Below are 92109 nucleotides of genomic sequence, written 5' to 3'. Positions count from 1 at the left end.
GCTATTCAGATTGGGGCAATGAGCGATTGTCCAAACATATTGGATATTTGCCCCAAGCCACTCAATTATTGCCAGGCACGATAGCCGACAACATTTCTCGTTTTGAGACGAAAATGGACGAGCTTGATTCTGATCAAACCGCACAAGACGTTATAAATGCCTCAACTCTCGCAGGTGTCGATAATCTGGTAAAAACCAATTTCCCCATGGGTTATGACACCCCAATAGGACAATGCGGCGTTATCCCCTCTGCTGGTCAATCGCAACGTATTGGCCTTGCGCGAGCTTTGTATAAAAAACCCGCTTTCATAGTTCTTGATGAACCAAATGCAAGCCTAGATTCACATGGCGAAACCAAGCTCATGGATGTTCTCAATACAATGCGATCAGAGGGCCAGTCAGTTGCCTTAATCGCCCATCGCGCAGGCATATTAAAACACTGCACGCATCTCCTCGTACTCAACAATGGTGAGATCGAACATTTTGGTACTGCCAACGATGTGCGCTGCAAATTAAATGCTGGACGAAAGGCTTCTATGCCAAAACTCGTAAGGCAGGGATAATGACGATGTCAGATATTTCAGAAACATCACAAGGTCGCTTAAGCGGATCTCCAATCAAAGAAATGCGTTTTGGCATATTATTGCTTGTGTTGTTCTTTGGTGTGCTTGGTGGATGGGCCTCTATTGTTCGCCTTGATGCTGGTGCGGTTGCTACAGGGTATGTCATGCTGTCGAATAATCGACAGGCTGTTCAGCACAATGACGGTGGAACAGTTGAAAAACTTTTAGCGCGTGAAGGTGACATTGTTGAAAAAGGTCAAATTCTTGCTGTCTTAAGAAGCACAGATTTGCAGGCACGTGTCACATCTTTAACTTCACAACTTATCGACTTGAAAGCCCGCAAAGCGCGGTTGATCGCTGAGGAAACTGGCCGAAAATCTCTCACAATTCACAAAGATGAGTTTACAGACATTCCTTTGGAATATGAGCGCCAAGTTGCAAACGTCATAGAGCGACAAAAACGCGAATTTAAAACGCGCTCTTCTTCAGTATCCGCTCGATTGGACGTGCTTTCTAAGCAATATAGTGGTCTTAAAGCACGCATTACTGGGTTTGAAGATCAACTCAAATCGAACAAAGATCAGCAACGCATTTTAGGCGAAGAACTATCAGGCATGAAGGTTCTAGCTGACAAAGGTCTCGCTCCCCTCTCCCGTGTGCGCGGTCTAGAGCGTTCACTCGCGGAACTACAAGGAAATGAAGGTGAGATTCTCTCATCCATCGCCCAAGCTAAAGAAGCTCTCACCGAAAACAAATCCGAAGCCACTGCTTTGCGGACAGGCGAAGCACGCGATGTTTCAAAAGAGCTACGCGAAACAGAAGCTCAACTTGCTGATCTTTTGCCAACACTCAGTGCTGTCAGACAACAACTGGCGAGGACAGAAATACGCGCGCCAGCAGCCGGTAGTATTGTTGGTTCATCTATCTTCACAGAAGGCGGCGTTATCACACCGGGCGCGACGATTATGGAGATTGTGCCTCAAGATGAAAACATGATTGTGGATGTGAAACTTAGCCCAACAGATGTCGACGACATTTCTATCGGCATGAAAGCAGAAGTAAAATTCACAGGACTTCAAGGCCATGGCTTATCCATAATCTATGGTAAGATCCAAAGCGTGTCAGCAGACAGATTGATTGATGACACGACGGGTATCCCTTACTTTAATCTACGTGTTTCTGTAGATGAAAATGAACTATCCAAATTGAAATACACAAATCCAAACTTTGACTTAAAGCCCGGTCTTCCTGCTGATGTGCTTATCCCTTTACGCAAACGAACAGCGTTGCAATATTTGATTGAGCCACTTTCAGGTTCTCTTTGGAACTCATTCCGAGAAAACTAATTAGGGTGAAGTATTAAATAAACCACTGATTTTTAACTTAGCAAAAAATCGCTAGACTGGTTCCTTAAAAGCCTCAAACAATACCCGCAACGTTAATCAAGAAAAGGTCTTGCTGAACTTATTTAACGCGGACCACAACGGACATAAGAAGACATTTCAAACCTAATGAATATGCCTTCAAATCAAACTTACAAAATCAGGCTGCTTGAGGCCTAAATAACGATGACGAATTGTTACAATTAACTGGATGAAACTTAGGTTTCAGGTCATAATTGAACTAATCCGGCTCGCTTTGCAATGCCGGGGTTATTATTGTGAGGATGAAATGGTTCACGTTATTAACTATATTACGCTGTGAAATGCACTCGTCATTGTCAATGTATTGAAACACTTGGCAATCAACTTAAAGAAAACTCACGACAATGTGTTAGGTCCAAAGATTGCTCTTGTAGCAATTATCGTATTAAAAACCAGTGTTTATAAACTTTAATTTAGAATTTTTCGGACACATGATGATAAGAATCCATTGCGCTTTTTTATTAATAGCTTTGAGCTTAACAGCACTGCCTAGCTATGCGCAACGAGGCTCGAATGCACCCCCAAGTGTGTTTGTTGAAAATGTTCAGTCACGTGAATTTTCACTCAATATCGAAGCTTTAGGCACATTAGAGCCAAATGAAAAAGTTGACCTCACTTTAAACGTCGCTGATCGCGTGACGGCTATATTTTTTGACGACGGACAACGCATAGAAGAAGGCAAGACACTGCTCTCTCTTGCTCAACGTGAACAGGTTGCTCTTGTCGAAGCAGCAGAAGCAACACTTGATGAAGCAACAACCCAACTCGATCGGGTAATGCGTTTGAGTAAAGAAAACGCAATCGCACAGTCTGAAGTCGATCAAGCGCGCCGTGACCGAGATAATGCAAGCGCGCAATTGCGGGCTGTCCAATCGCGTCAGAAAGACCGCGTCCTCGTTGCGCCTTTTGATGGTGTGTTGGGCTTTCGCATGGTGAGTGTGGGAACATATGTGCGCGCCGGAGATGTTGTTGCGACACTGATTGATGACAGCGAAATGAAATTGGAATTCGCTGTCCCATCCACGTTCTTACGATCCCTAAAACAAGGCACGCCCATCTCAGCTTACACATCTGATTTACCTGGCGAAACGTTTAACGGAATGATTGCGACAATAGATAATGCTATTGATCCAATCACAAGATCCATCAAAGTGCGGGCGATATTACCCAACCCAGACCAGGTTTTAAAATCAGGTATGTTTATGCAGGTCACGTTAAAAACGACGCCGCGCAACAGCCCCTCTATTCCCGAAGAAGCCGTGCAATCTGTAGGACCAGATACATTTGTCTACGTCATCAATGATATCAACGGCAAGAAAATCGCGACACGCAAACAGGTCCAATTGGGCGCGCGTCAAAGCAAATATGTTGAAATCATATCAGGCATTGAAACTGGAGATGTCGTGATCACCGAAGGGATTATGCGGGTGAGAGAAGGCAGTGAAGTAAGCATTACTGATCCATCATCAATCATGCCTGAAGTCTTCGAAGAAAATACGCGTTTGGCTGCCAGCGGCTCCTCTCCAGCAGGAAAATAAATCATGATCCTCTCGGATGTCTCGGTAAAAAAACCCGTTTTTGCCTCGGTTATTTCTCTCATTCTTGTTGTCTTTGGAATCGTATCTTTTGATCGTCTCGCCTTGCGTGAATATCCAGACATAGATGCGCCTGTTGTCTCAATTGAAACAAGCTATCCGGGTGCTTCAGCAAGTATTGTTGAAACACGTATTACGCAAATTCTGGAAGACAGAATCTCCGGTGTGGAAGGCATCCGCTTTATTAACTCCACCTCCCGCGATGGCCAATCCAATATCAGTATCGAATTTAGTGTTGATCAGGATATTGATGCAGCTGCCAATGATATTCGTGACAGGATTTCTGGTGTTTTGAACAATATCCCAGATGACGCCGAACCTCCTGAAATATCCAAAGAAGACGGGAATAATGATGTCATTTTATGGCTCAATCTGAGCAGTGACTCTATGACGTCACCAGAACTGTCTGATTATGCAGATCGCTATCTCATTGATAAATTCTCCGCATTGGATGGCGTGGCGCGAGTTAGAACCGGTGGCGCAAGAAATTATGCACTCCGTGTCTGGATTGATCGCCGCGAGCTAGCAGCACGGGAATTAACAGTATCAGACATCGAAAGTGCTTTACGAAGCGAAAACATTGAATCGCCAGCGGGCAGTTTGGAATCATCAACACGCACCTACACCCTTAGGATTGATCGTACTTTCCGTACACCTGAAGAATTTGCGACATTGGTATTGGCCAGTGGTGAAGATGGCTCCCTCATCCGCCTAGGCGACGTGGCACGCGTGGAGAAAGGCACAACCGAAGACCGCACATTATTCCGAGGGAATGGCGTACCAATGATTGGTGTGGGCATTATCAAGCAATCCACAGCCAATACAGTTGATGTTGCCAAGGCCGCACGCGACCTCGCGGCCAAACTCAATCCCACCCTTCCAGAAGGCATGGCAATTGCGCAAACCTATGACACATCGGTTTTCATTTCCGCGTCCATTGCAGAAGTTTATAAAACGCTCGCTATATCCGTTGGTTTGGTGACACTGGTTATCTTTCTATTCCTTGGCAGTATCCGCGCCACTATTATACCAGCTGTAACAGTACCAGTTTCAATTATAGCCACTTTCACCTTCTTATATTTGTTCGGTTTTTCTGTGAACCTACTCACCCTGCTCGCACTCGTGCTCGCTATTGGGCTTGTGGTTGATGATGCCATTGTGGTGTTGGAAAACATCTCGCGTCGGATTGAAGAAGAAGACGAAACGCCGCTTGTCGCTTCATTCTTTGGAACGCGTCAGGTCGGTTTTGCCGTTATTGCCACAACACTTGTTCTGATCGCTGTGTTTGTTCCCATAACATTCCTTGAAGGCGATCTAGGACGATTATTTACCGAGTTTGCCCTCACCATGGCTGCGGCAGTGGCATTCTCTAGTCTTCTAGCACTAACACTTACTCCCATGCTCGCCTCCAAGCTTTTGAAAAAAGAAAAGAGCACAGGTGTATTTTCAGTCCTACCCCGCATGGTAGATTCTGTTTTCAAAGTTCTTCGCTCTGGTTATGGTTGGATTTTAGATCGTTTGATCTTTCGACCTATTCTTGTTGGATTAGCTCTTATAGGGATGACCGCCAGCGCATGGCTGCTCTTTCAAAACATTGATAATGAGTACGTTCCAAGCGAAGATCGCGGAGCCTTCTTCATCTCAGTGAGAGGGCCTCAAGGCGCGTCATTTGCACAAACATCTAAATATATAGATGAAATCGAACGCCGCCTACTGCCCTATACAGAGACCGGAGAAATTCAACGTCTCTTATTGCGTGCTCCCGGATTTGGAGCAAACACCTTTCATCAGGGGTTTGCAATCATTGTTCTAGACGATTGGTCAGCGCGCCGCCCTGCTCAAGAAATCATGAGTGAAATCAACAAAAAACTCTCAGACCTTCCAGATGTAAGTGTTTTTGCGCGTATGCGCGGTGGCCTTGGTGGAGGGACGGGTAAGCCTGTACAATTTGTTCTGGGTGGCCCTTCTTATGAGGATCTCACAAAATGGCGGGACACATTTGTTCAAGCCCTAGAAGAAAACAATCCGGGCCTCGCTGATATCGATTGGGACTATAAAGAGACCCAACCCCAATACCGCGTTCTTATTGATTATAATCGTGCTGCTGACCTCGGTGTGACTGTTGATGAAATCGGCTCGACCATGCAGACAATGCTAGGCTCGCGCCGTGTCACGACTTATGTTGATAACGGTGAAGAATATGACGTTATTCTTGAAGGTTTAAGGTCAGAACAAAACACGCCAAATGACGTACAAAATATATATGTACGTTCGCAACGTTCTGGTCAGTTAATACCCTTGTCGAATCTTGTCACCATCACCGCTCTCGCCGACAGCCCGAGTTTGAACCGTTATAACAAAGTACGGTCCATCACCATAGAAGCCGACCTTCTACCAGGCGCTTCGCTGGGAACTGTACTTGGTGAAATGCAGAAAATCGCACGCGACGTCTTACCTTCCGAAACCACAATTGATTTTAAAGGACAATCCCTTGATTATCAGACTTCAGGCAACTCAATTATGTTCGTGTTTGGCATAGGTTTGCTTGTTGTCTTCCTTGTTCTAGCTGCACAATTTGAAAGCTATCGTCACCCAATTGTTATTATGCTGTGTGTCCCCGGTACAATTGCTGGTGGGTTATTGGGCCTATGGCTCACAGGAAATACATTAAACATCTATACGCAAATCGGCTTGATCATGCTTATCGGACTTGCTGCCAAAAATGGTATTCTTATCGTTGAATTTGCCAACCAGCTCCGCGATGAAGGCAAGACATTTGATGTCGCACTCAAAGAAGCAGCCCTTGCTCGTTTTAGACCAATCATTATGACAAGCCTGACAACTGCGGCCGGTTCTGTGCCTCTCCTCCTCTCCAGCGGAGCCGGAGCTGAAACACGCATGGCAATCGGCGTTGTTATTCTATTTGGTGTGGTTGCTGCCGCGCTGATTACAGTCTTGTTTGTTCCAACAGCCTACGCCCTCATTTCACGAGGCTCAGGCTCACCAAATGAAGTAACGAAAAAACTGGCCCAAGAAACGGCTTAATCATGAAAAATCACTTATTTTTCTTGGAGCGTTAAGCCATCTGCCTGCAAGCCTGCAAGTTTTTCACTTGCGCTTGCAGAGCTAGGACCAATCGGTCCTGCCCGCCCTAAATAGCTCATTTCCACATCAAAATTTACATCATCTTCTAGTTCAAAACTCTGGCTAGGACGATCAAAATCAGGATAGTAGCCACATATTTCGCCATCGCTACAAATAAAGCCATCTCCATCCAGATCCGACGCCACGACAATAAGATACCCCTCACCGACCTCAACATCCGTAAAATTAAATTGTGGATTTGGGCCAGTTGCAGACACCAATTGCCCGTCTTCAATTGTATTAAACCCTTCACCATCCCCAATATCTTGCTGCAACAATGCATATAAATTAGGATAAATCGGTGCCGGAGCACTCGGTAAAGTGGGTGATTTCAGCAAAGTCACTGCTATGTCAATCATACTTGCATCAGAGAGTGAAATCCGAATTGTGCTTTCATAAACCGCTTGTGTTAGCCCAGTTGTATCTGCAACCAAATTATACGTGCCAATCCCATCCGCATCCACATTAGAACTAGCCGTCACTGTCAACCAGTCAGGTGATGTCAGATCTATAACAGATGACACTGACAGAGCATCATCCCCGATTTTAGAAATTTCAAGTTCTCCATTTCCATTGGAAAACTCTATGTCTATTTCCTTAGGATTAGCAGAAATGCGAGTGGTTACAGCATTTAAATGCCCATTTCCCTGCGCTGCATTAATCATACGCGGCAGTGAAATTATGCCATATCCAGTTTTAAAGTCGAAACCTTCATCTTCAGCTTCAACTGTTAACACACCTGATTTCATCATTGATTGCAATTGAGATGTATTCAACGTTGGATCAATCGCCCGCATCATAGCAATGGCACCAGCTACATGCGGAGCTGCCATCGAGCTTCCTTGATAGAGCGCTAAACTGTCCACAAATGCGCCAGATTCTAATGTCGCATTTGCACCTATAATACCATCAGAATTATCATCATTATTTGAATCAACACGAACATCTCCACCAGGGGCTGTCAGGTCGATTTCAGCATATTCAGAACTATAATAAGCTTGTTTCTCATCTATGTTAGATGCTGCAACGGCAAAAACATTATCATAAGCTGCTGGATAAAAAGGTGATTTTCCTAAGCTTGTACCACCTTCATTCCCGCCCGCACCTATCACAATCACGCCCGCTGCTGTGGCTGCATTGATAGCAGACCGCGTTGCTGATGAAGGTGAATTTGAACCTAATGAGAGATTGATAACATCGGCCTTAACCGGCGCAAGCGGCACTCCAGACACAGGAAGCTGCGCGGCATAACGGATAGCACTTGCGATATCTCCCGGTAAAGTTTCGCAGTTTTCTCCTTCAGAATCTTCACCATCTGGCCCAATGCTTTTACTATATCCAACTTTCAGCGCCATCAATTTTGCTTCTGGATATACACCCATCATGCCTTGGTTATTGATCGAAGCTAAAGCAATAGAAGCTACGTGAGTGCCGTGAAAATCATGACATAAATCAGCATTCTCATCATTTGGATCGACGATTTCTTCTGCTTCTGCATCAAATCCATCGCCATCATATTCAGCTTCAACAAAATCTCGCTGATCAATAATGCTATCTGCTATATCTGGGTGAGATGTCAAAAATCCGGAATCGATCACAGCAATCACCGGCGTATGCGACACAGATAAACCCGCTAGCGTTAGTCTTGCTTCATCCCATTCCACTTGAGAGAGGTTCCACTGTGTCGAAGGCGATGCCGATGGATCAAAATTGGAAGGTGGACCAATTTGAACTTTTCTTGGAAAGACATATGGCTCTAATACAGTCAGACCTTCTTTAAGGTTTATCGCTTTAATCGCATCAAGTGTCGCCCTTTGGCGTTGATGCCGTGTCGTTTTGTTTTTTGAGCCAATGCTATTTTGCGTAGATATATTGGAAGCGAGAAATTCAGAATAGTCTATTTCCACTCGCGCTCCAGCATTCATTTGTGAAAATTTACTATTCCTACCTACATGTGTCGCCGCCAGTATTTTTTTCTGGTCTGCCGAGACAACAGCTTTACCGATTGCTACATGCGCAGGATTAATTTGTGAAACACTTGCACCAGCTAATTGCGAGCCACCAAGTGTGAGCGCATATTTTGATGATCCCGAACTGGCAATAACCTTGATAAGAAACTCGCCATCATTAGGAACAATTATTTCTTCACGCGCTTGAGTGGAACTATTGGATATTAGGAGAGAATTGTCGCTAAGATCGAGCAATTCAAGATCTAGATCAACACCAGACGCAGGGTCGACTGTGTCTCGTGACGGATTTGCTGTTTCTTCTTGTGCGATCTCTAATCGAAGAATTTCACCTGCCAAAAGATTGGCTTTGTAATAGTCAAACTCATCAGTAGACGAAGAATTGCCTAATTGCCCCTCAGGCGCACCATTTTCATCGACGGGAATTGTCTTGCTAACATACCCTAATATAAAGCTATTATTTTCAACCGATTGAGCAGACGCGGCCGTATTGTTCCTTACAAAACTGCTCCTGATACTGTTGATATCAGAATCTATGCGGAAAGGTAGATTAGACGATAATGTCACACTAATATCTGCAGTGACAGGTGCCGGTGTAGAAGTGGACGTTGATGTCGGCGTAGGTGTTGGTGTTGAGCTGCCCCCGCCTCCACAATTTGCGACAATCACAAAAACGCAAAATGCTGCGCCACATTTCAACTTTGAAACAAGTCCGCTCATATTTAATGACAGTCTTTCTATCTAGTTCTGAGTATCAATTGCTCACAAACGCATTCACTCTCTTTATATACTTGTATCTTGATACAGACCTGAGACAACTAAATAAAACAGGTTCAATTTTGCATGTTTTTTTATAGAGAAAACTAGGGATTTGAGATTACAACCTTCCACAGGTCGTTTGAAACCAAAAATCTCCTGCATATTGTGCTTTACCACCCTTTGAAAAAAGGTATGGAAATAAGGCATTGTTATTGGTGATGCTCCCAAACGACGATACGTATAGCGAAGAAGTGGAAACGATAGTGCAATCAATACTTGTTACAGGTGGAGCCGGATATATTGGTAGCCACACATGTCTTGAACTTATCAAATCTGGCCGCAAACCCATCGTTTTCGACGACTTCTCCAATGCCAGCCCGCACGTCATAGAAAGACTTGAAGAATTATCAGGCACAAAAATTGATGTCGTTGAAGGTGATGTGCGTAATTTTGATCAAATCAATAAAGCTATAAAAGACTATAAATGTGATGCGGTTATTCACTTTGCTGGCCTCAAAGCCGTGGGTGAGTCCGAAGTCCGTGCCATTGATTATCACGATGTCAACGTTATTGGCACGCATGTTCTTCTGCGTGCTATGAAAGCCAACAACATTGACAAAATTGTCTTCAGTTCAAGCGCAACGGTTTATGGTGTTCCTAAATTTTTGCCCTACACTGAAGACCACCCGCGCAACGCAACCAGCACATATGGGCAGACCAAACTCTCTGTTGAATATATGCTGGAAGATGTACGCCGCTCTGGTGAAATCAAAAATGTTGCTATTCTGCGGTATTTCAATCCTATCGGTGCCCACCCAAGTGGCCGTATCGGAGAAGCACCAAACGGCATCCCAAACAATCTAGCACCCTATGTTGTGCAAGTGGCATGTGGAAAACGCGAAGCCATCAATATCTGGGGTGATGATTATGATACGCCAGATGGCACAGGTGTGCGCGATTATATTCACGTCGTCGATCTAGCGCAGGCGCATCTTGCAGCTCTGGATTATTTAGACGCAGGCAAAGGCGCATTCACCGTCAATTTGGGTACAGGAAACGGATCTTCAGTAAAAGAAGTCATCGCCGGATTTGAAAAAGCCTGCGGCAAAAAAATACCAATGGTGATTGGCCCGCGCCGCTCTGGTGATATCGCCTGCTTTTATGCAGACCCTTCCTCCGCGCAAAAGCTCTTAGGATGGAGTGCAAAGCTCAACATGGAAGACATGTGTCGCGACCAATGGAAATGGCAAGAAAACAATCCGAACGGATATGATGAAGCTTGAAGTCTTTGCGTGCCCAGCCCTCGCCTCGCCTAAATAACGCCATCCGATAGACAATCGTGGACGTGTAAAATTCCAATTGGTTTTTTATCTTCTAGAACAAAAAGTGCAGTAATACGGTTGCTACTTATTAGCTCCAATGCACGCGCGGCCAACATATCATTGGTGATGGTTAGTGGTGACTTTGTCATGATGTCGTCCACAATCACTGTCGAGAAATTCTTACCAAAGTGTCGACGTAGATCACCATCAGTGATCATTCCCTCTAAATCTCCTGCCGAATTGATGACGCCCACACACCCAAAACCTCCTTGGGAGATAATTGGCACGGCATCGCCAGCGATAGATCCAGATTGGACAAGCGGCAAATTCGCATGATCGCGAACAAGATCAGAAACCCTACGAAATGCTGCACCAAGCTTTCCGCCTGGATGATAAACTTTGAAATCTGTCTCACCAAAGCCTTTTTCCGTTAGCAGAGTCACGGCCAAGGCATCACCGATTGCCAATGTCATTGTTGTACTTGTGGTTGGTGCCCGCGTCTGACCACATGCTTCAGCAGCTGGCGGCAAAAGCAGAAGACAATCACACGCTTTTGCTAGGCTGGAATTTGCACCGGATGTAATAGCGATAAGTGGAATTTTAAATCGCCGCGTATAGGCAATAATATCTGCTAATTCTTTAGTTTCACCAGAATTTGATATCGCCAACACAATGTCTTTTTGGCTGATCATTCCTAGATCACCATGACTGGCCTCGCCCGGATGTACGAAGCTAGAAGGTGCACCAGTAGAGGCTAAAGTCGCAGCAATCTTATTGGCAATGTGACCTGATTTTCCCATGCCCGACACAATTATGCGCCCTTCTACATTTTGCATGAGCTTAATCGCGCGGGGAAAAGCTTCAGATATGACAGCCGAACTATCTACATTCAACGCTTGAACCAGAGCCTCAAGGCCTTTGATCTCGCAATTTATGACATCGCGTGCGCTGGCTAGATAATCCATGAAATACCTTACTCTATTTTACATTTGATTCTGACCGGAAATTCACCAAATCATTTTGTACAGGCGAGTAAACCTTATACAATTAACCGTCAATGTTTACAGCTTTTCTGCGGCTTTTCGACTAGATGAATACCATCCAAAAATCAGGATAGATGTTGCCATTAACAGCATGAATATGCCGACGCTGGGAAACGTCAACGCAGCAAGATTATCGCCATCTATTAAACAAGATTTGGATGCATCAAAAACCGTTTCTCCGGTATTGTCTGGCCCGGGAATGCGGCAACCAGAAAAAAGAGCCAATTGCATAATCCATGAGTAGATTGCAAATAAGACCCCATACACAACCAATAATTTGACGCCCCAATGCTTTGGCCACCCCCACGCAATAATACATGCCAAAGCAGGCGTGAGTATGTGCAAATACCAACCTGGTGTCCCGGTTCCCTCACCGTCAAGCGCAATGCGCAATATTTGATGATAACTTAAACCAGCGAGCATAGGCAAAAGTACAAAGAGCGGTAACAAACGATATTTACGCTGATTTGCACTGTTTGAAAGCCAGTTATATCCTACCCACAACAACAATATGGCCGGCCCTATCAAAAACCATGGTGACGTCCGCACTAAAGACCAATTGCCAACATAGATGAATGACATGCCAATAGTGGCATATCCACGAAGCATCTGTATTAGGCTGAAATTCTCTAGGAAATTAACAAGGACGCCGCCCTCCTTGTTAAATTGCAGCATTTCATCGCCGCCAATTGCATTGCCGTATGCAATAAATTTATAAACATACCAGCCAACGCCAATAGCCAACGCCAAACCAATACTCGCCCCACCATATTTTATGGTATCAATTTCGCGTTCCATCCAATAACGCCAGCAGAAATACACTGCTAATCCAGCCGTTATCGGCACGAAAAACGCTTTCGTCCAAAGCCCTGCCCCCAAAGCAATACCAAGTATCACCGCCCACCGTATGGGCTGATGTTTCTGGTCCAATTTTAATACAGCCATCCAGACAATGCCAAAGCACAATAAACAAAGGCTATCATTCCCAATACGTGCCATCTCTGGAAAAAACTGTGGCACGAGGAAAGGCCAAGCAGACATTATAATTGCCGCTTTTTCCCAACGCTCTTTAAACAGTGATTTACTGGCCTCAACCCCAATCACGAATCCAGTAAAAGCAAAAATCCAACTTAATGTGCGTAGGGCGAAGAACTGGCTCGCCCAGTCCATAGAATTAAACACCTTAAAAACAGGCTGAAGCAAAATATAATATAAAGGCGGATGTTGCGCCTGCCAATTATAGCCACCCACTCCTACAAATTCTGGTGGTGGCGCACTTTTGTGTGGACCAATATGTTTTTCAAAATCAAACGTTTGGTATGAAATTTCGCCCGGAAAAGTATACGGCATTGGGCCGGGATAATTTTGCAAGGCACGATCAAACTGATCTTGTCCATAAATCGGCATACGCCCTTCATGTCCCCATTGAGAAATCGAAGACCAATGTGCCGGTTCATCAAAACCTTCAAAGGGCGGTAGAAAAGCGATATGAGCAATGCCATAGAAAAAAACGGCAATGAGCACAAAACGGTATGTAGGCCATTGTGAAAAATTAAACATAAAAGCCTGCCTGAACACTGAAAACTAGTTTTGCGAATCTGTATGGGAAGAGTGATTAACACTACCCATATTTTGTGCCTTTTGGCTTGCTGGTTTTAGATATAAACCGGCCACCACAACAACAAGAACAATCAAAACAATATAAACGGATTTCATTTTGGGATCACGCCACACTTGTTTGCGTTTTTCAGCACGCATTTGCTGTTCTATGCGTGCTTGTTCTTCTTGTTTGCGTTTTCTGTGTTTTTCAAAATCATGGACAGCCATGTATCATCCCCTGCCATATCCTATTCGCTTTTTTATCTCGAACATTCACTGGCATACCATCTACAATTGCACCATATCCAAGCTAACGACTCAGACGCCTTTCAGCTTGAATATGGTTTTAGATCAAGTGCTTCGTGGTCACAAGGACTAGTCAGTCCCAAATAAATCTCGTGTAAAGATCTTCTCTGGCACATCAGACAAATCTGAGCTGTGGCGATTTGCAATAATCACATCACATTCTGATTTCAGTCGGTTTAGGTCATTCGTCACTTCTGAACCAAAGAAAGTGTCTTCTTCAAAGGTTGGCTCAAACACCATAACCTGAATACCTTTGGCTTTGATCCGCTTCATAATGCCTTGAATTGATGATGCACGGAAATTGTCTGATCCGGCCTTCATGACCAGGCGGTACACACCGACAGTTTTCGGGTTTCTTGCGATGATCGCATCTGCGATAAAGTCTTTACGTGTTGAATTTGCATCCACAATTGCACGTACAAGATTTTGCGGAACCGCATCATAGTTTGCCAGCAATTGCTTAGTATCTTTGGGCAGACAATAACCACCATATCCAAAAGATGGGTTGTTATAATGCGTACCAATGCGCGGATCTAAGCCCACACCATCAACGATATCACGTGAATCTAAACCAAGAGCCATTGCATATGAATCCAGCTCATTAAAATAAGCGACGCGCATAGCTAGATAGGTGTTTGCAAAAAGCTTGATAGATTCAGCTTCAGAGGCACCTGTAAACAGAATTGGAATATCTTTATCAAGCGCGCCTTCAGCTAGTAAATCCGCAAACACTTTAGCGCGTTCGGATTTTTCACCCACCACAATGCGGCTTGGGTGTAGATTATCAAACAATGCCCGCCCTTCCCTCAGGAATTCGGGGCTGAATATAACATTCTGACAGCCGGTGCGTTTCGTCAGGTCCGATACAAAACCAACTGGAATAGTTGATTTGATAACCATCACAGCATTTGGATTTATACCGCGAACCGTATCGACCACTTTTTCGACAGTTGAAGTATCAAAAGCGTTTGTATCAACATCATAATTTGTCGGCGTTGCAATGATAACATAATCAGCATCACCATAAGCTTCTACCGGGTCTGTCGTTGCGCGTAAATTTAACGTGCCTTTTGCAAGATATTCCTCACACTCGGCATCAACAATGGGAGATTTTCCCGCATTGATCAGATCGACTTTTTCTTGAACGACATCAAACGCGACAACTTCATGGTTTTGCGCCAATAAAATTGCGTTGGAAAGTCCAACATACCCCAACCCAGCGATACCAATCTTCATGTGCTAATTCCAATTCCACACTGTCATTTACAAAAGAACCTGCGAACAAATACAATGACTGAGAAACTATGCAAGTTGTTCCCAAGCACTGATTTGCATTTGAGAGAATAAGATGCACATTTCACGCCAGATATGCCCGTTAAGCGTTCAGACTTCTAGCAAATCATCTAGGAGCGCCTGAGCTGCCCGTTCCCAAGTATATTGGCTAGCCTGCGCTTTTCCTAAATCTGAATATTGATTTCGCAGACTTTCACTTTGCCAAAATGCTGAAATTGCTTTGCTCCAGTCTTTTGAATTATCAGCATCCGCATAGGCAACAGCTTCGCCGCATATTTCAGGGATTGAGGCACACCGCGTTGTAATGACAGGACACCCCACACTCATGGCTTCAACAGGTGGCAAACCAAAGCCTTCATGCTTGGAAGGATAAGCAAAACACATCGCATTTTCATACAATGCGCGACGTTCGCCATCACTTATCCGGCCTGCAAAGACAATTTGATCGGATGCTTCAATGCCCTCATCCTGAAATGTCTCCTTCATGTCCGGTCCAAACAAAACCAATGGCAGGTCTATATTGATCTCTGGATGATTCTGACGGTCAAACACATCCATTAAAACACCCATATTTTTATGTTTGTAAGAATTTGAAAGTCCCAACACATACCCATTCTTCTTCAGCCCGTGCTTTGCCAAAATTGATGTTTCCGAAGGGTGTCGAGTTACATGATCCACCCCATTATGAATGGTACGGACCGTCTCACTATTGCCGACCCCCTGTTTAATCAGCGCTTGCGCTGCATAATGAGATGGTGTGAATATGCGTTTGTATTTGCGCCCCATTAAAGCATTCAATAGCTTAGTGTAGATCACATAAGCCTTTGAATATGAATGGGAACTTTCATAAACATTGGCATCATGGATGAACACGACAGCATTGGCTCGAAACACTGGACCAATGTTACAGAAATTGATCAACAAACGCTCTTTCGCCATGAAAGGTAATTTTATCTGGTGCCAGATTGGTCTGGGAAGCTTTCCAGCTTGAATATATCTAGCTGTTAGGCCTGCCGCCTCTTCAAATGGCTGTTCCGCAAGTAGAATTTCAAGATCGGACAGCAAATCCGTATATCTAGGCTGTTTTTTTAATAACTGAAAAGCACGCAAATATTCCGATGCAACACGCCCTTCTGGATAAGCTTCTCGATGTAAAAACGCACCATTGACCGCTAAACCAGCATTCTTTTTCATGGACAAACACCCTGCCGCGCCACAACCCTAAGGAAACAACTTCTATCACAAGCTGTCAGGCAATGGAAATTGGATAGCAAGCGCAATATCAACCAGACTCAATCAAGGCTATGGTTTGGCCGCCTTAGTTCAATTTTTTTCTTCCTGCGTTTGTCCCAAAACTTTAACCACGGTCTTCATCACCATGTCTTGCCATTGGGGCAATTCAACATTGTGCACTCTAGCAATTTTCGAACAATCCAATCTCGAATTTGCTGGTCTAGGCGCAGGCAAAGGATATTCTTCGGTTGTGATAGAATTCAGCTTCGGTGTAGGTCCACCGGCTAGCTCGGACGCTTTAAATATTGCTTCTGCAAACCCATGCCATGACGTATATCCACGGCAAGTCATGTGAAAAACACCATAAAGCTCTGTATTATCAGGCTGTTCGACAATATTGCGCGCGACTTTCACTATCCCTTGTGCAATTGCATCAGCATGGGTTGGAGCGCCAAATTGATCATTGACCACACCTAATTCACCACGCGCTGCACCAACCCGCAGCATGGTTTTAAGAAAATTGTTTCCGGTTTCCGAATAAACCCAAGCCGTGCGCAAAATCACATGTTTTGGATTGACATAAGCCGCGAGCTTTTCACCCTCAAGCTTGGTTTGCCCATAAACACCCTGAGGGTGAGTTGCGTCCGTCTCAACGTATGTTCCATCACTAAGATTGGCACGTATATCAGCCAGATCTTCAGCATCATAATCTGCATATTCGGGGTTTTCTGGATCATAAATGTCTGCAGTTTTATCACCTGCAAAAACATAATCCGTCGATATCTGGATAATGGGAAGGTTTAATTTAGCCGCTGCCATCGCCACAGCTCCAGCGCCTGTCGTATTCACGGCCGCAGCCATGTCCCCTTCTTCTTCGGCTTTATCTACATTGGTATAAGCCGCAGCGTTGATGACCACATCAGGGCCAATATCTTCAATCATCAAACGCAAATGTTCACATTTATCATCATCTGCAAGTTCGGATAGATCCAACCAAGGGCGTCCAGCCGTATAAACATCGAGACTATCTTGATCCGCAAGCTTGATTAGGGCTTTCACAACCTGACCGTTTTCACCCGTAACGAAAACTTTCATAGTGCCCGACTCCGCTTGTGCTAAACATTTTAATGCGTGAGTCTGATATCAAATGGAGGTGTTTTGGCAAGGCTTGTCGACAGGTTTCAATCGACAAAATTCCTGAGTAAGAAACTAAAGTATTTTACAAATCACCTGCACTTATCCTAGAATCAAACCAACCTGACATTTGTTAAAATGCCTGTTACGACATTGAAACGCTATTCAACCCTTGGTAAATAAAATTCAACTATTAAGAGGTCGACGCCAATGAGTACGGCTCAAATTAGGTTCTTTCGTGAAATAACCGCACCGCTTATTGAAGGCGTCGTCATCATCGACAGACGTGGTTTAATTCTTGTCTCAAATCAGGCTGTCACTGACTTATTTGGTTATTCTGAAACTGATCTTGTTGGAAAAAATGTAAACATACTCATGCCCGCTGAGTATGCGCCGCATCACAACAGTTATATTGACCGCTACAACAGAACCAATGAAGCAAGAATTTTAGGTGTAGGACGAAATGCCGAAGGACAACATTGTGATGGCAGCATTTTTCCCGTTAATCTGAAGGTCAAAAAAATAGAGTTTGAAAACACCCCCTATTATATGGGGGTCATACATAGCCTTCAACGACAACAAAAAGCTGCAGACACACTAAAATTTCATACCGAACTTTTAGAACGCGCAGAGGCCATCGCCCATTTAGGCCATTGGCGCGTTGATCTGGTAAAAAATCAATTATTTTGGTCAAAAGAAATATATCGTATTCACGGTGTCACGCCAGACACTTACACGCCAGATGTCGAAAGTGCATTAGATTTTTATCACCCTGACGACCGAAAAATCGTCAGCAAACTTCTTGATCAAGCTATTGAAAGTGATGAAGATTTCACCTTCGAAGCACGTATATTAAACACGAGTGGACAAACTGTATATGTGCGCTCTTCGGGGGAATCAACGCGTGACAAGCATGGCAATGCGATATCTGTTTTTGGGGTATTTCTCGATATCTCCAAAATGAAACAGACCGAATTAGCCCTTATAAAAGCAAATGAAGAATTAGAGGAATTTGCTTACAGAACATCGCATGATTTGAGATCTCCCCTCGTCTCATCTGCCTCTCTCATCGCATTGTCCAAAAAAGAGATCGCCAACAAAAATTTTGAACACGCAAGCCAATGTCTAGATCTGGTTGAACACTCACTCACAGACTTAGACACACTCGTTCAGGACATCCTCACGCTAACTCAGGCACAAAAACAAGATGAAGATCTTGAAAGCATCAATGTTAGGGACATGATTTCCAATGCGATCCAAAAAATGTCTCATATTGAAAATTTCAACCGTCTTGATGTCCAGATCGAGCTAAATAAAGATCTAGTATTAAAAACCCAACCTAATCGGTTCAACTTAATCATTGAAAACCTAATATCCAACGCCATCAAATATCAGAATACTCAAGAAGAAAATTCTTATCTAAACATCACTGCTTGGACTAAAAACAATTTCTTTATACTTGAAGTTACAGACAATGGACTTGGTGTTCCTGAAGAATATCATTCTAAACTATTTGAAATGTTTAAAAGATTTCACACCCGTGTTGCCCACGGTTCAGGATTAGGATTGTATATGGTCAAAAAGAGCGCTGAACTCCTCGGTGGAGAAATTGGCTTTCTACCAAGAGCCAAAGGCAGCAAATTCAGATTGCTCCTACCATTATCCTCAGATGAAAAAGTATAACAATGAAATTAAAAACAGTTTTAATTATTGATGATAGCAAAGCATCTCAGCATTTGACCAAATATGCGATAGAATTTTTCGATCCAACGATTGAAGTTCTTCAAGTTTATGATGGAAAAGAAGCGCTGGAATTATTGGCGACTCTAGAAACACAACCTGACCTGATTTTTCTAGACATCAATATGCCAGCCATGAATGGACATGAATTCCTAGATGCCTTTTCCCAGAAAGGTTATAAATCTTCCGTAGTGATCATGTTGACGTCTTCAGATCAGGAAAAAGACAAACAACGTTCTATGTCTTTTGATTGCGTCAAAAAATACATTATCAAACCGCTTGAACAAGCACATTTACAAGAAATAACAGAATCTTACGCTGATTGGAGCGCGTCCCTAAACACCCCATCAGACGACTCCTAAGCTACATCTAGTTCAAGTCCCCTATTCGCTCCAATATGGGGACGATATCTCTTATGTCTTCCGAACAATAATGAGACCCGCGCTATATCCCGCGCCAAATGAACAAATCAATCCAATATCACCCGCAGTGAAATCATCATTATACTTATCAAAGGCAATGATAGATCCCGCTGATGATGTGTTTGCGTACTCATCCAACACAACGGGAGCCATGCTTGAATCAGCGTCTTTGCCGAGCACTTTCTGGGTAATGAAATTATTCATATTGATGTTGGCTTGGTGAAGCCACATGCGCTTGATTTGGTCCGGTGCGATATTATTGACCGCCAGCTCATCAGTGATCATTTGCGCCACCATGGGCACAACTTCTTTAAACACAGAGCGACCATTTTGGACGAAGAATTTGTCAGGTTTGCCAACGCCCTCTGGCGCTGCATGGTTGAGAAAACCAAAATTATTGCGGATATTGTTGGAAAATTCTGTGATAAGTTTCGATCCGATAATTTCCCAGCTACCATCATGGTTCTTCTCTTCAGATTCAACCAAAACGGCCGTCGCCACATCCCCGAAAATAAAATGGCTATCACGGTCTTTAAAATTCATGTGGCTTGTACAGATTTCAGGACTACACACCAAAACAGATTTAGCCTGCCCGCCCAATATCAAACCACGCGCTGTTTCAATCCCAAAAGTGGCCGATGAACACGCCACATTCATATCAAAGGCAAACCCAGACGTACCTAGATATTTTTGCACCTCGATTGCAATCGCTGGATAAGCACGTTGAAGATTTGAACACGCTACAATCACAGCATCGACATCTTCTGGCTTGCGACCGGCGCGCTCAAGGGCTTGTTTCCCAGCTTTCACAGCCATTTCTGCCAGCACGGAAATTTCATCATTTGGACGCTCAGCAATACGCGGAGCCATGATGTCATTATCCAAAATAGGTTCTTTAGATAAAACATATCGCGCTTTTATGCCGGAAGCTTTTTCAATAAAAGCAGACGATGACGGCGCTAATGCGTCCACCTCCCCAGCTTCAATCGCGCTGGCATTTTGCGTATTAAAACGCTCAACATATGAATTGTATGACTCAACAAGCTCTTCATTTGAAATGCTGTTTGGCGGCGTCCAAAGCCCTGTGGCGCTAATACGTGCTGTCACAAAATCCTCACTCGATAGATACTGGGTCAGCCATAATACCCATTTAATTCATCCTAGCCAGAGGCTAGTCCGATTGAATTGCCCCTGCACGGATTTAAAAAGCTAAAATGACGGCACTCCCCTATTCACATAAGATCAGAACCGTCCTACCCATTTTCAATCTGATTTTGCTTTATCTGTGCCAGCGAGTTCACCCATGCAAACCTTGATCGTTATTCCGTCTCGATACGCTTCCAAACGGTTTCCGGGCAAACCTCTGCATGTCATTGCGGGCCATTCCATGCTGGCGCGCGTGGTGGATATAGCTGCAAAAGTTTGCGCCCAAAATGCCAATGTCTCTTATGTCGTCGCCACAGATAATGCAGATATTGAAGCCCACGCAAAAGAGATTGGCGCACCTGTCGTTATGACTGATCCTGATCTGGCTTCAGGGTCAGATCGCGCACTCGCAGCGGCCCAGATTTTTGCGCCCGAGGCAGATTTCATCATCAATCTTCAAGGTGATGCCCCTTTCACGCCGCCTTCTCATGTTCAAGCCATTATTGAAGCAGGAAAAACATCCGACTGTGATGTCGTCACTCCCGTTTTAAACATGAGCTGGGACGCATTGGATATCATGCGCGTTCAGAAGAAATCACAACCCTTTTCCGGCACAAGCTGTGTGCGCCGCGCCGATGGCGAAGCGATGTGGTTTTCTAAAACCGAAATGCCCGCCAATCGCAAAGAAGCAGACATGCGCAGCAAAAGCGCAATGTCTCCTGTGTGGCGTCACATTGGGCTTTACGGCTATAAACGTGAAGCTTTACAGCGCTTTACACAACTTTCCGAAGGCCATTACGAGCGCCTTGAAGGCCTTGAACAATTGCGCTTTCTTGAAAATGGTATGCGCATTATGACTGTTCCTGTCACCACGACAGATGCCGCTATGTGGGGCGTCGACACGCCAGAAGATGCAGCTTTTGCCGAAAAGCTAATCGCTGAACAAGGCGACCCAATGAATGCGCAGAATAAAGACCAATAATATGAGCCGCCAAATCTATATCATTCGCCATGGCAACACATTTGATAAGGGAGATGTCGTCACACGCGTTGGCGCACGCACTGATCTTCCGCTTTCTAATTCCGGTCAAGCTCAAGCAGATGCGCTCGCATCTTTATTGGCAGAGCGTGTTACACAATTTGATGCTGCTTATTGCAGCCCGCTTTTGCGTACCCAGCAAACAGCCAAAACAATTCTAGCCGCCCAATCAAATCCCCCTGCTCTCACTCTGGTCGATTTCCTTCGCGAAATTGACTATGGCCCAGATGAAAACCAACCCGAAGACGATGTCATCGCCCGTATCGGCCAAGATGCATTAAACCTTTGGGAAAGTGACGCAATCGCGCCAGATGGCTGGCAAGTCTCACCGGCCCAATTGATCCAAGCGTGGAAAGACCTGTTTGCAAAAACAGCAGCTGAAACAGATAAAACCGGCCCCGTTCTTGTGGTCACTTCCAATGGTGTGGCGCGTTTTGCGCTTCAAGCAATTGGCAATACGGGTGAACACGCGCTAAAATTAAAAACCGGCGCTTTTGGAATAATAGAAGCTAGCGCTCATGATGATCTGACTATTTTAGAGTGGAATGTCAGACCTTAAACATTATCCCGCTTTTTCGGATAATCATGCTGCAATCACCCATGCAAGTTATACGCATATGCGTATTTAATTGACTTATACGCGAAACCGTATATATTGTCTTCATACGCAATGGCGTATATTGCTTTCTTAGTCAGATAAAGCAGACAGACATGACAGATATTATCCGTAGCCCGCGCAATGTCGGCGATGCCATTCGCAAAATCAGGCTTGAAAAAGGTTTAACTCAAACTGAATTAGCAGCACGCGTGAATGTGCGCCAAGCCACGATTTCTAAACTAGAAAGCGGCGAACCGGCCACTCGCCTCTCCACATTATTTGATGTGCTTATGGCGCTAGATATGGATTTACATATCATGCCCAAACCAAATTCAACACCAGACGACACAGCCAATTTTGAGGACATTTATTAATGGCTGAAAACCATTCTCACCGTAAATTACATTTAACAGCGAGCGCATCTGGCAAATTGAAAATATCGCGTTCGCAAACCTTAAAAGTTTGGCTAAATGCTAGATGTGTTGGTCAACTGACACGCGCAACTGATGGCGGTCTGAGTTTTGTCTATGATGCAAATTGGCTAAATTGGCATGGTGCCACACCCATCTCAACCAGCATGCCATTACAGACGCAAAAATACGCTGATGAGCGCGTGCGCAATGTGTTTGAAAACTTATTACCTGATGTAGAGCAGGTGCGAGAAAGTCTAGCTGCGCGATTTAAAGCTGATGGCACAGACCCCTTCTCCCTCCTTGCCGCCATCGGCATGGATTGTGTCGGCGCTTTGCAATTATTACCAACAGACATAGAGCCAGGACATGCAGGTTTAATCGCTGGTGGAGAGGCATTAAGCGAAGAAGATCTTGCCAAAATGTTGCGCCAGTTACGCCAGACCCCTCTTGGACTAACAGACGAATACAAAAATGATTTTCGTATCTCTATAGCAGGTGCCCAAGATAAAACGGCACTGCAATATTACCAATCCGCGAATGGTTCAGGCATTTGGCGCAAGCCAATTGGCACAAGCGCGACAACACATATTTTCAAGCCCGCAATCGGCATGCTTTCAAACGGTATTGATATGCGCGATAGCGTTGAAAATGAATGGGTTTGTCTCAAACTTTGCGCGCATCTGGGATTAAAAACAACGCAAGCTGACATCGCCATATTTGAAGATCAAAAAGTATTGATTGTGGAACGCTTTGATCGCCTCTTCACAAAAGACAAGCGCTTGCTACGTCTGCCGCAAGAAGATTTCTGTCAGGCGCTCAACCTTCCCTCTTCGCGAAAATACCAACGCGATGCCGGCCCCAATTTACTGGATATGTTTGAGCATTTAAAAGAGAGCAATAATCCGCTTGAAGATCGTTTAACGCTTATGCGGGCACAACTTGTTTTCTATCTTTTGGGGGCAACAGATGGTCATGCAAAGAATTTTTCAATTCGACATATCCCTAAATCTATCCCCGCTCAATCAAACCACCCCGCCCCCGGATTTATACTTGCGCCTATCTATGATGTGCTAACCGCGCAGCACATTGTCGACAAAGGCCAGATTTCACAAAACCAATTTAAACTGGCTCTATCTGTTGGTCGTTCAAACCATTATCGCATGGATGAAATCACACGCCGGCATTTTCAGGAAACGGCTGATTTGGCCGGTTTGCCAAAATCTGCAATATCAGACCTCATTGATGATCTCAGCAAACGCCTACCAAATGCGATCGACACTATTTTAGCAGAGGCACAACATAAAATACCCAGCGAGCTGACAGAAAGCCTACACAAAGCCAGCACAAAACGCCTAGAAACTCTGCAAATTATGTAGAATGTTTCGTCATTGGTGCAGCAAATTGTCAGCAAGACTTTATAAATTTGCGTTTGTTTACAATGGCCCCATAGCCATAATCATACCCAGATATTCAACGGCCTGTTCATTGCCTTGTTTTGCTGAACGGGAAAGATATTCAATGCCTTTTTGGATATCCATGTCTCGCCCTTCCCCCAAAACAAAACAATTACCATAATTAAATTCGCCTCGGGCATCTTGCTGTGCGGCCGCTTTTTCAAACCAGTCACAACCGAACTTTTTATCTAGAGGCAATCTCTTACCTTCAAAGTAAACTGTTCCGATTTTGGTTTGCGCAATAGCATACCCCTGCTCTGCCGCACGCTTCAAATAAACGAGTTGTTTCAAATTGTTCTGAGGATAATGGATGCCGTGCTCATACAAACCAGAAAGGATATAGCTGGCATGTCCGTAAGACTGAGCAGCCGCTTTTTCATACCATTTGACAGCTATTGCCAAGTTTTTTTGTGTGCCAATTCCATATTGATGCATTTGCCCCAGCGTGACCTTAGCACTGGGAATAATTGAAGATTTTTCATACAATGCAAAAGCTGTTTCCATATTTTTTGGGACACCCAAACCATTTGCATATGAAAAACCAAGATTCAGATGGGCAGCAACATAACCTGCATTTGACGCTTTCATTAGCCACACAATAGCTTCTTCATCCTGTCCTGCTTTAGCGAGGCTTCGGCCTAGCCAAAACTGGATATTTGCTTGATCCGGGTTTGTTTTTAGCGCTTCACGACAAACAGAAATAGCTGTTGGTGCATTGATTTTATTAAATAAAATACCAGAAAAATCACTTTCCGGATCAGCTGGCATACCCGCCAATTTCTCACATTGAGCTGGAGATGCAGCATAAACTGGAGAGACTAATATAGCCGTCACCACACTCAAAACCGCGAATGTAAATATAAATTTCATACCATTACCCCAGCCACAAAACGATATCAGTCGAAAAGACATGACTTAGGTTTTAATTACAATCGCAGATGATGGCGAGAGTTTGTTAGCAAGAAAGCTGTTATGTTTATCCGCATAAATGTAGGCTGATTGACTTTAAACCTTCACCCCATTTTCGATCAAAAACAGCCTTACACCTTCTAGCTCTTTTGCATAACGTTTCCATTTTCCAATGGACCCAGTATAGAGCGGCTCGCGCACTTGATTTGCACTTGGGGTGGCGACAGCTTTGCTGGAAGAATGAAAATCCAAACACCCCTCTTCCCAATCTAATCCACAATGTTCGAGCAGATTTGCAGACTCTGATCTTTGGTCCGCAATGAGGTCTTCATAGTTTAAAATCATAAATTGTTCGGGGAATTCCTGTGCCCAAAAATCCGTCATTTTTAGATAGGCCAGATAAAAGCGCGCTGTGCTTATCAGATCGTAGGAATAAGTGTGATATCGCGCGCCACCTCCAAATAAGTGTTTGTAATTACTCCATATTGCATCCATAGGATGACGCCGCAAACACACCATTTTGGCATTTGGCAATGCCTTTAAAATGAAGCCAGCATACATAAAATTGAGCGGTAATTTATCGGTAAAAACAGCACTATCTTTTGCGCCAACATGCAGGCGTGCATTTGTCATATAAGCGCGCCCAACTGCATTTATATCCGCTTTTCCAGCCTTGGTTATGGTCTCAATATCCAACACAATTTTAGAGTTTGTGCCCGATGCCTGCTTCACCGCCAATGGCATGGATTGGAGTTCTCCGGCCGATTCAACACTTGAATGCGCCGATAAAATCCGGTCAACAAGCGTCGTCCCCGTGCGCGGAATACCGCCTATAAACAACACTTTATCATCTATTTTTGAGATATTTTTTGTTGATGATTTTTTATAGACATCTAGAAAAGCCCCTATCAACTCCTCATCATGCTTCACATCAAATTTCACATTCGACATAAATTGCGTATTGGCCGAATGTAAGTGTTTGAAGCTTTCTTCAGACTGTCCTAAGTCCTCGTTTTCTTTGGATAAAGCATATTGAATCCGCATAATTTCAATTTTACGGCTAGCCTTTTCAAGCGCGTTTTCCAATCGATCAATATGATTATTTTCTGCTGTGCATTTTGTGATTTCAGCCAATCCCAAATGCGCTTTTCCATAGAGCGAATCTAGTTTCAGTAGCGCTTCATATTGCAAAGCGGTGCTGCGTTTGTCTCCAAAATATGTGTGGCTTCTGGCAAGATTGTCTCGAAACTCTATCGAGTTTGGATTTAGTTTCACCGCTTTTTCAAACAATCCAAGCGCAAACTTGTGATGCCCAAAACGCGTTAAAACATAGCCTAAAGTGTTGTGCGTATTTGCATCCGTTTCACCCTGAAGAAACACCAACGCTTGAAGCGCAAATGTAAGCGCCTCCTCATCATTGCGCAGCATGAGATGTGCTTTGGATAACTGGCTTAGATATTTTGCACTTTCAGGACATTTATCAATCGCGGTTTGAAAATATGCCAATGCTTGAGCTACTTTACCTTGCTCAAGGAAACATTGGCCCAGCGTAAAATTTGCCTCCCCTGCTTTCGCCTTATCAGAGTGAGATAAATTGGGACGTGCCGACTCTGCAAGCGTCATTAAATGCTGCACTTTCAAACGCTTTTTGGCGTTCTTTAATTCGCCTCCAACAATGCTCATAAATATCTCAACTGATCTTTTTGCCCGACAAAGCTGGCCAGAACTTTATCTATTTCTTTCCTAGCAATCGCCAAAAAAAACCAACATGGCGTGTCACCAAAGGTGTTTGCACCTTATTAGAGCGATCATAACGGTCATGCACTTGGCGCTTAACTTTTGCTGGAGCCTGCATGTGAGATGGCGTTTTTACAGGTGTTGTTGGCATTGTCCAATTGCCATCCGGTTTTAGCGTCTTGGTTTGAGTTTTTTCATATGAAGGAACTGATTTTTCAGGCGAAAATGCCTGTTTTGGTGATGGTCCATATTTATTGGGCCCAGCCTGCCCCGGCATAAAACCACTGACAAGAATATCAATAATAGCCCCAATCCCCGGCACCAAAACCCAGAGCATATTCCATCCTGATCTTCCCATATCATGGTGGCGGCGCACTGAAGTGGCGATATAGGCCCGCACAAAAAGCAATACACACATTATCATCAACAATGGGCTAAGAGTTGTAAGTCGGTCGTTTCCAGGATCAGTGGCAATACGGGCTAACACCAAAATAACAGTAAAAAGTGTCACGAATAAAAGCGGTAAGATGAAAAACATCCTCACCCACCAACCGGTCCGGTCGATGCGCCCTTTTGTGCTGAATAGATAATTGATCATCGCGATGGCCTTTGTAGCTATACTGCTCAAATGCCATAAAAACCGCATGACACAGTTTTATTAAGCGCAACTTTTAAAAAGAAGCCAGAATCAAAGTGAAAATGCTGTGTTGTTACAAAGCAGCATTATACAAATTTGCTTGCAATACCGATTGCGTGAGGTTCGTCTGAATCGCCCTCTTCGGCTGTGTCAATTTCTGGCTCTTCATAGTTTTGAGATGGCAATTGCACGCCATCTTCACCGGCAAATTCAAAACTAAATGCAGATGGCTCAGGCGTAGGCTTAGGAGCCTGTTTTGATGATGCCGGTGCACGCTTTACGGATGCATTTTGTTTTTGCGGCGCAGACATTTGCACCACTTTTGCCCGCTTTGGTCCCAAACCTTGAGCCACAGGTGCAATTGGCGCATTTGCCTGACCCGCATTGGCGTAGCGTCCATCATTGGCCGCAACAGGTGCAGGAGCTGGCGCATATATATTGGCTTGAGGTTGCGCATTTTGCATGGCCCTGCTCTGCGCTTCTCGCACAAACACAACATTTACAAGCAATAAGCCGAAAGATTTCATAATCTCCATGACCAACACGAGACTACCTAAACGGTTTGATTGCACAAATTGTAGGAAACCCCAGACACTATCAAACTGTGCGCCTTTTAGGTCTCCATCCGCAGAAATAGGCAATGGCGTTGCCCCTTTAGAGCCAACAATAGAGGTTGATACTTCTATATTGGCCCCTGCTCCCGTCGCTTTGGCCAGAATATCTCTTTGTTCAATCAATTCATTGTCCAGAAAAATACGACGTTCTGCTTTATTCAGTTCTGAAGACAATTGCGCCCTCTTCGTCACATAATTTTCCGGCAAACGGTCGCGCTGGGCTTTAATTTCATCCGGCGTGCGCGTCATGCCGATAAAGGAAAGTTCTTCTTTGATCTCTTCGATGCGCTCAGCGGCCAAAGCAGATTGGGTTTTCAGCGCGCTCTTTTGTTCTAGTGCTCGGCGTTGCGCACTCGCCTGCTCTTCTGCGTTAGACGCGTCAACATAATAAGACCAGCTCGCGCTAGCATTTTGAAATGTCGCCATTGACCAGACAGGAAAGAATAAAAGCGCCATTAAAAGACGCGGAATGCTTGGACGCGCGAAACACCAGATAATCACCACGAGCAATACTGCTCCGATAATTTCAGAGATGATACCGGTTCCAAAAGCGATCCAGTAATCAACCCCCTCTACCCCGGCCGTCCATGTCACAATGTTTCCATAGCCAGAAAGCAACATACACGTAAGCACAAGCATAATGATTGTGATCCGGATCACCTGCCCAGGTAGCCCATGTTCAGGTGCATCTTGCCCCTCTTGTTGGGCAAGTTCAGCTTTTCGGTTGTGCGTTTTACTTGGGAAAATGCCCATCTCACCGGCTCTCTTCGTACTCTACGCAGTTAGAGGCTGCCCTCATTTGCGAATATGAAGCCCATAATTAGAGCGACGAGCTTAAGGCCAAGTTAAGCATCCCCATAAAATCAGGAAACTATCACTATATATGTGTGTCTATGTAGAAGCCTATATGTATATGCGTATATACAGCTATACCAATATACTTATGTATCTCTATATGTATGCCATGCTCGCATGTTAGATATCCAGACATCTATATAGCTAGAGCGCGATACTGCTAGCATTCTAGAAAGCTGGCAAGTTAGCAAAATAGAAACCTATCCATTGTACTTCTTAGGAAAATTGTTGAGGGTTTAAGGAAATGCGCATGCAATTGATAGCAATAGCGAGCCAAAAGGGCGGTGCAGGCAAGACAATGTTGGCACAGAATCTTGCATTTGCGGCTCATGAGTCGGGAAGAAAAGTCGCCATTTTCGACTTAGACCCGCAAATGACGAGCCTGAATCAATTCGATAAGCGCACACAACAGGGCTTAGATGGCGAACCAGCGACCATTGCAGCGACATTAAATCGGCTTCCACAGCTGCTAAGAGCTGCAAAAAATGAGGGTAGGGACCTCATTATTTACGATATGCCGCCAAATATTGGTCAAGAAAGTTTTCTGATCGTCAATGAAGTCGACCTTGTTTTGATCCCAACACAGCCGCAAGCCTATGATCTTGAAGCCATTGAAGCGACAATCGCGATTGCTGCAACAGTGAACACACCTGGCGCTGTGGTTATCAATCGCGTGCCAAAAGAAATGAAAGAACTCGCTGATGATGCGCGTCAGTTTGTCGAAGTAAAATGCTCATACCCAGTGGCTCCAGTCATTATCCATGACCGCGTTCAGTTCATGGAAGCTGCTGCCGCTGGCTCTTCACCATTGCTAGAACATTCCCGTACGCAAGCGGCCAAAGAGATCCGCGATCTCTGGGCATGGGTGAGCCAACGTTTAGAACAAACAAGAGCTATGCGGGGGAATGCAGCATGAGTTTTCTCAAAGGCTTAGAACCAAATATTCGCGGCAAAGAAGCTGGGAATACTGCGCCCACAAATGCATCGCGAGTAGGGGCCAATGCAGCTGCTCAATCTGCTTCAGCAGGTGAACAAGACAACCAAACACCGCTAACCGGATATCAAGCGACGCAAAGACCTGCGCCAGAAATTGATGAAAATACAAGCATGGGACCAAGTGTGTCGCCAGCTGATTTAAAAGCAGCTTTTGATGTCAAACATCCTGAACAACGCGAATATCAAAGCCTTAAAGAGGCTAGAGATGGTATTGCACAAGAATTGGGCCAAGAAAAAGCGACACCTTTTGGTGAATATCAGCGCCGGATCAAAGGCTTTATCGACGAGCATGACAATGCGCGCCTGAATATAAAAGGAAAGGGCAAGCAGGTTCAGCTTAATTTCCGCATCAGCGAAACATCACGCCATTTCCTCAAGCTTGTTGCGCTTGAAAACCATGTTGATGTCACAACTTATGTTTTTGGAGCTATTAATGCGCGTCTTCATGCCGAAGGTCGCACACGCTTTGTCAGATAGGCAAAACTTCTAAACCAAATGAAAATTGAACGCTCAATCTTCCAGTCAAGAGATTGGAGGAGGGAGTGTGTCTATTCGCCAAAACTACTCTCCATAGCTTTGGATATTCTTGAACCCTGTTGAAAAATTTGATTTCATATTCTGTTGTTTTGTTTAAAGACAAAGCGTGTCTAATCCCCATTCTGGCGAACAGACACATCTCGTTTAAACACTGATAATATTAATTTATTTGGGAATGACACACGTTTTCGCAAAGGCATGTTTGCTTGGCTTAAGCATTCAAATATCCTTTAGGGAAAAATCGTTTTTTCGAGGTGCTGGAGAGCTATTTCAGGATGTTTATGCGTAGGAGGCAGTTGAAACGAAAACGGCTCTCACGCAGGCTCACAGCGCCGTTAAAACCAAACTTTCCTTAGATGCAATTTAACTTAGGTCCAACACAAAATATCGTGAAAGGTGAGTGTTTAATTGGGTCATTTGAAGTTTGATGTGTGTATTGGAAGTTTAGATTGTTTTTTGGATTGCGAGAGGGAAACAGCCACGTTTGGATGGTCGTGGTTTGTCTTTTTCCAAATTATTGACGAAAAGTCTTAATTTTCGAGCAAATTTTAAGTTTGTGAGATGCTGCTAAAATCCTTTAAGTGTTTAATTATGTGTTAGATATAGTGTTAAGGGTCTAAAATCGGCTGTAAGTTCTTGTTTTTACAGCAGGCTATTGGACACGCTGTGTCTGTTCGCCAATTATATGTGTCTAAACCCCACAAAAACGTGTCCGTTCGCCAATTTCTGAATATCATTTACGGGCGTTGAAATCGTTAATTTCCTAGACCGTGTCTAATCGCCAAAAACTGGGTTTTGCAGGCTTTAAGACCGTGTCTAATCCCCATTTTTTCAAAATACCGTGTCTAATCGCCAGTTTAAGCGTGTCTGTTCGCCAGAATTACATTTTTTGAGTCTTTTTGACGGCCTTTCTCTGTGGTTGGAGGCGGGTGAAGCGTGTCTGTTCCCCAACAAAAAAACTTATCCCACAAGAAAACGTGTCTGATTCCCGAGAATCATGTGGATAGTGATGATTCTATGAAAACAAACATATCCTACATCACTGATTTTCAAGAATTGCCCGTATTTACAGGGGATTTGGCCCACATACGGCGTTTGTTAAGGATAAATCATTGGACATGCAGCCAATGAACGTGTCTAATTCCCGACACAAGACACACGCTTTTTGATGATTCTGACTGAAAATTTGTAGGATAAGGTTTGCACTTACCCATGGTGAAATCCACAGCGACGCACAAAACGGTAGAAGAAGAGGGCCTTAATGATGAGGCGGACTCTGGCTCAGTTTCTGGTGAAGTGCTGTCGCCGCAAGATCCCGGACCCTTGTTTGACGAAATGTTAGATCCAAACCCAAAACATTCTCCCTTATTGCCTGAGCGCTATCCCATGGGAGATTTGTTCGTGTGTGAGCTGGTCGATATTGTTTTAAAAAGCGATATGGCGAGTTTGGAATATCCATTTTATTCGCTGACTAAAAAGCCAGACCGGAATCCACGTCGTTTTGAACATGATGGTCGCTGGATAGAATTTCGGCCCAGTATCAAAGGCTTGCCGACAATCTATGACAAAGACCTGCTCATATATGCTATTTCCCACATCATGCGCGAAAAGCAGAGATCAGGCAAAACACCTAAAACCATTGTGATAGATCCATATCACTTCTTGTCTTACACAAACCGCCCGACAGGGGGCAGGGATTATGAGGCATTGGTGGATTCCATTGAGCGGCTAGAAGGCACACGTTACCGCACAAATGTGAAAACGGGTGGATTTGAACATGATGAATGGTTTGGTCTGTTTGAACGCGTAAAAATGAAGACACGTCGCACACCAAAGGGTGGTTTGCGGCCTGAACGTCTGGAAGTCACGATTTCAGATTGGACAATGGAAGCTATTCGCGCCGACGAAGTGTTGACACTCCACCGTGATTATTGGCGTTTGCGCCGGCCGATTGAACGCCGCGTTTACGAGATTATCAGAAAGCATTGCGGCCAACAGGATGGGTGGTCGATTGGGGTGGATAAGCTTCACCGTAAATCAGGATCACAAGCCACACGCCGCGAGTTTCGCCGCAAACTGCATGAAGTGGTCAATGATAACCATCTGCCAGATTATGATGTCTATATCGAAAACGACATTCTCCACGCCACATCGCGTCAGGATTTCCTCGATAGCCATTCTGCTTCCAACAAAATAGCGACGGGTCGCGCCAAGAAAAATGATCTCCAAAACTCAGGTGAAGAGGGCAGTGGTCAGGAATTAGGCCGCCAGATTGCCAGCCAACTACGCCGTATGCAGATCTCAGCTGATGGCTATGATGCCGCTAAAAAAGAAGCGCCGGGCTGGGATATTTATTTCATCGAGGATGAATGGCGCACATGGATTGGCAAACGCGCCCAATCTGCATTGATAGGCGCAGACCCTGAAAGCGCCATCGACCTCGTCCCGCGCAAACCCGACGCCGCTTTTATTGGATTTTGCAAAAATTGGTTTAAAACCAGAGGTAAACCAGAATAGGGATGTATTGTTCATTCCGGTTCATTTATTTAGCATTACTCGCCATTGCTTCAAGTGGTTTGAGCTTAGCTGAAGATAACCAAAGAGTGCTAAAACTATTTGGCAAAATAGATTCAGCGATGGTTGGTCTACTTGAAGAAATGCCAGAGGATGTGGAGACTGTTCTAATATCGTCTTCTGGGGGACTTCCCAGCAGCGCAGCGGAACTAATCGGCTTGGTTGCAGAAAATGAACTGAACATAGAAATAGGTGAAGTTTGTGTATCGGCTTGTGCTGAATACATTTTACCCTTTGCTCAGGGAGATGGGCGCACTTTGCACCTAAAGAACTCACCATTTATTGGGTTTCATTGGAACGCTCGGATAATACAGGAAACCGTAATTGCTCAAATATCAACAGATATCAGCAATTGTCCTTTTCGTGATGCCCAAGAACTTCGGGCATTGCATCTCAATTCAAATGTAAATCCAGATTTTTGGAAAGAGACACTAAAAAGGCTTGGTCAAAACTATTCCTTAGTACGGCTGGATCAGAATGCCTGTCCGGTCGTTAAGATGCAGTTTGAAAATACTATTTGGCTACCAACGAGTGAAGAATTGAAAAGCTTTTACTGGCTAGAATTTACAGGAAAAGTCTGTGCAGACGATTTTGATACTTGTGCGCAACAAATTGATGATAACTTTCACTCAGGCATCCGGTTTGTTATCGGCGATAAGTTACATGTCTCCAATTAGGTGTATCTCAACGATGGTCCAATTAGATTATTGAGGGAGGGGGCAATTTAAGACTGGTACTCGCAGACGAACAATAATAAGCAGTTTTCATGACCAACCCGACACCAACTGACGAACTCCTTCTGGGCACAGCGCCAGACCCTGATTTGCCAGTGCTTGCAATGGATTTGGATGGCACGCTCATCTATACAGACACCACAGCCGAGCTGTTTAAATTGTGCGCGAAATACAAGCCATATTTATTGCCGGTTGCGGGCTATAAAATGCTCACCAATAGGCCACACGCCAAACGTTGGCTTGTGCGACAGGTAGGGGATTATTTTGACCCGCGCAAATTACCGACTGAACCAAAAGCTATTCGTTTGATGCAGGATCACAAGAAAAAAGGCGGGCAGGTGTGGCTGGTGTCTGGCTCTGATCAGATCATGGTCGATGAAATGGCCGCAGAATTGGCCACTTATATTGGCAAGTTTGATCGCATAAAAGGCACAGAAGGTCCTGAGAGCGCTAGCGTCAAAGACGCAATAAACCTGACCTCGCAGAACAAAGCGAATTTCCTGATCGAAAACTGTCCGCAAGGTTTTTATTATGCTGGAAACAGCACCCAGGATTACGCTGTCTGGAAAGCCGCGCTCAAAGGCTATGGATTTAACGCTCCGGCACAATCTTACAGCCTGACCCGAGAAGATGGTTCAAAAGTCGAGGTGCAGGAAATAGTGCCACGCAAATAGGGGGTATCGTGAAAAAATCGGATCTCCCAACAAAGATTTGTCCTGTTTGCAAGCGTGCGTTTAGTTGGCGCAAAAAATGGGAGACAGTCTGGAATGATGTGGTTTATTGTTCAGAAAAATGCCGAAGAAACAAACCGGCATATAAAGTGTGCAAATAGCTTTTAAACAATTGTTTTTATATGCCATTTCTACGAAAAACTAAAACTTGAAACATCAAGACTTATTCCTAGGCACTGTCATTTCAGACGTGCGTATATTCTGCATCTGTTCGCTCACAGTCTGGGCCACTTTGTGAGCAGATTCTAGTGTGAGGTGATTGTCATCAAATAGAAGAGGTTTATCGCTGTCGCAATTGTTGCGCTCACACAATGCATCTACAAGTGATATATAAGATGCCGCGTGAGAATCTGTTTTATTCAATGCGCTCATCATTTCATCGAATGCATAAATATCCTGATTGATGAAAGCAGTCATATTGGTTTTGCCCACCAATTTAGAACGAGCCATCAAAAGGGGTAGGTTGGTGGTATATTCCAACGTTGGCCCCAAAATGATCACCTTGCTAGCACCTGCTTCATTCAGTTTTTCGATAAGATTGTGTAGTTTTGTTTCATATGAAGTGTCTGGCGTAGCGCCCCATCTTGTCCAGCGTGCAGAGACAACCACAACAGGTTTTTCCAATTCTGGAATATAATCTGTGAGCGCTTTCTTGAATAAATCCGTACATCTTGCTTCACCCTTTAGTGGCCATAAGGGAAGGCAACCCGATGCTTGCAGCGGCAGCACTTCATAGTCCGTCAGTGCGTCTTGAAGCGGACCTGTCAAATGCGCACTATGACTATCTCCCCAAAAAACAAGCGGTTGTTTATTGCTCTGTGCTGAAAGGCAAGCGTCAACATTATAACCTTTGCCTCCTGCCGCTGTCGCAGTCGTGATAAAGCAATCTTTACCCCGAGGGGTGAATTGATAGCGATTTTCATCTGTACTGGAATAATTGATGGTCAGTTCAGTGAGCGCATGAATCTCCGGATCAAATTTACGCCAGCGACCTTCAATGCTCAAAATAGATATAGAGATACACACAGTTGCGATGAGGCCGATTGTCGTCACAGAGAGTGTTTGAAATGACGAAACAGCGCGCAGTTTTCGGAAAGGCTGTTCCCAAAATTTCCAAGATAGATATGCAATCACAATAGATAGGCATGTCAGAAGTAGACTATCTGTTAGGTTCAAATGGGTTTTAAGAAAAACGATCTTGTAGAAAATCAGCAAAGGCCAATGCCACAGATATAAAGAATATGAGATTTTACCGATAAAGACGAAAGGCTTTTGGCTTAGGATTAAACCTGTCCACGATTGCAATCCGGCTAAAATGATGAGCGCGGTACCCGCGACGGCATAAATTGCATTCAACCCGGGAAATACATCATCTTTATCAAGCATGAAGATGGAGTAAGCCAGAATACCTGCCCCCAGAATACCAGCATAATTTTTCAATTTGTCTGGCATGCTTTTATCAAAACCATATAAAGCAATCAAAGATCCGACACCCAATTCCCAAAAGCGAGAGGGCAGGAGATAGAAAGCAGCTTCAGATGATTTTGTGAGTAGCCATTGGCTCAGCCCGAAGGAAAAAATCACGCCTAAAGCGATGATATGGGCGCGGTATTTTGCCAATGGTTTTATAAAGCATATCAACCATAAGATAATTGGCGTCACAAAATAAAATTGTTCTTCAACAGCCAATGACCATGTGTGAAGAAGCGGGTTAGATTCGGCCAATACTGAGAAATAGTTATATGCTTTAAAGAAATAGATATTGCTGCCAAACAGAGATGTCGCAATTGTTGTGCGTCCTAATTCTTCCACTTCGGCAGGCAGCATAAACATCCATGCTGCGATGAATGTTGCCACAACCACAAGCGCGAGGGGCGGCAAAATTCTTAAGGCACGCCTACGATAAAAATTGGCGAATGTGAAAGTCTTCTTGTCTATTTCTGCAGTGATGATGGATGTGATCAGAAAGCCGGAAATCACAAAGAAAATATCGACGCCGGTAAAACCACCTGAAAAAGTCGTCATTCCGAAATGATAAAATAGAACTGGTAGAACAGCTATGGTGCGCAGCCCATCAATTTCCGGTCTATATTTCATATCTAAATCTACTCATCCCACGTCAATCAAGTATGCAAATTTTCTTGAGATCTGAGGATGCAATATTGACGCCAATTCCAATGCTTTGGAAAACCCGCCTTAGCCCAACAAATTTTGCCAGAAAGGGGGCGGTAATTCGCCTTCAACAGCTTGTGTCGCGATAAAGCGAAGCGTGGAGAGGGCGCAGTCCATAATTTCTGGGGAAGAAAAAGCTTCCTGATAAACAACATAGGCCGGAAATGAGAAAGTCGGTGCACCCTGAATTTGAAATAAAACGCCTTCATCTAAATGCGTTTGCACAATGCGTTTGGGAAAATAACTCGCGCCTTTATTGCGAATGACCAGATTAACCCCGATAGCACCCAGATTAATTGTCAGTCCCGGATTATGTAGATCGGGGAAAGTGGCAGCATGGGTTGTGCGAAAGGCTTCGCCCCAATCATTATAGATATAATTATCGCGCAGCGGCGTGTCTAAATCAGTGGTCACCAGAATGAGATCATCTTCAAGCAATTGCTCGACATACATGCCGGGGCGTTGCTCTGGGCGATAGACGACAGCTAGATCCATTGTGCCTTCGCTCATTTCCTGGATTAGCCGCTGAGGCATACCAATCTCGCACTTGATTGCAACATTTGGCATTTGCGCTTGAAACTGGGGCACCCATTGCACCAATAACCGGTTCCACAAACTATATTGCCCGCCAATGATAATTGTGTCGTCATAACCCTCAGGCACAGCCACATGGTGTTTAGCTTCTTCCCAAACGCGCACCATAGACCTCGCAAACCGATAAAACTGCTGACCGGCTGGGGTGAGGGTGCATCCACCTTTAGATCGATAAAAGAGGGCTTTGCCCAATTGCTCTTCAAGGGATTTGATGCGCGCACTGACAGTCGATTGAGTGACGTTCACGCGTTTTGATGCTTCTATGAAATTACCGCATTCCACGATTGCGAGAAAAGTCTGAGCTTGAACTACATCCATCATATATCGCTTTTTTCGATACAAACTGCCAAATATATTCGTTTGTCCGATTTAATGGGATGCGGTACATGATGTAAATGGAAAAGATAAAAAAGAAGAGGAATACAATCATGTTTACACCAAATATGAGATCAGCGTTGATCGCTCTTATTGCAGCGACAGCTTTTGGCGCAACAGGCTGTATGACAACTCAAAAAAGTTTTGGAGACGAAGTCAGCGACGTTGCGAAAGAGTGGAAAGCTGGCGAGAAAAAAGTCAATTCAGGTGAGGAACTCATTAAAGATGGGAATAAGCTCGTCAAAAAAGGGAACACCCAAATCAAAGATGGCGAGGCTGAAGAGCGTAAAGCCCAGCGAGCTTTTGATGATGCGACAGCTCAATATGATGCAGCCGTGTTAGGCATGGGTGCTGCGACAAGCCCTGAACAAGCCGAGTCTGAAGCAGAGCGTATTAAATCACTCGATAAAGATGTGAAGAAAACAAAATCTGCACTTCAAGACGCGAAAGATAAACAGAAAAAAGGTAAGAAAAACCTGTCTAATGGTGAAGCCAAAATCAAAAAGGGTGAGACCTTAATCGAGAAAGGCGAAGCCCAAATGAAACAGGTTAAAGAGGAATATAAAAACCTTACACCATAGTGACTTACATCGTTTCACCATGCACTTGGAGCGCCGTGAAAAGCGCTCCATTTTTTATAGGTTCGCACTATTTTAGAAGAAAGTGAAAATTTGTTGGCAATTCATGCAACCATCAGGTAAGGGGCGCGTTGTGTTTATGTCTGAGCAAGACACCCCCAGAGGCTGAGCGGCTATTTAGTTAATGCCCCCTCTACTAAATGAGACCCTCAGCTTGCATCGGTGCAGGCAGCTTTGTGTATTTTTGGGCACAAGGCTGCCTGTTTGCTGCACAGTTATTTTTACTTCCTCCTTCTTTATAAATATTCCCGTCTCTGGGGATTTATATCCGCATTGAACAAGTTATAGAATCCTGATTACGGCAGAGGTGATTGTGCCAAATTACAAAGCCGTTTTGGGTTGGCACTCTTATTGCCTTTACCAATGAAAAAGTTTCGATAGGGGACAATTTTGACGAAACTACAATACAGACCAGAACTTGATGGACTTCGTGCCTTAGCTGTTGTTCCAGTCATACTTTACCATGCCGGTTTACAGTCGCTGTCAGGTGGTTTTTTGGGTGTGGATGTCTTCTTTGTCATTAGTGGGTATTTGATCACCAACATTCTCTATTCAGAAATGTCCTTGGGAAAATTCACGTTTCTAGGATTTTACGAGAGGCGAGCACGCCGTATTCTCCCAACATTATTTTTGGTGTGTTTGGCGTGTATTCCTGCTGCTTATTTTTTATTGTTGCCTTTAGATTTATATGAATTTGCGGGAAGCCTTGTCTCAGTCAATTTATTTGCTTCCAACTTTTTCTTCTGGAGCCAAACAGATTATTTCGCGTCCAGTTCTGATTTAAAGCCATTGTTGCACACGTGGAGTTTGGCAGTTGAAGAGCAATTCTACATCTTCTTCCCATTTCTCCTATTAGCTATGAGAAAACTGCCACGTAAAACCGTGCTTTACGTTATCCTCGCTTTATCCCTGGGAAGCTTCTTGTTTAGCGTGATCGGAAGCCGACGCTTTTTTGACGCCAATTTCTTTTTATTGCCAAGCCGCGCTTGGGAATTGGGGGCAGGAGCTGCCATTGCTTTGGCATTGGGTGGTCGCATTCTATCGCCGTCACGCCTGACACAAATAGGCAGTTGGACAGGTATTATAATGGTGGTGGGAAGTTATATCTTCCTAGACAAAACCATGCTCATGCCTGGGTTGTTTTCATTATTTCCAGTGCTTGGAACCGTTTTAATTATTTGCTGTACAGGCCATACAGGAACGCTTTCTACACGCTTAATGACTTTAAAACCAATGATTTGGATCGGGCTCATTAGCTATAGTGCTTATCTTTGGCACCAACCAATATTTGCTTTCGCCCGTCATATGAGCTTGTTCGAACTTTCTTTTACAAACATGATATTTGTCATTGGTCTGACTTTGGTTTTGGCTTGGCTGACAACCAAATATGTCGAAGCGCCATTTAGAAATAGAAAGACATTCAATTTCACAAAAATAGTTCAAGTTTCGACAGCATTGTGCGTCTCAATAATTGCGATTGGGTCTATTGAATATTCAAACCACGGTATGCCGGATCGTAAGCATGGTTTGGCAGCTAATATTGAGCAGGCTTTTCAAAAAACCGAAGGTTTATCGCCCAATTGCCACATGTCTCCTCTACCGAGTGAATGTATAAAAGCAGGGTCAGCAGATCGTAAGACAATCGCCGTTTGGGGAGATTCTTTTGCGATGCACCTTGTTGATGGTGTGATTGCATCCGAACCCGATGTGAATTTGTATCAGCTAACAATGCATTCTTGTCCGCCAATTCGCGATGCCACGCCTTTTAATCCGTGGGGCAATGGACAAAAAGGAGCAAACTGGACGCAGCAATGCCAATCGTTCAACAATCAAGCATCTCAATTTATAGCCGATAATCCCGCCATTGATACCGTAGTGATGTCTTCGCAATTTGCTCAGATTGTGAGAGCTGAATATTTTGTGTCCAATGACAATCAACACATCACAACTTCGGTTGAAACGGTCGAGCCTAAGATTTTAGATACAATTGCATGGCTTAAAAAGGCCGGCAAAGAAGTCGTCATTATCGGACCAATGCCAAATAGCGATCACAATATTGGTCGATGTCTGGCAAAGAGCCAATGGTTTGGCTTATCTGGCAAAGAAAATTGTCTCTTACACACAAATGAGCTTGCAAAAGGCGAATTACAGATTGAAGGTCTGCTAACAGACTTGGCCATGCATCATCGTGTGCTTTCACTCAAGAATGAGCTTTGCCATGATGGTGTTTGCGATGTTATGGTAGCAAACACACCCCTATATTATGATGGCGGACACCTCACAACTGAGGGCTCAAGAGCACTCGGAAAAGCGCTTCATTTTTATGATTTTATTTTAAATGACGCGCGCGAGAAAAGAGCAGGTTAGTGCTAGTTTGTGCGCAGTTCCTAGATTCTTAGGTGATTTTTAATTGCTTATGCGCGTGACTTCACACCCATAATCAGCAGCCATAATAGCAATCCAATTTCGCCTATCATTGCAGCGATAGCCACAAATGGTTCGATCTGAGGCTGAAGCTGCGCGTAGTTTGGCAATAAAACCATAGCCAGTGTGTCGCAAATATAGGCGATGCCCGCGATTGATAAAAAAGCACCTAAAGCTTTGGGTAATAGGCCTGATTTCCAAATCAGATAGCTGATAAGTAAGAGATGTATCCCAAAAAACATCAATGAAATCATAAAGCCATCAAGATGGGCTTCTGCATATTGCAGGATCATATCGTTTTGATAGTCGCTCGGCATTGCACGCAATCCGCCTTCTGCAATGTTGAGGATAGAGGCGAGATTTAAAACCGCTGCGCCATGTATAAACACATAAGCAAGACGCATCCAGGCTGCCAGCATGGAGAGGGGCTTATTTGTATTGGCAAACAGATGAAACAGCATCCATGTCATCAATATATCAAGTGCGAGGATAGCCAGATAAGCAGTGATTCCCAATCTAAGCAGGGACATATTTCCTCTAATATTGTCAGCAGTTTGTGCTGCATTTCCGGGTATAATAAGTGATTGAGATACGAGAAAATAAGCCGACCCACCAATGAGGGCGATAAATAAATATACGAGGCCAGTAAGGCGAGCGAAAGTCGGAGTAGCACGATCATGAGATGTCATTTTCATTTTCCAAAAGCTTTGTGTTTTCCAGCTCCTTTAATGATTTGAACCGGTGATGGCCGTTAGATACTCTATCAAAATCGTATAATACATTGCTGAAATTATGAATTTAGGTATACATATATGTATGGATTGGCGATCAATAAAATTTGACTGGAATAAAGCACGCGCATTTCTGGTAACAGCAGAAGAGGGGTCATTGTCGGCTGCTGCAAGAGCGCTTGATATGAACCAACCCACGCTTAGTCGTCAGGTGTCTTCCTTTGAAGAAGAATTAGGCGTCGCCTTGTTTGAGCGTGTTGGCAAAGGCCTTGAACTCACCCCGCATGGTCTTCAACTTGTGGACCATGTGCGCGCAATGGGCGAAGCGGCCGTGCAGTTTTCTTTAACCGCAACAGGCCAGATTGATCAGATCGAGGGTGTGGTCGCAATCAGCGCTTCTGATGCTGTCTCAACCTATATTCTACCTGATATGATGGTTGATATCAGGCGCGCAGAGCCGGGCGTCATTTTGGAAATTGTTGCCACCAATACATTGAGCGATTTAAGGCGACGCGAAGCTGATATTGCTGTGCGCCATGCCCAGCCAGTCGAGCCAGATTTGATTGGGCGCAAAGTGCGGGACGTCAATTGTTGGCTATATGCGACGCCAGACTATTTAGCCTCAATCGATGGACCGGCATCACTTGAAGCTTTGCAAAATGCTGATTTTATCGGCTTTGGTGATAATACCCAATTATTACAGGGCCTAAATGCCATTGGCGTTCCGGTAAAACCCGATAGTTTCAAATTGTCCTGCGAGAATGGAACGGTGAGTTGGGAACTGGTTAGAAAAGGTTTAGGGATTGGCCTTATCACCGAAGATATCGCGCTCAATTTTCCCGAATTAGTTCGCGTGCCTGTGCCACAAACGCCGATACCAGTTAGTTATTGGCTCGTTGCCCACAAAGAATTGCGGACCAATCGTCGTATCCGATTTGTTTTCGATAAATTGGTTGAAGCTTTCGCCAAATATCCTCAACCCTAGAAAAGCCAGAATCTCATCTTATCTCTATGCCAGTGCATAAACGCATTTAAAGATAGATGAGGATCATGGGAAACAATCACATTCGCACTTTTATGCTCATTGCAGGGCTGACAGCCTTGTTTATGGGTATTGGTTTTATGCTTGGCGGGCAGGTGGGTATGATTATCGCACTTGTGCTTGCGGGCGCGGGTAATTTCATCAGTTATTGGAATGCTGATAAGATTGTTTTATCCATGTATAAGGCAAAAGAAGTGGACGAACATGACCGCGATCCACTGATTGCTGGTTATGCCAAAGACGTGAAAGACATGGCGCGCAATGCTGGCATGCCTATTCCGCGAATTACCATTATTGAAAATCATCAGCCAAATGCCTTTGCCACAGGCCGCAATCCAGAAAATGCAGCCGTTGCAGCAACAACAGGTTTGCTGCAAATGCTGAATAGGCGCGAAGTGCGCGGTGTGATGGGGCATGAGCTCGCTCATGTGAAAAATCGTGACACGCTGACAATGACCATTACCGCGACAATTGCTGGTGCAATTTCGGCTTTAGCAAATTTTGCAATGTTTTTTGGCGGCAACCGCGAAAGAACAGGCGGTCTAATTGGCACAATCGCGATTATGTTTTTAGCGCCTATGGCCGCCAGTTTGGTGCAAATGGCAATTAGCCGTGGACGCGAATATGAAGCAGATAAAGGCGGCGCAGAAATTTCTGGTGACCCGGAAGCCTTGGCGAGTGCTTTACAGAAAATTGAGCAGATCGCTCATGGTACAAGTCGCGCTGCGATGAATGAGCAAGCCGAGCGCAATCCGGCCACGGCGCATATGTTTATCATCAACCCATTAAATGGCAGGGGCGGTGACAAGCTGTTTTCAACACATCCGGCAACGCACAACAGAATTGCCGCACTGATGAAGCTGAAAGTCGATACAAAGTCGACACCAAACGCGCAGCCAGAGCACAGAAAACGCACAAAAGCTGACGTCAAATTGCCCGCTTTTGCTCAACCGATTGATAAAAAAAGCGATAGCAATGACCCATGGAAATAAGATTTAGTGCTTCTTTGAAAAGCAGCTAACCAGATGGTCAAACACGGCCCTGATACGTGGATCGTGTTTGAAATTTTCATGCGTCACGACCCAAACGCTCATATCTGCAACGATATAATCAGGCAATATTCGTACAAGATTTGGATCTTTATTACCGGCTGGAATTTGCGCCACTGCAATGCCCAGCCCCGCACGCGCTGCGGATAAGTGAGCGGGATGATTATCGCATTTTAACACGATGTTTGTATCGCTAAAATGTGGACTGATTGACTGGGCAATCGCAATATCAGTCCTGTTTCTATCTGGTCCGATCAGATTATGCATTTCAAAATCAGAGAGATTTTGCGGTATGTCACGTTTTGCCAGATATTTTTTACTGGCGAAAAAACCAAGCTGAATCGGGGGAAGTTGCTTGGCAATAAGGGCATCTTGATGGGGAGCTATCGTGCGGATAGCAATATCAACTTCTTGGTCCAATAGATTGGCTGGCTTATTGCTCAATTCCAATTCTATTTGAATAGCAGGATGGACTTTATTGAGCGATGTCAGGAAATCAGGCACGACCTCAATACCCATAAAATCAGGTACGCTTAGTCTAACTCTTCCTGAAATTTCTCCTTGTTTAACAGTAGATTGGCGAACAAATAAATCTGATGCAAGCGCCATTTTTTTAGCTGCGTCATGCAAGTTTCTTGCTTTTGGGGTGGGGGTGAGGCCATTGACCGAACGCGTAAATAGCACACATCCCAAAGCATGTTCTAGTATTTCTAAACGTTTGCGCACTGTAGGCTGGGATAAGCCAAGCTTTCTTGCTGCAGCAGATAAACTGCCTTCTTCCAGCACGGCCAGAAAGATGCGTTGATCATCCCATGATATTTGATTGCTCATAAAATAATGACTAGCCGATGCAAATAATTAGTCAATTTATTTGCAGCGATTTTTCATCCAAATTTCGGTCATTCTTGTGATGGAGATTTAAAATGCAAAATGGAAAAATAGCGTGTGTATTGGGCGCAACGGGCGGTGTTGGCGGAGCTATCACAGAGGCTCTGCTCGCACGTGGGTGGAGGATAAATGCGTTAGTGCGTGATGTTGAAAAAGCTCAGAAAATTTTTGCAGAAGACGTAAACTGGGTGCAGGGCGATGCGATGATCCGACATGATGTAACTAAAGCAGCTACAAATGCGTCTGTCATTATTCATGCGCTTAATCCACCCGGATATCGCAATTGGTCCAAACTGGTTTTACCTATGATCGACAATACAATTTTCGCAGCCGAGCAGATTGGTGCGCGAATTGTTTTACCGGGGACAATTTACAATTATGATCCTGCAAAAACGCGTTTAGTTAATGCTGAAACGCCTCAAAATGCAAAAAGCCGTAAAGGCAAAATTAGGGTGGAATTAGAAAAGCGATTAGAAAGGGCATCTGCAAATTCACCTGTTTTAATCTTGAGAGCAGGGGATTTTTATGGCTCTGATTTACGCTCTAGCTGGTTTTCGCAGGCTATGATCAAAGCGGGTAAACCTGTAACAAAGATAACCATGACTGCGCGCGGTGCAGGTCACTCTTGGGCCTATCTACCTGATCTTGCTGAGTGTTTTTCACGCTTGATTGAAATACCAGAAAAATTGAAGGACTTTGAAGTTTTGCAATTTGAAGGTCTTTATGAGCAAACCGGCCATGAAATGGCGGATTCAATAGAGCGCATACTTGGCCGTAAAATAAAGCGTGCGACGTTTCCATGGTGGGCGATGCAATTGCTTGCGCCTTTGGGCGGTTTCCCAAGAGAAGCAGCCGAGATTGCACCATATTGGAAATACCCGATGAAGCTGGATAATACACGCCTTATCCAGCTGTTGGGTGAAGAAATTCACACTCCATTAGATGCAACCATCTATTCTAGTTTGATAGATATGAAATGTTTGAGCTCGTGAAGAGATTACTCCGATAGACAAGCAATCTCATCCCAGATACACAAAAGTGATAGGGGCTAGCTATGTCGTGCATCATAGCCTTTTTCAAATTGTGTAAAGTCATTGAAAAGCTGGGAGAAGATGAAATGCAAGAGCAAGTGATATCTCCTTTTTTCTCGGTGATCATCGTCAATTTTAATGGCGGTGATTATCTACAAGGCGCAGTCGATTCTTTAAAACGTCAAAACTTTCAAGACTTTGAGTTATTTGTTGTCGACAATGCCTCTTCCGATACCTCTATGGAAACATTAGATGTTACCGGTTTGGATCGCGTCCATCTCATGCCCGAAGCTGAAAATCACGGCTTTGCCAAAGGCAATAATTTAGCCGCAAAATTAGCAAATGGAGAGTGGCTTGTTATGCTCAATCCTGATGCTGTGGCAGATGAAAGCTGGTTGGAAAAAATTGCGGGCGGGATAGATAAATTTCCAGCCATCAAAATGTTTGCCAGCGCACAATATAGTTTAGATGAACCTGGTATTATGGATGGTGCAGGAGATAATTATCACGTCTTTGGAATACCTTGGCGGGGAGGGTTTGGGCGTTCAGTTTCAGAAATGCCAAATACGGGAGAATGCTTCAGCCCTTGTGGAGCTGGTGCCGTATTTCATCGCCAGACTTTTCTCGATATTGGTGGATTTGATGAAAGCTTCTTTTGTTATTGTGAAGATGTGGATTTGGCATTTCGCTTGCGACTAAATGGTGAAAGATGTATCTTTTTGCATGATGCAATGATTCACCATGCGGGCAGTGCGTTATCCGACAAAGTGGGCGATTTTGCTCTCTTTCATGGCACTCGCAATCGGGTCTGGGTTTTCCTGCAAAACATGCCGCCCATTGCGCTTTTTCTTTTTATGCCAATGCATATAATTGCAAACCTTTACATCTTCGCGAGACGCGGGTTTGAAATGACTTTTATACGGGCCATATCTGCCAGTTTCAAAGACTATAAAAGCGTGATGAAGCGACGCAAAATCGTTCAAGCGAGTCGCAAATTGGGAAGTTTGCAGATCATAAGCATGATGACATGGAACCCACGCTTATTGTCCAATCGGCTAACAGATGTTCGAGAGTATACCCACAAATAATCGATACGCATTAAACAGTAAGTCGTGACTGATGTATGATCAATATCGTTCGATTTTCGTAATATAGGCAATTGCGGTTGACGCGTTTACAGTTGAAAGCTAACGCTTTGGCTGTTAATTTTGTATGGTAAACAGTCGAATTAAGGGGGCCCTATGAAGGGGATTATATTAGCCGGAGGAACGGGCTCCCGTTTATTTCCAGTCACAATGGGTGTCTCAAAACAGCTTGTTCCAGTTTACGACAAGCCGATGATCTATTATCCGCTAAGTGTCTTGATGCTGGCGGGTATTAAAGATGTTCTGATCATTACCACACCGATTGATATGCCAGCTTTTCAGCGCTTGCTCGGTGACGGATCCCGCTTCGGTATTAATATAGAATTTGAAATTCAAGATGCCCCAAATGGTCTGGCTGAAGCATTCATCATTGGAGAAAAGTTCCTTAATAATGAACCTGCTGCATTGATCCTTGGCGACAATATTTTCTACGGTGCAAATTTGAAAAATATTTGTACTCAAGCAGCTCAACGTAAAGAGGGGGCGACTGTATTTGCTTATAAAGTCGCTGACCCAGAGCGCTATGGTGTCGTTGAATTTGATGAAACAAACACAGCGCTTTCAATTGAAGAAAAACCTAAAAAAGCTAAATCAAACTGGGCTGTAACAGGACTTTATTTTTACGATAAGCAAGTTGTTGATATCGCTAAAGCTGTTGAGCCATCACCGCGCGGTGAATTAGAGATCACAGATGTTAATCTGGCTTATCTCAAACAGGGCAATCTGAAAGTAGAGCAATTTGGTCGCGGTTATGCTTGGCTCGACACAGGAACACATGACAGTTTGCACGAAGCATCTTCATTTGTGCGGACAATTGAGCACCGTCAGGGAATCAAGATTGCCTGCCCAGAAGAAATAGGGTTCGACCTTGGCTATTTATCAGCCGATCAGCTGGTTGCAGCGGCGCAACCTCTTAAGAAAACCGAATATGGTCAGTATTTGATCCGCTTGGCGCAGGATAAAGGTTAATTTCATGGAAGTTCGTGATTTAGGTCTGGATGGTGTGAAAGAAATTACACCAGCCCGTTTTGGCGATGCGCGTGGATTTTTCAGTGAAACCTATAGCGAACAACGCTTTAGTGATGCTGGTCTGCCGACAGGGTGGGTGCAGGATAATCATTCGCTGTCAGCTGAGGCATTTGTATTGCGCGGACTACATTTCCAGACAGATCCGTTCGCTCAGGATAAATTAGTGCGTGTTTTGAAGGGCGAAATCTTCGACGTTGCCGTGGATATCCGTAAAAATTCACCCGATTATGGAAAATGGGTTGGCATTACTTTGACTGCAGAAAAAGGAAATCAAATCCTTGTTCCTAAAGGTTTTGCGCATGGTTTTCTAACACTGACACCCAATGTTGAAGTGGCCTATAAAGTCACCTCTGGATATGCGCCTGAAAATGACCGAGGGATTATCTGGAATGATCCTGCGATTGGCATTGATTGGCCTTTAAACGGGCATGAACCACAGCTTTCAGGCAAAGATGCGGTCGCGCCTTTATTGGCTAATGTTGACAATAATTTTGAATATAAACAAGGCTAAGGCAAGCAATGAAAATACTTGTAACTGGTGGTGCAGGCTTTATTGGGTCAGCAGTGTGTCGACACCTTATCAAGGATAAAGGCGTTTCTGTCGTCAATCTGGACAAGCTCACATATGCTGCAAATCTTGAGTCTCTAAAAGAGATACAGGACAATCCAAATTATGCTTTTGAACAGGTTGATATCTGTGACCGCGAAGCAGTGCTAGCTGTTCTAAAAAAGCACTCCGTTGATGCGATTATGCACCTTGCCGCGGAAAGTCATGTTGATCGCTCGATAGATGGTCCGTCTGCTTTTATGGAAACAAACATCATTGGGACATACTCAATGCTGGAAGCCGCGCGACATTATTGGAAAGACACTCTAAATAGCTCCGATAAATTTCGTTTCCACCATATCTCAACAGATGAAGTTTTTGGTGATTTACCTTTTGATGACAGCTTGTTTACTGAAACAACACCTTATGCGCCTTCGTCTCCGTATTCAGCTTCTAAAGCTTCATCAGATCATTTAGTCCGCGCTTGGGAGCGTACATATGGGCTGCCTGTTGTGATGACGAATTGTTCCAACAATTATGGACCGTTTCACTTCCCAGAAAAGCTGATTCCATTGGTGACTTTGAACGCACTGGAAGGCAAAACGTTACCTGTTTATGGCAAGGGTGATAATGTGCGTGATTGGCTCTATGTGGAAGATCATGCAGTAGCGCTTGCAACAGTCCTCGAGAAGGGAAAATTGGGAGAGAGCTATAATATTGGCGGCAATTGTGAGCGCACAAATCTTGGTGTTGTCGAGAGCATTTGCGACATTCTTGATGAACGTGGCCGAATAGATAAACCGCGACGTGAATTGATTGAATTCGTGACTGACCGTCCTGGCCATGACATGCGATACGCGATTGATGCCAGCAAGATTAAAAATGATCTTGGTTGGGAACCAAGTGTCACATTTGAAGAAGGTTTAGCCAAAACAATAGACTGGTATCTAGCCAATGAGTGGTGGTGGAAACCAATTCGTGAAGGTCGTTATTCTGGTCAGAGATTAGGCAAATAATTGTCACAAATCAGAGCGACGTCTGACCAGTAAATGAGCATAGAAATAGTATAATTAGTCTGATTGAAGTTATATTCGAGTTTTAGGGCTGGTATTGCATGTGTTTCTTTGCAATTAGCTTTTGCGACACACAGGTCTAAATTGGTGAAGAGGCTTTGTATCTTTTGAGACGTAAAAATAGAAGTATAAAAAAGCCGATAGTTGCCGTTTTGCTAGATGCCCATTTAAAAGGATATCCGACTGCTTGCGGTTATATTAGGCTTATATTGCCTCTCACTCAAAGTGCAGTGCTAAACGAATTTGATGTTCGTTTCGTTTCTTTGGACGCTCTAAGTGAACTCAAACCAGATATTGTTATTGTTCAAAGATTGGCAATATCTACTCAAGAAGATGTTTCTTATCTGATATCATTTTGTCGTAAGTCGAATACACCAATGGTGTATGAATTGGATGATGATATTACGTCATTGGACAGCGAACACTCTGAGTATGATCATTATAAAAAAATGAGCGTCTTTGTGCGTGCTTTATGTGAAGCAGCGGATGAGGTCTGGGTTTCAACAAATGAGCTGTTAACACGGTTACAGGCATTGAACCCGAACATTTTGAAAATCGCGAACGAATTAGATGATCGCATTTGGAAAAGTTCAAATACATCCATTGAAGACGTAACTGATGCTGAAGAAGCAGCCCCATTATTGAATATTTTATATATGGGTTCAGCCACTCATGGCGGTGATTTTTTCTCTCTTTTATATCCATCCTTCGAGAAACTTCGTAGTGAATATGGAAACCGGGTAGAGTTAAGTTTGATTGGTGTCTTGCCGGACGAGGATCTCGTTGATGGGATTAAATCAATTGAAATACCTTATGGAGTGGGGAGTTCTTATCCTGCTTTTGTCAGCTGGCTTCAAGGCTTGAAGGGCTATAATGTTGGTGTCGCTCCACTTGTGAGCAACACATTCAATCAGTCCAAAAGTCATATCAAATGGCTTGAATATTCGGGGATGGGCCTCGTCACTCTCGCAAGTAATTGTGGAGAATACGGGGAATCAATCGAAACGGGTGTAACTGGAATTCTTTGCGAGAATAATGAGCTAGGAATTTATAAGGCGCTATGTGGCTTCTTAGAAAATCCCGAGCAACTCTCAAAGCTTCAAACTTCAACCCAAGGCTTTTTGGAAGACCATCTAAACAATCTTGATGGACATTCAAAAAGACTTTTGCAGATGCAGAAGCTCCTAAAAGAGAATAGTAATTCCAGACATTTAGAAGAGAATTTGTATTCGCAGTATTCTGATAGATGGAAAGCGAATTAGTTTGTGCCGTTTGAAGAAACTGGTTCTAGTTTAAAAATACCTTTGAATATAGTTGTGTAGCTTGAATAGGAATTTCTCATGAGTTCGGACAATGCAGGGATGCCAATTGAGGCAACGAAATTTACTGGTATGAAACCACTGCATTTGCAGCGCCCCGACGGTTGGATAGGGCACATTCCCTTTAGCTTTTGGTTGGTGGAAAACTTAAAACCAAAAAGAATTGTTGAACTTGGTACGCATACGGGAAATTCCTTCTTCTCTTTTTGTCAGATCGTTGAGAAGCTCGAACTTGAAACCGAATGTATTGCTGTGGACACCTGGCAGGGTGATGAGCATGCTGGTGAATATAGTGATGTAATTTACAATAGTGTGAATGAACATGCGCAGAAAAAATATCCGAATATAGCAAGCTTAATGCGCAGCCTTTTTAATGAAGCTGTTGGCTCCTTTGATGATGGTTCTATTGATTTGCTTCATATTGACGGGCTGCATACTTATGATGCCGTCAAAGATGATTATGAGACGTGGATTGATAAACTTGCACCAAATGGAGTGGTGATTTTCCATGATACAGCAGTGCGCGATCGCGGCTTTGGTGTTTACCAACTCTGGAATGAATTAAAACAAAAGCATGGTGGATTTGAATTTATCCATTCGAACGGATTGGGTGTGCTAGCGCCTAAGGGTATTTCAAACCCACAAATAGAATGTCTCATCAAAAGCGGTGAAAACTTTAAGCAGACACAAGAAATACGCTCGCATTTTGAATCGCATGCCTCGACAATTGTGGGGCAATACGAAAAGAAGTTTTTCGCTGAATTGATGGCAGAAAAAACAGAGCAACAAACTCTGTTACAACAGCATTATAATGCACTTGGTGGGCAGCTAGAGGCGGCAAAGCAGGAACGCGATCAGGTACAAACTAGACTTGAAGAAGCAAACTCTCAGGAGAAATTGCTACAAGAAAATTACAGCGCCCTAAATGGCCAACTTGAAACGGCGAAACAAGAACGCGACCGCTTGCAGGTTTTACTTAACGAATCCATGGATCAACAGGGCTTGCTCCAAAAACATTATGATTCATTAAGCAAAGAATTAGAGGCCACTCAAAAAGATCGAGCTAAACTTGAACAGGATCAAGCTAATCTAGAGGATGATCGTCTAGAACTTGAGCAGGAGCGAGATAAATTAGAGCATGATTGCAAGGCTTTGGAAAAGAAAGTTGAGCTTGTCACATTGCGTTCGCAAGCCCAACAGACAGAGTGTGATGCGCTTCAAGAAAGAATTCTGATAAGCGAAGTTGCACTAATTGAGCAGCGTAACCGCGAAGAGCGCACAAGTGCCAATTGGGAAGAAGATAAAATACGCCTAGCACAGCTTGAAGATGAATTCATTCAAGTAACTCGCAGACTTCAAGGGGGAATCAAATCTCGGATGATCCATATAATCAGAGATATCAAAACGTTTGGTGTTGATGTTGTTAGAAAAGTACTTGGTAAGAATTCTCGTATTCGGAATACACTTCTTATCACCAAACAAGCTATTCTCATTCGTCGTTCAGGATTATTTGATTCAACCTATTATCGTGAGCAACTTCCAGATCATCAGAAATCAGAGATGGACCTTGTTGGGCATTATATCTCAAGCGGTGATCAAGCGGGTTTAAAGCCAAATAAATTCTTCGATCCTGTATTTTATCGTCAAACATACCATGATCTTAGAGATCTCCCCATAACAACGTTGGAACATTACATCTCCAATGGGTCTCATGAGGGGAGGGCTACATCCTCAGAATTTGATAGTGGTTTCTACCGTAAGCTACATGAGGATATAGCTGCCATTGGAATTGATCCATTAAAGCACTTTCTACAAAATGGACAGTTTGAAGGTCGTAAGGCTGTAGCTGATAAATTGAGCATGGAATCTGAAGGGGCTTCGTTTTTTCCTTTGGTTGGTCGTCACAATTTTGAACAAAGTCTATTTGAGTTGGGCGCGCCAGGTTCTAATGTTGATGATATTCTTCCAAAAACATCGATTTTAAACAACGAACCATTATCTGCAAAAGTGGATGTCATAATTCCTGTTTATGGCGGCGAAACGGAAACCAAAACATGTATTGAATCAACGATTAAATACATGTCTGATAATAAGTCATTTGGTAAATTATACCTCGTTGATGATTGCGGCCCTGAACCAGCTTTAAGAGCAGCATTGCCTGACTATGCAAAAACAAACGAAAATATTGTGCTGCTGGTCAATGATGAAAATCTTGGTTTCGTTAAAAGCGTAAACAGAGCCATGAAAGCCAGTGACCGCGATGTGGTTCTATTGAATGCTGACACCGAAGTGCATGGTAATTGGCTAGATAGAATGACGCGGCAAGCATTGTCACACTCAAATGTGGCAACAGTGACAGCGTTTTCAAACAACGCAACAATCTGTACATATCCAGCAATTGGAGGCGCGCCGGAGCTACCTAATGGGTATAGTCTTGCCCAATTGGATGATGCTTGTTCGCAAGCCAATGAATTAAGAGCGGTTGAAATGCCGACTGGAGTTGGGTTTTGTATGTTTATCAGTCGGGCCAGCTTATCAGAAATTGGGTATTTCGATGAAGAATACGGCAAGGGGTATGGGGAAGAGAATGACTATTGCCAGAAAGCTTTGGCAAATGGATGGAAAAACATCCTTGCTGGGGATGTATTTGTTTTCCATCATGGAAGTGTAAGTTTTGGAGAAAGTGCTGCTGCTGAACAATTGGTGGGCGGTGAAATATTGCGCAACAGATATCCAGATTACGAGCCTTCTGTTTCTCGGTGGATTGAGTGTGATCCTGCATTGCCTTTACGGTTCAGTGTGTCTGCTAAGCTTATCCAGCAAAGTAATAAACCTAGATTGATGCATGTTTTGCACCCTTGGGGCGGGGGAACAGAGAAACAAGTTGCTGAACTGATTAAAAACACATCTGCCGAAGCGCTTCACATGGTCATGATCACACAGGAACTACCCGATGGTTTCATGTTTGCATTCTTATTGCCAGAGGGTGAACAATGGCGACGTTTTGAATTCAAGGCGCAAAAACTCAGCGAAACGATACCTATCTTAGACGCTTTAGGAGTAGATAAGGTTCACTTCCACCACGTACTAGTTGTTATTGATGAAATGGATGATTTCCTTGCCGTCTATGACGGTGAATATGACTTATCTATACATGATTACTCATTGGTTTGTCCGCGCAATAACCTCATTAACTCGGAAGGAAGCTATTGTGGTGAACCGGATGAATTTGGGTGTCTTAAATGCTTACGCGAAAAACCAGACCCTCGCAGCAAAGATATCATAATGTGGCGTCAGAAGGGACGTAATATCTTGAATAACGCTGCTAGAATTGTGTGTCCGACAATAGATGTCGCGAGTCGGATTCAAAAGTATTCTTCAAATGAAAACATCGTCGCTGTTCCCCATGAAAAGGAGTTATACCACCCTAAAAGGGAGGTCACACTTTCAAAGCTTGGGCCTGCTGACACGCTGAAAATAGTGTCCATCGGTATCATGGCCCAGCATAAGGGTGGTGGTTTTCTTCTTGATTGCATTGAACAAAGCGTACTGCAAAAAACCAATATTGAATGGGAGATTATTGGGGAATTCCCGAATGAGTTTGATAAACGCGTATCTGCTTTATCTGGCGTATTGAAGGTGACTGGCAGATATGCAGCGGAGGAATTACCTGAGCTGATATCTGCTGCAAATCCTCATCTAGTCTTTTTTCCTCAACACTGCGCCGAGACATATTCTTATACGTTGAGCGAAGCCTTCTCTGCTGGTTTGCCTATTTTGGCTCCACAATTGGGCGCATTCTCGGAGCGGGTTAGCGGTGTATCTGCATGCTGGCTTTATGATTCCGAGAAAAGTGCAATTGAAGTCGTCCAACAGATTATCGAATTAAAGAATCTGGTGTTTCAAACAGGTGATTTACATAGTGTGCCGAATGCAACATTTGATACACCTAAAGATTTCAAACTTTTGGAAGACTTCTATGAAAAGGAATACATAGACGCTTAGCATCTATTAGCGGCCAATTTATCCCACAGTGAAATAACTGGTCTATATTTTTTCTTTCTCAACATTTGAAGGAAAAGACGATGGATTGGTCGCCAAAACTTGATTTGCCTTACATTCTCTCTGGGCAAGCACAAAAGCACGTCACGCATAATGAGGCGATTTCATTAATTGATTGTCTGGTTCAAATGACTGTTAAATCTGCGGACACTGCCACACAACCGGAGTATGTGTCTGAAGGTGATATGTATATCCTGCCAGACCAAATGACGGGATCTAAGTGGGAACACATGTCGCCTGCATCTCTGGCTGTTTACACGGGCGGTGCGTGGAAAGAAATAATACCCAAGATCGGCTGGATATGTGCGGTTGTGGATACATCAAGTCTGCTAATGTTTTCCAGTGAAGGCTGGCAAAGTGTTGAACACAATAGTGCCGGTTTAGGAAGTGCTGCCTACAAGGATATAGGAATAAGTGGCGATACCATTCCCAAACTTGATATGCCGGCTGCTTGGAGTGCGGATCACAGTTTTGAAGGATATAGAAATGTCAGTTTTTTAACTGGCAATTCGAAAGGTATTGTCTCTGGCCGATACAATATTGATAGTACGGCATCGGACCATTTTACATTGTCGTGCAATTATGATTTGGGCCAGAACACGTCTGTTCATTCATTACTTGGAAGTGCAATGCTTGAAGTTTGCGCCACGAATGGTGCGGATGGATTTATCGGCTTTTGGGCTGGTGGGCCTGCTTCAACGCCGCAAAGAAGGGTGGCAGTTAATAGTCAGGCATTATTTCCAGTAAGTGATGGGCAATATAATCTCGGGCAACCCGCTTATAGATATCAGGATATATATTCTGTGAATGGGGTAAGCATGACATCTGATGCGAGAGAAAAGACGGATCTTGTTAAGCTCACACCGGAAGAGAGGCGTTCAATTGCGCAGATCATGACAGAAGTTGGCTCTTTTAGCTGGCTTAAAGATGTTGAATCCGTTGGGGAAGAAGCTGCGCAGATCCATATCGGTATTACAGCGCAAAATGTTGCAAAAGCGTTTATCAATGAGGGATTGGATCCTCAAGATTATGCGTTGTGGCAAGAAGATGTATTTGAGAATGGGGAAACACGGATGGGATTACGCCCCGTGCAATTGCTCTTAATGAGTATGGGAACGCTTTTTCAGGAAATAGAAGAATTAAAACAAAGAAACCAACAGGTTTAAGATATTATCTAACCTTCCAGAAAGAGGTGATTTTCCTTGCATAGCCTTTGCCAGTCTGGCATCTAATTTATAGAAGCTCATGGTTATTGGAGCATATTGGGGCAATTATGATTAGAGAAACTTTTCTTCAAAACTCATCTACTGTTGAATCGTTACTGGAAATCGGGCCAGGTGCCAGTCCAATATTTGCAGGTTCAAGTGTAGAATATTTTGATGTCATGAGTGCAGACGAATTGCGTCAGCGTTTTTCAGAACATGGTGCCCCCATTGGGAACGTTCCAGAGCATATCCATCATGTATCACGTACTGCGAATTTAGCTGATGTCGACAAAAAATTTGCCTTTGCTGCATCTTCTCACAATATAGAGCATCAGCCGAATCTCGTTAAACATCTCCAGGATGTTGCAAATCTGCTTGAAGACAATGGCGCATATCTGTTGATCATACCTGACAAAAGATATTGTTTTGACCATTTTGTTCCCGAGACCACGCTTCCTGATATTTTAGGTGCTTATTTAGAAGACAGGACAGTTCATTCAGCGCGTGCTGTTGTGGCTGACCGTATTTTAACGGGGCATAATGATGCGCACAGACATTGGGCGGGCGACCATGGAGCGCCGAAGGGCCATTTGTTTTATCCCGCTGCAGAAGAAGAGTGGAAGAAATCTGAAGGAGGGTATATTGATGTGCACGCTTGGCAATTTACCCCAGATACTTTCACGCGTATTCTTTTCCAATTAAGGGAATTGGGGCTAAACCCGTTTCTAACTGATTTTGTAGGTGAAACACCGCACAATAGATTTGAATTTTGTGCGAGACTCGTCAAAGCGCCGTAAGGTTTACATCTAGAAAAATGTCTACTCAAATAAAACTATCTTTGCCGATGATCGGGTAGACATGAAAATACAGCAAATCCGTTTTTGCGATTATACTCTAAACTAGAGCACGAAATTTTATTCAATTTACGTTTATTCTGCACTTGCTTGAATGGCGTGCGCTGCTGAGAAATCCATATATTCTTGTATTGTTTCAGCAGGGGGACCAATTTTGACGATTTCACCATGATGAAGCCAAATAACTTTATTGCAGACATTGGCCAATAGCTCCATAGAATGGCTGGCCAATATGACAATTTTAATTTCATCAAGATAGGAGTTCAGTCTATCTTCTGCGCGTTTCACAAAACTGGCATCACCTGTTCCAAGCCATTCATCTAAGACTAATACATCTGTCGGAATAGATGTTGATAGCGCAAATGAAACTCTTGCTTTCATACCTTCAGAATATCTGTGCATCGGTAGATCGAAAAATTCTTCTAGGTCGGCAAAGGATTTGATATCTTCGCGCGCATTGTTGATTTCTTCCGTCGTTGCACCAAGTAACCTCAGAGGAAGTTCAATATTTTCACGAGCAGATAATTCACTGTTTATGCCCAACCCTCTATCGATTAGAGGAAGGACGCGTCCCTCAGCGATCACTTCACCAGAGGAGGGGTGTGCTAGTCCTGCAAGCACGCGCAAAAGGCTGGTTTTCCCTGCACCGTTTGCACCGATGATGCCGAGTCTATCTCCGGTTTCCAATTCTAAGGAAATGTCTTTAAGCGCATGTACTTTGAGCTGTGAGCTATCTTTAGACCCAAAACGTTTGGCAAGTGATATTTTCAAAGAACGGTTTGTGACTTCATAGAGGTGGTACTCAAAATTCACATTTTTTAGTTTGATCGACGCCATATAACAGATGTCCTAATCTCTATGATTAAAAAGAATGGATAATTGAGCAATTACAGCCAAAGGAAGATTTTTTTACGGCTTACAACATCTGTAATGTTTGCCAGAATAGCAACGCCGAGCACGGTTAAACATGCATATATCCAGTTATCGGCCGTTGGGTATTTACCTAGGAGTGGCTGCCTAACAACTTCCATCAAATGATAGAATGGATTGATCAACAACCAGATGGAATCTAACCTGCCTTGTGATGGCATCCAGATCACTGGTGTAAGGAAGAATGCAAATTGAACAAAATTTGCAGTTGTCTGCCCCACATCCCGAAAGCGTAATGTAATGGGACCAAGAAACATTCCGCAGAAAAACCCAAACAAAATCAACAAAATAAAGCCAAACGGCATTAGAAGAAGAGCCGGCGTTATCGGGACACCTGTGTAAAAAAGCACGCAGCTAATTACAAGCCAGTTATGGCAAAAAATGATTACGTTTCTAAATACCATACGGGCGGAAAAAACAGATGTTCGTATGGGCACGGAACGTAAATGTTGCTCCGATTCAATCAATATACCTGTTGCCTCTGAGAGAGCTAGACTTAGATAGCCCCAGATTAGGAAACTGGCACCCAGAAAGGCGAGGTAGGATTTAAAATCGATATCGAAAATTTGGCTATAAAGAAAAGCAATCCCGAAAATCATGATCGCCATAGAGATACTAATCCAGAATGGCCCAATAGCAGATCGGCGATAACGCATTTGAATATCTTGTCGGGCTAGAATCCACCAAACTCTCCAGTTTTGGAAAATGGCGAGATAGCTAGCTTTTATGGATAGGAGAGTTTCAGAAATCAATTGAGAGGCATTGTTGGCGGAATCTGTGTCTGGAATTAATTCTGGTGTTTTTTTCATATTTCTACTCGCCCGCCTGCTGAAAGCTACTTATTTGGGACACACAAACAAATGTCGTTGAACCTATTTGTATTGTCCCGACAGTTCAATATTTCTTTGACTCACATAAAGTTAAAAAAAGCGAACTCTTATTCCCTATCCATTCTAATTTTTATTCATATGCGTCACATTGAATACACCCCATGCAAGTTTTCATATAACTTATCAAACATAAGACAGTTTATGATTCTGTTTTCCACCATATAAATAAGGTGTACCGGACAAATGGTTCGTTTCTATCGGACGCTCTATGGCATTTTGCAAGTGGGTTTTGCCAAAAATACACAATCGGGCTAGATCGTTTCTCTATATCAGGTCTCGTAGTTCGTTTCTGCCTGAAAATTAGTTGAATATATAGTAAATGCATGGTGTTGGAGAATTGCTCATGATGCGTAAATACGGTTCGTTGAAAAACGCATTCATCCTTATAGGGTTCGTCATGCTGTTTGGTTGTGGAGAAGCGCCTCCTGCTCGTACACCGGATGGCGTTTTTATAGAGCCATTACCAGCACTTGCTTCCTGGGCACATGAATTTCAGGACGCTGATATCAATAGCCACTTCAAAATAGAGGCTGGTAATTGCATTGGTTACTTAGACCTTGTTGAGAGCCGCTTTAAGGGTGAACCTTCGGGGGTCACAATTCGCGGTTGGGCGTGGGATTCAGTTGCCGCAAAGCCTTATGATAAATTTCTTGTTGTTGATGAAAGTGATCAAATAGTTGGTGCCGGATTTTCTGAGGGCAATAGGGAAGATGTGCTCTCCGCAATTGCACAAGTTACACAGCCCGATGTGGGTTTTTTGGCGATTGCAAAAAGAGAAACTGGTAAGCTGAAAGTGTTTGGGGTGTATCTTGACACAAAATCAGCTTGTCAGCTTGGCACGGAAATTCAGTTATAGCCCATTATCGAAACGATGATTGATACTATTCTTCTTCCAAAAGAGTACGGCGTTTGTATTCTTCAAACATCATCGTGCGATAAGGACTAGCTTGGGGTAAATATTCAGCTTTCTCGCACACATCTGACATGCCCTCACACATTGTTTGAAGGTGAAACCTGTCTAGAGGTTGTGCTGTAAATGTTGATAAAATCCAGTTTTGGGATGGTGCCAAACGTGTCTTTGCAAGATCTGGCTTCCAGTAATCTCCAGGATGTATGATCAATCCAACTGCAATCGTTGCGGTGCTTGCAACAAGCAGGACACGCTCTGATAGTCTTGTAAGGCTGAGCGTCATATAGGAAACAATTTTGCTATTCCACGCTAACAAGGTGAGCCATACAAGTGGGAGATACATATAGGTCAAGCGGGATTCGGTCCACTGATAGATAAATGTCATGGTCGCAAAAGCCGACATCAACCCAAGCAATGCGAGCTGCTCGACGCTGGGAATCCATAATTTGGATTTAAACCGAGCATATATGCCAACGAGAATTGCTGGTAAAAAAGTGCCAAAGGCGAGGGGCCACACACTTGAATAGAAAGACGCCATTCCCAACCCAACTTCCAGCAGAACAAACTGTTTTGGTTCAGAAGCGTGCGGAATGATAGCAGACCAAACAGCCTTACCGCCAAAGACCAAGAGGGTCGCGCTTATCATGGCAAGACCAGCAAATATTGCGGTCGATTTGGACGTCCATTTCAAAAAATAACTAGCTATATAGACAGTAGGGATAACCAAAAACGGAATTAATCCGTAGGTTTGAGTCAGGCCGGCCAATGAAGAGACACAGAGGGCCGGCAAAAGGATTTTAAATTTTTCTTGAAATGTCAAAACTGCAGCATTGGTTGTGTCATTCAGCTTTTCCAACCTCTCTAGCAACAAGACAACACTTAATGTCATGAAAGAAGAGGCGAGGGTGTCACTGAGAATCCAGAATTTATAAAATCCGATGATTGAAAAATACCAAGCCAGCGGGACTAATATCGATACCCAGATCGAAAATCCTTTTTTCCTCGCGAACTCACCCAATGCATAACAGGTGACAAAAACGGCAAGCAATTGCGCAAACAAAAAAGCGATTCCGTGCGAGCCTAATATATCATCTAGTGCCGCAATGAATACAAAAACGGGTTGTCTCAACACCGGCCAGTCAGAACCATCTACACCGCTGATAAGCTGATTTAATGCCACACCTTGTGTGACCCAATCAAAACTATCATCAGACATATATGCATATGAATTGAAGAAATCGCCTGTCCATAAATGGGCAGCCAAAAACGCATGAAATAAAGCAATGATTGCAGCATTTAGTGTGATCGGTTGAGTGGACCAACTTAGAAAACGAGAGCTTGTCTCTTGAGAGGAACTCACATTGGATATCGACTTGTTCAAGCAATCACCTATTTATTTCAGAAGAGATTTTGAAGAGTGATTCTACATTCCCTAAATGATATTTTTCACAACCATGAATGAGATGCAAACAATTAAATTCCCTCATCTTTAAAAGCGCAAACGCTGCAAATACAATAATATTCATCACAGCACTTGATTGTATCGGAAGTATGCATAGTGAAGTACGTTACGTCGTGAATCATTGCTAAACGTGGTATCGTAAGATGGGGAAGTTTATGTCCAAAGAAGTTTTGGAGATCAAACAAATTGAAGGCATGATCAACTCCGTCGATTTGTCACGCAAGAATTGCTTCACAATTGAAGACGATACCCCGAGTATTCTTTTAAGTACTGCTTCAAATGGTATGTCAGCGGGCCTGTACACGTTAAAATGCATAACGAGTATGCAAGACATTCCGCTCTCTCCACGTGTTTTTATGGAACGCCTCAGCGGAGAAGAGCAAGGCAATGTTCAAATAAGATGTTTAAAAACCCGCTATGGGTGGAAAGCAACTTTTTGGATTCCGACAGACACAAAATATCTGAAGATAGCTCTAACTGAACATAGTGGTGAGTTTCAATTTCTAGAGTTTTCACTCACCAAAGTGTCTAATAAACGCAATGGTTTGGTTCAAACACTTAATTTGATTTCGGAACGCGTGCGTTCGCCCAGACAATTATTTGATAATGCAGCCAAAGTTGCAAGAGCCATTAAGAATGGTGGAATCAAACAATTAAAAGAAGATTTAGCGACTACGTCTCGCGTTGGTGGACAATTAAATGGATATACAACGTGGATCGACCTTTATGACCAGATCGACGATAAAGATTTAAAATCAATACAAAAAAGAATTGATGAGCTTTCTCAAAAACCTGTGATTTCAATCATCACGCCAGTTTACAATCCGGCTCCTGAGCTATTAAGAGCCGCGATAGAGAGCGTTTTAAGCCAATATTATTCTCATTGGGAATTATGCTTGGCAAATGATTGTTCAACTGACCCTGAAATCGCGCGTATTATAGATGAATATGCTGAACAAGACTCACGTATTAAACGCGTGCACAGAACTCAAAACGGCCATATCTCTGCAGCATCTAATTCAGCTCTGGAATTGGCTAGTGGAGAATTCATCGCTTTTCTAGATCATGATGATGAATTGAGTGCCACCGCACTCTACCATGTTGCAGAAGCTATCAATAAAAATCCTTCTTGTCGGTTGTTTTATTCAGATGAAGACAAAATCGATTTAGATGGGAAAAGGCATGATCCATACTTTAAATCTGATTGGAACCACGATCTACTACTATCCCATAATTTGTTTACGCACCTTAGTGTGTATGACAAAGCGCTAATAGAAGAGGTGGGAGGCCTTCGCTCCAAATATGATGGTGCGCAGGATTATGATCTGGCGCTTCGCTGTTCTGCGAGGCTACGAGCTGATGAAATCTGCCATATACCTTTTATACTCTATCACTGGCGGGTCATGCCCGGAAGCACAGCGCTATCTTCAGATGAGAAACCCTACGCTATGCTGGCCGGAGAACGAGCCTTAAATGATCACCTAACAGCGCTAAATATAAAGGCAAAAGCAGAGCTTATAGGTATTGGATTTAAAGTATCCTACGAAATACCTACGCCAGCGCCTCAAGTTTCTATCATCATTCCTACAAGAAACAGTCAGAAGCTAGTGAAGCAGTGTGTTGATAGTATTTACAATAAAACAAGTTATCCAGACTTCGAAATTATTTTGGTAGATAATGGTTCAGATGACCCTGAAGCAATCAAATATTTTCAAGATTTGGAAGCTAAAAATCAAATCAAATTAATATCGGATCCAAGACCCTTCAATTATTCTGCTTTGAATAATTTGGCTGTCGCACAATCAAATACACCAGTACTTTGTCTCTTGAATAATGACATAGAAGTCATTTCTGACAATTGGCTTGAGGAAATGGTCAGTCTTGTTCTTCAGCCAAATGTTGGAGCTGTCGGAGCAATGTTATATTATCCCGATGACACCATTCAGCATGCTGGTGTTGTCATGGGCTTAGGCGGTCTCGCTGCTCATATTCATGGTGGGTTGGAACGCGGAACACCTGGATATGTTGGACGCGCAGCGCTAAGACAATCTCTAAGCGCGGTCACAGGGGCTTGTATGGTCGTCTCAAGAGACAATTATGAAAAGGTCAGTGGTCTCGATGCAGAAAATCTTGCAGTCGCATATAATGATATAGATTTCTGCTTAAAGCTGCAGGCCATTGGAAAAAGAAATATCTGGACGCCTCATGCTGAATTATATCATCATGAATCTGCAAGTCGGGGATATGAAAACACACCAGAAAAGCTAATGAGATTTCAAAAAGAGGCTGATTTTATGAAGAAAAAATGGCCTGATCAAATCAACGCAGATCCAGCATATTCACCAAATCTAACGTTAAATGACTGCAATTTCTCACTCGCTTTTCCTCCTAGAATTTCAAAGCCTTGGAGAGCCTAAATGCACAATCAAATAGATGAGTTACGTCAATTGTCGGCTCGAATTGGAGCAGACCCACTCCTCGTGCAGGGGGGAGGAGGGAATTCTTCGGTAAAGCTGGATGACATACTCTATGTGAAAGCGTCAGGCACGTGGCTGAGAGATGCATTAGACAAAGAACTATTCGTACCTTTAAACCTAGAAGCTGCACGAGAATATGCGAGCTCAGGCCAAGAAGACTATCTAAGACTTCGTATAGACGACTTGCCCGGTGGAAACCTCAGACCATCAATTGAAACAGGTATGCATGCAGCTATGCCGCATCAATATGTGATGCATACTCACCCTGTGTTCACAATTGCCGCTACAATCATTCAAGATCATGATGTAGGTCATTTCTTGGATGGTCTGCACTGGGCAAAACTGCCATATATAAAACCTGGAGCGGGTTTAGCATCTGCTATTTCAGGACTCGTTCAAGAAAATGCTCCCGACATTATATTGTTGGAAAATCATGGACTTGTCGTTGGTGGCAACAGTCCAGAAGATGTTGAACAGACCCTATTGGAAGTTGAGAAACGTTTAAGCCTCCCCCAAATGGAACTGAACAAGGATTTTGAAAAATCAGAGATAACAAATGAGCCAGATGGCTATAAATGGTTTGAAAACACACTTGCTAAGAATGTTGCATGCTCAGGCGCAGCGATTCAAAAACTGACTTTGGGCGCGCTCGTACCAGATCAAGTTGTTTACCTTGGTGGCGCAGCAGTTCGGATTTCAGACACTCAAGAGCTTGATGAAATTCGCCTTAATTGGAAGTCGCTCTACGGGGTTGAGCCTGGGTTGGTCTTTGTTGAAGGCATGGGCGCACTCGTACGTGAAGACCTGACAAAAGGTGGTCTAGCGATGGTAGATCTATTATTGCAGTTAGCTATTCATATTCCCGACAATGTCGCCTTGAATACTCTAACGCCCGAGAACCAAATTGAACTTCTAAACTGGGACGCCGAAAAATTTCGTCAGGCTGTCGATGCAGAGAGAAAAGGGTGAGTGGACGAAGGTTTAAATGAGTCTTAGTTCACACGTTCAAACACGTGTAAATCAATACCTTTTCTTTGACCCTCTATGATTGTTTCTGTCCATTTGTCTGATCTTAAATGGTCAAACGCCCCCAATGAAGCCTGCGCTTCAACAACCACAACTTGGATATCCGCATCCATCTCAAGGGCTTCGAAGTTAATCGTCCAACCATTGCGGTGTCTGTTGTTCAGATTAGAAAAGTCAACATATTCTTGCGTATTGAACCCAGAAAGCGCCGCCTGCAATCCACCATAATATATACCGATCTGATAGACCGATGTTACAGAATGTTTGTTTTCGATGAGTTTCCATACTTTTGCTAAATCATAGTGAGCATCTGCTTTAACCGATTGTCCTGGTCCGGGGTGCTGAAAGAAAGACTTTGTTGCAGAATTCAGCACGGAATATGAAAATATATTGGATATAAGCAACGCAATAAGAGGTAATAAAAGCAAAGCCGATTTTACAAATTGGATTTGAGCTAGATCCGTACCAAAAAATTCAAATTTTATGGTTTCTTTAAAGCTGGAAGTGGCGAATACGATTATCCCTGCAGCGACGGCCCCCGCAGCGATTTCCGCTTGATATCTCGGTAAGCCCCACAAAGTTATTTTGGTTGGACCATAAAACACCGCACACGCGACGAATAAAAATCCTATCACTGCCAGAAAGAGCATGCCTTCTTTCGTATTTCGGCTTTTGAAAGTTTGCCCAATAAACATGAGGGGAACCAGCCCTATCACTGTCACGAGTGCGACCCCTGGAATGCCATTTACCAAAGCCGTTGCAAATTGATCTAGCGCAGATGCATCCGAAGTGGCCGGTGTTCCAGCTGAAGCAAAGAGATACGCGCTTAGCCCAGCAAGCCCGATAAGAAGAATTGTACCAGCAATATCTGCTCTATCTGCTTTGGAATCTTTTTGAGACACTTCATAGAGAAGTGCTGCGACGACGGGTATGATCAAAAGGAAGCCAGGAGCGCGTGTCATCGCAGACAACACCGCAATTAAGCCAAGAAAAAGCACAGGCAATTTTTTGGTCGGCTCCGTAAAACTAAGGATACAGAAAATAATCACCCCGCCCAATGCATGCCAAATAGATGATTCGACCATTAGCGAGATCTGAAGCAAACCGGGAATCGTCATGATTGAAAGGCTTGCCAAGAAAGCTGCCATACGGTCCAGCTTGTGGCGCAGTAAAATGAATACACCCGCCCCAACACATAACAGAGCCAAATAGCCAGCAGCTTTAAAGCCAATCGGGCTAATTCCTAAAACTGTGCTGGAAAAGATAAGTGGCAGAAATCTAAGGGGTGGATGTGCATCATATTCGGGAGTGATGGCATGCAAGACAGGAGAGTAGGGGTTTTTAGAAAAAATACCCGTATCAGATGCCAATCCATATCTAAACAGAACAAACGCACCGACCCATGCGAGGCCAATTAACCACCAGCGCGTTTTGCAAAGCTTTGGCACAATCCAGAAAACAATAACCAACAGTAACAGGAAAGCTAGGTTAAAACCTCTGATCATATATTCAACCGGCAGATCTTTTACATATGTCCAAAGCTCCGGCTGGTTTAGCTGTACATCATAGATCCACATTTGTGCGTATCTAGAAGAAAGCGATGCGTGATAAATAGCATCGGACCAAAGAGCAGCATTTAAAGATGGCCAAGAAATTATGACCATAATCAGCGACCCAATCCCTAAAAGGGCAAAATCGACTTTATCTAATTGAGGTATCTCAAACGATATCTGCGCTTTTTTTAAAGTACTGAGAAAGGCGAGTCCCAAAAGACCTATTGCGATAGCAACCACTTCCAAGGAAGATGACTGCCAGAAACTCTTGATATTGTAAGATCCTACAAAGCAAATAGATGCAGCAATAATAACAGGTATATTTAGCTTGAGCTCAAAACAACGATCTTGAGGTTTAATCATAGCAGCGCCCCGCTCCCGACAATCTAGATGTAGGAAATCTATTGATTTTTAACGTTAGTTTCACAATAGGGCATTGTTCGTCAAGTCATTCAGAATGATGCAAATGTCAGGCTTGATTAAAGCTAAAGCATAGTCTCAATTCAAAATTATTCTAGCAGCAATCAATAATTTCAATGAGATAGACGGTCGATTAGCGTCCATAACACTTTCACGGTGTTTTTTTAGGTAGGAACATTGACCTTTTGGTTAACTCCGCTACTGCATTGGAAAACTAGTTAACGTTTGGAAATTAGTCATGCAAATAGTCATTCCAATGTCCGGTTTTGGCGAGCGTTTTCGCCGCGCGGGATACGAACTTCCAAAGCCTTTAATCCAAGTGGATGGAAAACCGATTATTGCCCATGTCATCGACATGTTTCCAGGCGATCATGATTTCATTTTTATCTGCAATAAAGATCATCTCCAAACTCCTGAATACCGAATGGCGGAAACTTTACGTCGCTATTGTCCAACTGGAAAAATCATCCCAATTGCTGCGCACAAACTTGGGCCGGTTAACGCGGTTTTGAAGGCCCGAGATGAGATCGACGTCAATAAACCAACCATCGTCAATTATTGTGACTTTACATGTTATTGGGAATATTCTGATTTTGAGAATTTCTTAAAGGAAACAAACTGTGACGGCTGTGTTCCAGCATATCGTGGTTTTCACCCTCATAGCTTGGGGTCAACATTCTACGCCTATATGAAACACACTGGGCTATGGATGGATGACATTCAGGAAAAGCAACCCTGGACAGATAATCCAACGGATGAATTTGCATCAAGCGGAACTTATTACTTCAAAACGGGACAGCTTTGTCTTGATGCTTTTGATGCTCAAATTGCACAAGATCTAAATATCAATGGCGAGTTTTACGCAAGCTTAGCCTATCGTATTTTAAAGCAAAAGAAACTGTCCGTCGCGATCTATGAACTACAACACTTCATGCAATGGGGAACACCAGCCGACCTTGAAGAGTATAATGGTTGGTCAAATACATTCCGTCGTTTAGGTATGGACTCAGCCACACGCGCACGCCACCGCGGAACTTTGCTAGTTCCTATGGCTGGGTTAGGGAGCCGGTTCGCAAAAGAAGGCTATAAGCAGGTCAAGCCCCTTATACCTGTCTCTGGTCGCGCTATGGCAATTCAGGCAACACGAGACCTTCCAGAAACACCACACACACGATTTGTTTTGAGAAATGATATTCCCGGCGTTGAAGACATCGAACATAAACTCGTAACATCTTTTGTCGGTGCTCAAACGACAATGCTGAAAGAAGTCACGGAAGGGCAGGCTATCACCTGCCTGCTTGGTATGGATGGTGTTGATTTAGATAAACCTATAAGCGTGGGTGCTTGCGATAATGGCATGCTTTACGATGCAAATGCATTTGATGCTTTAATGGATGAAGGCAAAGCTGACGTAATCGTTTGGACTGTACGCGGTCATTTTGACGGACGGATGCGGCCAAAACAATTTGGTTGGGTGATAGCTGATGAAACAGGAAAAATCTCTGATGTTCTGGTCAAGGAAGAACCAGAAGATCCAGCCACAACGCCGTTAATCGTTGGTGCTTTCACATTTAAACAAGCTTCCGATTTTAAAGATTGTATCAATGCACTCATCGCGCGAGATGGACGTGTAAATGGAGAATTCTACGTCGATAGCCTGATAAAAGACGCTATCGCCAAGGGATTAAATTGCCAAATTTTTGAAATTGATCATTACATCGGGTGGGGAACACCAAATGATCTGAAGACCTTTCAATATTGGCAATCATGTTTCCATAAATGGGCAACGCACCCCTATAGATTACAAAATGACAGACGTATTCCAACATCTCAGACACAGGATTTGGTGACAGAATACACATCATTTCAAGTGCCTCGGCCAGAGGGCGTGAGTGTTGCAAATGATTTGGCGACACAAGATCAACCCAATTTAAGCCACTTAATCAGTTCGGTTGGTAACCTCTTTCACAAAAAGCAATCAGCTAGCCTAAAGCGTGACGTTTAAAATGGATAGTAAAACACCTGACACGCATGATGCTCAGCTAAATCTATCAATGGAAAAAAACGGTACGAATCCATTAGTACATCAAATCATCAAATTTGGCCTGACCGGCATGGCAAATGTCGGCATAGATCTTTCGGTCTATATTTTATTGCTCCATTTGGGCCTAGAAATATGGCTGGCCAAAACCTTCGCATTTATCGTGGGAACGATTTTCGCTTATTTGGTGAACAAGAAGTGGACATTTAATGACGCGTCAGGGTCTCATAGGAAGATATTTGCTGTTTTCACTTTATATATCTTCGCGATGATTATAAATGTAGGTTTGAATAGTTTCTGCATAAGCATTCTAGGCGATAATTTAGTTGGTAAAATAATCGCATATATTTTTGCAGTTATTCCCAGTGCAGCCGTGAATTTCTTAGGTATGAAATATATATTTAGGGTTTCAAAATCCACCCAAACAGAAGGTTTATAACAATGCCAATATTATTGGGTGCTCCATACGTACCAGCACATGACGAAAATCGAATGAATAGTGAAGGGAATCTCGTTGAGGCACGCGAACGCTTTCTCACAGAACGTTTCACGAATTTAGATGTCTTACTGGATCAACGTTTTTCGTGGATGAATGAACACATCAATGAAGGTGATCTAGTTGTCGAATTTGGGTGCGGTGCGGGTTTTTCTCCTTTATATGTCAAAAAAGGCAATCTTACACTGACAGACGTCAACCAGAATGAATGGGTTGATAAAATAGCAGATGCTATGAACCCACCATTTGAACCCAATTCTGTGGATGTTATCATTTGTAGTCACATGGTTCACCATATGGCTAAGCCTGTGACTTTCTTCCATCTCGTACATAAAATCTTGAAACCGGAAGGTCGAATTATTATCCAAGACCTGAATACCGCACTCACAATGCGCGTTTTATTGAAAATGATGCGCCACGAAGGTTGGTCATATGATATCGACGTTTTCGATGAAAATGAAGTAACGAATGACCCTGATGATCCGTGGTCAGCCAATTGCGCAATACCTGAGCTTTTATTCAAATCTAGTGCGGAATTTGAAAAGAAAGTACCTGGATATAAAATTGAAAAAAACGAGCTGAATGAATGTCTGCTTTTCCCACTCTCAGGTGGAGTCATTGCAAAAACACCCGTTCCTAAATTACCCCGTTTCATGCTGAAATTTATAGGATTTACAGATAAAATCCTCATTGCCCTAATGCCGGGAATTTTCGCAATGGGGCGTTCTGTCGTTTTGAAAAAAGAACCGATATCATCTTGAATTTAAACGATAAAAGGTGCTCAATTTGAGCGCCTTTTATCGAAATCGTGCAATTAGACCGCGTAGTTCAGAGAATTTTTTAAAATTCGCGTCAGGTTTTTCATCCCCTTCAAGACCTTCTTGAATGCCCTCATGTAGCTTCTGAATTGTGAAACAACCCTTCAACGCATTTTTAGCGCCTGCTATATCTTTGTCAGGGCTATCTCCAATCATCCATACAGCACCTTCAACCCCTCCTATTTTGGCTAGTGCTAGGTGAAAGATTGCTTTGTCGGGCTTGTCCGCACCAGCTTCTTCAGATGTCACCATCCAATCTACGAATTTATTGATTCCAAAAAAGAGAATTTTACGATGCTGAATTTGCGCCGTTAGATCTGTAACAATGACTGTTGGTATGCCTGCAATCCGCAAATCATCTAAAAATTCTAATGCTTCTGGAAACAAAGAAGCTGCATTTAGAAAGGCTCCCCAATACGCCTGCTCCATTTGCAATGCTGCAAATGATTGTGTTGCAAGACCGGCTTTTTCTATTGTCCGTTGGAAATAAAGCAATCGATGATGAGAAGAGGCAGTTTTACCAAGGCGTTGCTTAATCTCGTCTCTAGCATCTTCAAAACAACGATCAAAATTCGCTCGGCTTATTTTGAGTTGCGTCTCAGCAAATTCACGCGCCGCTTCCGTACCTGCAGCATGAGCATCATCATAAGCATAAAAAGTATTGTCTAGATCCAACAGAACACAAGCAGGCTCTTCATCCAAAATAGCTTCATTTAAGATATTCATAAAATCCCTCCGGCTGCTGCACGCACCCGATTAATTTGATCCAGCACAACAAGTTGCAACAAGCCATGCTGATCAGCATGCCATTTTGGCTCAAGCGCTAGATACTCCTTCATCGTCGGAAACAATTTGTCTGCCACGATAGCAATATCATTGGCAGATGGAGTACCTTCAATCACAATTTCAATTTCACCATTGTCTTTTGTTTGCTCAAGTACATTCAAGCCACAAACGGACACAAGCAACGTCTCCAAATCACGCAAGTCATCGCCCTGTTTTGATTTGATTCTCAACCTCAATGGCACATCTTCAGGAGGACGTTCAAAATCCTCAACATCAGATGCGCGCAATGGCTCTAAAGAGATTGTGATATCCGCGGCATGCTTTTGTGGTTGAATATATAATCGGCTGTCTGGATATCGTGTTTCTATGGAAGAAATGACTTTGGGAAGAGGGTGCCCTCTAACAGCAACATCTCTTCTAATTTTCAGATAACGGCGCAGTCCCTCATGCATATCGAGGAAAATTTTTAAATCGCATCTTTCTTTCAATTTAGGCGGATAAAGCGCATGCAAACCGGACACAAGTACAACATTTTTCGCCTTAAGTTCGCGTGGTTTGGTCATTCGACCATCCGCATGGTCATAATGACGTGACCGTATAGATCGTCCCTGACTCAGCTCCAAAGCATCATTCGTGAAACGTTCTAAATCATTGGCTTTTGGATGAAGATGAGTCAGCGCTCTCCACATCGGCTTATGACGGTCCCAAGAGTGATAATCATCACCCGAGATGGCACATGTTGCTGAACGGCCAAACATATCTGCAACAAGGTCACTTAACGTATCTTTGCCTGCACCGCTATCGCCGGCAATTCCTATGACTAGAGATTTGCGAGAGGCGAGGTGAAAATTGTCGGTAAAGATACGCTCCCTCAGCATTTGCAGCCCAAGCGCGGCCAAACATACTGTAAATAGTGAAAATATCCAACTTGTAGGTTGCCCTAAAGCAAAACTATCAAGGATCTGATTTGTATTGGAAAAATCCCACTTAGATCCGACCAGAACTCTAGCTCCTGTCGACATTAGAACATGCAACAATACAAAGCTCACATTGACAGCGATAAATAAAGAAAGCGCTCGTTTCCCGGAACGCACGACATGCATCGCCATGAATGGAACAAACCACATGGCCCAACCTGGTGAAGCCGGTGTCAATATGTACAATGTCAAGAAAACAATGCCAATCAGACACATAAGTCCGCTAAAGGAAATAGGTCTGATCCTCCACGCCAATAAAAGCAAACCTGCATAGACCATTGGCAAGATATAAAGTGTTAAGCCTTCACCATAGGCGATGGAAAGCGCGACACTTTTCTGAAGCTCCGGTGTCCCCAACACCATGGTGCGAAAACCTGGTAGCAAGATGAGGGGCCCTAAAAGCAATGCAACAAGCCCTGTCAGAGAGTAGATATATTTGAAGGTTGCTGCGTTATATTTTGGCGATCCATATATATAAATAATAATAAATGGCGCAGCGACAATCATGCTCAACTTAGCAACAACAGCGACAGCCAATAATGCTGCGGACCAAAATAGCCTGCTTCTATGCAAAGCAACCAGACTGAGCATTAATAAAAGCGTCGGAAGTACATCAAGCTGACCATGCCAATAGCCAATATATAATGTAATCGGCGCAAGCCAAAAAACGAGCGTGACTTTCTCTCTCAGTTTTTCGGGAAGAAGTTCTTTTATCGCTCTTAGAAGCAATATATCCAATAAAAGGACTGTCAGTCCTAAGCCTATTTGCGCTCCATATTCACCCCCAACAGAAAACCCGATCAGTGTCAGTGGTGCGAATACAACGGAATACACTTGGCCATAAGGGAATGCTCGAACTGATCCCCCGTCGGCTATAAAACTATTCCAAAAATCGATACTTTCTGAATGTGGTAGGGAGGTTAGAAATGGAATAAACCAGAATTCATGATCCCACGGAAAAATCACGAATATCAGAAGCAAACGTAAAAGGAGGCCGACCGTAAAAAAAGGAGTGGTTTCGTATAATGATGTACCAAAGGCTTTAAACTGTTTAATCATTAAGCTCGGCTTCCCATAAATCTGGCCGCTTCGTGCAAACAGCATCCATCGTCATATCAAATTCTCTAAGCAATTGAGCCATTGCAGAAATGCCAGAATCTGCATCTCTTCCCTGTAATTCAGGTGAAACAAGGCAAAGCTTAAATTTGTTGGCGATGAGCGTATCGTATTCAGCTTTGTTTAGAGGGAAACGTGTAAAGCAATCGACCCAAACCCAATCGATTTTTCCTGCTAAAGTTATAGCTGTCGCTATGTTTTCAAATTCGGATACCCTTACAGCACATCGACTTTCTCCCAAGTTGGATGTTCTCACAAGGAATGGAAAAGATTGATCTAGAAAAAAGAAATCATCGATTTTTTGATTTTGCATAATCGACAATAAGCGTTGTTCTAGCCCTTCTTCTTTCACATTTAAAATCAGTGTGCCGTGATTATAGTTCTGTATCCAGTGTTCGAAATTTTCTCCATCCACAAATGCATCATGATGAATAATCAAATCTTCACCACGGCTACGAATATCCACCTCAATCCCGTATTTTTTCGGCGTATTGTTTAGATCTAAAATCGTATTTTTTCTGTGTGCAATCAGATGCTTAAACATAAATCAACTCTTACTCGAATTGTTTGAAAATGATTGCCTCAGACGAAAGCTATAATCTAGTGTTCTTTTAATAAACTTATATTTTCCCGCCCAATTGATGTTCCAACTGGACTCACCATGTTCACGAACAGCAAAATTGACGGGGAACTTACGCACGCGCAATTTTTGTTTTTTTGCACTCGCATAAGCGAACAAATCAATCGAAAAATCACGTGGAGGATTAGACAATGTATCCCAGAATTTTCGAGAAAATAAAGTCGGTTGAGCATTCACATCTGACAGGAAATGGCCAAGTAACAATATTTCGAAAACACTCATTCCCATCGTAAAGACACGATCGGACAATGGCCGGCCATATCGACGCCCTTTTACAAAAAGCTGCTCAGGATGATCGTCTTTTTCAAATAACTTTAGCCCTTCAATCACATCCATTGGATCTGTTTGCATATCTGCATGCGTCCATCCAATAATGTCACCTTTGGCAGCCTGAAGACCTGATAATATACCAAACCCGTAGCCTTGGTTCACCTCCACATCAACAATGCGGATACGGGGAGTGTCAGATGTCAGGGTTTGAAGAAGCTCAGATGTATTATCTGTGGACCCATTATTCACGAGAATAATTTCACCATCAATTTTTTCTATAACTTCCTGACAACGGCTTACCAATTTCGGTAAGCCTTCACCTTCATTATAGCAAGGAATAACCAAAGAAAGTTGCATCGTGGTTCCTCAGCTTTTTACGTTATTTAAATTTCAGGAATATAGATTTGACTTGCTATCCATATCCTCGAGCGCTGCGATCAACTGCTTTTTAAAAGCTCATCAAAGTAGGAAATCGTACTGATTAATCCATCCTCTAATTTGACTTTAGGTTCCCAGTCCAAAAGAGATTTAGCCTTAGAAATATCAGGCTGGCGCTGCATAGGATCATCTTGAGGCAATGGAAGATATATCAATTTAGAAGATGAATTTGTAAGTTTCACAACCAATTCGGCAAGCTGCTTGATCGTAAACTCACCCGGATTACCAATATTGATTGGCCCAGAAACCTCTTTGGGTGTGTCCATAATTCTCAGAAACGCTTCAACAAGGTCATCACGATAGCAAAACGAGCGTGTCTGAAGTCCATCACCATATAAAGTAATGTCCTCGCCTTTAAGCGCTTGCATAATGAAGTTGGAAACAACGCGGCCATCTTCTGGGTTCATGCGAGGACCATATGTATTGAAAATACGTGCGACTTTAATTTCTAAACCATGTTGACGGTGATAGTCGAAAAACAAAGTTTCAGCGCAACGCTTTCCTTCATCATAGCATGACCGGATACCGATAGGGTTCACATTGCCCCAATATTCTTCTTTTTGCGGATGAACATTTGGATCGCCATATACCTCACTTGTCGATGCCTGAAAAATCTTAGCACCAATCCGCTTTGCAAGACCCAGCATATTAATCGCACCATGCACGGATGTCTTCGTGGTTTGCACCGGATCGTGTTGATAATGAATAGGGGAGGCAGGACACGCCAAATTGTAGATTTCATCGACCTCAAGATAGATCGGGAAACAGACATCGTGCCGAATAAATTCAAAACGAGGATTGCCGAATAAATGTTCTATATTGCGTTTGTCACCTGTAAACAAATTGTCCAGACAGATAACTTCATCACCACGTTCTAGAAGTCTATCTATTAAGTGTGAACCAAGAAAACCTGCACCCCCACTCACTAGAACTCGTTTTCTAGCATACTGCATATTATTCCCACCAGTGACATCTAAATACCGTGAACTTGTTAAACCCTATACAGTAACCTTAAATCAGATCAATGCTGTCTCTTCAAATAACATCGTGTATTCAACAAGTTTAAGTCCTGCCCAATTCTATCTATAAGAATTTTATGGTGATTGGGGCGACGTCTTCAATCGAAACGTCCAGCAATTATGTATTATAAAACTGGATATTGGGTAGTAAACTGAACTCGCCAACAGAATAAGATTTGCAGCTAAATGAGTCTGTTTTAGCAATACAATCAAGCCGTATTGAGTCAGCATTATTAGTATTGTTGCGATGACAAATCGGAAACCAGATTTTTTGTGCTGACCCTTAACTTCAAATGTAAATATTTTATGCCCAAGATAGGACGTCACCAAGCTTAGGAATAAAGCCAAAGCATGTGATAAATCCAGCGACAAACCAAATTCATGAAACCCTATTGCTAAGCCTAAATAGAGGAGTGTATTCACCCCTCCAACAAGAACAAAGCGAATCAATTTCTTCGCTTGGTCTGCATTCAGCCCAAACTTTTCCAATGGAAGTTTTTCAAGAATATCACTCACGTCTAATTTGCTTTTTCACTAAGCGTAATTGTTTCAACTTTGCCAATAAGCTCAACCATCAGCTGACTTGGTAATGCTGTTGCCTGACTTCTCGTTGTTAGAAGGTTCAGTATCATCAACAATCCGATAAATAGTGAGCTGACTAGAATGTTGACGAGGGCGAGAATAATATTCGTCGCATAACCTGGTAGAAATAGACCTGGGATATTGTAATAATCGACTGCAAACTTAGCTGCGATTACTGCCAATATTCCAAAAGAAAATAGAACAAACATACCCGTCAAAGCTATGATAAGACGGCTAATAACAATATCACTGAAAACAGCAATGGCACTGAGACCATGCACCATCAATGATGTCACATTCATACGCGATTCCCCAAAATACCGCGTTCCACGATCTGTTTCGACAAACTCGATGGGGACGCGACTTCTCAAAATTGTCGCGGCAAAATTATTCCAGATGTTCGAATTATAAATGACATTATCAATTTTCGACTGCGGAATGAATGAAAAATTCCCAAACGAGATATCTTTCCCAGTCAACAAAGAAAACAAGAGCTTATAAACCCAATACCCCGCTCTAAATTGCGTCCCTTCTGAACGTTTACGTCTACGAGCAACGATAATAGAATTTGGTTTGTCCGCAGCGCGCTCAACAAGTTGTGCGACTTCTTCGGGACGGTCTTCACCATCACTATCCATAACCAAAACGCTAAATTCACTATAATGTTCTTTGACATACGCCATGCCTAAGGCGATCGCCCGTTGATGGCTTTGGTTTGCTCTAAGGTGAGCAACAACGATTTCCTTAATGGGACCAACTAAACGTTCAGGGTTTGGCCGCTCATAGGCACTGGATCCATCATCCACAGCCAGAATCCGAATATCGTGCGGCGCCAACTCAGGCTGTGCACTAATATCTTCAATCAGTTTATCAAGAGATTCCCAATCATCCAGTACAGGTGTGACGATAAAGAATTTTTGTGGCTTCTGCATTCAAATAACTCTCTTGAAAATATAGATGATTAAACGATCAAAGGATGCTCTATCGCAGCTTTATTCAGCGGACTTTGTGGCGCGGTTGCAACTCACATCGACAACCTGTTCAGTATTATCAAATGGGCGGGTGAGGCGATCCGTAATCTCTCCCATTAAATTCCGTTTGCGCGGAAGAAGAAGACGCCTATAGCCATTCATAAAATTAGCCAGTGATTTACCGCGCTCCGTCAGAACAACACACTCACCATCACGCCGTACTGTTCCAGACGCAAATTGCTCAGTTAACCGGACATCTACCAAGCTATATTCGGGCATATATTCTTTTACAAATATATCTTCGAACGCATCAAAAGCCACGTCGCCACCGCGCTGGTTTAATTTCTCAACAATGTAGATAGACAGCGAACGGTCAATAACTGTTGGTCCCATAACAGCGTATAAAGTTAACGCCGAACTTGCCAACAGAAAAGCCATTGAAAATTCTATAGAATTAAGTGTTTGGCGTTTATTTTTATAATACCAATAGGCTATCGGAACGACAATTACAGCCGCTATGATAATGTCTACAATACAAGAATATAAAATGACGCTGACTTCAAAAAACCTGAAGTGAATTATGTTGACCACGAAAAAGACAACTAACATTGCCAGACATATAACAGCGATGTCAGTCCATTTCCTGAGATCAGCTTTAAAATCCATAATGGAACTCCAACATTTTTCTATGTACAACTCAGGAAGAAATTTGTGTTAACAGGTTTTCAATTAAAGACAATATCCAGCTGATATACTTGTTAAATTGCACATAATCTATCTTATGAGATCATAGTCTGCGCCTTAAAAATCAGATGATGTGCCAAATGATTTTTAGCTGCAATTCAGCAAGCTAGAAAGTGAGCACTTATAAGCGCGTCATCATCTTTGGGACGTTCTCCCCCTCCCTGTTAAAGCTGACCCCCCAAACTCCCTTTGACATAACTTTTCCCGTCCCCACGCCTCACAATAACATGTTTCATTTTTGCAACACCAAATACAAACGTTTGTATTTTGTATTGCAAACGTTTGTATTTGTGCGTATGTAGGATCGCAAGAATTAGAGAAGTAACATTCGTTGCTCGAATATAATCATGACGGGGAGTCAAAATTATGAGATCTAGACACTACTTATTTGCGTCAGTTGCAACGCTAGCATTTGCCGCTCCAATGGCAGCACACGCTCAAGACAACGCTGAAGCAGCCACTGAAGATAGGGCTCGCCTAGACACAATCGTCGTGACAGGTACTTTTAGCTCCGCTGGTCAAAACAAAATCGACTCAAGTATTTCTGTCAGCTCTCTAGATCTTGATGAAGTACAAGGCGCTGTTCCTCGCAACACAGCTGAAGTTCTAAGACAGCTCCCTGGTATTCGTACTGAAAGCTCTTCAGGTGGTGGTAACTCAAACATCAACGTTCGCGGTATCCCTATTTCAACAGGTGGTGCAAAATACCTTTCTTTCCAAGAAGATGGGCTTCCTGTCCTGTTGTTTGGTGACAGCAACTTCGCTCCTGCTGATGGTTTCTTCAAAGTAGATGGCACACTGGCGCGCGTTGAATCTGTTCGTGGTGGTACAGCGTCTACACTCACAACCAATGGTGCAGGTGGTATTGTAAACTTCATCGGTAAAACAGGTGAAATTGCAGGCGGAAGCATCGCTCTAAACTACGGCCTAGACCATGATGATTTCCGTATAGATGCGGAATATGGCGGCGACATCTCTGAAGACATGTATTACCACATTGGCGGACACTTCCAGCAAGGTGGAGACTTCCGCGATTCAGGTTATGATGCAATTTCCGGTGGCCAGCTTCGCACTTCACTGACGAAACTATTCGACAACGGTAAGATTACTGTAACTGGTAAATGGTTGAAGAAATCAGATGCAGCCTACTTCCCACAGCTCGTATCTCGTACAGATGATGGCAACGGGAATGGAACGGTTGGCACAAGCCTAGGCAGCTTCGATGCAGCTGATCATTCAATTTATTCAAACTACACACGCTTTGGACAAGGTGTTGATGGTCAAGGCAATTTAGACAATTACGATCTTGCTGACGGTTTGAACCACGAAGTAAAATCGATTGCAGCACACGCAAACTTTGATCTGGGCGACGGTTTCACATTCGACAACAAAGCCAGATACCAAATTATCTCCGGTGAATTCCTTGGTGGCTTCTCAAACGGCGTCACACTTGCCGAAGATATTCCGGGCTCAACATACTATAATGGACCTAACGCTGGCGAAGCTGTGACAGCGGCCAACCTGCCAAACGGTGTCGTATCAAACGTTGCAATCTTCAATGTTGACCTAGAAGACTTGAACAATTTTGCAAACGACATGCGTTTGACAAAAACCATAGACTTCAATGGCGGCACTTTAGATGTTGTTCTTGGTCACTTCTTCATGAGCCAATCATTCAAACAAGACTGGCACTGGAGCGAAATTCGCACGACAACAGAAAATGACGCCGTTCTTATTTCAACACCAGGTTCCGTCAACGGTATCCACGGTGTGAACCAAGCATTTGGCTGGGATGGGTCTAACAGAAATTACGATCTTGAAGCTGAAGTTAGCTCACCATTCATTGGTATCAACTACGCAACTGGCCCACTGACATTTGATGCAAGTGTGCGTATGGATAACATGAAACAAAATGGTATCCGGACAGAGGCAGCTGGTGGCGACTTTGACGTCAACAATGACGGTGTCATCACAGGCTCAGAAGCATCTGTTTCACTTAACAATGGCACAATAGGCGCAATTGCAAACCTTGAAGTGGATCACACAGCTTGGTCTGTTGGTGCAAACTACCTCATCACTGATAATGTATCCATATTTGGTCGCGCTTCTAGCGGTGCATCATTCAACTTTGACCGCGCACTCGACTTTGGTGTGCGTGATGCAGGCGGCGCACTCAACGATGGTGGCGATGATGCATATGTTGATGTAGTCGACCAATATGAAATTGGTACAAAATGGCAAGATCTAAACATCGCATCAGGTAGTGCAGACCTTTATGCAACTGTATTCTTCTCAGAGACTGAAGAATCCAACCTCACAATCACACCTCCATCAGGCCGTGTACGTGAATATGAAGCGATGGGTCTTGAACTTGAAGGTCGCTACAATGTTGGAAACTTCGACCTATTTGCAACGATGACATACACTGATGCAGAGATTACATCAGCCTCTAACATTGCAAATGACGGGTCACTCGTGGCTGACACAGCTCTAACAGGTAACAAACCTCAACGTCAGGCGGATGTGATCTGGGCGATTAGTCCAAGCTACTCATTCGACCGTTTCCGCATTGGCGCAAGCTGGGTTGGAACAACAGACAGTTACGCAAATGACTCCAACACGCTCACACAAGATGGCTACTCCGTATTCAACTTGAATGCAGCGTTCAGCTTAACAGACTCACTAGAGCTTGGCCTAAACATCAACAACCTCACTGACGAAGCAGGTATCACGGAATCAGCAAATGATGGCCGTGATGGTTGGGATACAAATGGTGACGGGCTGCTTGATACAACAATCGGACGTTCAATTCAGGGCAGAACGGCATCTGCAAGCCTGCGTTATACATTCTAAGGCTTTTCCCTCCCGGGTCCGCTTCAATTGTCCCCAGGGTCCGGAATTTACTAAACCCCAATCACGCTTGTGATTGGGGTATTTTTTCGCAATATGAATTGAAAAAAGTTTGGAAGAAGAGACCTCTAGTAAAAATCTAGGTTAGCCTGCGTATCCCTTAAAACAAATTGGCGCAATCGCTCTCGTCGCACGGCAAGAGCATCAAGCATTTGTTGAATGTCATTGTTTAATGGCTGAACGCAATCATGTCCTGACCACCCCATTCCATACAAAACAAACTGATAATTGTTTTCTGAAAAGCACTGAATCCGGCGATCAAAATCATACACGCTAGGCACACTGTTTTGCCATTGATGCAGCTTTTGTTTAAGTGTTTCAGGGACTGTTTGCGGCCCCCTATTTTCCGTCCAAAAATCACTGTCATCACGATTGGACAAACAATAGTGCAGCTTTAAAAAATCGACGATGTTTTCATAGTGAAGTCTCATGGCTTCATTATAGCGCTCTTGCGGTTGCGCCCCCGAAAAGAAACGCGGCAACATATCAAGAAGCGCCCAATTGGCCATTTCAATCAGATAAATACCTGTGGATTCAAGAGGTTCTAAAAAACCGCTCGATAAACCCACAGCCACACAATTTTTTCGCCATTGGTGTGCGTGATACCCAGTCTTCATATCAAGAAACCGCACATCTAGGTCTTCTATAGGCTTGCCCGTGTAGTTTGCTAAACATTGGACCGCATCTTCATCATTCATATGCCGCGTACTAAAGACGTGTCCTATACCGCGCCGAGTTTGCAAGGCGATATCCCATATCCAACCAGCTGTTTGCGCAGTGCATTTGGTATATCCAGTAATGTCGCGTTTATCCTCGACCGGAATACGCGTTGTCACAGCGCGATTGACGAACAAGATTGATGATTTATCGATAAACTCATTCTCTTGATCAGCATTTATAAGGCGCGCCGCAAAACCAGTACAATCAATAAAGAAATCGCCTTCAATGCTTCGTCCATCATCAAGCTGCACTGACGAAAAATTTCCATTTTCAGAGGATGAGGCACCCACGACTTTTCCGATAATTTGCTTGACGCTAACGTCCCTGAATTTTGCTTTTAAAAACTCAACCAACTTTCCTGCATCAAGATGGTATGCATAAGCCAACGCCCCATCATAAGCGCGATCGTTGGAATGCTTAGGTGCTCTGCCTAATTTTGCAATTTCCGGCTGAACCGAAAACAGATCAGCGAAACCCTCTCTCTGATCCTTTCCAAGTTTTGACCATTGATGAGCAGGATTGTGGCCCTCAACTGACACAAGCTCACCAAAAGGATGAAAGTAACTTTCCGCAGGCGCTTTGGCCGGCGTTTCCCGCCATTGGATAAACTCAATACCATGCTTAAAAGTCGCATCGCACGCTTTTAGAAATTCGCGCTCGTCTATGCCACATGCACTAAGGGTTTGCCTAAGTGAGGGAATGGTCGCCTCACCCACGCCTATTGTTGCAATATCGGACGCTTCAACCAATGTAATGTTTACATTTTTTTGAAATCGATTCTTTAACTGGCTCGATAGAAACGCAGCCGAAAGCCACCCCGCTGTGCCCCCACCCACGATGACAATATGATGAGAATTATTGTCTTGTTTCATATCTTCATCCAATCGTTTGCATTGATAAAAAGGTATGGTATTTGTGAAATCTCGGCAACAGTCATTGCACGTTATTATGCTTTTAATAATGTGAGCCAATGGAGTTTAGTCTAAACAAATGACTGGATTTTACCTTATTTAAAATTTAGTCAAAACGGGCCGTATTGGAGTCTACAAGAATGCCAAAATCTGGAAAACGCGCCACTATGGTAGATCTTGCTAAGATGGCAGAGGTAGATATTTCAACCGTATCTCGCGCACTAAATGGTAGCTCGGTCGTTAAAGAAAACACGAGAGAACGTATCTTAAAAATAGCGGATGAAATTGGCTATGTTGTCAATGCATCAGCGCGCAATCTCAGAAAACAATCTAGTCGCGCGATCGGGATAGTCATCCCGCTTTCTCCTGAATCTGGGCAAACCATTTCCGATCCGTTTTTCCTCGAAATGGTGGGGGCAGTATCTCACGCTGCTTCAAAGCGCGGTTTTGATCTTATCGTTAGCGTTCCTCAAGAAGAAACGAAAGTCTCCGAGCAGCGCTTATTGCAAACTGGGCGAGCCGATGGATTGATCATCATTGGTCAAGCGGGACGCGATGAACGCCTTAAGAACCTTGGCAATGAAGCCAAAAATATAGTCGTCTGGGGTGGATCGACAGAAAACCAAACATACACATTGGTTGGTAGTGACAATATTGAAGGCGGCCGCACAGCGGCAGAACACCTCCTAAATCTTGGCCGCAAGCGCATCCTATTTCTAGGAGATCGTAGTTTGCCAGAGGTGGAATTAAGGTATCAAGGGCTTGTCAAAGCCCATTCGCAAAAAGGTATGGAACATGCCCCTGAATTAATCTTAGAATTGGACTTTTCTGGGCTTACAGCATTTGAAAAACTTATTAGTTTTCATAAAGGCGGAGCCAATTTTGATGCTGTTTTTGCAGCATCAGATGTGCTGGCAATTGCCGCCATTCATGCTTTAAGAGCTTGTGATTTGTCCGTACCAGATGATGTGTCTGTCGTCGGCTATGATGACATTGGACAAGCTAAAATCCTGACACCATCTCTCACCACAATCAATCAAAACATTAGCTTAGGTGGCGAGTTGCTTGTGGACCTATTGCTGAAGAAGGTCGCAGGAGAAAAAGTTGAATCCGCTGTGACGCCCACAAAACTTATCGTCAGAGAATCGTGTGGTGGACTAAAATAGTCCACCAACCAGATTATTTCAGTGGTATTTCGATAATCGGCCCAAAAGAAAGCTGAACATCGTCATTTGCCATTTCGGTGTAAGGCGCAATAAAATTCACCGAATGCCTATCTGCATTATATTGTGTGACACTACCACCGAACAAAAACTCACACCCCGGAACCAAACTGCCGTCGGTTGAATATGATCTCCACGGGCCGTTTAAATCCTCTGATATATAAAAGCGTTGCACCTTTGTTATTTCATCAACTGGTTGGCCCTCATACCTGCTGTCACACGCTGAGATAACCAGAAGATAACTACCGGTATCACCTAACGGATATACTTTAGGTACTTCTGCCTGCGTGACCAATTCAGAATCCGGCAGGCACACAGGTGGGAATAATGTTTTAACCTGAAAACCATTGTCGCGCTCTTCTAAAGTCGCGCGCGCGATCGCTGGACGGTCGGGGCCAACTTTTGCTGACCAATATAAATGTATAACGCCCTCACCATCTTGAATGGCGAATGGGTCGCGCCAAGCCAAAATTGGTCCGCCCTCTTCTCCCAGTCCATCGCCCAAAGTTGGCTTGGGACCTAAATAATATCCGGCAGTGATAATCTCATCATATTGAAAAAGCGATGAGGATATTGATGTGCTCTGAATCTTGATCTCATCATCAATAGAATCAGCACTTCCAACACATATTGACTGAACAAAAGGACGATTATCGGCACATTCCATTATACCTGTGAAGCCATATAAGACACGGCCATCACCCAGCTGTGTCACAGAACCACTCCACACATTTCTGGAATCACTTCTATCTTCAAGCTGAGACGGTGTTTGCACCGAGCCAAAGTCTGTCCAAGTTGCACCATTATCTTCACTCGCAAAGCGGCGCACATGAAACCGATGATTATTACGGTGTTCTGGCAAAATAGCTTCGCCGCGAACATCTATTCTTGGCATAGCAAGACAATATAGATTCAACTGCTTACCTATCTGGCAAGTCCATGAATCCCATAGCCACAAATCTGGATGTTTAATCCCATTTTCAAAGGTCATCGCAGCAGGTGGCGTCGTAATATCTTTTAATTGTGCATTCATGTCGCCACTCCTTCTGTGCCATACTCTGTTTCATTTGCTTCGAAGAGCGCGCGTTCGGCTGGGTGATACTTCCAATTATACAAAGCAAGCAGGAATAAAACGCCTGTAAAACCAGTCGCAAGTAGGAACCCAATTCGCATGTCTCCTCCACCGAATTGATCACTCACGAAAGCCATCAAGATCGGGCCAATAGCGGCAGAAGCAGCGGTAAAGAACAATATCAAACCGGCAACTGCACCATGGTCTGTTTTGGGAAAGCAGCTAATGCCTTTGGAATTCAAAGTTGGGTAAATCATCGACATGAATAAGCCCGACAATGGCAGGAGATAAACAGCAGCATTTTTGCCGATTATTGCACTACCTAGAAAACATCCAAAAATTATGACTGAAAAACAAAGTATTACTGGCTTCCAGTCAAAATGCTGCAGAATCCACGCCCCTAAAAAACGACCTGCGGCGCGAAGTACAAAGAAAATCATGACCGCATAGGCCGCAAACCACATAGCCGGCTTACTACCTTCAAACCCAACCAAAAATGTCGGCAACCACACAAATATCGCAACTTCCGCAGCCACATACATTGCAATTCCAAAAGAGAATCCAAGCGCATATTTGTTTTTCAACAAAGAGAGCGTGTGCCCCAGGGTAGCTTTATTTTTATCTGCAATTTCATAGTCTGGGTATTTGGTGAACAATGCTGCAAGCATCATGACAACACACAATCCCGCAGCGATTAAATATAGCCATGTCCATGATAATCCTGCTGATGTAAGCGCCACGACCAACATCGGTCCGATGATTGCTCCAACACCGAAAAAACCCTCAACAGCGTTCATCTTAGCAGTGTGATGTTCCGTCGAAGACGCGATATCACCAATTAAAGCAAGTGCTGCTGTTTTAAACAGCCCGATTGCTAAGCCAGATACAAAGAGAAGGGCAAAATAGAGATAAAACGACTCCCCCATCATAAACATAGCGCTAGCAAAAGCATATACGCCCAGTCCTATTAGGATAGCATTTTTACGGCCAATCCGATCCGCAACAAAGCCGAGTCCGACGCCGCTCAGAGCGATCGCTATCATAGTTGACCAGTGAAATGCGCTAGCCTGTGTGTTTGTGAGCCCCATATCATCTTTAGCGATTTTTATGATTTCGCCTACAGCATCTGTCGTCATGGCAAACATGAAGAACATCGCATAGGTCAAAGCTGATATTAACGTATGGGATGCTGACTTATCTTGTGTGTTGTTATTTAACATTTTTATCTCCCGCTAACTTTACGCTACACCAAAATACAAACGATTGCAATATATCTTTACAAACGATTGTATTTTGAGCTATGATAGCTGGAACAACCGGATAAGGGGCTCTCAAAATGTCGAATTCAAATAATAAAATATACGCTGGAATTGATGCAGGCGGCACGACTTTCAAATGCGTTATTGCGACAGCTGACGCTCAGATCCTTTACTCGCAGCGTTTCCCAACAACTCAGCCAGAAGAAACCATACGGTCATGTGTTGGCTTTTTCAAAGACATGCAGCAAATGCATGACCTTGAATTTGAAGGTTTAGGTATTGCTACCTTTGGTCCTTTGGATATTGATGAGGCGAGTGACACTTATGGCTCCATCCTCAACACACCCAAACCTTATTGGAGCAATGTGAACCTGAAGAAAGAGTTTGAAGAAAAACTCGGCCTGAAAACTATAGTCAACACTGATGTAAATTCTGCAATTGCTGCTGAGCTATGGTGGGGAGCAGCGCAAAATTGTCGCCGCGCGGCCTATGTAACTATTGGCACAGGTATTGGTGTTGGATTAGTCCAAGATGGTATATTCATGGGAAGTCCCCTTCACCCAGAAATGGGGCATATCCGAGTTCAACGCCACATCGATGATCAAGACTATAAAGGCTATTGCCGCTTCCATAATGATTGCCTCGAAGGGCTTGCATGTGCTCCCGCTTTCGAGGAACGCTACGGATCTGCGAAAGAGCTTCCTACAAATCATAAAGGTTGGGATATTGAAGCTTACTATCTTGCTCAGATATGCCTCAATCTAACGCTAACTTTCCGCCCAGAGCGCATTGTTCTTGGGGGTGGTTTAATGTTGGCTGCTCAATTCTTACCCAAAATTCAAAAGCAATATGAAGCACTCCTTGGCGATTATTTGCGCGGCAACGTTCCTCAAGCTTCACACCTCATTCGAACCCCTTTATTAGGTGATAATGCAGGCATGCTCGGTGCTATAGCCATACAATTGGAATAAAATGCCAAGCAAACCAAATTCAGACACAAAATAGGCCCTCGGAAATATATAGAAATGTCGTCTTTATAAGCTTAACCACCCACACTAGGTCATCCATGAATGCGTCACAAGACCATAAGAAAATCTAGGTTTTTGCGTAGCTTATCACTCATTTTACGATTTTTCGCTGAAGGGCGAATAGGATAACGCTTGCTCATACGAGCCACGCGGCCAAACCCCTTATTACTAGCAATGTGGCGCATTTTTTGCATCCCAAAAACACAGTCTTTTTGCAAGTTGGGGATAATCAATTGAGCAGTCAACAAAACGCCGATCTACCTTTTTTTACCGCGGACCAGATAGCACTTCAGCTCACGGATGGTTATTGGGATAATACGAACCGATCTGCTCGATCATTTGACATAGCTGTTGGCGGCTCAATATCTGTCAACATTTCCAATTTAACTACTGCTGGCCAATCACTTGCTTATGATGCACTCCAAACTTGGAGTGCAGTGACAGGACTTACATTTATTCAAACAACCGAACCAGCTCACATCGTGTTCGATGATGAATATTCCGGTGCCTACGCACAGACGTATACAACCGGTTCCAACATGGACTTCGCATTTATCAATATTGGAACATCATGGATTGATTATTACGGTTACTCTTTGGATTCCTATAGCTTTCAAACGTATATCCATGAAATCGGTCACGCTCTCGGACTAGGCCATGCGGGTAATTACAATGGGGCTGCCGACTACGGCGAGGACAACCATTACACAAATGACTCATGGCAAGCGACGATTATGTCGTACTTTTCTCAAACAGAAAACACCACTATCGATGCTGATTATGCATATATTATGACACCAATGGTAGCGGATGTTGTCGCAATTAGAAATCTCTATGGCACGACATCCCAGAATCTTATTGGTGACACTGTATACGGTCAGGGCTCAAATGCTGGCAGTATATATGATCATTTCGTTACAAGTAGCAATGCAACCAGCGTTACCATCGTGGATGATGGCGGCATTGATACAATCAACTTTTTTAGCTACTCCAGCACGCATAATATCGACCTTCGCGAAGAAGGTATCTCCGATGTGGGCGGCTTAAAAGGAAATCTAAGTATTTCCCGTGGCTCTATTATTGAAAATGCCACAACAGGATCAGGTGACGATTCCATTATTGGGAACCAAGTGGACAATATTTTAACCGGGAACGGTGGAGACGACTACTTAGACGGTGGTGCTGGTGAAGATACAGCTGTTTTCTCTGGCAACAGAGCCGATTACTCCATCGTTTTTAACGCGGCTGAAAATGCCTACATTGTTTCTCACATATCTGGCGTGAGCAATGATGGTACTGATACCTTAGTAAATATTGAGTTTGCTCAATTTGCAGATGAACTTGTGAATTTGCAAGAACTTGATCGCAATCTTCTAATCAACGGGTCTTTTGAAAATCCTGAACATGAGGCAGGAACATACAATTTCCACACCTCAATTGAAGGCTGGACTGCCGTTGATGGTGGTGAGATTGAAATCTGGAATGACCTTCTCGGCTTTAAAGCGACCGATGGTGAGCAACACCTCGAACTAGATGTGGGCGATGCAGTTGATGGTCTCTATCAGGATGTGCAGACACAAATCGGGCAGTCTTATGAACTCAGTTTTGATGCACGCCTGAGAAACGACAAAACAACAGAAAACCAGACGATACAAATTCTATGGAATGACGAAATCATCGCCACTTTCCGTCCAGAAGAAGACTGGTCACAATATACCTTCAACGTCATCGGTACAGGTGGAGAAGATCGTTTAACCGTTCAGGAACTGGCCTCTGAAACAGGTGGATCAGCTGGTACGCGTGGTTCCCTACTAGATAATTTTAGCCTCATCGCAACAGGTGAACCAAACACACCGCCCGTGGCCAATGATGACATACATACTGGTACATTTGACGAGAACCTTCCTGGCGAATTTGATATCACTCAATTGCTATCGAATGATACAGATGCAGATGGTGACAACTTAAGCATTATAGGCATTGTTCCGACACCAGATATTGGTTCGGACAATATTTACTACACCGAAAGTGGTGCTCAAATTACCTATTTAGAGAATGATGGTTCAATCCACTATTCGGCAAATGGGGCATTTGGACACCTTTCCGAAGGTGAGACTGTTACTGAGACATTTAGCTATATTGTATCTGATGGCAATGGCGGCACCGACACGGCCAGCGTGTCCTTTACTGTCGTAGGGACGAACCAAGGCCCCATTGTCTCCAACCCGATTGTGGATCAAGACGCGACCGAAAATGAAGCCTTCAGTTTCACGCTACCTGAAGACACATTCTACGACAGAGACCAACTGGACACACTTGAGCTAACTGCCAAGCTTGAAGATGGCTCTAACCTACCTGCTTGGCTCTCATTTATTGGCACCACCTTCATAGGGACACCGCCAGACGGCTCTGAAGGCACGCTCAACATACGCATCACCGCTAATGATGGGAGCGAAACCGTCTCTGATGTGTTTGAGCTCAATATTGCTGATGATGACGTGCCACCTCCACCTGCTGGCAATCTTCTAATCAACGGGTCTTTTGAAAATCCTGAACATGAGGCAGGAACATACAATTTCCACACCTCAATTGAAGGCTGGACTGCCATTGATGGTGGTGAGATTGAAATCTGGAATGACCTTCTCGGCTTTAAAGCGACCGATGGTGAGCAACACCTCGAACTAGATGTGGGCGATGCAGTTGATGGTCTCTACCAGGATGTGCAGACACAAATCGGGCAGTCTTATGAACTCAGTTTTGATGCACGCCTGAGAAACGACAAAACAACAGAAAACCAGACGATACAAATTCTATGGAATGACGAGATCATCGCCACTTTCCGTCCTGAAGAAGACTGGTCACAATATACCTTCAACGTCATCGGCACAGGTGGAGAAGATCGTTTAACCGTTCAGGAACTGGCCTCTGAAACAGGTGGATCAGCTGGTACGCGTGGTTCCCTACTAGATAATTTTAGCCTCATCGCAACAGGTGAACCAAACACACCGCCCGTGGCCAATGATGACACGTTACCATCAAATATTGATGAAGACACTGCCGGATTTGGATGGGGGCACGCCCTGTTACTTGCAAACGACACGGATGCTGATGAAGACGCACTTACCATCATTGCTGTTGATGAATACAGCGCTATGGGTTCGCATGTAGATTTAGAATCAAGCAATGGATACATCACTGTTACTAACACTTCAGCATACCAATATCTTGCGGTTGGTGAAACTGTTTCTGACAGCTTCTCTTACACTATTTCAGATGGGAATGGTGGAACAAGCACTGCGACTGCGACGTTCACAATCACTGGTGCAAATGATACCCCTATTGTGTCCAACCCGATTGTGGATCAGGACGCCACTGAGAATGAAGCCTTCAGCTTCACACTGCCGGCTGATGCCTTCTCTGATGTAGATGCAACTGACACATTAGAATTCACTGCCACGCTTGAAGATGGCTCTGATCTACCTGCTTGGCTCTCATTTGATGGCACTGTATTTACTGGCATACCACCTGAAGGCTCTGAAGGCACGCTCAACATCCGCGTCACCGCTAATGATGGGAGCGAAACCGTCTCTGATGTGTTTGAGCTCAATATTGCTGATGATGAAGTGCCACCTCCCGCCTCCGCCACCCGCATTCTCTTTGATGATGCATTTGCAGATGGTGTCAGTGCGTGGAAAGAAGGTAGCGCGGCAACACCAACTGTTGAAAACGGTGAAATTGATGTTGTCGGTGGATCATGGTCGCAAGCTGGATTCCGTATCTCTGGCGGACAAGCTATTGATGCAGATAATGCTATTCTAGAACTACGCATCTTCAAAGAAGCCGGCAGCGCAGGTTACCTCCGTCTACGGGACACAAACGGAAAACAGAAAACACTTGATGCTAATAATAGTGAATTCTGGAGCCTGGATGGGGAAACCGGTCAATCTGGCACAAACTCAATTGAAACAGGCACATGGTACACCCTCCGCATTGATCTAGATGGCATTGGTATTTCAAACCTAGCCAACTTCGCAATCATGGGGGACGGCAATGGAAACGATGCCTACACTCTCGATGATGCTGCCATTTTCAATGCAGAATATGGCCTGACGGGCATATCAGAATCTGCAGACTGGGCATTTGATGACACAGATGAATTCATGATGGAGATCACTGCTCCAGACATAATGGAAACACTTGCATTCGCTATGCAACCTGTTGATTTATCAGTAAATATTTCTGACATAATGGCTCCTACTCAAACAGATACCGAAAATACAATGCTAAGCGAGAAGTTAGATACTTCTGTAGCACTAAGCTTCGCTGATGTCCTTGGCGGGATAGATGAAAACGGTAATCTCATTGACCCTATCATTCTTCAGGATGACTTAATTTTCTAAGCCAATCTCAATACCAAACCTGTTAGCCGTCGACAATTTCAGATGGCTAACAGGTTATAATTTCCGATCGAGTTTCTGGCATAAAAAGTGCTTCATTCTTCTCAACCTATTGGGGATTTATGGGAATGGACATGTCAGAAACAGATCAAACATCAACGACTCAACTAGACTTGATGAAACCGGTGAAAAAGCATTTCAGACTCGTCGCTCTGTTCTCCGCTTTTTACAATATGCTCTTTCTCGCCCCTTCCCTTTATATGCTTCAAGTCTACGATCGTGTACTAACCACGGGCGGTATAAACACACTTGTATTCTTGAGTTTGATTTTAGTTGTGTCTCTAGGTGTCCTTGCGATCTTAGACCGCATTAGAAACGCTATTTTGATCCGAGCTTCCATCGAACTAGACCGTAAATGGGCAAAATCGGTCATTAGATCCACTATGCGGCACGGCGCATCAGCGGCAACCCAAAATGCCCTAAGGGACTTTGATCAAATCCGCCAAACGATCACCGGACCATCTATCACAGCTCTTTGTGATGCCCCTTGGACACCTTTATATATTTTCGTCTGTTTTATCATTCACCCTATCTTGGGCGGCGTCGCACTAGCAGGTGTTAGCTTCTTGATATTACTAGCGTATATCAACAATATGGCATCGGCCCAAGCCACAAAACAAGCTCTTAGTGACCAAACATCACACTATAACAATCAAACTGCGCTCAATGGTGCTTCGGATATAATCAACACGCTTGGCATGATGGAACCCCTCACCCGCTTGCGCAGTGAAGAGCGTGTAGGATTTGTAGATGGGCATGCAAAAGTTAGTCTCACGACCGGGCGGATTACTGCACTGACTAAATTTGTACGTTTAGCGCTGCAATCTACAGCAATCGGACTTGGTGGTTATCTTGCTGTTCAAGGGCTCATGTCCCCCGGATCCATTGTTGCAGCATCTATTATCATGTCTCGATCCTTGAGCCCTGTGGAACAACTCATTCAAGCATGGCGGCCGCTAACCACAGCGAGAAAATCTCTTTCGACTGTTCTCACGGCATTAGCGGAAAGCACACAAGCAAACCGTGAACGCTTGGCTTTGCCTGCCCCAAACGGCAAACTATCAGTGCAAAAATTAAGCTATAAAATCGGTGAACAAGCCATTTTAAACGACATCTCGTTTGAGATAGAAGCTGGACAAACACTTGGAATTATTGGCCCCTCAGGTGCGGGGAAAACCACACTAGCTCGTATTCTCGCAGGTGCAGTTGCGCCCAGTGATGGCGAGATCAGCCTTGATAATGTGCGCTATTCAGATTGGGGCAATGA

At 43.7% G+C, this 92109-nt stretch carries 72 protein-coding genes; 41 read left to right on the top strand and 31 right to left on the bottom strand.

The window, feature by feature from the left end:
- The 4 genes from AC5EF3_RS14415 to AC5EF3_RS14400 form a co-directional block, all read left to right on the top strand.
- The coding region (locus AC5EF3_RS14415) for an ATP-binding cassette domain-containing protein (RefSeq protein ID WP_493548555.1) at positions 1-563 on the top strand (563 nt) is incomplete at its 5' end.
- Between the two features lie 5 nt (positions 564-568).
- The gene (locus AC5EF3_RS14410; protein WP_493548554.1) at positions 569-1909 is read left to right on the top strand and encodes an HlyD family type I secretion periplasmic adaptor subunit; all 1341 of its coding nucleotides are present in this window, start codon (positions 569-571) and stop codon (positions 1907-1909) included.
- 509 nt (positions 1910-2418) lie between these two features.
- Entirely contained in the window at positions 2419-3525 is a 1107-nt protein-coding gene (locus tag AC5EF3_RS14405) for an efflux RND transporter periplasmic adaptor subunit (RefSeq protein ID WP_493548553.1), read from the top strand.
- Positions 3526-3528: 3 nt separating this feature from the next.
- Positions 3529-6627 carry an efflux RND transporter permease subunit gene (locus tag AC5EF3_RS14400; RefSeq protein WP_012778249.1) on the top strand — a complete coding sequence of 1033 codons (3099 nt, stop codon included), beginning with the start codon at positions 3529-3531 and terminating at the stop codon, positions 6625-6627.
- A gap of 14 nt (positions 6628-6641) precedes the next feature.
- Here AC5EF3_RS14400 and AC5EF3_RS14395 read toward each other — a convergent pair whose 3' ends face one another.
- Complete coding sequence (locus AC5EF3_RS14395) at positions 6642-9413, bottom strand: S8 family serine peptidase (RefSeq protein WP_493548552.1); 2772 nt, start codon at positions 9411-9413, stop codon at positions 6642-6644.
- Positions 9414-9715: 302 nt separating this feature from the next.
- Here AC5EF3_RS14395 and galE point away from each other — a divergent pair, with 302 nt between their 5' ends.
- Positions 9716-10735, top strand: a complete 1020-nt coding sequence (gene galE, locus AC5EF3_RS14390) for a UDP-glucose 4-epimerase GalE (RefSeq protein ID WP_493548551.1) — start codon at positions 9716-9718, stop codon at positions 10733-10735.
- A 29-nt stretch (positions 10736-10764) separates the two neighbouring features.
- Here galE and AC5EF3_RS14385 read toward each other — a convergent pair whose 3' ends face one another.
- The 6 genes from AC5EF3_RS14385 to AC5EF3_RS14360 form a co-directional block, all read right to left on the bottom strand.
- A complete protein-coding gene (locus AC5EF3_RS14385; RefSeq protein ID WP_012778246.1) occupies positions 10765-11739 on the bottom strand; it encodes a KpsF/GutQ family sugar-phosphate isomerase in 975 nt (324 codons plus the stop codon).
- A 96-nt stretch (positions 11740-11835) separates the two neighbouring features.
- Entirely contained in the window at positions 11836-13377 is a 1542-nt protein-coding gene (locus AC5EF3_RS14380; RefSeq protein ID WP_493548550.1) for a glycosyltransferase family 39 protein, read from the bottom strand.
- 24 nt (positions 13378-13401) lie between these two features.
- On the bottom strand, positions 13402-13644 hold the full coding sequence (locus AC5EF3_RS14375; protein ID WP_012778244.1) for a hypothetical protein: 243 nt from the start codon (positions 13642-13644) through the stop codon (positions 13402-13404).
- 147 nt (positions 13645-13791) lie between these two features.
- Positions 13792-14958, bottom strand: coding sequence for a nucleotide sugar dehydrogenase (locus AC5EF3_RS14370; protein WP_493548549.1), 1167 nt, complete (start codon positions 14956-14958; stop codon positions 13792-13794).
- A 147-nt stretch (positions 14959-15105) separates the two neighbouring features.
- The gene (locus AC5EF3_RS14365) at positions 15106-16209 is read right to left on the bottom strand and encodes a glycosyltransferase family 4 protein (RefSeq protein WP_493548548.1); all 1104 of its coding nucleotides are present in this window, start codon (positions 16207-16209) and stop codon (positions 15106-15108) included.
- 129 nt (positions 16210-16338) lie between these two features.
- The gene (locus AC5EF3_RS14360; protein WP_493548547.1) at positions 16339-17343 is read right to left on the bottom strand and encodes an SDR family oxidoreductase; all 1005 of its coding nucleotides are present in this window, start codon (positions 17341-17343) and stop codon (positions 16339-16341) included.
- Between the two features lie 249 nt (positions 17344-17592).
- Here AC5EF3_RS14360 and AC5EF3_RS14355 point away from each other — a divergent pair, with 249 nt between their 5' ends.
- Together AC5EF3_RS14355 and AC5EF3_RS14350 are read left to right on the top strand one after the other, a co-directional pair.
- Complete coding sequence (locus AC5EF3_RS14355; protein WP_493548546.1) at positions 17593-19065, top strand: sensor histidine kinase; 1473 nt, start codon at positions 17593-17595, stop codon at positions 19063-19065.
- Between the two features lie 2 nt (positions 19066-19067).
- On the top strand, positions 19068-19484 hold the full coding sequence (locus AC5EF3_RS14350; RefSeq protein WP_493548545.1) for a response regulator: 417 nt from the start codon (positions 19068-19070) through the stop codon (positions 19482-19484).
- Positions 19485-19535: 51 nt separating this feature from the next.
- On the opposite strand, the gene AC5EF3_RS14345 is transcribed toward AC5EF3_RS14350, so the two are convergent.
- Positions 19536-20651 carry a beta-ketoacyl-ACP synthase III gene (locus tag AC5EF3_RS14345; RefSeq protein ID WP_493548544.1) on the bottom strand — a complete coding sequence of 372 codons (1116 nt, stop codon included), beginning with the start codon at positions 20649-20651 and terminating at the stop codon, positions 19536-19538.
- Positions 20652-20847: 196 nt separating this feature from the next.
- On the opposite strand from AC5EF3_RS14345, the gene AC5EF3_RS14340 reads away from it, so the two are divergent.
- The 4 genes from AC5EF3_RS14340 to AC5EF3_RS14325 all read left to right on the top strand — a co-directional run bounded on the left by AC5EF3_RS14340 (position 20848) and on the right by AC5EF3_RS14325 (position 24116).
- Positions 20848-21672: a 3-deoxy-manno-octulosonate cytidylyltransferase family protein gene (locus tag AC5EF3_RS14340; protein WP_493548543.1), complete on the top strand. Its 825-nt coding sequence runs from the start codon at positions 20848-20850 to the stop codon at positions 21670-21672.
- 1 nt (position 21673) lies between these two features.
- Positions 21674-22288, top strand: a complete 615-nt coding sequence (locus AC5EF3_RS14335) for a histidine phosphatase family protein (protein ID WP_493548542.1) — start codon at positions 21674-21676, stop codon at positions 22286-22288.
- A 152-nt stretch (positions 22289-22440) separates the two neighbouring features.
- A complete protein-coding gene (locus AC5EF3_RS14330) occupies positions 22441-22701 on the top strand; it encodes a helix-turn-helix domain-containing protein (RefSeq protein ID WP_012778235.1) in 261 nt (86 codons plus the stop codon).
- Positions 22701-24116 (top strand): type II toxin-antitoxin system HipA family toxin, encoded by a 1416-nt coding sequence (locus tag AC5EF3_RS14325; RefSeq protein WP_493548541.1) that lies wholly within the window; start codon positions 22701-22703, stop codon positions 24114-24116. Before AC5EF3_RS14330 ends, AC5EF3_RS14325 begins: the two co-directional genes overlap by 1 nt.
- Positions 24117-24173: 57 nt before the next feature.
- On the opposite strand, the gene AC5EF3_RS14320 is transcribed toward AC5EF3_RS14325, so the two are convergent.
- From AC5EF3_RS14320 to AC5EF3_RS14305, 4 genes are all read right to left on the bottom strand, one after another.
- Positions 24174-25064, bottom strand: coding sequence for a tetratricopeptide repeat protein (locus AC5EF3_RS14320; protein ID WP_493548540.1), 891 nt, complete (start codon positions 25062-25064; stop codon positions 24174-24176).
- Positions 25065-25199: 135 nt separating this feature from the next.
- Positions 25200-26786, bottom strand: coding sequence for a tetratricopeptide repeat-containing sulfotransferase family protein (locus tag AC5EF3_RS14315; protein WP_493548539.1), 1587 nt, complete (start codon positions 26784-26786; stop codon positions 25200-25202).
- Positions 26787-26835: 49 nt separating this feature from the next.
- Entirely contained in the window at positions 26836-27438 is a 603-nt protein-coding gene (locus tag AC5EF3_RS14310) for a DUF805 domain-containing protein (protein WP_493548538.1), read from the bottom strand.
- A gap of 125 nt (positions 27439-27563) precedes the next feature.
- Entirely contained in the window at positions 27564-28844 is a 1281-nt protein-coding gene (locus AC5EF3_RS14305; protein WP_493548537.1) for a hypothetical protein, read from the bottom strand.
- Positions 28845-29196: 352 nt separating this feature from the next.
- Between AC5EF3_RS14305 and AC5EF3_RS14300 the strand changes: the two genes are divergently transcribed.
- The 6 genes from AC5EF3_RS14300 (at position 29197) to AC5EF3_RS14275 (ending at position 34619) form a co-directional block, all read left to right on the top strand.
- The gene (locus AC5EF3_RS14300; protein WP_149037554.1) at positions 29197-29862 is read left to right on the top strand and encodes a nucleotide-binding protein; all 666 of its coding nucleotides are present in this window, start codon (positions 29197-29199) and stop codon (positions 29860-29862) included.
- Positions 29859-30419 carry a hypothetical protein gene (locus AC5EF3_RS14295; protein WP_493548536.1) on the top strand — a complete coding sequence of 187 codons (561 nt, stop codon included), beginning with the start codon at positions 29859-29861 and terminating at the stop codon, positions 30417-30419. The genes AC5EF3_RS14300 and AC5EF3_RS14295 overlap by 4 nt, the downstream gene beginning before the upstream one ends.
- Before the next feature lie 1272 nt (positions 30420-31691).
- A complete protein-coding gene (locus tag AC5EF3_RS14290) occupies positions 31692-32996 on the top strand; it encodes a replication initiator protein A (protein ID WP_493548535.1) in 1305 nt (434 codons plus the stop codon).
- 86 nt (positions 32997-33082) lie between these two features.
- Complete coding sequence (locus AC5EF3_RS14285) at positions 33083-33730, top strand: hypothetical protein (protein WP_493548534.1); 648 nt, start codon at positions 33083-33085, stop codon at positions 33728-33730.
- An 89-nt stretch (positions 33731-33819) separates the two neighbouring features.
- Entirely contained in the window at positions 33820-34461 is a 642-nt protein-coding gene (locus AC5EF3_RS14280) for a haloacid dehalogenase-like hydrolase (RefSeq protein ID WP_493548533.1), read from the top strand.
- 8 nt (positions 34462-34469) lie between these two features.
- Complete coding sequence (locus AC5EF3_RS14275; RefSeq protein WP_493548532.1) at positions 34470-34619, top strand: DUF2256 domain-containing protein; 150 nt, start codon at positions 34470-34472, stop codon at positions 34617-34619.
- 55 nt (positions 34620-34674) lie between these two features.
- Here the strand turns inward: AC5EF3_RS14275 and AC5EF3_RS14270 are convergent, their stop codons facing one another.
- On the bottom strand, positions 34675-36615 hold the full coding sequence (locus AC5EF3_RS14270; protein ID WP_493548531.1) for an acyltransferase family protein: 1941 nt from the start codon (positions 36613-36615) through the stop codon (positions 34675-34677).
- 99 nt (positions 36616-36714) lie between these two features.
- Positions 36715-37605: a LysR family transcriptional regulator gene (locus AC5EF3_RS14265; RefSeq protein ID WP_493548530.1), complete on the bottom strand. Its 891-nt coding sequence runs from the start codon at positions 37603-37605 to the stop codon at positions 36715-36717.
- A 107-nt stretch (positions 37606-37712) separates the two neighbouring features.
- Between AC5EF3_RS14265 and AC5EF3_RS14260 the strand changes: the two genes are divergently transcribed.
- Entirely contained in the window at positions 37713-38240 is a 528-nt protein-coding gene (locus AC5EF3_RS14260) for a hypothetical protein (protein ID WP_493548529.1), read from the top strand.
- 447 nt (positions 38241-38687) lie between these two features.
- Positions 38688-40664: an acyltransferase family protein gene (locus AC5EF3_RS14255; RefSeq protein ID WP_493548528.1), complete on the top strand. Its 1977-nt coding sequence runs from the start codon at positions 38688-38690 to the stop codon at positions 40662-40664.
- Positions 40665-40711: 47 nt separating this feature from the next.
- Here AC5EF3_RS14255 and AC5EF3_RS14250 read toward each other — a convergent pair whose 3' ends face one another.
- On the bottom strand, positions 40712-41410 hold the full coding sequence (locus tag AC5EF3_RS14250; protein ID WP_493548527.1) for a DUF4386 domain-containing protein: 699 nt from the start codon (positions 41408-41410) through the stop codon (positions 40712-40714).
- A gap of 127 nt (positions 41411-41537) precedes the next feature.
- On the opposite strand from AC5EF3_RS14250, the gene AC5EF3_RS14245 reads away from it, so the two are divergent.
- Entirely contained in the window at positions 41538-42437 is a 900-nt protein-coding gene (locus tag AC5EF3_RS14245) for a LysR family transcriptional regulator (protein WP_493548526.1), read from the top strand.
- 56 nt (positions 42438-42493) lie between these two features.
- Positions 42494-43486 (top strand): zinc metalloprotease HtpX, encoded by a 993-nt coding sequence (gene htpX, locus AC5EF3_RS14240; RefSeq protein WP_012778217.1) that lies wholly within the window; start codon positions 42494-42496, stop codon positions 43484-43486.
- Positions 43487-43489: 3 nt separating this feature from the next.
- Here htpX and AC5EF3_RS14235 read toward each other — a convergent pair whose 3' ends face one another.
- On the bottom strand, positions 43490-44374 hold the full coding sequence (locus AC5EF3_RS14235) for a LysR family transcriptional regulator (protein WP_493548525.1): 885 nt from the start codon (positions 44372-44374) through the stop codon (positions 43490-43492).
- A gap of 92 nt (positions 44375-44466) precedes the next feature.
- On the opposite strand from AC5EF3_RS14235, the gene AC5EF3_RS14230 reads away from it, so the two are divergent.
- The 9 genes from AC5EF3_RS14230 to AC5EF3_RS14190 all read left to right on the top strand — a co-directional run bounded on the left by AC5EF3_RS14230 (position 44467) and on the right by AC5EF3_RS14190 (position 56639).
- Positions 44467-45423, top strand: a complete 957-nt coding sequence (locus AC5EF3_RS14230) for an NAD(P)H-binding protein (RefSeq protein ID WP_493548524.1) — start codon at positions 44467-44469, stop codon at positions 45421-45423.
- A 62-nt stretch (positions 45424-45485) separates the two neighbouring features.
- Complete coding sequence (locus tag AC5EF3_RS14225; protein ID WP_493548523.1) at positions 45486-46550, top strand: glycosyltransferase family 2 protein; 1065 nt, start codon at positions 45486-45488, stop codon at positions 46548-46550.
- A gap of 153 nt (positions 46551-46703) precedes the next feature.
- Positions 46704-47576 carry a glucose-1-phosphate thymidylyltransferase RfbA gene (rfbA, locus tag AC5EF3_RS14220; RefSeq protein ID WP_012778213.1) on the top strand — a complete coding sequence of 291 codons (873 nt, stop codon included), beginning with the start codon at positions 46704-46706 and terminating at the stop codon, positions 47574-47576.
- Between the two features lie 4 nt (positions 47577-47580).
- A complete protein-coding gene (gene rfbC / locus AC5EF3_RS14215) occupies positions 47581-48147 on the top strand; it encodes a dTDP-4-dehydrorhamnose 3,5-epimerase (RefSeq protein ID WP_493548522.1) in 567 nt (188 codons plus the stop codon).
- Positions 48148-48155: 8 nt separating this feature from the next.
- Positions 48156-49199 (top strand): dTDP-glucose 4,6-dehydratase, encoded by a 1044-nt coding sequence (rfbB, locus tag AC5EF3_RS14210; RefSeq protein ID WP_493548521.1) that lies wholly within the window; start codon positions 48156-48158, stop codon positions 49197-49199.
- A gap of 164 nt (positions 49200-49363) precedes the next feature.
- On the top strand, positions 49364-50518 hold the full coding sequence (locus AC5EF3_RS14205; RefSeq protein WP_493548520.1) for a glycosyltransferase family protein: 1155 nt from the start codon (positions 49364-49366) through the stop codon (positions 50516-50518).
- 78 nt (positions 50519-50596) lie between these two features.
- Positions 50597-54580 carry a class I SAM-dependent methyltransferase gene (locus AC5EF3_RS14200; protein WP_493548519.1) on the top strand — a complete coding sequence of 1328 codons (3984 nt, stop codon included), beginning with the start codon at positions 50597-50599 and terminating at the stop codon, positions 54578-54580.
- A gap of 80 nt (positions 54581-54660) precedes the next feature.
- The gene (locus AC5EF3_RS14195) at positions 54661-55803 is read left to right on the top strand and encodes a DUF2793 domain-containing protein (RefSeq protein ID WP_493548518.1); all 1143 of its coding nucleotides are present in this window, start codon (positions 54661-54663) and stop codon (positions 55801-55803) included.
- Between the two features lie 107 nt (positions 55804-55910).
- Entirely contained in the window at positions 55911-56639 is a 729-nt protein-coding gene (locus AC5EF3_RS14190; protein WP_493548517.1) for a hypothetical protein, read from the top strand.
- Between the two features lie 132 nt (positions 56640-56771).
- Here the strand turns inward: AC5EF3_RS14190 and AC5EF3_RS14185 are convergent, their stop codons facing one another.
- The gene (locus AC5EF3_RS14185) at positions 56772-57533 is read right to left on the bottom strand and encodes an ABC transporter ATP-binding protein (RefSeq protein WP_012778274.1); all 762 of its coding nucleotides are present in this window, start codon (positions 57531-57533) and stop codon (positions 56772-56774) included.
- Between the two features lie 50 nt (positions 57534-57583).
- A complete protein-coding gene (locus AC5EF3_RS14180) occupies positions 57584-58435 on the bottom strand; it encodes an ABC transporter permease (RefSeq protein WP_012778273.1) in 852 nt (283 codons plus the stop codon).
- Positions 58436-58859: 424 nt separating this feature from the next.
- On the opposite strand from AC5EF3_RS14180, the gene AC5EF3_RS14175 reads away from it, so the two are divergent.
- Positions 58860-59372 (top strand): hypothetical protein, encoded by a 513-nt coding sequence (locus AC5EF3_RS14175; RefSeq protein WP_493548516.1) that lies wholly within the window; start codon positions 58860-58862, stop codon positions 59370-59372.
- A gap of 25 nt (positions 59373-59397) precedes the next feature.
- Here AC5EF3_RS14175 and AC5EF3_RS14170 read toward each other — a convergent pair whose 3' ends face one another.
- The gene (locus AC5EF3_RS14170; protein ID WP_493548515.1) at positions 59398-60807 is read right to left on the bottom strand and encodes a hypothetical protein; all 1410 of its coding nucleotides are present in this window, start codon (positions 60805-60807) and stop codon (positions 59398-59400) included.
- Positions 60808-61043: 236 nt separating this feature from the next.
- Here AC5EF3_RS14170 and AC5EF3_RS14165 point away from each other — a divergent pair, with 236 nt between their 5' ends.
- Together AC5EF3_RS14165 and AC5EF3_RS14160 are read left to right on the top strand one after the other, a co-directional pair.
- Positions 61044-63305, top strand: coding sequence for a glycosyltransferase family 2 protein (locus AC5EF3_RS14165; RefSeq protein WP_493548514.1), 2262 nt, complete (start codon positions 61044-61046; stop codon positions 63303-63305).
- The gene (locus AC5EF3_RS14160) at positions 63306-64334 is read left to right on the top strand and encodes a class II aldolase/adducin family protein (protein WP_493548513.1); all 1029 of its coding nucleotides are present in this window, start codon (positions 63306-63308) and stop codon (positions 64332-64334) included.
- A 23-nt stretch (positions 64335-64357) separates the two neighbouring features.
- On the opposite strand, the gene AC5EF3_RS14155 is transcribed toward AC5EF3_RS14160, so the two are convergent.
- On the bottom strand, positions 64358-66307 hold the full coding sequence (locus tag AC5EF3_RS14155; RefSeq protein WP_493548512.1) for an ArnT family glycosyltransferase: 1950 nt from the start codon (positions 66305-66307) through the stop codon (positions 64358-64360).
- A gap of 295 nt (positions 66308-66602) precedes the next feature.
- On the opposite strand from AC5EF3_RS14155, the gene AC5EF3_RS14150 reads away from it, so the two are divergent.
- Genes AC5EF3_RS14150 through AC5EF3_RS14140 form a run of 3 tightly spaced genes read left to right on the top strand, consistent with a single transcriptional unit; the run spans position 66603 to position 69662 of the window.
- Complete coding sequence (locus AC5EF3_RS14150) at positions 66603-68369, top strand: NTP transferase domain-containing protein (protein ID WP_493548511.1); 1767 nt, start codon at positions 66603-66605, stop codon at positions 68367-68369.
- Between the two features lies 1 nt (position 68370).
- Positions 68371-68844, top strand: coding sequence for a GtrA family protein (locus AC5EF3_RS14145; RefSeq protein ID WP_493548510.1), 474 nt, complete (start codon positions 68371-68373; stop codon positions 68842-68844).
- Between the two features lie 2 nt (positions 68845-68846).
- Positions 68847-69662 (top strand): class I SAM-dependent methyltransferase, encoded by an 816-nt coding sequence (locus AC5EF3_RS14140; RefSeq protein WP_012778265.1) that lies wholly within the window; start codon positions 68847-68849, stop codon positions 69660-69662.
- Positions 69663-69698: 36 nt separating this feature from the next.
- Here the strand turns inward: AC5EF3_RS14140 and AC5EF3_RS14135 are convergent, their stop codons facing one another.
- The 8 genes from AC5EF3_RS14135 to AC5EF3_RS14100 form a co-directional block, all read right to left on the bottom strand.
- Complete coding sequence (locus AC5EF3_RS14135; protein ID WP_493548509.1) at positions 69699-70445, bottom strand: HAD family hydrolase; 747 nt, start codon at positions 70443-70445, stop codon at positions 69699-69701.
- Positions 70442-72541 (bottom strand): nucleoside/nucleotide kinase family protein, encoded by a 2100-nt coding sequence (locus tag AC5EF3_RS14130; protein WP_493548508.1) that lies wholly within the window; start codon positions 72539-72541, stop codon positions 70442-70444. Before AC5EF3_RS14130 ends, AC5EF3_RS14135 begins: the two co-directional genes overlap by 4 nt.
- Positions 72534-73142, bottom strand: a complete 609-nt coding sequence (locus AC5EF3_RS14125) for a phosphatidylinositol-specific phospholipase C/glycerophosphodiester phosphodiesterase family protein (protein WP_493548507.1) — start codon at positions 73140-73142, stop codon at positions 72534-72536. The genes AC5EF3_RS14130 and AC5EF3_RS14125 overlap by 8 nt, the downstream gene beginning before the upstream one ends.
- A gap of 3 nt (positions 73143-73145) precedes the next feature.
- The gene (locus AC5EF3_RS14120) at positions 73146-73865 is read right to left on the bottom strand and encodes a glycosyltransferase family 2 protein (RefSeq protein ID WP_493548506.1); all 720 of its coding nucleotides are present in this window, start codon (positions 73863-73865) and stop codon (positions 73146-73148) included.
- 80 nt (positions 73866-73945) lie between these two features.
- Positions 73946-74899, bottom strand: a complete 954-nt coding sequence (locus AC5EF3_RS14115; RefSeq protein WP_012778260.1) for a UDP-glucuronic acid decarboxylase family protein — start codon at positions 74897-74899, stop codon at positions 73946-73948.
- Positions 74900-75040: 141 nt separating this feature from the next.
- Positions 75041-75481: a GtrA family protein gene (locus AC5EF3_RS14110; protein ID WP_493548505.1), complete on the bottom strand. Its 441-nt coding sequence runs from the start codon at positions 75479-75481 to the stop codon at positions 75041-75043.
- A gap of 2 nt (positions 75482-75483) precedes the next feature.
- Positions 75484-76479, bottom strand: a complete 996-nt coding sequence (locus AC5EF3_RS14105; protein WP_012778258.1) for a glycosyltransferase — start codon at positions 76477-76479, stop codon at positions 75484-75486.
- A gap of 60 nt (positions 76480-76539) precedes the next feature.
- Positions 76540-76956 carry a hypothetical protein gene (locus AC5EF3_RS14100; protein ID WP_493548504.1) on the bottom strand — a complete coding sequence of 139 codons (417 nt, stop codon included), beginning with the start codon at positions 76954-76956 and terminating at the stop codon, positions 76540-76542.
- 672 nt (positions 76957-77628) lie between these two features.
- Here AC5EF3_RS14100 and AC5EF3_RS14095 point away from each other — a divergent pair.
- Entirely contained in the window at positions 77629-80115 is a 2487-nt protein-coding gene (locus tag AC5EF3_RS14095; protein WP_493548503.1) for a TonB-dependent receptor domain-containing protein, read from the top strand.
- Between the two features lie 125 nt (positions 80116-80240).
- Here AC5EF3_RS14095 and AC5EF3_RS14090 read toward each other — a convergent pair whose 3' ends face one another.
- Positions 80241-81764 (bottom strand): tryptophan halogenase family protein, encoded by a 1524-nt coding sequence (locus AC5EF3_RS14090; RefSeq protein WP_493548502.1) that lies wholly within the window; start codon positions 81762-81764, stop codon positions 80241-80243.
- Between the two features lie 179 nt (positions 81765-81943).
- Between AC5EF3_RS14090 and AC5EF3_RS14085 the strand changes: the two genes are divergently transcribed.
- Entirely contained in the window at positions 81944-82969 is a 1026-nt protein-coding gene (locus AC5EF3_RS14085) for a LacI family DNA-binding transcriptional regulator (protein WP_493548501.1), read from the top strand.
- Between the two features lie 13 nt (positions 82970-82982).
- Here the strand turns inward: AC5EF3_RS14085 and AC5EF3_RS14080 are convergent, their stop codons facing one another.
- Positions 82983-84059 carry a glycoside hydrolase family protein gene (locus tag AC5EF3_RS14080; protein ID WP_493548500.1) on the bottom strand — a complete coding sequence of 359 codons (1077 nt, stop codon included), beginning with the start codon at positions 84057-84059 and terminating at the stop codon, positions 82983-82985.
- Entirely contained in the window at positions 84056-85318 is a 1263-nt protein-coding gene (locus AC5EF3_RS14075; RefSeq protein ID WP_493548499.1) for an MFS transporter, read from the bottom strand. The genes AC5EF3_RS14080 and AC5EF3_RS14075 overlap by 4 nt, the downstream gene beginning before the upstream one ends.
- Before the next feature lie 116 nt (positions 85319-85434).
- Here AC5EF3_RS14075 and AC5EF3_RS14070 point away from each other — a divergent pair, with 116 nt between their 5' ends.
- From AC5EF3_RS14070 to AC5EF3_RS14060, 3 genes are all read left to right on the top strand, one after another.
- The gene (locus AC5EF3_RS14070) at positions 85435-86328 is read left to right on the top strand and encodes an ROK family protein (RefSeq protein WP_493548498.1); all 894 of its coding nucleotides are present in this window, start codon (positions 85435-85437) and stop codon (positions 86326-86328) included.
- A gap of 290 nt (positions 86329-86618) precedes the next feature.
- Positions 86619-90785 carry a putative Ig domain-containing protein gene (locus AC5EF3_RS14065; RefSeq protein ID WP_493548497.1) on the top strand — a complete coding sequence of 1389 codons (4167 nt, stop codon included), beginning with the start codon at positions 86619-86621 and terminating at the stop codon, positions 90783-90785.
- 131 nt (positions 90786-90916) lie between these two features.
- Positions 90917-92109 (top strand): ATP-binding cassette domain-containing protein (locus AC5EF3_RS14060; protein WP_493548496.1); only part of this gene is annotated, 1193 nt, incomplete at its 3' end.

It is taken from the genome of Hirschia sp., from assembly GCF_058892565.1.
This window is presented reverse-complemented; position numbering and strand designations above follow the sequence as displayed.

What these genes read in the sequence shown, in the direction of transcription:
- AC5EF3_RS14410 (WP_493548554.1), top strand. Translation starts at nt 569, where the DNA reads ATGTCAGATATTTCAGAAACATCACAAGGTCGCTTAAGCGGATCTCCA.
- AC5EF3_RS14405 (WP_493548553.1), top strand. Translation starts at nt 2,419, where the DNA reads ATGATGATAAGAATCCATTGCGCTTTTTTATTAATAGCTTTGAGCTTA.
- AC5EF3_RS14400 (WP_012778249.1), top strand. Translation starts at nt 3,529, where the DNA reads ATGATCCTCTCGGATGTCTCGGTAAAAAAACCCGTTTTTGCCTCGGTT.
- AC5EF3_RS14395 (WP_493548552.1), bottom strand. Translation starts at nt 9,413, where the DNA reads ATGAGCGGACTTGTTTCAAAGTTGAAATGTGGCGCAGCATTTTGCGTT.
- AC5EF3_RS14385 (WP_012778246.1), bottom strand. Translation starts at nt 11,739, where the DNA reads ATGGATTATCTAGCCAGCGCACGCGATGTCATAAATTGCGAGATCAAA.
- AC5EF3_RS14380 (WP_493548550.1), bottom strand. Translation starts at nt 13,377, where the DNA reads ATGTTTAATTTTTCACAATGGCCTACATACCGTTTTGTGCTCATTGCC.
- AC5EF3_RS14375 (WP_012778244.1), bottom strand. Translation starts at nt 13,644, where the DNA reads ATGGCTGTCCATGATTTTGAAAAACACAGAAAACGCAAACAAGAAGAA.
- AC5EF3_RS14370 (WP_493548549.1), bottom strand. Translation starts at nt 14,958, where the DNA reads ATGAAGATTGGTATCGCTGGGTTGGGGTATGTTGGACTTTCCAACGCA.
- AC5EF3_RS14365 (WP_493548548.1), bottom strand. Translation starts at nt 16,209, where the DNA reads ATGAAAAAGAATGCTGGTTTAGCGGTCAATGGTGCGTTTTTACATCGA.
- AC5EF3_RS14360 (WP_493548547.1), bottom strand. Translation starts at nt 17,343, where the DNA reads ATGAAAGTTTTCGTTACGGGTGAAAACGGTCAGGTTGTGAAAGCCCTA.
- AC5EF3_RS14355 (WP_493548546.1), top strand. Translation starts at nt 17,593, where the DNA reads ATGAGTACGGCTCAAATTAGGTTCTTTCGTGAAATAACCGCACCGCTT.
- AC5EF3_RS14350 (WP_493548545.1), top strand. Translation starts at nt 19,068, where the DNA reads ATGAAATTAAAAACAGTTTTAATTATTGATGATAGCAAAGCATCTCAG.
- AC5EF3_RS14340 (WP_493548543.1), top strand. Translation starts at nt 20,848, where the DNA reads ATGCAAACCTTGATCGTTATTCCGTCTCGATACGCTTCCAAACGGTTT.
- AC5EF3_RS14335 (WP_493548542.1), top strand. Translation starts at nt 21,674, where the DNA reads ATGAGCCGCCAAATCTATATCATTCGCCATGGCAACACATTTGATAAG.
- AC5EF3_RS14330 (WP_012778235.1), top strand. Translation starts at nt 22,441, where the DNA reads ATGACAGATATTATCCGTAGCCCGCGCAATGTCGGCGATGCCATTCGC.
- AC5EF3_RS14325 (WP_493548541.1), top strand. Translation starts at nt 22,701, where the DNA reads ATGGCTGAAAACCATTCTCACCGTAAATTACATTTAACAGCGAGCGCA.
- AC5EF3_RS14320 (WP_493548540.1), bottom strand. Translation starts at nt 25,064, where the DNA reads ATGAAATTTATATTTACATTCGCGGTTTTGAGTGTGGTGACGGCTATA.
- AC5EF3_RS14315 (WP_493548539.1), bottom strand. Translation starts at nt 26,786, where the DNA reads ATGAGCATTGTTGGAGGCGAATTAAAGAACGCCAAAAAGCGTTTGAAA.
- AC5EF3_RS14310 (WP_493548538.1), bottom strand. Translation starts at nt 27,438, where the DNA reads ATGATCAATTATCTATTCAGCACAAAAGGGCGCATCGACCGGACCGGT.
- AC5EF3_RS14305 (WP_493548537.1), bottom strand. Translation starts at nt 28,844, where the DNA reads ATGGGCATTTTCCCAAGTAAAACGCACAACCGAAAAGCTGAACTTGCC.
- AC5EF3_RS14300 (WP_149037554.1), top strand. Translation starts at nt 29,197, where the DNA reads ATGCAATTGATAGCAATAGCGAGCCAAAAGGGCGGTGCAGGCAAGACA.
- AC5EF3_RS14295 (WP_493548536.1), top strand. Translation starts at nt 29,859, where the DNA reads ATGAGTTTTCTCAAAGGCTTAGAACCAAATATTCGCGGCAAAGAAGCT.
- AC5EF3_RS14290 (WP_493548535.1), top strand. Translation starts at nt 31,692, where the DNA reads ATGGTGAAATCCACAGCGACGCACAAAACGGTAGAAGAAGAGGGCCTT.
- AC5EF3_RS14280 (WP_493548533.1), top strand. Translation starts at nt 33,820, where the DNA reads ATGACCAACCCGACACCAACTGACGAACTCCTTCTGGGCACAGCGCCA.
- AC5EF3_RS14270 (WP_493548531.1), bottom strand. Translation starts at nt 36,615, where the DNA reads ATGAAATATAGACCGGAAATTGATGGGCTGCGCACCATAGCTGTTCTA.
- AC5EF3_RS14265 (WP_493548530.1), bottom strand. Translation starts at nt 37,605, where the DNA reads ATGATGGATGTAGTTCAAGCTCAGACTTTTCTCGCAATCGTGGAATGC.
- AC5EF3_RS14260 (WP_493548529.1), top strand. Translation starts at nt 37,713, where the DNA reads ATGTTTACACCAAATATGAGATCAGCGTTGATCGCTCTTATTGCAGCG.
- AC5EF3_RS14250 (WP_493548527.1), bottom strand. Translation starts at nt 41,410, where the DNA reads ATGACATCTCATGATCGTGCTACTCCGACTTTCGCTCGCCTTACTGGC.
- AC5EF3_RS14245 (WP_493548526.1), top strand. Translation starts at nt 41,538, where the DNA reads ATGGATTGGCGATCAATAAAATTTGACTGGAATAAAGCACGCGCATTT.
- htpX (WP_012778217.1), top strand. Translation starts at nt 42,494, where the DNA reads ATGAGGATCATGGGAAACAATCACATTCGCACTTTTATGCTCATTGCA.
- AC5EF3_RS14235 (WP_493548525.1), bottom strand. Translation starts at nt 44,374, where the DNA reads ATGAGCAATCAAATATCATGGGATGATCAACGCATCTTTCTGGCCGTG.
- AC5EF3_RS14230 (WP_493548524.1), top strand. Translation starts at nt 44,467, where the DNA reads ATGCAAAATGGAAAAATAGCGTGTGTATTGGGCGCAACGGGCGGTGTT.
- AC5EF3_RS14225 (WP_493548523.1), top strand. Translation starts at nt 45,486, where the DNA reads ATGTCGTGCATCATAGCCTTTTTCAAATTGTGTAAAGTCATTGAAAAG.
- rfbA (WP_012778213.1), top strand. Translation starts at nt 46,704, where the DNA reads ATGAAGGGGATTATATTAGCCGGAGGAACGGGCTCCCGTTTATTTCCA.
- rfbC (WP_493548522.1), top strand. Translation starts at nt 47,581, where the DNA reads ATGGAAGTTCGTGATTTAGGTCTGGATGGTGTGAAAGAAATTACACCA.
- rfbB (WP_493548521.1), top strand. Translation starts at nt 48,156, where the DNA reads ATGAAAATACTTGTAACTGGTGGTGCAGGCTTTATTGGGTCAGCAGTG.
- AC5EF3_RS14200 (WP_493548519.1), top strand. Translation starts at nt 50,597, where the DNA reads ATGAGTTCGGACAATGCAGGGATGCCAATTGAGGCAACGAAATTTACT.
- AC5EF3_RS14195 (WP_493548518.1), top strand. Translation starts at nt 54,661, where the DNA reads ATGGATTGGTCGCCAAAACTTGATTTGCCTTACATTCTCTCTGGGCAA.
- AC5EF3_RS14190 (WP_493548517.1), top strand. Translation starts at nt 55,911, where the DNA reads ATGATTAGAGAAACTTTTCTTCAAAACTCATCTACTGTTGAATCGTTA.
- AC5EF3_RS14185 (WP_012778274.1), bottom strand. Translation starts at nt 57,533, where the DNA reads ATGGCGTCGATCAAACTAAAAAATGTGAATTTTGAGTACCACCTCTAT.
- AC5EF3_RS14180 (WP_012778273.1), bottom strand. Translation starts at nt 58,435, where the DNA reads ATGAAAAAAACACCAGAATTAATTCCAGACACAGATTCCGCCAACAAT.
- AC5EF3_RS14175 (WP_493548516.1), top strand. Translation starts at nt 58,860, where the DNA reads ATGATGCGTAAATACGGTTCGTTGAAAAACGCATTCATCCTTATAGGG.
- AC5EF3_RS14165 (WP_493548514.1), top strand. Translation starts at nt 61,044, where the DNA reads ATGTCCAAAGAAGTTTTGGAGATCAAACAAATTGAAGGCATGATCAAC.
- AC5EF3_RS14160 (WP_493548513.1), top strand. Translation starts at nt 63,306, where the DNA reads ATGCACAATCAAATAGATGAGTTACGTCAATTGTCGGCTCGAATTGGA.
- AC5EF3_RS14155 (WP_493548512.1), bottom strand. Translation starts at nt 66,307, where the DNA reads ATGATTAAACCTCAAGATCGTTGTTTTGAGCTCAAGCTAAATATACCT.
- AC5EF3_RS14150 (WP_493548511.1), top strand. Translation starts at nt 66,603, where the DNA reads ATGCAAATAGTCATTCCAATGTCCGGTTTTGGCGAGCGTTTTCGCCGC.
- AC5EF3_RS14145 (WP_493548510.1), top strand. Translation starts at nt 68,371, where the DNA reads ATGGATAGTAAAACACCTGACACGCATGATGCTCAGCTAAATCTATCA.
- AC5EF3_RS14140 (WP_012778265.1), top strand. Translation starts at nt 68,847, where the DNA reads ATGCCAATATTATTGGGTGCTCCATACGTACCAGCACATGACGAAAAT.
- AC5EF3_RS14135 (WP_493548509.1), bottom strand. Translation starts at nt 70,445, where the DNA reads ATGAATATCTTAAATGAAGCTATTTTGGATGAAGAGCCTGCTTGTGTT.
- AC5EF3_RS14130 (WP_493548508.1), bottom strand. Translation starts at nt 72,541, where the DNA reads ATGATTAAACAGTTTAAAGCCTTTGGTACATCATTATACGAAACCACT.
- AC5EF3_RS14125 (WP_493548507.1), bottom strand. Translation starts at nt 73,142, where the DNA reads ATGTTTAAGCATCTGATTGCACACAGAAAAAATACGATTTTAGATCTA.
- AC5EF3_RS14120 (WP_493548506.1), bottom strand. Translation starts at nt 73,865, where the DNA reads ATGCAACTTTCTTTGGTTATTCCTTGCTATAATGAAGGTGAAGGCTTA.
- AC5EF3_RS14115 (WP_012778260.1), bottom strand. Translation starts at nt 74,899, where the DNA reads ATGCAGTATGCTAGAAAACGAGTTCTAGTGAGTGGGGGTGCAGGTTTT.
- AC5EF3_RS14105 (WP_012778258.1), bottom strand. Translation starts at nt 76,479, where the DNA reads ATGCAGAAGCCACAAAAATTCTTTATCGTCACACCTGTACTGGATGAT.
- AC5EF3_RS14100 (WP_493548504.1), bottom strand. Translation starts at nt 76,956, where the DNA reads ATGGCTTTTCTGTTGGCAAGTTCGGCGTTAACTTTATACGCTGTTATG.
- AC5EF3_RS14095 (WP_493548503.1), top strand. Translation starts at nt 77,629, where the DNA reads ATGAGATCTAGACACTACTTATTTGCGTCAGTTGCAACGCTAGCATTT.
- AC5EF3_RS14090 (WP_493548502.1), bottom strand. Translation starts at nt 81,764, where the DNA reads ATGAAACAAGACAATAATTCTCATCATATTGTCATCGTGGGTGGGGGC.
- AC5EF3_RS14085 (WP_493548501.1), top strand. Translation starts at nt 81,944, where the DNA reads ATGCCAAAATCTGGAAAACGCGCCACTATGGTAGATCTTGCTAAGATG.
- AC5EF3_RS14080 (WP_493548500.1), bottom strand. Translation starts at nt 84,059, where the DNA reads ATGAATGCACAATTAAAAGATATTACGACGCCACCTGCTGCGATGACC.
- AC5EF3_RS14075 (WP_493548499.1), bottom strand. Translation starts at nt 85,318, where the DNA reads ATGTTAAATAACAACACACAAGATAAGTCAGCATCCCATACGTTAATA.
- AC5EF3_RS14070 (WP_493548498.1), top strand. Translation starts at nt 85,435, where the DNA reads ATGTCGAATTCAAATAATAAAATATACGCTGGAATTGATGCAGGCGGC.